The following is a 96,291-nucleotide window of genomic DNA, read 5'->3' on the forward strand; positions in this document are numbered from 1 at the left end:
CAGTATATCGTCCGCATTTTAATTTACCCAGATGCGTCTCTTGAATAAATCATCTAATCTTTCATTAAAATCTGCCCTAATCCTGCTTCTCCTCGTTTTAGCTGCTTTTTTAAGTCTTTTTCTGATGCCTTCAGTGCTTCCTAATCTAAGTAACACTTTCACATATGGATTTGCTTCAGAGGCAAAGCTGAACATTGCTAACACTGACTATGATCACGGAAAGCCGTTACTGATCGTTGCCGCATTTGAAGCATGCGCTTATACCTGTCCAGCCAATATGCAAACGATTAAAGAGATTAAACAGAAAACAGGTGATGCTCTTAATTTGGGTGTGATCGATATAACAGGTGAACAGAGCCAGGAATACGCTAGGAAAATTTCAGAATTTACCGGATTCGACGCTAAATTTATCCCAGACAACAAACTCCTTAAAGAACACATTCAACGCAGTTCCGAGGGGGCACCCGAACATGCTGGCAATCTGTATCTCTACTTTGCATCATCAAACAGATTGCTTACCTACACAGTACCCTCCGCTGAATCGATTGACCAAGACATAAAGAAAATTAAAGAGAGAGAGAATTCATGAACCTAAGTAGTTCTTTTAATCACGAAGCTAATCGCAGGTTAGATGATGACCTGAGAAGAAGCGATAAAATCGTTCTTTCAATTTTATTTGCTCACCTCCCCTTTATATTCTTTATCGTACCAATGGGTTATGGCACGCATATTTACGGTGCCATTCCTGCAGTTTTTGCGTGTTTTGCTTCCTTGTTTGCTTACAAAACTGTCCCTGGATCACTGACATCCAGAGCGGTCATGTCAGTCAGCCTGATGTTAATGTCGATGATTCTTATCATGCAGCAATTTGGTCGAATTGAGATGCACTTTCATATATTCGTCATACTGGCATTCATCATTATCTGGCGCGATTTCAGGGTGCTTCTGCTAGCTGCAGGCCTCATTGCTGTTCACCATGCGCTTTCAGTCCCACTTCAGTTGAGTAATATTCAAATTGGGCATATCGATTACATTGTCTACGGCATCACTTGTGACTGGGAAACCTTTTTTATTCATGCCGCTTTTGTGATTATTGAAACAGGCGTTTTATTGAGTTTCTGCCACCGAATGAAAGCACAATTTGATCTTTCCAATAATGTTATGTCCGCGATGCAGTTTTCTGCTAGAAACAGCGATATAACGGTCGATATGAGTCAGATTAAAACAAAAAGCGAATTGGACACAGATTTTGTCGCAACACTGCAAAATTTTTACAAACTTATCAATGACTCTTTGGCTGGTTTTAAAGTGATTGGTAAAGATTTGAGCGATTATGCAGCTGATTCAAGACTCTCGTTAGAAGATAATTTTACATCTGTAACGAAGCAAAACCAGAGAATTGAATCAGTCGCTGCAGCGACTGAAGAGATGTCTCAAAGTATACAGAGCGTCGCACAGACCACTGCTAAAGCCAGTGACTTATCTGATGATGCATTAAAAAATATGAAGGTCACGCATGACGTTAGTAGTGATGCTGTATCAAATGTTGTCCATCTCATTGATGATCTTCAGCAGATCGAGGTTACATTTTCAGCGTTAAATAAAAATATCCAAGGTATCAATTCCGCGATCGCGATTATTACTGAAATCTCTGAACAAACCAACCTACTTTCACTGAATGCCTCTATTGAGGCTGCAAGGGCCGGTGAACATGGAAGAGGATTCTCAGTTGTCGCAGAAGAAGTGAGAAGTTTAGCCATGAAAAGTAAAGACGCTACAGAGTCGATTAAAGATATGGCAGCTCTTATTAACACCTCAGTTGATACAATGACTTCGAACATTAGTGAGTGTCAGAATAAAGGCAATTTCGCCATAGAGGGTGTAAACAACGCCAATACTTCTATGGAGAAAGCGTCTCTTAATGCAGAGAAAATAAATGATCTGAATAAATTAATCTCTCATATGCTGGAAGAACAAAAAAACGTAGCGACAGAAATCAGTGACACTATGCAACAACTCTATGTCACAAATACAGAAATAATAAAAAGTACTGAGAAGTCACTTCAGAGCTCTCGAGAAACAGAGGGGCTTGCATCGGGAGTGCTAGAAAAAGCGAATCAGTTTATTACTACCTAGAGATTTATCGTTGCATAGAGTCTGATTAGATTCCAGCTGATTAGCAATTTAAAAATAGGTGAACTCTATACTCATGACATACTCTCAATGTTGACGACTCAGCAATAGTCGAAATCATCATATCGTTGGCTGATACGATGAATATTGTCACTATCGCTGAGGCTTTAGCATATAAAGTCAGGTTGAGTTACCCAAGCTAAAAGACTGCATAGCAATACACGTTTTATGTGTTCAATAAGCCCCCTCCCTTTGAGGTAAGGGCTTTGGTTGTTTTTTTGTCCTATATAGAATCAATATTTTAAGCAAGCATTAGTTTCATTAATCCGGTCTTGATTCGCCACATGAACGATTAGCAGGCACAGCAACATCCATCATTTTGGGGTCGGGTAGATTCAGATTATCCATAATGTTTTTGTATTCACTGGCATTGGCAACATCAAGTCGAGGATTGTGTCGTTTTTCTTCTGCAATGGTGCTCACCGTCCAACCTTTGTAGTCATGTGCCGGATACACCCATGTTGAATCTGGCAGACTCAATAACCGTGACAAGCTCTGATATTGCAGTTCAGCATCGCCATTTTGAAAATCTGTACGCCCTGTTCCTCTAATCAGTAATGTATCGCCGGTAAAGAGATAGCGTTGATCTTCGTGCTTGAGGGAAAAGCTATAGCTATCATCAGTATGGCCTGGCGTATAGAGTGCCGTAAAGACTAAGCTGCCCACTTTAATCTCCTGCATATCAGAAAATGACCCGCTTGCACAATCGGATTTGGCCTGCTCTCCCATTAGGGTTCGGCAAGCTGTCTTTTCACGAAGTTTACCCAGTGCCGTGATATGGTCTGCATGGGTGTGCGTGTCCATTGCCACTTTGAGTGTCAGCCCTAATTCTTCAAGCAGTTGCAGGTAAAGCGTAATTTGATCTAAAACAGGATCTATAAGAACAGCTTCACGTGTTTTTTCGTCTGCAAACAGATAGGTGTAGGTACTACTTTCCTTATCTAATAATTGTCTGAAGATCATTATTTACCTCCGATAAAAGTGAAAAAAAACATACTTATAGCCATCAATATTAGTGCAAGAGAAAAGCCTTTCTGCAGCCGTGAATCAGCAATTTTTGTTGTTAATTTTTGGCCAATAAACATGCCCAATATGCCACCCGGAATTAACCAGCCTATCGTTGCATGCAACGATTCATGAGCAGTCGCCTGATTAACCATGAGGTAACTGATAAACCCCGCCGTGCTAATAAAGCTAATAACAAGCAGTGAGGTGCTGACGGCCCGTTGCATTGATATTTGGCTTAACAGCAGCAGTAGCGGCACGATGATGAAACCGCCCCCTACCCCAAGCAAACCGGATAAAAAACCGATCACGAGCCCACCTGTTAATAAACCACCCATACAACGTGGCTTAAGTTGGAACTGACCGGTGGGGCTCAGTCGGCACAAAAGCGCTTCTGTTTCCATGTTGCCCGGGTTGCTGGCGCGCGTTATTGAAGCCCTCTCAGGGTGAAGGTTAGCTTGTCGCCACATTTTGATTGCTATGATTACAGCCAGGGCAACAAATGCCACCACCAAAATACTTGATGGGAGCTGTGCACCCAGCCACTGACCCAGTGGCACACTGAGTAAACCACTGACGATTAATAATAATGCCGGAACCCACAATACAGTCTGCCTTGAGTTGAATCTGAGAAGGCCGAAAACGGCACTTGCTGCGACCGTGGCAAGTGACAAACCAACGGCCTGATGCATGGATAAGCCACCCAACATCACCAGCAAAGGCACAGCAAAGACTGAGCCGCCGGATCCTGTCAGTCCCAGAACGACACCTATAATGAGCCCTATAAATAAAAACATTTTAGTCTCAACGATTCCATGGGGCTTTAGACATAATAATGCCCATCGCACAGTTATCAGTGATGGCAGCATATATCAGACCTGCGCCAACGAAACCACTTAATAAGAACCAATTAGTATTGAATAGATACCCCAATAAGACGCCTGTTAAGACAATGCTGCCGGCTGCTAAGCGCACCTGACGCTCGAGACTCATTACGGAACGTGTTTTTATCGGGTCACCTTGAGAGGCACGAATCGCATTCATTCCACCTTCAACCACTATCAGTTCCTGACCCACTTTGCCTGAGAGTTTTTCGGCTGCGATGTACGCCCGTTTACCGGACTGACAAATTAGATATATTTGTTTTGTATCAGACTGATTCTGTTCGATTTTCTCTGTAACCATATCCGGCGTCAATTGATCGACTGGGATTGCTATGATTGAGTCCAAAGCATCCTGACGCACTTCCGCTGGTGTCCGAACATCAACCAGGCACAGTTTTTCATTTTCAAGGTTACTGATGAGTTCTTCAGCTGAGATTGTTTTTGTATTCATTCTGTCTTTCCTATAAGGGCTTGATGTGCGATATCTTGTTTTTCAACCGGGCAATAGATGTCTTTAAGTACCGAAATGATTTTTACAATTTCATCTCCGGCCAGGCGGTAATACACGGTCTGTTTCTCTTTTCGGGTTGTTACAAGGCCGGATTGTCTTAATTTTGCGAGGTGCTGTGACAATGCCGATTGACTGAGATCCACTTTATCGTTGAGCTCATTCACTGATGACTCGGCATCAACAAGAGCGCATAAAATCATTAGCCTGAAAGGCGAACTAAGCTGTTTCATCAGCATTGCCGCCTGTTCAGCATGTTCCTGCATTGTTTGTTCTAAATTAGAAGCCATGTTTGTTTTCTCTTGATAACCAAAATACGCATAATGCTATTATATTCAATTAATCTAAATTAGCAATAACTAATATAATGAGGTTTGTTTGAGACTATTTATATTTGACACCTATGGAGCAGAATATTTTTAGCCTTAATGGTGCCTTAAGGTAAACCACATAAATTATGGAAATGACTATGGCGTTAAAGCCCTTTTTCATCCATATTTATGAGGTTTAAATTGTCGAAATCGATTCAAGAAACGTTGGGCCCATACAGTGTCATTTTCAAACTGGTCACACTTGGTTTAATAATTCTCAGTGCTTTTCGTCTTGGTTTTACAGTGTGGCAATGGGATCGTGTGAGTGATGTCACAACAGTCTCAGACATGTTTGTTTACGGCGTACGGTCTGATTTGATTATCACTGGGATGTTGTTTAGCCCGTTGATATTACTAACCCCTTTATTTGCCAATAGATACACGTGGTCAGTGTGGAAAAAAATAATTCTGGTATGGGGTGTTATATGCATCTCATTACTGGTTTTTATGGAAGTGGCCACTCCTACTTTCATTCTGGAATATGATTTAAGACCAAATCGGCTTTTTATCGAATATCTGAAATACCCGTCTGAAGTGGGCGCAATGCTTTGGAATGGTTTCCGAGTGCCGTTATTACTTGGTATCAGTTTAACGATCATCTTAACGGTACTGTCTGCAAAAATACTGCAAACATGGCTCAAGGATTACACGCCAAGTTGGTCAACAGTCAGAACCGTGCTTGTCTGGCCTTTAATCGTTCTAATTTTCTTTGTAATGATTCGATCGTCTTTTTCGCATAGACCTGCTAACCCGGCCTTGTTTGCCAGAACATCGGATGCACTGGTAAATAGCCTTTATATCAACTCCGCTTGGTCGGTCTATTTTGCTATTTACAATCTCAAGCACGAAGAAAAATCCAGTGCGATGTATGGTGAGTTATCGGATCAGGAAATTGTTGAGACATTATCCAAAGTGTCTCCATGGTTAGGATTAGACGATATGTCGCGTCCAACACAACATTATCAGCAAGCATCGGTAAAAAGGGATAAACCGCTTAATCTCGTCATTGTGTTGGAAGAGAGTCTGGGCGCTGAGTTTGTTGAATCGCTCGGTGGCAAAGCGTTAACCCCCCACCTTTCTGCTCTTAAGGAGACAGGATGGTGGTTCGAAAATCTCTACGCTACGGGAACCCGCTCTGTACGAGGTATTGAAGCGGTGATCAGTGGTTTTCCGCCAACACCGGCCAGGAGTGTTGTCAAATTATCGTTGGCACAAAACCATTTCTTTACCATTGCAGACTATCTCAGAAACATGGGGTATCAAACCGAATTCGTCTATGGCGGTGAATCACACTTCGATAATATGGCCAGCTTTCTGGTAGGCAATGGTTTCGATAATGTCATCGATGAAAGAGACTTTGAGAACCCTGTGTTCATGGGTAGCTGGGGCGCTTCAGATGGTGATTTATTTGCAAAAGCGCATGAACGCATCACTGAGTTGAATCAAACCGATAAACCCTTTTTTAGTTTTATCTTTTCATCCAGTAATCACTCGCCGTATGAATATCCGGATGGCTTTATTAAGCAAATCGATAACAAAAAAGAGACCCGTGACAATGCTGTTTTATACAGTGATTATGCTCTGGGAGAGTTTATCCGAAAGGCCAAACAAAGTCCGTATTGGGAGAACACGCTTTTTCTGGTTGTCGCCGATCATTCATCTCACGCAGGTGGTGATAATTTAGTACCGATAAATGACTTTCATATTCCGGGATTAATTCTGGGAGCCGACATAAAACCAGAAAAAATTCAGACGATTGCCAGTCAGATCGATCTGGCCCCGACCGTTTTATCTTTAATGGGCATATCAGGTGAGCATCCCATGATCGGACGTGACCTCACTCTGCCTGATGAACGTCAATCAGAGGGACGCGCATTGATGCAGTTCAGTGATTACTTTGCCCTGATGCAAGGTGAAAAAGTCACTGTTCTTAGACCTGGAAAGACACCTGTTTCGGGAATATATAATAAAAAAAACAAGAGTTTAGATATTACCCCTCACGTTAATGATGACGATGCTAAAATCGCTCTTGCAAATGCGTTATTACCCTCCTGGCTTTATAGGGAACAGAAATATCATTAAGTGGTATTCGTTACCTTGTCTCATCCACTTCCTGTCAAACTATGTAACTTGCCAACCGCTAATGACGCGGCGGCTGTTCGTGTCTCGACACCCAGCTTCACAAACACATGCTCCATATGTTTGTTGACAGTACGTGGGCTCGTTCCCAAAATTTCGCCGATACTTTTATTGGTTTTCCCCAGAATAACCCAGTGTAAGACTTCAGCTTCTCGTTTAGTAAGATTAAATACGGCACGCAGTGCATCAATTTGTGCCTGCTCGGACTCCTCACGCAAAAGTATCAGCCATTGTTCTTCATTGCGAATATCGGCTGCCGTGAATATCAACCGTCCTGTCGCATGATTAATTATTAAAGGTCTCAGACGTTTTTTGCCACTCTCGGCAAGTTGATTGACCCAGGTATTTAATACTTTCCGACTATCTTCGCCATTTGCTGTTTTTGTATCCGGAAAGTATTTTTCCATTAACTCTCTTGCCAAGGGTGTTTGCCAGATAATCTTGTCAGATTGAGGGAGTAAGGCAATGGCAGCCTGACCAAATGCATCTAACGCCCCTTGTGTATGACTCATTAATCTGGAGTTTTTTAAATGTGTTTCGAGACGGGCGATGACCTCAACAGGACTTAATGGTTTGGTGACGTAGTCTATTCCCCCTGCAGCAAACCCCGCTACCACATGCTCTGATTCCGTCAGACCAGTCATGAAAATGACAGGAATATGGCGGGTGTTAAGTTCTTGTTTAAGATTACGACAAACTTCAAAACCATCCATTTCTGGCATAACTGCATCGAGAAGAACGGCATCCGGATAGGTTTCATTACAAATTTTTAGTGCACTGGCACCATTATTAGCTACAAGCACCGTATAACCTGTCTCAACCAGAGAGTCATGTAATAAAGCCAGCATGTCCGGCGTGTCATCGACTACTAGAACTAATGCATTATGATTTGAATCAGCCATTTTTTAGTTTCTCTTGGATAAATTGTCGCATGGCCTCTAACTGGAATGACTCGGCCATTCGATTCATGTCATTGATAAAGCCTGCACTGGCGACTCCTTTCGATTTAACTTCTTCAAGAAGCTCTTTGACACCGATTATGTAGCCCATGTCTATCATCTCAATAAAGTCTTTGAGAACTTCATTAGGGGGTAAGGTGAACTTCTCTTCACGTTTTTCATTGGTGATTGGTTCAGGAGTCTCCTGAATCCACTCAAGATGAAGCTCTTCGCCAATCCAATCAATCAATTCAAGTAAATTAACTGGTTTTAGAATGAAATCATTCGGTGTAATACCTAAGCTGTTATCCAGGTTACGATCAAAGGCATTAGCTGAAATGATGCAGATTTTCACATCCGAGCCATGAACATTACGGATTAAATGAGACGTCTCCCATCCATCCATTTCGGGCATGGCTAAATCCATGAAAATGATTTCAGGTTGAAATTCAGGATAGATTTGTAAGCATTCCGGCCCCGAACAAGCTTGTTTTACATCAAACCCTAAAGGCGCCAAGACATTAATCAATAACTCACGATCAATGGGCTCATTGTCAACAACCAGTATTTTACGACGAGGGCCCTTGTAGCCACTCGGCATATTCATAGAGAGTCTTGGCAGTTCCTCTTCGACTCGTACTGAGGGTAAGTAAAGCCGAACAAAGAACCGGGTCCCCTCTCCTGTCTTGCTTTCGACCTTTAAAACGCCGCCCATCAGCTCTGTTAACAACTTACAAATAGTTAAACCAAGACCGGTACCTCCCACTCCTTGAGCTGTGGTGCCCCGTACAAATGGATCAAAAATTTTATCCAGTTCCTCTGGTTTGATTCCCTGTCCGGTATCTTTCACTTCTATAGATAAAAATTCACGTGCATATTTAAAGCTGAGTTTTACTTCACCTTGTTGCGTGTATTTGACCGCATTACCAATAATATTAATAAGAATCTGGCTCAGGCGCTTATGATCAGCCCGAACGACCGGTGGTAAACTGTCAGCAATTTCATATTCATAACTCAAGCCTTTGTTCTTGGCCTGAATTTCGAACATATTGATAATTTGTTGAATGTATTCAGGAAAGCGAAGTGAACGCATATCAAATTGCAACTTACCGCTTTCAATACGAGCAATATCCAGCGTGCCTTCGATAAGTGAGAGTAAATGCTCTCCACTTCTCAAAATGACTTTCGTAGCATGCTTATTGGTACCTTTAATGTCTGCATTGTTATCCAATAGTTGGGCATAACCCAGAATACTATTGAGCGGTGTTCTCAGCTCATGACTAATACCGGTGATATAGCGACTTTTAGCATCATTTGCCTGTTCAGCAACCACACGAGCTTGCTGAAGTTCAGCATCTGTTTGCTCATGTAGTTCAATTTCACGTTGAAGCAGACTGTTTTGATTATTGGATTCCTGCTGAGCGACATTTCTGCTTTGTGAGGTGAGTACCAGCCACCAGACGATGATGGCGCTGACTAATATCAGGGCAAAATAGGCCTTGGTAAATCCAATCTCTATCTGAGGCATGATTTGCGCCGAGTATTCGGTCACAGTCAGAGAAATATGGACATAGAGAAGTCCAAATATAGAGGCTAATAACAGCACCATTAGGGTCATCAGCAAAAGATAGTGACCGATACCACTATGAATACTCCCAGATAGTGAATCGGGTAATAGTTTTGCCATTGCCGCCTGCCATTGAGCGCTCAGACTTGCGTGAGGTTTGCACGCATCGTTACAGCGCGCATCCAGACAACAACACAAAGAACAAATGGGCCCCTGATAGGCTGGACAATGGGCAATATCGTCAATTTCGTAGTCTTTGCCACAGATACTGCATGTTTCAGTTTTCTTACCGGGATGGAATTTAAAGGGTTCTCTGGCTAAATAAAATTTACCTTTCGTTAGCCAGGCAATCAGTGGCGATGTGACGAGGGCTATAGCCATAGCAATAAAGGATGAAAAGGCCTGTGCTTCAAGCCCAAAAGCGCCTAGGAATGCTGCAACAGATATGACAGATGCAATTGTCATTGCGCCCACCCCTACGGGGTTTATGTCGTATAAATAGGCGCGACGAAATTCAACTCCTTTGGGACTGAGGCCAAGCGGTTTGTTTATGACTAAGTCAGCTACTACGGCAGTAATCCAGGAAATGGCGATATTTGAGTAAAGCCCCAGGATTTGTTCTAACGCCTGAAAGACATCAAGCAACATCAAAACCGTCGCAATCAGTACATTGAATAACAACCATATGACACGGCCAGGATGACTGTGGGTAAGACGAGCAAAAAAGTTCGACCACGCTAATGAGCCAGCGTAAGCATTGGTAATATTAATTTTAATTTGTGAGATGACGACGAAAAAAACAGTAATAGCCAACAAGACTTCAGGATTACCCAGCACATAACCAAACGCCACCAGATACATATGTGTTGGGTTGACTGACTCTTCGATAGACAAACCAGCTGTCAGCGCTAAATAAGCCAATAAGGCACCGATAAACATTTTAAGCATGCCTATCAAAATCCAGCCAGGCCCGGCAGCGAGGACGCCTAGATGCCATTTAAGGCTGTTTTGTTTTGTCTTCTCCGGCATAAAGCGAAGAAAATCGACCTGCTCACCCACTTGTGGGATAAGCGCCATACCTATCGCAACTGCCGTACCAAACATATAGATATTAAAGTCGCGGTCATAGCCTGATTCACCCGCAAACGCCATCAAACCAGTTAGTACATCAGGCTCTTTCATGAAGATAAAGATCAGCGGAATAACGGTCATTAATACCCAGATGGGCTGTGAAATCATCTGAATACGACTGATCAAAGTAACACCATGTGTTACTAACGGTATGACGACAACGGCACAAATCAAGTAACTGAGATGCAGAGGTATTTCGAAATAAAGACTCAGAGCGTACGCCATGATGACGGCTTCGAGCGCAAATAAGATAAACGTAAACGTGGCATAAACAAACGACGAGATAGTCGAGCCGATATAACCAAAACCAGCACCACGTGTTAATAAGTCCATATCGAGGCCGTATTTAGCCGCGTAATAACTAATGGGAAGACTTGTTAGAAAAATAATCAGGCTAACCGTCAAAATAGCCCAAAGGGCATTGTTGAAGCCATAATTCATCGCTATTGTGCCACCAATAGCTTCAAGGACGAGAAAAGAGATCGCTCCTAGTGCCGTATTGGAGACACGAAATATGGACCATTTCCTGAATGAGTGTGGAGTGAAGCGAAGGGCGTAATCTTCAAGCGTTTCATTCGCTACCCAGGTATTGTAATCGCGACGGATTTTTACAATACGTTGGGGAGCCTCATGCTCAGATGGAGTAAACGCGGCATCATTCGTAGTCAATGTTACTTTCCTGACGGTGAGTGGATGCTTGCCCGGGTAACAAACAACAATTCATAAGAACAAAAAGCATCTTAACTGATGCCCTGCTCTAAATTATCTACGTTATTTAACGTATATAAAGAAATGTCCTGATCAACGTCAGGACATTCCATGTCATTAGAGCATCGTTGCTTATGAACTGAGCAGGAAGAAAGCCCCTCCGAGCGTTAATGAAGAAACTAACGCGCCATTCAGGTAGGAACCAACCCGGTCTTTGAACCTTCCCAGATATAATCCCACAGAAAGTAATGCGATGGTAGTAATTAATAGCCCCGTGATTGCCAACATTCCATTCTCTGACATCAATAACTCCTGACCGTGAGCAATGCCATGCATGAAGGCAAACACAGTTGTTAAGCCGAGCTTCAACATAGGGTTCAACGTAGTCAGCAATGATAAGACCATCGCCATCGCTAACAAACTTAGGGAAATTCCTGCCTCCATAAAACCAAGCTCAGCTATAACAGTTCCAAAGGATAGACCAAGTAGCAAAAAACTGATAAATGTAGCAGGCACCTGCCAACGTAACTGGCCGACTGAGCGTGATGCCCAGAAACCAATAGCCAGCATCACTAATAAGTGGTCAATACCGGTCAGTGGATGCAAAAAACCACTCATCAAACTACTTATCTGATGGCCTTCATGTGCCATGGCAGTCATTGGCATAGCGAATAATGTAATTAACGAAACTAGCCTTTTTTTCATCACGAACTCCTTTAATCAAACGTTCAGTTCAACATCAATCCCTGCTTTTCGATAAAGGCAATAATGTCATCAAGCCCTTTTTCTTCTTTCAGGTTTGTAAAATAGAATGGTCGCTCAGCGCGCATTTTCTTTGCATCACGAGCCATGACTTCTAATGAAGCGCCTACCAAAGGCGCCAAATCCGTTTTGTTAATAATCAATAAATCGGACTTTGTGATACCCGGACCACCTTTCCTTGGAATTTTTTCGCCGGCTGAAACATCAATGACGTATAGGGTTAAGTCCGATAGCTCTGGACTGAACGTGGCTGCCAGATTATCACCGCCACTTTCAATGAAAACGATGTCTAGCGGGTCAAATCGTTTACTTAATTGCGCTACCGCTTCAAGGTTCATAGACGCATCTTCCCGGATCGCCGTGTGAGGGCATCCTCCGGTTTCAACACCGATAATGCGTTCTCCAGATAGTGCTTCATTACGCATTAGAAACTGTGCATCTTCTTTGGTGTAAATATCATTAGTTACTACCGCAATGTTGTATACATCACGGAGACGACGACACAGTGCCAGAGTCAGTGCTGTTTTTCCTGACCCAACCGGGCCGCCTATACCAACGCGAAGTGGTTCTTTCATTTATCTTTCTCTTACTTATGAACGGAATAGTCGGGTGTACTGTGTTTCATGTTGACAGCTGGCAATGGTCAGTGCCGGACAAAAATTGTTGATTTCATCATCAGGCAGTGTCATAGCTGCCTTAACAACAGCTGGAATAGATTCAGAGACCTGGGTAAGAATACGCTGCCCCGCCACCTGTCCTAATGGAACGGTCTTCATTGCAGCACTCACCTGGTTCTCCAGCCATGACCATAAATAAGCATGTAATGTCTCTTCCAATCCTATTTCCCAACTGACTGCTGAAACGCTGTAGATGGTTGGAAATGCCGGTTCATGCAGTGACTCTGCCAATGCCAGTCTAGCTTCAGAAAAGCTGTCTAAATCGCGCTGCAGGCTGAGTAGGGAATAGCCCATTTGACGGGACTCCAGCAGCGTCTCTGCACTATCTCTGCCAGCGGTATAGCGAGCATCCCAAAAAAAGATCGCTTTTTCATCCAGTATTTCCCAAGCGTTGAAGAGCCGCTTTATCACAGGCAAATCAAACTGGCCAAGATACAAATGCATTACTTCAGACATCCAGGCTTTTGCTGTGTCGACATCTTTGACATCATTACTTTCAATCGCCCACTCCAACCCTTGTGAGTAACTGTAAGCCCCGATTGGCAGGGTTGGGCTTGCCAACTGAAGTAAACGCGATAAGGCTGCGGAGTTATTCATGCGTGAGCGTGATGATGTGAATGAACCTGTTCGTCATCAGCATGATGGTGATGATGTCCCCCTCCATAGGCGCCTGCTTCCGGTTCAAAGGGTGAATCAATTTCATCGATCCTTATATCGCCCAGTCCCAGCAACATCTGTTTCAGCACATCATCGGTTTCAAGCTTGAGCCAGCCATCACCAATCTCCAACGGAACATGCCGGTTACCCAGATGATAACAAGCACGGGTTAATGCTTTTGGCGAGTCAGCGGTGACTTTTAGTACGGCTTGTTCAGCGGCAATGACTTTTATTATTCGACCATCCGTGGCTTCTAATTGATCGCCACCACGAAGAATTGTTCCTCTGGGCATAAAGATCGCTGCTTCAACACCCGAGGCGAGCGTCACCCGGATACGGCTCTTTTGGCGAATGTCGTAAGATAACGCCACGCTGTCATCATTTTTAATGGCATGGCTGTGCGGCAGTTTGGTATGAAATTCCAGCATGATTGTCTCTAAAATAAAAAATAACGTTGTGCCATTGGCAATACTTCAGCAGGTTCACACATTAATAATTCACCATCGGCCAGAACCTGATAAGTCTCTGGATCAACCTCGATTTGAGGTGTGGCATCATTCAATACCATGTCCTTTTTAGTCACACTCCGGCAGTTTTTCACAGGAATCAGTGTCTTATTCAGATCAAGTAGACGAATCTCGGGATTACGCATCGCTGCTCCAGAAACAAAAGTCACTGAATTCTTTAATGCTTTACCAAAGCTGCCAAACATAGGACGATAATGAACCGGTTGTGGGGTTGGTATGGATGCATTCGGATCACCCATTGCTGCAGAGGCTATGGTGCCACCTTTCAAAATCAGACTTGGTTTCACTCCGAAGAAGGCAGGACGCCATAAGACCAGATCAGCCAGCCTGCCGGGTTGTATAGAACCGACTACATGTGAAATACCATGCGTTATTGCCGGGTTCACCGTGTACTTAGCAATATAACGTTTCACACGGAAGTTATCGCAATCACCCTCACCCCGGGTTTTATCCTCTTCTAAAGCACCGCGCTGAACTTTCATTTTATGTGCTGTTTGCCAGGTACGTAATATTACCTCCCCTACACGTCCCATCGCTTGAGAGTCAGACGACATCATGGCAAAAGCGCCTGTGTCATGAAGAATATCTTCGGCTGCTATCGTTTCGCGTCGGATCCGAGACTCGGCAAATGCCACGTCTTCAGCAATCGACGGGTCAAGATGGTGACATACCATTAACATATCCAGATGCTCATCCAGCGTATTTACCGTAAACGGTCTGGTCGGATTAGTTGAAGATGGCAGTACATTATTTGAACTGATTGCCTTGATAATATCCGGTGCATGACCACCGCCGGCACCTTCTGTATGAAATGTGTGAATCGTGCGTCCCTTGAATGCCTCCAGGGTCGCCTCGACAAAGCCTGATTCGTTTAGAGTGTCAGTGTGTATGGCTACCTGAACATCCATTTCTTCGGCGACTGATAAGCAGTTGTCGATTGCAGCAGGTGTTGTACCCCAGTCTTCATGCAGCTTTAGTCCAATCGCACCGGCGGTAATTTGCTCGCGGGCAGGATCAGGCAAAGAGACATTCCCCTTCCCAAAAAAACCGATGTTCATAGGAAAAGCTTCTGCCGCTTCAAGCATACGGTGAATATGCCAGGGGCCGGGTGTACACGTTGTGGCATAAGTGCCTGTTGCTGGTCCGGTACCACCGCCAAGCATGGTGGTTATACCGGATGTTAAAGCTTCGTCAATTTGCTGGGGGCAGATCCAGTGAATATGGCTGTCGATACCCCCGGCGGTCAGAATCATGCCCTCACCAGCAATGATCTCGGTACCTGCACCAATCGGAATCGTTACGCCAGGTTGAATATCCGGGTTACCGGCCTTACCAATTATGGAAATGTAGCCATCTTTAATACCGACGTCAGCTTTAATAATGCCTGACATTGCATCAACAATTAATGCGTTGGTAATGACTGTATCGGCAACATCCACTGAGGTTAACTGAGACTGTCCCATACCATCACGAATAACCTTTCCGCCGCCAAACTTAACCTCTTCTCCGTAGGTAGTCAGATCTTCTTCTACCTCAATCCAAAGTTCGGTATCGGCAAGCCGAACTTTGTCCCCCTTGGTAGGGCCGAACATTTCAGCGTAGGCCTGATGACCTATTTTTACCGTCATTTCAAAGCTCCCATTACTTTACCGGCAAAGCCATACACGACTCTTTTACCCGATAAACTGACTAATTCAACGGTACGCATCTGACCAGGTTCAAAGCGCACTGCCGTTCCAGCGGTGATATTCAGCCGAAAACCATAGGTCTTATCTCGGTCAAATGATAAGGCTTCATTAACCTCGTAGAAGTGATAATGTGATCCGACCTGAACAGGACGATCACCCGAATTTGAGACATCGACTGTGCAGGTCTCACGACCCACATTCAGATCAATATCACCGTCTGTAAAACGCATTTCACCCGGAATCATCGACTCTCCTCACACAATTGGATCGTGAACGGTAATCAGCTTCGTTCCATCCGGAAACGTTGCTTCAACCTGAATTTCAGTGACCATTTCAGCGATGCCATCCATGACATCTTCACGTGATAATAAGGTGGCGCCATAACCCATCAAATCTGTGACGGTGCGCCCCTCTCGGGCTCCTTCCATAATAGCCGCACTGATAAAAGCGATTGCTTCAGGGTAGTTCAGTTTCAGGCCCCTATCCTTCCGACGTTCAGCTAACAATCCGGCTGTGAACAGCAATAACTTATCTTTTTCTCTTGGTGTTAATTCCATCTCAAAATAACCCTAATCAGGTCGCCCAAATACGCGGTCTGACGGCTTTTTTATCGCCATACCATGGACGAAGACAGGCCCATAAGGCCTCAAAATAGGTCCTGGCTTCCTGAGCACAGTTGCCTATGTAGCGAGCAGTAAAAATTTCAGGCAAGGCCGAGACGCCATAGAAAGCATCAGACGCTAATGTCACTTGCCGACAGGCTTCAACAATCTCTTCCGGTGCTTTGCCTGATGCAATTACAACGGTGCCGAATACAGTGTGATTTCGCATCCCTGCTTTTGCCGACAATATCGGACTGTCGGGTTTTAATACCGTTGAGTCATGCCAGATAAGACGTCGATCCCGCTCAATAGCAAAAACCTGTTTCAGACTGCCTTTTTGCCAGACTTCGCCACTTGCTTTTCTCCCCAGGCAGGTAATTTCCCAGCTTGCGAATACGGCACTGGTCTCAAGGTATACAGTGGTATAAAGTTCTGCTGCTGCACCATCAAAAACAATATTTTCCTGAGGTAACCACTCCAGCAACGTGTTTTGTTGTTGATGTATTTGAATGTGTTGGCTTGCATTTCTACCAGCCGACTTATACCACTTGGTGGCACCCGGTGTGGTCAAAAGTGTCTGGGCGTTTTTATCCATGTCAAAATGTAAATGCAGTTTGTCACCACCGGCAACGCCACCGGGTGGGTGGATGATGAGTCCGTGCGCTGTCAGGATGCCTTCCGGATAGAGCACTTTCTGAAAGACCAGTGGCCCTTTGTGCTCACGTTTGGTTAATCGTGTTTTACCAGCACGGACACCAAACCCCAGATTTAAGTGGGCATCCCACCCGCTCATCTGTGATTTAAGGCTGTTTTTATCCAATACAGTGGTCAAATTAGTGCTCACATTGATTTGATGAAAAATAGACAAATTAATAAACCCTCCCGCAGAAGTCAGGAGGGTTTATTGAATGTTAAACAGTCAGATATTGTTTTATCTTGGCTGCATCCACATTCTCACGAAGGTCTTCGTGAATCAGATTGCCCTTCTCGATAACCATAATGCGATCAGCGATATCCATGGTGAAGCTCAGAACCTGCTCAGAAACGATGATGGTAATTTCACGCATCTGTCGAATTTCATTCAGCACCTTTGCTATATCCTTAATGATCGAGGGTTGAATCCCCTCGGTAGGTTCATCAAGCAACAACACCTTTGGATTAGTAACCAAGGCTCTGGCTATCGCTAACTGTTGCTGTTGTCCCCCAGACAAGTTACCGCCCTTCCTTCTCTGCATATCGTAAAGAACCGGAAATAAGTCATAGATCTCTTGAGGAATCGATTTTTGCTTAGCCACTTGCAAGCCGGTCTCAATATTCTCTCTGACCGTGAGGTTAGGGAATATCATCCTTCCCTGAGGGACATAGGCAAGTCCGTTTTCGACCCGCTGAAAACTCTCAGCGGAACTCAAATCTTTGCCATCAATTTCAAGCTTATTGGTTTGACCAGGCAATATCCCCATCAGAGACTTAAACAAAGTCGTTTTACCCATTCCGTTACGGCCCATAATGGCTAAAGTCTCATTTTTCTCAGCTTTAAAACTGATTTCATGAATTACTTCACTTTGGCCGTAGCTTACTTTCAAATTTTCTACTTCAAACATGATTAAGAATCTCCAGTGAATTAGTGGCCTAAGTAAACTTCCACGACTTTCTCGTCGTTTTGCACCTTGTCCATGTCACCTTCAGCAAGGATTTTACCTTGATGAAGCACCGTTACTTTCCTGGCGATCTTTTTGACGAATTCCATATCATGCTCAATCACGATCACTGCCCGGTTGTTACAAATTCGGTTCAATAACTCTGCGGTTTCGTCACGTTCTTTAGCGCTCATGCCTGCTACAGGTTCATCCAGCATCAATAGTTCAGGGTCCTGCATGAGTAGCATGCCGATCTCTAACCATTGTTTCTGACCATGACTTAATACAGCCGCTTCAGTCTCCAGCTCATCCACGAGTTGAATTTCTTCAGCGATTTGCATGACTGTCTCTTTCACCTTGTCGGTGGTTTGGAAAAACAAACTACCAAACACGCCACGCCCTTTCGGATAGGAGACTTCGAGGTTTTCGTAAACTGAGAGATTTTCATAAATGGAGGGTGTCTGAAATTTACGTCCAACGCCGGTCCTGACGATTTCATGTTCAGCCAATTTAGTCAGTTCGCTGTTCTTAAATTTGATCGAACCCGAACTTGATTTGGTTTTACCGCAAATTAAATCCAACACCGTTGTCTTACCAGCACCGTTCGGTCCAATTACAACACGCAGCTCATTCTTATCGATATACATCGTTAGTGCATCAACCGCTTTGAAGCCATCGAATGACACGGTTAGATCCTCAATCGCTAGCAAGTAATCTGTTTCAGTACTCATTTTTCAACTCCTTGCGCTTCAGGTGCCTGAGCAGGTGTATCGTCAGTTTCTGTTTTTGTTGTTCCGATCGACATAATGCGTTTAATAAAAGGTAAATTCTTAACGTACTTGTCATAAATACCGGCTAAACCATTTGGAAAGAACATGACGACAGCAATAAACAGGCCGCCCATCAGGAATAACCAGAGCTCTGGAAAGGTTTCAGAAAAAGCTGTTTTACCCCAGTTCACTAATAAGGTCCCATACACCACACCTATCAATGACATCCTTCCCCCAACGGCAGCAAAGATGACCATTTCGATTGAAGGAACGATGCCGACAAAGGAAGGTGACATAAAGCCAACCTGCAAGGTGAACATTGCGCCACCAATAGCAGATATGACGGCAGCTACACAGAAAACGAAGATTTTAAAGTTTGATACGTCGTAACCAGAGAAACGTACCCGATCTTCTTTATCTTTCATCGCTAACAGCAGACGACCAAACTTACTGGTTAAGATAAAGCGACTGATACAGATAACTGATAGCAGTAGAATTGCGTTGACGAAGTAAAGAATATACTTGGACGAATCCACACGGATATCCCATCCATTTAACGTTCTCAAGTCAGTAATACCATTTATACCGCCCGTGTAACCCTGTTGACCCACAATGAGTACAGTTAGAATCACCGCGACAACCTGGGTAATAATGGCAAAGTAAACACCACCAACCCGACGCTTAAACATCGATACACCGATAATGTAAGCAAAAAATGCTGGGACGACGAAAATTGCTATTAGAGCAAACCATAAGTGCTCAAAAGGCACCCAGAACCAGGGAAGCTCAGTCAATTGGTTCCAGTCCATAAAGTCAGGAATACCCGGTGTTGACTGAATTTTTGTCGTTTCAGGGTCAGACGCTTCCAGTTTCAGGAACATGGCCATGGCATAGCCGCCTAAACCAAAAAAGACCCCCTGCCCTAAACTTAAAATACCACCGTAACCCCAGAGTAATACGAGACTTACCGCTGCAAAGGCATAGGTCAGATACTTTCCAACCAGATTGAGGCGGAATAAATCCAGACTCAGTGGCAAGATAACTAAAATCAATATGGCCAGTAGAGCAATACTAATTGCACCCTGTCGGCCACCCAAAAATCTATCCAAGACAAAATTCATTTTCATCCCCTTCAATTATTTACGCACTTTGATAGAGAACAAACCTTCCGGACGGAACATCAAAATAACGACCACCGTCAGCAAGGTTAGTACTTTTGCCATAGAGCCACTGATAAAGAACTCCAGGATGGATTGTGCTTGTGCAATGGTGAACGCAGAGGCGATCGTGCCGAATAAGCTTGCTGCACCACCGAAAACCACGACCATAAACGTATCAACAATATAAAGTGACCCGATGGTCGGCCCCGTAGAAGCAATGGTTGTGAATGCTGCACCTGCTATGCCTGCAATACCGCAGCCTAAAGCGAATGTAAGGCGATCAATTTTTTTCGTGTTGATGCCGACGGCGCCACTCATCATTCGATTTTGTGTCGTCGCCCGAACATTCAAACCCCATGATGATCGATACATGAGAATGAAAACACCCAAGGTAATCAGTGTGGTTAAGCCCAAAACGAACATGCCATTAATTGGAATAAAAATGGTTTCTGTGGGAGTAAATGAGCCCATTAGCCAATCTGGCAAGGCTGGACTGACCTCTCGTGCTCCAAAAAGAGAACGAAAGGTTTGCTGCATAATGAGACTTAAGCCCCAAGTCGCCAGCAGAGTGTCTAAAGGCCGCTTATAAAGATGTCGTATGAGTAAGAACTCGACAAAATAGCCGACCAACCCGGCGACAATAAAGGATGCGACGATCGCAAATATAAAGTAATAAGGCATGAATTCCGGAAAGTAAGTCTCTGTCATCACAGAGAGCATATAGGTGGTGTAGGCACCAATAGCCATGAACTCACCATGGGCCATGTTAATGACACCCATTTGTCCAAAAATAATAGCCAGACCCAGCGCCATCAGCAGTAAAACACTGAAGAGGCTGATTCCAGCAAAGCCTTGCATGGCTAGAATTGAAGTCAATTCTTGTATTGAATACTCACCCATAACGCTTACTCCAAGGGATTAGTCAATAAATCAGGATTTATCTATCGGAAGGGAAAAGGCAGGCTGATTATCAGCCTGCCAATACCATTTAACGGTCTATTGATAACCAGCTGGGAATGGATCTGGTTCGATCAGTTCAGGTGATTCGTAAACCACTTTTGCCTGACCATCTAGTTGCCATTCAGCAACACGTGTATAGCTCCACAAATGATGGTTAGGATGCAGTTTTACGTAACCCTCAGGTGCTGTTGTAAGTTCAATCTCACCTTTTTCGGAAACCGCGACTACTTTATCCACATCAAAACTACCCGCTTCTTCAACAGCTGCTTTCCACAACCATGGGCCCAAGTAAGCCGCCTGAGTGACGTCACCAATAACACTGTCCTCGCCATGCATTTCTTTAAATGCTTTAACGAAAGCTTCATTATTAGGATTGTCCAGACTTTGGAAGTACTTCATAACAGAGTAGAAACCTTCCAGGTTTTCACCACCAATACCCAGTACTTCATCTTCAGTAACCGAGATGGTGACCAATGTTTGCTTGTCAGCAGTAATCCCTGCTGCATTCAGTTGTTTGAACCAGGCAACATTAGAACCACCTACAACTGCTGCGAAAATCACATCAGGTTTTTTTAGACGAATTTTATTGATAACCGAACCAAACTGCGTGTTACCAAGCGGTTTGTACTCTTCACCAACAACTTTTCCGCCCAGTACATTTTCAATGTGTTTACGTGCAATTTTCATTGAAGTACGTGGCCAGATGTAGTCTGATCCAATGAGATAGTATGTTTTTGCATCTTTCTCTTCAGCGACCCAATCCAGACCTGCCAGAATTTGTTGTGTGGCTTCTTGTCCGGTGTAAATCACGTTGTGTGACTGTTCCAGACCTTCATAAAAAGTGGGGTAATAAAGCAGACCGTTTTGTTGTTCAAAAACAGGCAGTGCTGCTTTACGGGATGCCGATGTCCAGCAGCCAAATACTGCTGCCACTTTGTCTTTGACAAGGAGTTTTCTTGATTTTTCAGCAAAAGTTGGCCAGTCACTCGCGCCATCTTCCTGAATGATCTCAATTTGACGACCGAGAATGCCGCCACTCTCATTGATTTGCTTGATAGCCAGTTTTTCGGCTTCCTGTGCACCGGTTTCACTGATTGCCATAGTACCGGTCAGTGAATGTAGGATACCGACTTTGACCGTATCATCGGTCACAGCCAATCCGGTTGTGTTGACATGATCGTCTGCCATGGTTGACGTGCTGATAAATCCAGCAGCAACCATTGCGCCAAGTAAGGCGCCGGTCTTGCCTAGAAACTTTCTTCGATTGAATATTTTCATCTTCTATCTCCAGTTGAAAAAAACGTTTTGATGCTAATGACCTAGCATCCAGGGGCGTGCGTTTTTCTTGGTTTGCATCCTAAAGCCAGGCTTCTCTGCTTTTTCAGGTGATGAAGTTTTGGCAGTAGTGGAACACGTATGCGTTCCACTACAACCGCAACTAGATCGACGAGCTTGCCGAGGAGCATGGGCCGATTTCTCATTGCGTTCCATCGCATTTCGTGTACCTCTATCCATCAGTGCAAGGCGTGGTGCAGATATAATCCGCTCTGCCAAATCACCACATGTCGGGCAATGAGTGGGTTCTGACGATTGACTCATTTTCTGCATCGCAGAAAAATCGCCACAGTCATTACATCGATAGTCGTATAAAGGCATCCTGATAACTCCTATGAAGAGGTCTTGCTCATGTCTGTACCAGGGGTAACAAACTCAACCGGTCCATCCGCATTTGGCAACATGTCAAAATCGAATATTTCGGTCGGTAACCACAGGGTTGCACAGGCATTTGGTATATCGACAATGCCACTGATATGTCCTTCAACAGGCGCTGTGCCAAGGATTGAGAGAGCCTGTTCTCCGGTATAACCAAACTTCTTCATATACTCGATGGCATTGAGGCATGCTTGTTTGTAGGCCACGTTGACGTCGAGATAATGTTGTTTGCCTTGTTCATCAACAGAAATACCTTCAAAGATCAGATAATTGCTATATTTGGGCTCAACAACACTAGGTTGAAACAGTGGGTTATTGATGCCGTATTTCTTGACACCGCCTTTAATCAAATTAACCTTGATATCAAGGTAACCGGCCATTTCGATAGCACCACAGAAAGTGATTTCACCATCACCCTGAGAGAAATGGAGGTCACCCATCGATAAGCCGCCATCTTTGACGTATACCGGGAAGTAAACACGCGAACCTTTGGTAAGATTCTTAATGTCACAGTTACCACCATGTTCACGAGGTGGCACTGTTCGCGCCCCCTCTTTCGCGGCCGCTGCAGCTGCATCACCTTTCATTTTCCCCATGACAGCCGCCTGTTCAGTTGGTGGGCAGGCCAATGGAGGAACAGCATTAGGGTCCGTTGCTATCAGGTCACCTTCACGCTTATTCCATTTTTCCAACATGTCTTTTGAAGGCAGGCAACCAATAAGACCTGGGTGCATAATGCCGGCAAACTTCACGTTAGGGACATGACGCGATGTGGTGTATATGCCATGGAAATCCCAGATAGATTTTCTTGCTTCGGGAAAATGATCGGTCAGGAAGCCACCACCATTTTCTCTTGCGAACAAGGCGTTAAACCCCCATTGCGACTCTTCAAAAGTGCCAACATCAAGAATGTCTACCACCATTAAGTCACCGGGTTCAGCTCCTTCGACACCGATTGGGCCACTCAGGTAGTGAACTTGCTCTAATTCGACATTTTTAATATCGTCGGCACTGTCGTTATTACCAATTTGGCCGCCCGTCCAATCCATACATTCCACACGGAATTCTTCTCCGGGTTTAACCATGGATATCATTGGGATATCGGGATGCCAGCGATTATGGATTTGACCATCCTGTTCCCAGGGCTTTTTATCTAAATCAAGTTTTACTATGGTTTTCATTTATCTCTCCTACATTGAAGAAACGGTTTGATACGCTATAAGTGGATTAAAATTGAAGCTGAACTGAGACATCAAAAATGTCTGCGTCATCACTGCCGTCTACTTCAAGATCTTTATAAACAGCCGTGACTGAGGCGTTATAACCATCCATGATGTAGTTCACACCGAAATCGGTACGTTTGGTTTCAACATCATTGTCTGCATCAAAGTTTTGATAACGAACAAAAGGCATGAATTGACCCCAACCCACTTTTTCTTTGAAGATAAAGCCAGCACTAGCGTAATAAGCATCGCCTTGCTCGCTGAGGAACACATCATCGGTGTCATAATCGAAATAAGCGGCTTCAAATGAAGCTGCGCCAGCACCCAGCTGCTTTTCTAGCAAAAGATCAACGGTCCATTGGGAATAATCACCAACATCAGTCGCTGAAGCTGCACCGTCACCTTTTTCACGTGCAGCAACACCAATAGTGAAGATATCTTTAGCACCCAGGTAATTACCTGTACCGTAGTAGCCGGTTTCTTTATCCCAGAAGCTGTATTGAAGACGACCGGCATACATCAAGTCATCGTCGTCGGCGTTAGAGCGGTCCTCAAGACCAGAGCCATCCGTTCCAACAGAGAATCTAAAAATGTCTTTACCTTCGAAAACACCAAACGAATAGTTCAGTCGTTGATCAAGTGCCAAACCAACCACAGCTACACCGTCATCACGTCCGATGACGCCGCCATTCCAGCCATAGCGTGCAGTGATGTCGGCCCAGTAGCCATCACCTGAGGTAAAGAAAGGACCTGCTAAATTAGCACGGCTGCTAGGTGATAAAAATCGACCCGCCCAGATTGAAAAATCAGGTGTTAATTGGAAGATACCGACTGCATCAATAACCTGAAAGTTATCGTTACCGCCCGACTTTTCAGTGTTCAACATGCCTTTGATATATTTATTCAGAGCACCTGCCAGGTATAGTCGTCCATGGTTCAGTGTGAAGTCGTTTGAATCATCAGAGCCATTGTTAAATCCGTCTTCCGTGTAGTTGTAGCTGCCGATCAAACCGAAGCCGACGCTTACATATTGATCTTCACCAAATGTAATCGTACCTGCTGCTTGAGAGATTGCTGGAGCCACCATCGCAGAGCTAGCTAAAGCTACTGCACAGGTGAGCGAATTGAGTCTTGTTTTCATGGTTTACCCCTGTTAGCCGATTGATAAGAATGTGTGCCCGGAAATAATGTTCAGGAGCAATACTAGGCGGGGGTAGTGAAAGTCTAAATACGTCAAATTGCGTAGAAAGAAATTTCTTTGATTGCGTTAAGCTAAGTTCACTCTTATATATGTAACCGGGAGATTTAACTTAGATGAAATTAATATATATCAATGACTTATACAGGTTTGCATTAGGTTTTACTTTAGTGTCTGCATTGACTGCATGTGGTGGTGAATTCAGTTATAAACGAGGCGCTTCTGTGCAAGATCTTCAGAATCAAAAAACGGATTGCGATGGTAATAACAGATCTGAAGAAGAGGTCAATAAATGTCTCAAAGACAATGGCTGGATTGTTGTCGACATGGACTCGGATTATAGTCTTAAACCTCGGAAACTAAAGACACTCTCAACCACCTATTCCAAGAGCCAGGGGGATCCATTTGCAGTGGAAGAAACTCTTGCAATGGAAGAAGCTTCTGAGGCGACTGTGACCGAAGATCCACTTGATGTGATCAAGGTTAACTCATGGTGGAAAGCCGGTGCTGGCCCAGAACAGCTATATCAGAATGGTGATGCCTGTTTAGAAAGTTTGGGTGAAGACTATAAAGCGAATGCTAATTTCAGTGAAGTCAGTCTGGGCATCGCTTATTGTATGGAAGATAAAGGTTGGCGTGCACTGTTGGCTAAATAAACAAATCAACTAAGCGCGGCTGACAATAGAGCATTATGGGTTTGATATAAATGCGAGGCTAATAGTGCGTATTTTATGGAGCGAGTCGTTGTTTGACCCACTCTCCTTGTGCCGTTATTGAATAGGCGATTCTGTCATGCAGGCGTGATGGTCGCCCCTGCCAGAACTCCCAATACTCAGGGAGCAGACGATAACCTCCCCAATGTGGCGGCCGCGGCGGATTCAGACCAAATTGAGCGCCGTATTTTGCGGCTTGTTTGACGATAGTTTGTCTTCCGGAAATAACCTCGCTCTGTGATGAGGCCCAGGCGCCAATACGGTGGGTTAAAGGACGCGCCTCAAAGTAAGCATCAGATTCTTCTTTAGCGATCATTTCGACCGAACCTTCAATTCGGATGACCCGTTCGCATTCAGGCCAGTAAAATTGCAAAGAGGCATAGTGGTTCTTTGCTAGATGATGTCCTTTACGACTTTGATAATTGGAAAACCAGACTAAGCCACGTTCATCATGAGCTTTTATCAGAACGGGTCTGCAAGATGGTCGACCCCGCTCATCTGCAGTGGCTAGAGTCATTGCATTAGGCTCATAGAAACCCAGCTCGATCGCTTCATATAGCCATTTGGTGAACTGCAGATAAGGTTGGTTGGGCGTTTCATTTTCATTCAAATGCCCTTTCTCGTAACTTTTCCTTAAATGTTTTAGAGCCTTATCTTGTTTCATTATGATTCCGTCGATTCACTGTTTGACTGAGCACATTCACAGGATACTCACTTGACTCGTGAATAATCTGTGAGTGTCTACAAAAGGGAAAACAGTATGAACCAAATCAACCCTGAAAAGTTAATGCAATCTAAATGGACTGCTACTAAACTGGTTCGTAAAGAAAAGCACTTTATGGTGACGGAAGTTGATAGAGATGCGAAAGGCGTGGTCACACACTGTTACTTAGAAGCCGTGCTGACTAAAAAGGTTTATCACATACGTTGGGAAGCGCTGAAAGAGGATGAAAACTGGTTGCTGGGATGGCATTAAAATCCAGTGGAACGTTTTTGGTTATTTGATTTACAGCAATCATAACTGCCTGCGGTGATTTATTGTAAAAAGCCATTTTCAGTCAGACAAATCCCAGACGTCTGTTTTATTAAGATGAAATCCGAATTGTTCTTCGTGTTCTATTTTAATATCAAGTAGTATGAGGATGTCCTCATAAGGGAACCCTTTTCTGGTGCCACCTCGAGTTTCTGTAAAAAGCGATTCAATATATGGCACACAAAGCTCACACCCCCAAAAAAGATCTATTTTTTTCGCTATATGAGGGTATCTTTCAGCAATCGTTTGGAATTTCTCATTATCACCCAATTCGGGGTTGTGCAGTTTCTCCATGATGGCAGCTGCCTGTTTTTAGGTTAGTGACTTAGCCACGATTTACACATGATTATATTTTAGTGTGCACCTTAGCGATAACCCCCCTTTTTACGGAGTGTTACTGAGCATAAGGTAGATATATTGACAGTTTGGTTGCTGTACTGGTTTCATGTTCAGAAAGTGCTGTGAGGTACACACAAGCTTCTGTTTTAATGGTTATAGAGGATTCATGATGACTTTATTTTTTGCAGTCAGAGACTGTGCTCTGGGGCGTATTCTTATTGCTCAGAGTCAACTGGGTGTCTGCGCCATTCTGTTCGGTGATAATCCTCAAACACTGATGTTGGATCTGCAAAATCAATTTCCTCAAGCAGAATTGCGTCTTGCACGTGAAGAGCACGAAGAAGTTATCGCACAAGTGATTAGTTCGATTGAGGATCCTTCTCTGAAGCTGACTATTCCGCTTGATATTCAGGGAACCGATTTTCAGAAACAGGTCTGGACTGCGATACAGAATATCCCACCCGGCCAAACTGTTAGTTACAACGATTTAGCAAAACAGATACATTCGCCCCTTGCTGTCAGAGCGGTAGCGAATGCCTGTGCGGCCAATAAACTAGCAGCACTCATCCCATGTCATCGCGTCGTCAGAAATGATGGTTCGCTGGCCGGCTATCGTTGGGGAATTGAACGCAAAAAGTTGCTGTTGCAAAAAGAACAACGTCCCTGAAGGCCTAGTCTCAGGCTGCTATGCGCGATTCTTCTTGATAGATAAATAACAGCAATATGATACCAACGAATACCGATGCGGCGGCAAGCCATAACGCCGACGTATAGGTGTGGGTAATGGTTGAAATATATGCTGCGATAGCGGGCGCGGTAATCTGGGCGATGCCATAACTGATGGTCAGTTTTGCCATCGCTTTTGCAGGATTGGCAGGAAACTTATGGCCGATAAAAACCAGCATTAAACTCACGATGCCGGCAAAGGTTGCACCAAATAACAAGGCTCCAATCAGGTTTATCAAAAGCGAATCACTCAGTGCCGGAATCATGATTGAGATAAGCAATATCATGAAACTCAGAATAAGAGCTGTTACTTCACCCGTTTTGAGTGAAATCCAGTCCCACATAAGACAGGATGGTACCGCTGCGATGCCCAGTAATACCCAAATCCAATCCTCTTTTCCATTTAGAGCCGGCATGCCTTCAAGGATCGCCACAATAAAGGTTGCACTGATAACATAGCCTACACCTGCACAAAAATACGCGCCAACCATTAGTTGCATCCAGCGCCTTGAGGCTGATTTATGATGCATGGGCATTTGTTTATGTGTTTTATCCGGTGCCGGCATCCATAACCAGGCAGGCACAAAAAAGCACAATCCAAACAGTCCCATTATTATCCATTGTGAGGCCCAGTCGAAGTGATGATTCATCAGTGCAATGAGAATGCCCGGAATCGCTATACCCAATCCCAGTCCCGAAAAGTGTAATCCGAGCTGCGCTTTAAACTGATGTTGTTTTAACCAACTCATCACAAAGCCTGCAGCCAATATAATGCCTGCCGTACTGGAAATACCTGCTATCAGACGCAGTATGCCCCACAATGCAATGTTTGTTGTTAAGCCCATTCCGACTGTGCTTATCACAGCAATAATCAGATTCAATCGGTAAAAGTTGAATTTAAATTGTAAATTATTAATCTGCGATATCAGCAGCACAGCTAATAAATACCCTACGTAGTTAAATGTCGCTAACCAGCCACCTGAAAATGTGGTGAGTTCGGTTTGATCCAACATAAGCGGCAAAAAAGGCGTGTAGGCAAATCGCGCTATACCGACGGTTAAAATTAACGCTGATATTCCAGCTATTAATACTTTATATTTTTTTGTCATTCGGCATTTACAAGGGGAAAGGTACTTTTTTATTACTTCTTATAACGCTAAGCGATTACATATATCACGTAGGATCTTTGATTTGATCGCGTGGTTTTAATAAAAAGGCGTTTCAGTTGAAGAGAAGGTTTCCAGCCACACGGCTTTGGTGAGTGGGCGGTAAAAGAAAAAGCCCTGAATATAATCACAGCCTTTTTTATTTAAGTAATCGACTTGCGTTTGCGTCTCAACCCCCTCAGCAACGACTTTAAGCTTCAGTGCAACGGTCATATTGATAATTGTATCGATGATTGGGTAAAACCCCTTTGCATCGATCACATCATCAAGAAATGATTTATCAATCTTAATCTCATCAATAGGAAGCTTGTTAATATACTTAAAGTTCGAATGCCCTGTGCCAAAATCGTCCACTGAAAGGCTAAACCCCTGCTCTTTCAGCATGAATAAAGTGCTTGTAAGCATCTCAAAATTTTCTGCAACAACCGATTCTGTAATCTCGAATGTAATTGCTTTAGTACTGATCGCGTGTTTGTAACAGATATTTTCGATATTTTCGATTAAATGTCTATCAGCCAATTGCCTCAAACTCAAGTTGATGGATACATTCATTTGCCTCCCGGCTTGATTCAACTCGGCTAACGCTATGCAGGCTTCTTCCACAACAAAATAGCCGACTTCAATGATCGCACCAGTGTCTTCAGCTACAGAAATATAATCAGCTAACTGGAGTCGACGAAATGACTCATCTTCCCAGCGGAGCAAGGCTTCGCACGAACTCACGTGGCCGTTTTGTGACACTTTTGGTTGATAAACCACGCTTAACTTCGATCGGTCAATGCCATCCAACAATGATTGTGAGAGTTCGGCCAATTGACTTCGCATACCATAGTTGAGCTCATCAACAAACTGTAACTTGCCTATATGTCCTTGCTCTTTAATTAATTTGAGCGCATCTTCCAGCATTGGTACCAATGCACCGTTCTTTAGATTATCTGAGTTGAAAACACTGCCTATAGCAGTCATCGATAATCTATGGTTCATTTCTGTAGATAAGGTTGCGATGACGTTTTCCAGGGCTTTTTTAACTACTTTTTGATGTAAGTCATAATCATCAGCTGAAAGTGGATTTAATGACTTTATTATAAAAACATCACTGGCAACGCGATAAACACGGACTCCCAGATTACTTAAGGCTTTGTTGATGTGGGTGGCAAAGTTTTTCAATAATGCATTACAGCGTTCGTAACCAAAAACAGCATTTAATTGATGAAAACGATCGATATCAACTAAACAGGCAAAAATGCTTTTCGTTGTCCCAATTTCAACTAATCTCTCAGTATCCAGATCCAAGGCTTCACGCGAGTGAAGTCCAGTGAGCGAGTCATATAATGCCGTTTTCAGCAATCGGGCCTGTGTGCGTTTAATTTCTGAAATGTCACGGATCAAAGCGAGATAATGACTCCCTTCTTTATCCGTATAATCAATCAGGTTAATTTCAATGTGGATATTTTTACCTTTTCGGGTAGTGGTTTTTATCTCTTCCAGCACGCCTGACATGTCAGTATCGTCAAATACATAGTGTGCAGACGAGTGCGCTTTGTCAGCACCTGCCCTATCAGGTAAAAGGCTGTTAATATTTTTACCTATCAACTCGTCATCTGCGTAACCAAACAGCTTGTTACAATAGTCATTGACCATCTCTATCTGACCATTTGGGTCACAGATTACAACAGCTTCTGATAGCATGGCCAAGACATTCTTGAATCGGCGATCTAAGGAACTGTACTCATCAAAACATTCGTTTTTCGCCTGGTCACTAATCGATTGAGCCTGGTTAAGAACATTCCTGACTTTAGTTTGCAAGAGCTTATGGTCAACTGGTTTAGATATAAAATCTATAGCTCCGAAATCCAGTGATTTTTTGTGCATTTTATGCGTATCGCTGGATGTGATAACGATAATACTCGTCGCTTTAAAGGCATCGTTGTTATTGATTTCATTCATAACATCAAAGCCATCAAAGTCCGGTAAACCAATATCCAGCAAGATGAGGTCAGGAAGGATGTCTCTGGCTGTTGCAACAGCACTTTGTCCGGATGAGGCGATAAAAACGGCACACATACCAGAAAGTATGTTTTTCAGCTCATAAATAAAAATCGGGTCATCTTCAACAATTAAGATTTTCACCGTCTAGCTCCTTCTTTTGCATTGCTCAGTCCATTGAACTCATCTCAAGAAAGAGTTATTTGATTAAAGAGCAAAATAAAAAGCTTTCGTACTTTATGCCTGAGTTGAGGCAAAAAACTCACTTCTACCCCATTATGTCCCTGAGAAAGCAAAATTGAAACTTTTGTTGAAAGTATGCATCGTCAAAATACCAGATTGATATCGCCTGTTTCACAGCAGTCAAAACATATCGTTGTATTTTAAAAAACGATGAATACAGTGCATTCAGCATTTGCAGGGAAATCAAATTATCTGCAATCTTTTTTCAATACTTCTAAGTTTTTCATAGGCTTGCGATTCATCGTTAATGTTTTCTACCAAGCCGCGATGAATCGCCACTGAAACTGCTTCCTGGTTATTAAACCGGGCGCCATCTTTAAAAATAAGATCGACTAATTCTCTCGCCGGCATATCCAGATAACCAGCAAGCTTTTGCGTTTCTTTGGAAAAGAATTTCAACACGTCTGGATGCGTGTATTTAACGGCCAGTATGGCAAGGTTATCGATCAGAACCAATTCGTACCGCATTTCTTCAGATAAGCCATTGTCCTGTACAAAGCGCAAGCTGGTTAGGCCCGTCAGTTCATAAAAGGCATTTTGCACTTTTACTGACGGGGCCTGTTTGTCTGCAACAAGGACTCTCAGCCATTTCAGACGGTGTCTGGCGAGTGTAATAATGCTTTGTTCTAGCAAGATTCGACTCCTTCCGTTATAAATTGCTTCTCGGTTAGAGTTCACTCTCTTTGTGAGATTTAATCAACCGGTTTAAGTTTAATATCATAGTGAACGGTTACCGTATTGGGTATAAAGTCTGTGTCTGCAAACTCACCGATACCCAAATCATAATTAAGACGTTGGAGTTCAGAACTCCCTTTCAGGTTCCAGCCATAGTCAGTCGATACTAAATTGAACTCACCTGATTTCTGATGACTGATACCTCGTATGGTTAGTTCGCCTTGCGCGCAATAACGATTTCCTACTTTTATTATCGATTCTGTTTGCCATGTTGCGACAGGGTAATCATTAACGTTCAGGGTTTCTTTATCCCTCATGCCGATATCGAGATTTTTATTACCTTGTTCTCACCGACGTTATATCCACATTGACAGTGATGGGGCAAATTCAATTGTTGCAGTCGGATTTCGGCATCAAACCGTTTACAGCACTCGGAGGTATTCTAGGTGTGGCAGATAAGCTCCTGATCCGGTTTCGAATTCACGCAACAGTGAAATAATACCTCTTTACATTCCTTTTTATTACATAGAGACTTTGAATTATCAGCCCTGTCACATGATGCCAGGGCAACTAATCGTTCTTTACATTTTCTGGCGCTCAATATTATGGTTTCAGGTTTTATGCCGAAATTTTTACCTATTCTATTCACGCTTTTATTCTCTACCGCCATTGCCTCAGCTGAGAGTAATGAGTCGATGTTTGCTGACGCTATGAGCAAGTTACCGGCAGGCTCGGAAGCCAGTGTTTTGGTTTTAGATGCTAAAACGGGGCAAGCGTTGATAAGTCATAACGAAACAACCTTCCGCCCTCCTGCCAGCGTACAGAAGCTGGTTACAGCCTTGGCAGCAACACTTCAGCTGGGTGCTAATTTTAAATTCAATACTGATATAGAAGTAAAAGATAAGGACATTATCTTTCGATTTTCCGGCGATCCCAGCCTGCGACGTGATGATATTCGTAAACTGATTGGAAAACTGAAAAAAGATCGCGATGTCATCCAGGGCAATATTTACCTCAATGCAAGCGCTTTCAATGACTTCGAGTTAGCTGATGGTTGGCCCTGGGATAATCTGGGCGTCTGCTACAGTGCGCCTTCAAGTGCCATTTCTCTGGATGATAACTGCGCCGTTGCCAAAATGGTATTCAAAGATAGAGAAAGGACCCGACTAGGTTTTGAAATCTCACGCGACGCGCCTATTAACATCATCGAAAACCTGGAGATATTGGATGGTTTGGAAAAGCGTTACTGCAACTTTAAGTTGATGGCCGATAAAACCAATCAGTACAAACTGGGTGGCTGCGTAGGAAGGCATGAAATTCCACGGTTTTTAAGTTTTGCTGTTCAAAATACCGAGCTATACACAGCTGAAATGATACGGCGTGAGCTCAAACATGCCGGCATTGATTTACGTGGCGAGATTATACGTAACGATCGTGCTTCGGGCGTGGTTATCGCCCATCATCAGTCCGATGCATTGTCAGTCTTGCTCGATGAAATGATCAAAGATTCAGACAATCTCATCGCCGATAATCTGCTTAAAGCTGTGGGAAGAAGTTACTACAATGAGCCGGGGAGTTTTGACAATGGTGTTTCTGCAGTAAAAGCGGTTTTAAAAGACAAGGCAGGCATTGATTTCTCTGATGCACAATTAGCCGATGGTTCGGGGCTCTCGCGAAATAACCGGCTCACCGCAGAGCATATTATGCAAATTGTGCAATTTATCTATACACACCCTGAATTAAACTTGATTGATACTTTTTCAGAGTCAGATAAAAGCGGTACTTTACGTTATCGTTATAGTTTACGTACTGAAGAGTTGAAACGCAGAGTGAGAGGTAAAACGGGGTCTTTATATGGCACTTATAATATTGCTGGTATTTTAGAAACAAAATCTGGCAAAGACGTATTATTTGTGCAATTTGTCACCAACTATCACCATCCCGATTTTCATCGTCATGAAAAACGTGAAATACGCCGGTTCGAACGGAAATTGTATCAATCGTTGCACAATCTGAACTAACAAAGCCGTACTTTATAGATTCGCATTCTGGGGGCTGTAGCTGTAAAATTCAGCGCTTCTGACAATTCAAGTTTTAGTGGAATTCAATCATGGCGCAATACGTATACAGTATGGATCGCGTGGGCAAGATCGTACCGCCCAAACGCGAAATTCTTAAGGATATTTCCCTCTCCTTCTTTCCGGGTGCCAAAATAGGTGTGTTGGGACTTAACGGCTCGGGTAAGTCTTCCCTACTTCGTATTATGGCCGGTATTGATGAGGATTATATCGGCGAAGCCCGGCCGATGCCTGATCTCAATGTCGGTTATCTGCCGCAGGAACCGGAGTTGGATGACAGTAAAACAGTACTTGAAGTGGTTGAAGAAGCTGTTTCTGATGTCAAACAGGCTCTCACCGACCTCGATGCTATTTATGCTGCTTACGCGGAACCGGACGCAGATTTCGACGAATTAGCCAAGCAACAAGCTACCCTTGAAAACCTGATCCAGGCCAAAGACGGTCATAATCTTGAAAATGCACTGGAACGTGCTGCCGATGCACTTCGTCTACCACCATGGGAAACACCTGTTTCAGTACTGTCAGGAGGTGAAAGACGTCGTGTCGCTCTGTGTCGTCTGTTATTGGATCATCCTGATATGTTGCTTCTCGACGAGCCGACCAACCACCTTGATGCAGAATCAATTGCCTGGATTGAGCGCTTCTTACAAGAATATCCCGGCACCGTCGTCGCCATCACCCATGATCGCTACTTCCTTGATAATGCGGCCGGCTGGATTCTGGAACTTGATCGTGGCCGAGGTATTCCTTATGAAGGCAACTACTCCTCATGGTTGGAACAAAAAGACAACCGCCTCGCACAGGAAGCGAAAGAAGAAGCTTCACACCGCAAAGCCATTCAATCTGAACTTGAATGGGTTCGTCAAGGAGTTAAAGGCCGCCAGGCGAAATCCAAAGCACGCTTAAAATCTTTTGAAGAAATGAACTCGCGTGAGTTCCAAAAACGCAATGAAACCCAGGAAATTTATATTCCGCCCGGTCCACGTTTAGGTGATAAGGTAATTGAACTGAACAACGTCACCAAATCTTATGGTGAAAAACTATTGTTCGAAAATTTAAGCCTCTCCATTCCGGCCGGTGCCATTGTCGGAATCGTTGGTGCAAATGGTGCCGGTAAATCTACCCTGTTCCGTATGATTGCAGGTGAGGAACAACCTGATTCTGGTGAGATTGAAATGGGCAGCACTGTGGAACTGGCCTACGTGAATCAGTCCCGCGATCTGGATGGTAGCCGCACGGTATTTGAAGAAATTTCGGATGGTGCTGATATTATTACGGTCGGTAACTACCAAACGCCTTCACGTGCATATTGTGGCCGTTTCAACTTCAAAGGTTCGGATCAGCAAAAATTCGTTAAAGACTTATCCGGTGGTGAGCGCAATCGCTTGCATATGGCGAAACTGCTGAAATCAGGTGGCAATGTTTTATTACTTGACGAACCGACCAACGATCTCGATATTGAAACTTTACGTGCGCTGGAAGAAGCCTTACTTGCGTTTCCCGGTTCTGCTGTTGTTATTTCACATGATCGCTGGTTTCTGGATCGCATCTGCACGCATATTATCGCTTATGAAGGCGATTCATCGGTGGTCTTTTTTGAGGGTAACTATGCGGAATACGCTGAAGATTATCAAAAACGTTTTGGTAAAGATCATCAACCAGAGCGTATTAAATATAGACGCATCAGTTAATCAGAATTTTTTTGCATTTCTATGCAGTAATTCTTTTAAAGCTGTGGTCTAGCTTATGTCGCTGTTGAATACTGCAGTGATTCATTATGCTATATCTTGGTTAAAGTTGGATGGCACTCTATGGTGCCATCCTTTTTTTTGGGTGTCGTTATGAAAGCATCTCAAGCAGCTCGATTAAAACTTCGCTGTCCAATAACGCTGGGCAGAGATCATACGATTACGATTCCTGATGGCTGGTTTGAGCTGGTGTTCGATATGTGCGCCAGAATTGAAGATATCGCACAACAAATCAATCGTAAGAAGCGTCAGCGAATGTTTTTACCCAGAATTGTTTTTATAGAAGAACACATGGGGCGTATCTCCTGTGATCTTATCAATGGCAACCAGGATATTGCCGATATCATTCGCAAAACACAAATGACTTCGGTCAGACGCTGTATGTATTGTGGTGACGAGGCCAATCAATTCCGTCATGGCAGACAATTAGTTACCTGTTGCCCTAAACATCGTCAAGGCGTGATGAGTTAATCCTGGTTTTATTGGTGCCGGGTACACGAAGCAAAGACCGTTTCTTCGACTTCTTGTTCCGATTTATCTTCCGGAAATGAGAACGCCAGGTTGATGGCTAAATCAATGGTTCGGATGAAATCCAGATTCGCAAATTCAGATGGTGTCTCAGATTGGAGCTGTTGTTGTGTTTTGCCCTCAAGCCGTTGGGCATAATAGTCACCCGTCAGACCGGCAATGAGTTCACATTGTTTGTTTTGTTGCTGTGCAAACGCATTTGAGCTGAGCGTGGTCAGTAAAGCGATTAAAAGACTGGACTTCAACATTGTTCGGTACCCCGGATATTATATGCATAGCAAGAGACCGCAAATTTTGGCTGAATATCCTCACGTGGAATTTCAGTGCATCATTGTAGTCAATAACTGCGTTAAAAAATAAGCTTATGGAGAGAAATGAAAGCGTTACTTATTGTGGCTCATGGTAGTCGCAGACAAGCATCTAATCAGGAAGTGATGGATCTGGCCGAGTTGGTGGCACAGAGACAGGATAACTCCTTTGACCTGGTCGAATCAGCTTTTCTCGAGCTGGCTGAAACACTCATACCCGATGGGATTGAGCAGTGTGCGAGAGCAGGTGCTACTCAGATTACAGTCATGCCCTACTTTCTTAATTCAGGTAAACACGTCACACAGGATATTCCCGAGGTAATCACGGCGATCAAACCTCAATATCCAGACATCACTATTGATGTCACCGAGCACATAGGAGCCTCTCCCGTAATGATCGAACTTGTCTTACAAATCGCATCGGCAAAGTAACGTCGTTTATTGTTTAATAAAACGCAAACTCTGCTCTTTCGAGTCTTTACAGTGGATGGGCGATAAAAGGCAGATTGATGAAAATTTCAGGAGGTAAGGCAAGTGTCTTAACGCCGCCTCAGTTGTTGCTTGATGTCAGTGATTACTGGAATAAGAACAATCAGGTCTACATAGGGGCTGAATATTCCTACTGGTCCAACAAATCGGGTATCAATGGCATGATTGAGCGCGCACCACAGGTTATGATACTTATCCCGTTTTAAAGTGAAACTGGTTTAGTGAAAAAATTACTTATCTTTTTTGAGCAGCATCTCGCAGCGTTAGTGATTTTTGTACTGGGCTGCTTAGCTACAAGTATGCTTGTATTGGTTGAGTATAAAAATATTGAAACCCAGCGTGCTGATACTGCTGACAACATCTTAAAAAAATACGCTTCTTCTCTGCAAAGCTCGCTCGACCGGCGTCTATTCACGTTGGATGCCCTGAATGCCTTCTTATATAGTTATGCCGAATTAGACTTAACAGTTCCAGATGAAGAGTTACGGTTTCGTCATCACTTCAACCATTTTGCTAATGAACTCCATGCTTCAGTTGAAGGCGTTATAAGTTTGCAACTCGCACCTCAGGGTGTGATTCGCTATCTAACGGGTGATGCCAGTAATAATAAAGCCATGGACTATGATTTGTTCGAAGATGATAGTCGCCGGACTCAAATCGTTAATGCTATCTATGATTATCATCAAGTCATTACTGGCCCAATTAAACTCATTCAAGGTGGTGAGGCAATCATTGCCAGGAAAGCCCTATTTAACATGGACTCGCCCAATGCATCGGCGACACGTCTCCGTGAAAAACTGATTATATCTAGCGATAAGCCTGTTCCTGACGATTTTTGGGGATTGGCAACGGTGCTTTTTACAACGGAGTCGTTAATGGCTAAGGCGGGGCTCAGCTCAAGCACATTAAATGGCTATGACTTTGCGCTTAAAGGTCGCCATGGTCTCGGCGATGACGGTGAAGTGTTTTGGGGTGAACCGGTTGTATTTGATGACAAGGCACAGGTTCATAGGATTGAATTTGATGCCGGGGAATGGTTATTAGCCGTCAGAAATAGTAGTGCTTTTCCATTAACGTCACTTGCATCGTTAGCATTACTCGGATTGCTACTGACTTTGGCGGCGGTCTATGCTGAAATTTTGTTATCTCGTAATCGAAAAGCCAGGCAAATCGATTTAGCCAAAGATGCATTCTTAGCCAGCATGAGTCATGAAATCCGCTCACCACTCAATGGGGTAGTCGGTATGACAAGCATACTCAGGCAGACAAGGTTGAATGATGAACAGAAAGTAATCGTCAACGCGATCGATACCAGTGCAGGACATTTGACCGCTGTTATTGGTGATATTCTCGACTTTTCAAAAATCAACGCAGGAAAAATTGAGCTCGATTACAGTTCAGTTCAATTGAGTCAGTTATTTCAACAATGTATTGATATTACCCTGCCTCAAGCCAAACAAAAATCGCAGCACATGCGACTGAATATAAGCCAATCGTTGCAATCAGTTTATTTCAGAACGGATACAACAAGACTTAAACAAATAGTCATTAATCTTTTATCAAACGCGGTGAAATTTACTGAAAGTCAGGGAACCATTGAGTTAAGTGTTAGAAAGGAGATATCCCAAAGTCAGCCACTGTTAAATATCATGATCAGCGATAACGGCATTGGCATGACTGATATTCAACAAAGTCGTTTGTTCCACAGTTTTTCACAAGCAGATACGAGCACCACGCGTAAATTTGGTGGAAGCGGTTTAGGCCTGGCTATCTCAAAAAATCTGGCACTTCTAATGGGCGGGGATATCACTGTTATCAGTGAAATAGACAAAGGCTCACAGTTTACACTCACACTTCCATTCGAAGTTGTTGATATTGACGATGACAATCAACGACCACTGATATCGCCTGAAACCAATAAACAAAATCTGAAAATACTCGTTACGGACGATTTAACCATGAATCAATCAATGATGGTGATGATGCTAGAAAAGCTCGGCTATAGAGCAGATGTGGCAGATGATGGTCAAATGGCGCTGGAAATGCAGTCCCAAAATGAATATGACCTAATATTTATGGATTGGGAGATGCCAGAAATGGATGGCGTTGAAGCCACGCGATTGATTCGTTTAACAGCGAAATCCGAACGTCACCCCTGGATTATTGCGTTAACGGCCAATGCCAGCTCAACCCACAAAGAGAAATGTCTTGAAGCCGGTATGAATGATTACATCACCAAGCCGATAAGCATCGATCAGATAAGAGAAAAAATCACCAAATTAACCTCTACTGAGTGAAATTAGTCACGCATTGTAGAGCCCGAAAACCTTGGGCCCGACGGCCGGTCCTCAAGTTTCATGATTAAGGCTTCTATCGACTGCTGGTCGGCACTGAAAACATAAGGCGCCACCTCAGCCAGCCGTCCCTGTATGTAGGGAGAAATATCAGAATTCATTTTAAATAAACGTACCCGGGTTTCACAAATTTGTTTGATACCTGCTGCAAACCGAGGAACCTGATGTGCCGGTGTCTTATCTTCACCCAGAACCCAATGTCGCGTTTTCCACTCATTAAAACAATCTTCCTCTAATAATCCCAAATCTTTGGCCGATATAGTCAGAGAGAGGCTGAGCGGCAAGAGCATCACTACTACGTTGATTTTCATACTGTAACCTCATTTAATTGCAGTGTATGACCCTTTTTAGTAAGCTGAGTTCAATGGTTAAACCGTACACCTCGGATGAGATTTTTATCTCAATGAAACATTGGGATTGAGGATTATCTGAAACTGTTACAGCGATTGATACTCAATCAGGGGAATGGATATGTTTACCATGGATTGCGAACAATCAGATAGTCCCCCCAAACTACTGGTCGTTGACGACGACCCTTCCATTATTCTGGAGTTATCAGAAACGCTTTCAGAGATGGGCGAGATACATTCAGCCTCATCCGGGGAACAAGCGCTACAACTAATAGAGACTTTGCGCCCAAACCTTGTCTTGCTAGATATAGAGATGCCCGGCATGAATGGGTTTGAAGTGTGTCAGCAACTTCGTGCCAATCCTGTGAACGATGACATTGCTGTGATCTTTGTCACGGCCCACTCCCAACAGGAAAATGAAATTGCTTCGCTGACAATGGGGGCGATCGACTTCATCAGCAAACCAGTTAATTACGAGGTTTGCAAACTCAGAATTAAAAACCAGTTACTTCTTCAAAAACAAAAAAGCAGCTTGAAGAACGCAAAACAGGAGCTGACTCATCTTATTAATCAGATACCCAGCTTTATTTCATACTGGAGCAAAGACTGGCACAACCACTATTGTAATGATGTGCAAGGCAGTTGGTTTGGCTTCAATGCCAGGGAATTGCTAAACCAGCATCTTTCCCTGCTGTTACCCAAGCATGTGACGGAAGATATGAAGCATTGCTTGCCCGATAATTTCGGGACGCATCGTTTGTCCACCTCATTTGAGCTAAGCCCTGGTCAAACGCGTCACTTTATTATTACCTGGTCTGAAGTACACTATCATAATTACGCTGATGGTTATCTGATGACCATGGTCGACATTAGTCATGAAAAACAAGTTGAACAAACCCTATTCCAGCAAAAAGAATACCTCAATATTATTCTCAGAGCGGTTGATGAAGGTGTTATTGCAACCGATATAAAGGGATTGGTTACTTTTATTAACCCCAAAGCAGAATTCATTACTGGTTGGAAACTGTCAGAAGTGCTGGGTCACTCTATTGAAGAAGTGATGCAACTGCGTGATCCCGAAACCAAAGTGAATACAGAAAACCCTATCAGAGTTTGTTTGAGACAACGGCGAGTCACTCGTATGCCACTTAATACACAGTTGGTGTCGAAAGATGGCAGACTGGCTCAGGTAGAACAAACGGCCGCACCCATCCGTGATGTTGAGAGCAATATGACAGGCGCTGTTGCAGTCATACATGACATCAGCCAGTCAATCAGCCTGTCGCTACTGCGAAGTCAAGCAGCCAGTTATGATCAGCTTACCAATGTTCCCAACCGAATCTTTATCCGTGAAAAACTGCAACTAGCCTGTGATGCCGTTAATGCGTCTGATATCTCGGTGGCGATGGCTGTCATCGACGTCGATCAGTTCAAATCTTTCAATGATTCATATGGCAATGGTATCGGTGACGCGATTCTCAAATTACTGGCCAGACGATTATTTGAAAATTATGAGCCAGCACATAGTGTAGGTCGCTTGGGTGCCGATGAGTTTATGGTGATTTTTCGTGATATAGCAAACGCAGAAGAGCTGGAGACCAGCCTACACTCTCTTCTCGATTTATTACGGGCGCCTTTCACTATTGATGATGATAGTTATTCACTATCTGTCAGTATCGGTGTCAGTGTCATTAATGCCAATTGTCATGAACCAGACATAGCTATGCAACGAGCTGATGCGGCTTTGTATCGTGCTAAGTTTGAGGGGGGTGACGTTTACCGTGTATTTTCGAAAGAGCTGGAAATCAGCCTATTGCAACGCCGTTCAATGGAAGATTTATTGCGTCATTGTCTGAATGACACAGACAAACTGAATGTATTTTATCAACCTAAAATCGAGCTCAGTACAGGCCTTGTAATGGGTGTGGAAGCATTGGCTCGTTTACGCGATGACTCAGATAAGATTGTCTCACCAATAGAATTTATACCCATTGCTGAAGAGACCGGCCTCATTGTTCCGCTGGGTAATCTTGTGCTGCAAAAAGCCTGTGAAGACTGTTACGAATGGTCAGAAAAAGGCTTTGATGTGCCTGTGTCGGTCAATATATCTGCAGTGCAGTGCTTAAATAATGATTTTATAGACAGTATCGAAACGACGCTAAAGCGAACCGGTATAAAACCTGGAATGCTTGAGTTAGAAGTGACAGAAACGGCTTTTATTCGCGACTTTGAAGGTACCCTCGAAAAATTCCGGCATCTGAAGAATATGGGGATCACGCTCTCAATAGATGACTTTGGTAAAGGCTACTCAAATCTGACCTACTTGCGTAGATTAGATGTTGATAAGCTCAAGCTGGATATGTCGTATGTACTGGGAATGCTTGAAAACACCCGTGATTATGAAATTGTAAGAACCATTATTAATCTAGGTAAGTCCATGCATCTCGATTTAATTGCAGAGGGTATCGAAACAGTGGCTCATAGGGATGAACTTATGAAGCTGGGCTGTCAATTTGGGCAAGGCTATCTCTATGCAAAACCCTTACCCCTTGAGGGCTTTATAGCGTATCTGGGGAATGGTATTACCCAAGGCCAAAAAGCGTGACGAGGAGGATCAATTTCAAAAAGAACCCTGCCAATATTTTTTTACTGCTGAGTTCATTATTGTTACTGGTTTGCGCTTTACTTATTTTTGTTTATTTTGAACGTCAACATAAACAAGAAGCGCGAACTGAATTACAAGCCTCTCTGTCGCAACAAGCATCAGATAAGCAGAATTTACTCAATAAAACCTTTAAGAGTAATGCGGCTGATGTCCGCTTTTTAACTAATACACCGCCTATAACAGGCATCATACGAGCTTCGGAAAATGCAGGTATCGACCAGATCGAAAATACCAGCATGATGTTATGGCAAGAAAGGTTGGCCAAAATCTTTTATGCTTTTATGAGTAGCCAGCGGGACATAGCTCAAATTCGTTATATTGGAGCAGACAATAACGGCAAGGAGTTGGTCAGAGTAGAAAGACAGCATGGTTCAGGCGCCATGCGGATTATCCCTGACAATCGTTTACAACCCAAGGGTGAGCGCAGGTATTTTCAGAAGACATCAGAACTCAACGCGGATGAAATTTATATTTCCGATATAACGCTGAATCGCGAATTCGGCCGTCTCGATTATCCGCTTTGGCCGACTTATCGCGTTGCTACCCCGGTGTTTGACAACAACGGTGAATTCTTCGGCATCGTCATCATCAATTACAATGCCGAATTATTACTGCAAGCATTTCAAACCAATCTGCCTCAAGATATGTCACTCTTCATAACCAATACAGCAGGCCATTACCTGGCTCATCCCCGAGCGGCTAAATCCTTTGAATATGAACTCGATGACTCGGCTTCATCCAGACAAAATGATTTCACACTCGTTTCAGAGACTGGAAAATTAACAACCTATACTTTAAACACCCGTAGCGAAACAATACTGGCCAGTCAAAGTCGCGTTAATCTTACCGGTGATAGAAAAAACCGTTATATCGATTTTATTGTTTCAGTACCGCAATCTAAGCTTCATAAGAGTATATCGAATCGACGTCAGGCAAGTACGGTCACGCTGTTTGTTATCATCTTAATTGGCGGTAGCATTATTTTGGTCTATAGAAAAATCCTGCTCAAACAGGTGGACCTGAATTACGCTCAATCCCAGTATTCTGCTGTCATTGAAAGTTCACGTGATGCCATCTTGACATTGACTCAACACGGTAAGGTTAACGACTGGAATGAGGCAACTTACGATATTCTTAAGTTACCCCCTTTTAGCATTGCAGAAAGAGCCCTTGAAGACATTATTCAAACTGACGACCAATCACTTTCAGAGAGTGTCTCTGCTTGCCTCGCCGGCCAGTCCACTCCGACCCTGGAAATTAGCACCTATAGTAGTAACAACGAGTTGCTAGCTTTGTCTGTGTCTTTATCGCCAATATATGAAAACAAACGGCACATTGTCGGGGTCTCAACCATTATTCGCGATATCACCGAGCAGACGCACAATAAACAGTTACTGGAACAATTAAACGCATCCCTGGAAGAAAAAGTTAAGGTGAGAACCGAAGAACTCGAAAAAGCCAAAAACGAAGCCATAGAGGCTAGCCAAATGAAGTCCAGTTTTGTGGCAAATGTTAGCCATGAAATACGTACGCCTTTAAATGGCATTTTAGGTATGCATAATCTATTAAAACGTGAAAATCTGAGTCAACGGCAGCAAAGCTACCTGGAGATGGCAACGCATAGTGCCAAATCATTGTTAATGCTGATAAACGATATTCTGGACCTCTCGAAAATTGAGGCCGGAAAACTGGAAGTTGAACAACTCCCTGTCAATTTAATCGATACTATCAGTCAGGCAGCAAACTCGATGGCTGCCCGTGCAATGGATAAGAATGTTGAGCTTGTCTTGGATCTTGCAGATATCAAACATCCCATAGCGATGGGTGACAGCTTGCGAATCAAACAAATTCTGAATAACCTCATTTCCAACGCCATTAAGTTTACTGAAAAAGGTGAAATTCTTATCACTGCTGCTACCAAAGATGACGTCGTTAATGATCGTCTCATCCTCAATATCAGTATTAAAGATTCCGGCGTGGGTATTGAAGAAAACAAACTGAATCGGCTTTTCAAAGCCTTCTCACAGGAAGATATATCGACCACCCGTAAGTATGGTGGCACTGGGTTGGGCCTATCTATCGTCCATAATCTATGTGCTTTAATGGGCGGTGAATGCCATGTCGAGAGCCAGAAAGGTATAGGCAGTACTTTTTCATTTAGTTTAACGTTGAAATCTATGCAGGGAGAAGTCGTAACGCTGGATAATTGGATAAACCTGACTCAATACACCATTCAAATTGTAGAAAGCAGCCCCACCGTTAAAAAGGCTTTGGATAAACTCATCAGTAGCTGGGGAGCAACGACTATTCTTGATGGAGACAGACAGGAAGAAGCCATTGATATCGTCATCAGTCAATTAGGTCAGAATGGTTTGGATGATGACAGTGTCAGACAACATCTGCAGACCTTGTCAGGTCAGGATTTCCGGGAACAATTTATATTCACACTCACATTTAAACAAAGACACAGTCTGGAAAACTCGTCGCCCTCCTTTGCCTATCGAGTTATCTATCGCCCTATTATGCCAATCCAACTGGCTACCGTATTGTCAGAGCTAACCGGCGAACCAATGAGACAAACTTCACCAACTCTCTCGCTTGATAAACAGAGTTCATCCGATCTGTTATCAGCGTTTAAGGGCACGGCGATACTGGTTGTTGATGATAATGAAATCAACCAACGCGTTGCCGAAGGGATTTTGGACTATTACGGAATGACAATCCAGTTGGCTTCTAATGGCGCTAAAGCGATTCAACTGTTAAATGAAACAGCTGATATCGCACTGATTTTGATGGACTGTCAGATGCCGGTGATGGATGGGTTTCAAACCACGGAAGCTATTCGTCACGGGGATGCCGGCACGCATTATAAGAAAATTCCGATTATTGCGATGACAGCGGGTGCTATGACAGGTGACCGTGAGGAATGTATCAGTGCTGGCATGAATGATTACATAGCGAAGCCGCTTTCTGCGGATGATTTAGAAGCCAAAATAAGTCAATGGTTACAGGCACGCAACAATCCATGGACTTCTGATACACAGCGACAGGTAATAGAAACACAAGCAAAACAGACTTCTAACTCAGCAGATAAACCCTTTTGGGAACACGAAGCTTCGTTGGCGCGCTTATTATCCAATGAAGACCTCTTTATCAAAATGCTGGAAATGTTTGAACAGCAAACACCGGATTTACTCAATGAACTGGACGAACAACTGAAACAAAGAGACTTTGACAAAGTTAAAAAAACCGCACATAAACTCAAGGGAAGCGCTTCTGCTATTGGCGCTATAATGGTGTTAGATGCAGCTCACGATCTGGAAAAAGCCGCGACAGAGGAACAGGAAACACTCTCTGATAATGCTGCTGACTCAATCCAACAAGAAGTCGATAGAATGTTGGCAGCCATAAACGCATACAAAAAAGAGAAGTTCGGTAATCAAGGTCCATCGGGCAGATGATTACCTCAGTTCAATCAAATAACGGATTGCATATGTTATGAGAGTCTTAATCGTTGATGATGATCCCACCATCCGCATGACCCTTGAAGGCCTGCTCAATAAACACGATTGTGACATTATTCATGCATCATCAGGTCAAGGTGCGCTAACGATAATTCAATCTGAGGATCCGCCTGATATTATTTTCATGGACTGGGAAATGCCGGGGCTTAGTGGGGTCGAGGTCGCGACATTAGTGAGAGAAACCGTTGAAGAATATCAACCTTATGTGATCATTATTTCTTCATACAATTCGACGGAACAGATTATAGAAGCGCTCTCTTATGGGGCCGATGACTATATTACTAAACCGATTGATGGCCGCCTGCTTAATGCCAAATATGCTGTTGCCAACCGGATCATTGGCATTCAGGAGAAGTTACGACAAACCAATGAGGTACTGGAAAAACTCGCCTATTATGATGAGTTAACCGGTGTGCTCAACCGTCGTTCTGGCGCGGCTAGTTTTCAGGTCGAACTTGAACGCTGTATTCGAAAAGATCAGAACATCGCTGTGGCTATGGTGGATATCGACCATTTTAAAAAAATTAACGATGTCTATGGCCATCAGGCGGGGGATAAAGTCTTAAAGTCTTTCGCCAACACACTTAAACAGACACTTAGACCTTATGACATCATCTGTCGCTACGGTGGTGAAGAATTTATGTTGATTACTGAAATCAATCACGAAGCGCAAGCTGTTGATTTATTTGAACGTGTTCGGCAGAAGATCAAAAAAACCAAGATAAATTTCGATGATCACATACTCTCTCTTACCGCCAGTTTCGGAGTATATATCACTGTCCCCCGAACAGATTTATCATTACACACAATGGTACAACACGCGGATAAGGCGCTATACGAAGCGAAAGGTAATGGACGTGATCGTGTCGAGGTAGATTCAGCTATAGAGGCTAATGACAATGGGGATTTTGACGTAGTTGCTGATTAATTTAAGGCGCCATGTCTGAGTAGCAAAGTTTGCACAGCTTCTGCCAATAATTGATAGCCAGCCGCGTTCGGATGAATGGCATCTGACTTCAACGCATTATTTGATTCAATGTCGGAAATAATGTCATTTTCCAGCAGCACACCGTTGGCAATAGCGACTTGTTGATACAGTTGCGCCGGTTTGAGGAAAACACCAGGCTTGGGTACAGACAGCATCACTACCTCTGCTCCGCTCTCCCGAATTTTTTTAATCATAATGCTAAGATTGTGTTTTAAGCTATCGACATCGTGTTTACGAATCAAATCATTACCACCGTGACAAAGTAATACCAGATCGGGCTGGTACTTTGCCAATAAGGCATCAAGGCGGGCCACACCTTCCTGACTCACTTCACCGGGAATACCGGCATTAATAACCTGTTTACCGGATAACTGAGTCAATACTGCAGGATAACTTTCGGTTTGATGGTTCGCGCCTGTACCATAAGTGAGGCTGTCACCAAATGCCAGAATAACTGCATCATCGGATAACGCTTCCAGCCGTATAGACTCATTATCACTGCAGGCTGAAACAACAATCAACAACAGCACTAAAAGGCCGTGTTTCAGTAACGCTGTGTTTCGGGGCATTTTATTGTACTGTCGAAGGAAATAGACGCTGGAAATTAGCGGTTGTGGCAGCGGCAATGTTCTCGACAGTATCACCACGCAATTCCGCTAAAAACGCTGCCACATGTTTCACATTGACCGGTTTATTAGTTTTGCCACGATGTGGAACAGGTGCCAGATACGGGGCATCCGTTTCAATTAGGATGCGATCCAAGGGTAATTTTCTGGCGACTTCCTGCAGTTCTTTCGCATTTTTGAAGGTGACAATGCCGGATAAAGAGATGTAGAAACCGATATCTAAGGCGCGCTGAGCAGTTTCCCAGTTTTCCGTGAAACAGTGAATAATGCCACCGGCCTCTTCTGCCTTTTCATTTTCCAGAATGGTCATTGTATCTTCACGGGCTTCGCGAGTATGAATGATGAGCGGTTTACCAGTTTGTTTTGCCGCTTCGATATGGACTCTGAAACGATCACGTTGCCATTCCAGATCTCCCTCACTACGAAAATAATCAAGCCCCGTCTCACCAATGGCAATGACTTTCGGATGGGTAGCCTCTGCGACGAGTTCTTCGACGGTAAACTGTTCATCCGCTTCAACATTGGGGTGAATTCCAGCACTGGCCGTTATATGAGGATAAGTGTCAGCAATGGTTTTAACCTCCGCGCAGCTTTGCTTATCAATGGCGATGCAGAGAATGTGTTCGATGCCACTATCGGAAGCTTCAGCGACCATAGCATCGATGCCGCCCGGTTCATCGGCCAGCATGTTTAAATGACAATGGGAGTCGATATACATAAATGTGTTTGTTTGATTGAAAATTGTGTAACGCCAGTGCGTTACATGGTGTATGTGGCTTTATCAGACTTTAGCTTATCGACCAGATAATTTTCGATTTTACCGCGGACGACCGAAGCGCCACCATCAATATCACTAAAATGGACACCAATCCCAGCTGCCTGATTGCCTTGAGCGCCTCTTGGCGTTATCCAAACGATGTTCCCAGCTACGGGTAGCTTTTCCCCCTCATCCATTAGCGTGAGAAGAATAAACACTTCTTCGCCAATCTGATACATTTTGTTAGTGGGAATAAACAAGCCACCATTTTGCAGGAAAGGCATGTATGAATGGTAGAGCATATTTTGGTCGGTAATTTTCAAAGACAAAATGCCCTTGCGTGGATTCATAGCCATAGAAACTTACCTGTTTGGTTCCTGAAGATGGTTAATTTGATCTACGTGTTGCTTTACCGTGACCATAAAATCCTCTATTAACAATATCTTGTTCACGTTATTTTGAGATGATATTAACTTTATTGTTGCAACGATGCAATCTGAAATAGCCCAGTATTGTTGGATAAGTGCTTCTGAAACACCTTGCTCGGCTAATAACAGCGATTCAATTTTTGCCTGCATTAAAGATTGAAGTTGATACATCACCGATTTTAAATCAAATTGTTGCCAACTTGCAGCCATTTGCACAGGGTTGGCCTCACCCTTCATTAATACAGCAATATCTTTCATGATGGTCTGACTTTGAACCAGTCCCTCATGTTGAATATGTAATGCCTGTAACGGTGCGCCGTGCGCTATCTTTAATAAGGCCTGCCACGCTTTTTCATCATGCTCAGATTTCTGTTGGCTCAACCACACCAGTGATTGAGCCTGATCCGGTACCGGAATGGCGATAGTCTGACAGCGACTTTTAATAGTAATGGGTAATTGCTGACTATTTTCAGAAATCAGGATCAATACCGAATTGGGCTGCGGTTCTTCCAGCAATTTCAACAGACTGTTATAGGCACTGAGGTTCATTTGATCCGCATGGGTGATGATCACCGTTTTACTGGGGGATACCTTCGGCATCAAGGTTTGGCTAGCCTTTAATTGTCGAATCTGATCGACCTTGATTTGCTTACCTTCATCCTCAGGTGTCACCACAGTATGATCCGAGTGGGTTCCGGCAGCCAGTAACTGACAACTATGGCAATGACCACAGGCCTCGAACTCGTCGTTTTGGCTCAGACACAACAGACTGGCAACAAAATTGTCAGCAAAAACGTGTTTTCCCAATCCTTTAATACCACTCAACAGAATCGCGTGTGGAATACGTTGGGCTTGATGCATCTGAATGACCTGCTGCCAGGCTTGTTGATGCCATGGGTAAATCAGTTCAGGCATGTATTACAAAAGCTCCGTCAATGCGGCTGTGACCTGTTCTGCGATAGCATCGATACTCTTGCTGGCATCAATGACTTTAATGCGCTTCGGTTCGTTTTCAGCGCGATTGAGATAGCACTGCCGAATCTTCTCAAAAAAAGCCGTTTTTTCCTGTTCGAAGCGATCTTTTTCCTGATTACGCTTCATCACGCGTGTTTGACCAACATCAACTGGCAGATCAAATAACAGAGTAAGATCGGTACGAATGCCCTGTAAAGTCCAGTCTGAAATCGATGTAATCCGATCGAGATTCATTCCGCGACCAGCACCCTGATAAGCGAAAGTGGCATCAACAAAGCGATCAGACAATACCCAGTCACCACGCGCTAACGCCGGTTTGATAACCTGCTCAAGATGTTCCGCTCTTGCAGCAAACATTAGCAACAATTCGGCATCGTGGCTCATACCTTCATCCCTGGGGCTTAACAGTAATTCACGAATCTGTTCTCCGAGCGCGGTTCCACCCGGTTCACGTGTGACTACAATGGTTTTACCCTGCTGCTCAAGGAATGACTGGATAAAGCGCATCTGGGTGGATTTTCCTGCGCCTTCGATGCCTTCTATGCTGATGAATTTTCCGTTCATTATCGTTTCAATTGATAACGCCTGACGGCATTATTATGATCTCTCAGGTTGGTTGAAAAAACATGACGTCCATCTTCACCGGTTGCTACAAAATAGATTGTATTTCCCTCTGCCGGATGCAATGCAGCTTCGATGGACTCGATACTGGGCAGGCAGATAGGCGTCGGTGGTAATCCCGCTCGTGTATAGGTGTTAAATGGTGTATCGGCACGTAAATCTTTCCTACGCAGGTTACCATCGAACTCGTCACCAAGACCATAGATAACCGTGGGATCGGTTTGTAATCGCATGCCTTTCTCTAAACGGCGAACAAAGACACCAGCAATCTGTGGTCTTTCATCCGCTACCGCTGTTTCTTTTTCAATGATAGAAGCCATAATCAGCGCCTCATAGGGGGTTTCGAATGGCAGGTCGTCATCTCGATTGTCCCAGGCTTCATCCAAAGCCATCTGCATTTGATTATATGCACGACTCAAAAAAGCAATGTCTGTGATATCCGTTGGAAAATGATAGGTTTCAGGTAAAAACCACCCTTCCCCGTTTTTGTCTGCTTCGCCTAAAGCAGCCATGACCGATGCTATCGATCTATTTTCAAGTGTTGACTTTATTTTAGGGTGAGCTACGACGGCATCAATTAGGGTTTGAGCTGTTATACCTTCAACAATGGTGAAAGCATTCATCACCACTTTGCCTGATACCAATATCGATAAGAACTCCGGCATGGTGACACCTGGCTCAATGTGATATTCACCAGCTTTAATTTTGTGTGCCTGATTTGTCAATCGACCATAGGCTTGCAGGTACCACGGTGGTAAGGTACTCAACCCTTGGTTATAAATATCGTTGCTGATGTTTTTGAGGTTACTGCCCGGTGTTACTGTGTAGGTTGTTGCCTGTTTTGTATTCATTGGGCTTTGCATGAATTTCTGGTATTGCAATAGGCCATAGCTACAAGCGATGGCAACAATAAAGGCAGGCAGGATAGCTTTCAACAATAAAGTTTTTTTCATATTAACGTGCAGCACTTTCAAGGACAGTCTGTAATTGGCGGGTAATGGGACCATGGGGCCATATCGAATCTGTTCCAGTTAACGCTGTCACTGGCCAGATAGTAATAATGCTATTAGTGAGAAAGACTTCATCTGCTTCAAGTAAGTCTTTTTTGGACAGCGGTTTTATCTGTGTTGCGATGTCGTTTTTTTCAGCAAGCTTCAACACTTCAGCACGCATGATGCCGGCGATACCCGCCTGGTTGATTGGCGGCGTTAACAGTTGTCCGTTTTTGACAATAAACAGGTTACTCATTGTGCCTTCAATGAGATTGTCATTGATATCAAACATTAAACCTTCACTGATGGCCGGGTCATCCCATTCACTCCGTGCCAGCACTTGTTCAAGGCGATTAAGATGTTTAATACCTGCCAGAGACGGATTTAAACCTAAGCGAGCATCACACATACGGACAGTAACGCCCTGCACATTGGTTTGTGGGTAGTCAGGCATGATGTGAGAAGAGATGATACGGATAGGTTCGTTTTCTGTCGGCGCTTTATAGCCTCTACCACCAGAACCACGGGTGAGTATCACTTTTATGACACTGTCTTCTGCCGTTTGTGCGCACAACGTGGCCAGTTCAGCTTTAAGGCTGTCGGGTCTAGTGAAATGGAAGTTGAGACGATCACACCCAAGCTTTAACCGGCTCAGGTGTGATTCTAAAAACTCAAGCTCACCCCGACGAAAGGCAAGGGTTTCAAACAGTCCATCGCCATATTGCAGACCACGGTCTGAAACAGGGATTCTGTTTTCCGGTTGTCCGTTAATCAGAATCACCGGCGGTCTCCGGTGCTTAGCTTAATTTTTTGAAAATGACTGTGCCATTGGTGCCACCAAAGCCAAACGAGTTCGACATGGCAACATTAATTGGCATCTGTCGTGCCGTATGGGGAACATAGTCCAGATCACATGCTTCATCCGGATTGTCCAGATTAATGGTTGGCGGTGCGACTTGATCCCGAATGGCAAGAATACTGAAAACAGCTTCTACACCACCGGCAGCACCTAATAAGTGACCAATCATGGATTTGGTAGAACTGACAGCCACATCTTTGGCGGCATTACCCATAGCATCTTTAATCGCCATTGTTTCTGCTACATCACCGGCAGGTGTCGATGTCCCGTGTGCATTGATGTAATCAATTTCGTCCGCGTTGAGTTCAGCATCTTTCATCGCATTTTTCATACAACGTGCAGCGCCTTCACCGCCTTTTGAAGGCATGGTCATATGGTACGCATCACTGCTCATACCGGAGCCGATAAGTTCAGCATAAATTGTCGCGCCACGCTTAACAGCATGTTCGTACTCTTCCAATACTATGACACCGGCGCCATCACCGAGAACAAAACCATCACGGTCTTTATCCCAAGGCCGACTGGCTGAAACAGGGTCGTCATTACGGGTAGATAATGCACGTGCAGCAGCAAAACCACCCAGGCCGGTTTTAGACGTTGCCATTTCAGCGCCACCGGCAACCATAACATCCGCTTCACCGTACTGAATCATGCGACCAGCGGCTGAAATACAGTGCGTACCTGTTGAGCAGGCTGTAACGATTGCTGTATTAGGCCCTTTCATGCCATACATGATCGACAGGTTGCCAGAAATCATATTGATAATATTGCTGGGGACGAAGAACGGGGAAATTTTGCGTGGGCCACCGCTCAGGTAATTGTCATAACCTGCTTCAATGCCTGGCAAGCCACCAATACCTGAACCAATAGCAACACCAATACGTTCTGCATTTTCTTCGGTTACTTGCAAGCCAGAATCTTCGATGGCTTCTTTTGCAGCTGCGACGCCGTAATGGATAAAGGTATCCATCTTTTTGGCATCTTTTTTAGAGATAACAGATGTGACATCGAAGTTTTTTACGCTGGCGCCAAACTTGACACTGAAATCGGTTGTATCGAACACAGTTAATGGCGCAACACCACTGTTGCCCGCAACAATATTTTCCCAGCTTTCTTTAACCGATAAACCAACTGGCGTTACGGCACCGAGGCCGGTGATGACAACGCGTCTTCTAGACATCAGGATTTCCCCTTAAACCTGCAAGGTATATACACAACATAGCCGCCTAGCATGCGTGACACACTAGACGGCTATCATCAAGCTCGTAGCTATATTAAGACTGGTTAGAGTTAATATAAGAAACTGCTTCTTTTACTGTAGTGATTTTCTCAGCTTCTTCATCTGGGATTTCACATTCGAACGCTTCTTCAAGTGCCATAACCAACTCTACTGTGTCCAGTGAGTCTGCACCCAAATCATCGATAAATGAAGCATCGGCAGTCACTTCATCCGCATTGACGCCCAATTGTTCAACAACAATCTCTCTTACGCGAGCTTCGATATCACTCATAACTAATGTTTCCTTTGGTGGTTAATACATCAAACAATGTGAAGGCATTTTATAGTGCCTGCACGACAGAGACAAGCTAAAACCCTTTCGGATACGCAGCCTCTGTAATAAATTTCATATCTAATAAGCTGTTAGCGCTTATTAGTTCATATACATGCCGCCGTTCACATGCAGGGTTTCACCCGTCACGTAACCAGCATTGAGGCTTGCCAGAAAACTGACTGCCGCGGCAATTTCTTCAGGTGAACCCAGTCGTTTCAAGGGTACTTGCTCCAACAACGCTGTTTTGTGAGCTTCAGGTAAGCCACTGGTCATATCAGTATCAATAAAACCGGGGGCAACTGTATTGACAGTAATGCCACGAGCTCCGACTTCTCGCGCCAATGATTTACTGAAACCAATCACACCTGCTTTTGCCGCAGCGTAGTTAGTTTGCCCCGCATTACCCATCGCACCAACAACAGATGTAATCGTGATAATACGACCCCATCGTGCTTTCGTCATTGCGCGCAGGCATCGTTTGCTGAGTTTAAAGATCGGAGTAAGGTTGGTATTGATAATGTCGTCCCACTCTTCATCTTTCATTCGCATCAACAGGTTGTCACGAGTGATGCCTGCATTATTAACGAGAATATCCGGTGCCCCGAATTCTGCTTCAATAGCAGAGACTGATTCTTCGATGGCATCATTCTCAGTGACATTCAATACGATGCCTTTACCTGCAATGCCCGCTTCTTTAAGAAATTCTGAGATGGTATTGGCGCCATTTTCTGATGTGGCCGTACCGATAACAGTTGCGCCCTGCTCTCCAAGGCTTAATGCAATAGCACGACCGATTCCGCGTGTAGCACCTGTAACCAGTGCAACTTTTCCTTCCAGACTCATGATCCTTCTCCTAGAGCTTGTTGAGTTTTCTGCATGGTTGCTAAATCAAACAACGGCATGGCAGAAAGACTTTTATCAATTCGTTTACTGAGTCCCGCCAATACTTTGCCTGGGCCGCATTCAACAATGGCATTTACATCATTGCTTGCGAACCATTGAACAGTTTCTACCCAACGCACTGGGCTGAATAGTTGTTCGGCTAATAATTGTTTGATCTGGCCGGCATCGGTTGCCGCTGTGACGCTGGCATTATGAATAACCGGTGTATGCGGTACACGTATAGCAATCGTATTCAATGCTTCTGTCAGCTTTTCTGCCGCAGGTTTCATTAAGGCGCAATGCGACGGCACACTAACAGGCAGTAATAAAGCGCGCTTGGCACCCTTTTCGTTGGCCATTTCAATGGCCGCATTTACCGCATTTGCAGCACCAGCGATGACTACTTGCCCGGGTGAATTAAAGTTAACCGCTTCAACAACACCGTTAGAGGCTGCTTCAGCACAAAGACCTGTTACAACATCATCATCAAGACCTAGAATAGCCGCCATAGCGCCTTCACCTGCAGGAACAGCCTGTTGCATAAACTGCCCCCGTTTTTCTACTAACTTAACGGCATCAATGAAATCTAACGCATCTGCAGCTACCAGAGCCGAGTACTCACCCAGACTGTGACCGGCAAAAAAGTCAGGCTTAATATTTGAAACAGTTTGCCAAACACGCCAGACAGCAATACCAGCCGTCAACATAGCCGGTTGGGTTTTATCTGTCTGGTTTAAGCGATCAGTGGGTCCTTCTGACACCAGATTCCATAAGTCATAACCTAATGCATCGGATGCTTGTGCGAATGTATCTGTCACAATCGCGTATTCGGCGGCCAAGTCGGCAAGCATGCCAACTGATTGAGAACCCTGGCCGGGGAAAACGAAAGCTGATTTCATCGAATAACCTCTGAACAATCAGTATTGGATAAGAGCAGAGCCCCAGGTGAATCCACCACCAAAGGCTTCAAGTAAAAGCGTTTCGCCGCGTTTGATACGGCCATCGCGAACAGCCACATCCAATGCCAATGGAATAGATGCTGCGGAGGTATTGCCGTGTTCGCCAACCGTGACCACGACGTGATCCATGGACATATTCAACTTCCGCGCCGTGGCTGCGATAATGCGGATGTTCGCCTGGTGCGGAATCAACCAGTCAATGTCTGATTTTTGCATCTGATTAGCTTCTAGCGTTTCATCAACGATGCTGCTTAGCGTTTTAACAGCAACTTTAAATACATCATTACCTTGCATATCGACATAGGCGGCATCCTCTGTCACAGGCGAACCAGGACCTGTAGGGACATGCAATAAAGTATTAAAACTGCCATCTGAATGAATATGTGTGGACAAGATGCCCGGCTTTTCTGAAGCCTGTAACACCACAGCACCGGCGCCATCACCAAACAAAACACAGGTATTACGATCAGTCCAATCAATAATGCGTGAGAAGGTCTCAGCGCCAATGATCAATACGTTTTTTATCCCACCTGCTTTGATAAATTTATCAGCAACCGTTAACGCATACACAAATCCTGTACAGACAGCCTGTATGTCGAATGCAGGGCAACCACTTATTCCGAGTTTCTCCTGCAACAAGGAGGCGGTGCTGGGGAAAATACGGGTAGGTGTTGTCGTAGCTACAATGATGAGATCAATATCACTGTTTTGAATGCCTGCCGCTTCAATCGCTTTAATGCCTGCTTGGTAGGCAAGATCAGTGGTACTTTCGTCATCCGCTACGATATGGCGTTCTTTGATACCAGTACGATCGGTAATCCACTGATCGGTAGTCTCTACCATGGATTCTAAGTCATGGTTTGTCAGGACTTTTTCAGGTAAATAACTACCGGTACCAGCAATTCGGGAATAGATCACAATACTTGACCTTCCAGAAGTACCTCTAAATGTTTACTGATATTTTTAGGTACGTCTTGTTCTGCTTCGATAATGGCAATATTGATCGCATTAGCAAAAGCGAAGGCATCAGCACCACCATGACTTTTAATAACGATACCTTGTAATCCAATCAGATTAGCGCCGTTATAGGCACGAGGATCTAACTCATTACGAAAGTTTTTAAGTACGGGTGACGCAATTAAGCCAGCGAGCTTAGTTAACCAATTACGGGAAAATGATTGACGCAGGAAGTGACGAATCATATGCACCACCCCTTCACTGGTTTTAAGCGCAACATTTCCGACAAAACCATCACAGACTAAAACATCCACTTCCCCATGATAGAGACCGTCGCCTTCAACATAACCGGTGTAATTCAAGTCAGTTTGTTCCAGTAAACGAGACGCCTCTTTGACACGCTCATTACCTTTAATCTCTTCAGAACCGATATTGAGCAAACCAACAGTTGGATTCGGTTTACCATCAACCAGCTCAGCCAGAACAGACCCCATAACGGCGAACTGCACTAAGTGGGCCGCACTCGAATCAACGTTCGCCCCTAGATCCAGCATATAAGTATGACCGGTCATCGTTGGCAAAGTTGAAACAATTGCCGGACGTTCAATGCCCGGTAACGTTTTCAGCACAAACCGTGCTGTCGCCATCAAGGCTCCCGTATTACCTGCACTCACACACGCGGATGCTTTCCCCTCTTTCACGAGGTTAATTGCAACGCGCATTGATGAGTCTTTTTTTCCACGCAATGCCTGCGAAGGTGACTCATCCATCTCCACTTTTTGGGAAGTGTGATGAATATGCAAACGGGGATCATCCATCACTTTGTTTTGCGCTAAGTGATGCTTGATTGTGTCCTGATCGCCAACGAGAATGAAATCCACATTTGGATGTTTTTTTAATGCTGATATGGCAGCGGGGATCACAACCTGAGGTCCGTGATCCCCGCCCATAGCATCAATTGATATCGTAAGGCTCAATTGTGGTTAGGCCTTATTCACTCGTATCAGAAACGACTTTACGTCCACGGTAGTAACCGTCTGCAGATACGTGATGACGACGGTGCAATTCACCTGACGTTGAATCAACCGACAAAGTTGAACCATTCAGTGCATCGTGTGAGCGACGCATACCGCGACGTGAAGCACTCTTTTTGTTTTTTTGAACAGCCATTAGTTAAAACTCCTAACCCTAATAAAAATCTAAAATCATTTCTTTGATTTCAATGCAGACAATACTGCGAACGGAGACTCCGGTTTTACTTCCGGTGTTTCCTCAACCTCTTCATCCCCTGAGAACCATGCCTCTGCAGGCAAACAGTCGTAGTCATGCTTTGGCACCAAGGGTAATGCCAGAATTAATTCATCTTCAACAACCGTAGCCGGATCAACCAGCTGATTGTCTTCAACCACCCACGGTTCATACTGTTCCGCCAGAGATTCAGCCAGCTTTGCGTGCTTGACCAATCCCAACCATGTATCAATCTCAACTGGGTGCTCAAGCTGCTGCATACAACGCTCACAGGTCAACAACAATGTTGTTTCAAAGTGACCTTGCATATTGGGTGTACCCGTCGGGTCCACATCGAACTGCATCGAGACCGTTACCAAGCCGGTTTTGTCGTTCAGTGAATCGGCCAACCGCGGCATATTTGCCAGTGCAAGCTCTCCTTCCAGTTTTCGTCCGTTATTAGCGAAACGGAAAGGATCAATTTCTTTAGGTAATTGCTGAAGCATAATCGCCGGAATTATATAAGAATTCTAAATAAACAGCAAAAGCTATCTAGCTTAACAATAACGTTACTGGCATATTATCAGGCGTTATTATGTAACTCGATGACGGCATTACTGTCCTCTGCGGATTGTTTTGAAGCATCATTTCTCAATGCATCAATGTAATACAGGTAGTTTTCGTCCACGTCACCTGTAATATAATTGCCATCAAAGCATGATGTATCGAAAATTTCGATATCACTTTTCTTGTTAATCGCAGCAACCAGATCAGGCAAGTCCTGATAGACCAACCAGTCGACGCCTAACTCTTTCCCTATCTGCTCGATATTTCGATCATGCGCTACAAACTCATGTGCTGAGGGCATATCAATGCCATAGACATTAGGAAAGCGGACAGGCGGTGCTGCTGATGCAAGATAGACTTTTTTTGCTCCGGCGTCACGAGCCATCTGGACGATTTGCTGCGAAGTTGTTCCGCGAACGATTGAATCATCAACCAGCAATACATTTTTGCCATCGAATTCCAAATCAATGGCATTCAATTTTTGACGGACCGATTTTTTACGCATGGTCTGCCCAGGCATAATGAATGTACGGCCAATATATCGATTTTTAATAAAGCCTTCACGATAGACCACACCCAAATCATAGGACAATTGCAGCGCGGCGCTACGACTGGTATCCGGAATCGGAATGACCACATCAATATCGTGCTCGGGAAATTCACGTTTGATTTTATTTGCCAGCTTGGTTCCCATACGCATACGGCTTTTGTGAACCGAGATACCATCCATCATGGAATCAGGTCTTGCAAAGTAAACATACTCAAAAATACAAGGTGATTTTATCGGTTTTTCTGCACATTGCTGAGAATGCAAGTTCCCTTCGGTGTCAATAAAGATACATTCACCGGGCTCGATATCACGAACAAGTTCAAAATCAAGGATGTCGACTGCCACACTTTCTGAAGCGACGACATACTCGGTACCTTTGGTCGTTTCACGTTTACCAATAACTGCTGGACGAATACCGTAGGGATCGCGGAAAGCCAGAACTCCCACACCGGAAATCATTGCAACAGCGGCATACGCTCCATTGCAGCGGCGATGAACCTGACTAACAGCATTAAAAATATCTTCTGGGTCTAGTTTAAGTTTGCTACCACTGTGGAGCTCATGTGCCAGGACATTAAGCAGGACTTCGGAGTCTGAGTCGGTATTTAAATGCCGCTGATCGGTGCGGAACAGCTCTTCTTTCAATACCTTGGTGTTCGTCAGGTTGCCGTTGTGTGCCAGAGAAATACCAAATGGCGAGTTCACATAAAAAGGCTGAGATTCTGCAGAAGTTGTGCAACCAGCGGTAGGGTAGCGAACGTGACCTATCCCCATTTTCCCTTTCAGGCGAATCATGTGACGTGTGTGAAACACATCTTTGACAAGTCCTTTATCCTTTCGAAGGAAAAGTTTACCTTCACTGTCACAGGTCATTATTCCCGCGGCATCCTGTCCACGATGTTGCAACACAGTCAATCCGTCATATAAGGCCTGATTAACCTCGGAATGACCCACAATACCAATAATTCCGCACATATTCTGCCCTGTAGGATTTAGTTGTAATTGATGTGTTGGGCGATATCTGTTGGCAACAGATCACGTACCCAAACAGCGAGTTTTTCGAAATGTTCTATCAGCAGCGCATTCTGCCACCAACTGTCGGCGGGCATCAGTGTCGCCCCTGCTCCCAATATCAATATTGTCACAATTGCAACGCCACGAAGTAGTCCGAAAATAACCCCGAGAGAGCGGTCAGTTCCGGTCAAGCCGGTTTTTTCAACTACTTGGCAAATCAGATGGTTAACCATTGCACCCAAGACTAATGTGACAGCAAATAGAATGAAAAATGCCAGAAAAAGTCTGATCGAAGGTGTTGAGATATAATTAGCGAGCAGGGTTGATAAATGAGAGTGGAACATAATGGCGACCCAGAATGCGAGGATCCAGCTAGCCAGTGAAAGCACCTCTTTCATAAAGCCACGGACAATACTGATTGCTGCCGAGATAAATATAATCCCGACAATCAGATAGTCAACCCAAACCATATAATCTCCGCAAAAGCATGCGATAAAGCGCGGATTTTATCAGATTGGCTGGCAACAACCCAGAATTTTTACAGTTATATTTCAAACGCAACAATGACACACTCTTTAAGGCACATAATGTTGAATTTGCGTCGAAAGTCCGAGCTTCTTATTCAGCGTTTGCGCAGTCTTCTCGAGCTGATTGCGATCCGTCACGGGTTGTAATCTGACCCGATAGATAACTGTCCCAGCATTGGAAGTGGTTTCAATCATCGGATCATGACCAAGAGCCTTAACCCGCCCTGCTAAGGCATCTGCATTCTGTTTCTCTGAAAAACTACCCAGTTGCAATACCCAGCGCTCTTGTGAGGTATCGGCCGCCGGTTGTGGTGTAGTCTCAGGTTGTGTTGCTGGCTTTGATTCAGACTCAATCTGAGGTGACTGAACGGGGGGGGATTCAGGCTTTGGTTCAGGTTGAGTTGGTAGCTCAAGATTGGATTCTGATTTGTTCAACTCAAGTTCTGTTTCAGTGTTGGGCTTGCCCAATGACTGTGGGTCAACTAACGTCTCATCAGCTGGCTCCACAATTTCAATATCGTCAGGTATAGGTTCAATAACGGAATCAAAGCTAATCGGCTCTTCTACCATTTTTTCCGGCTGACTCTGTTCGACAGTATCAAGTAGGAACCAGGCGATAACACCAATAAGGCACACCAAAAGAATGGCGCCTATTAAGCGTTGTTGCTGTATCAGTGTCATCCCCTACTCCTGGAATTAATCAATGTCGATTTTGAGAGTTTACCTCATGATACTTTGCTTTTTCACTCGCAATGACTTTGCCAGCTTCATCACTGGACTCAGCACCCTCAGGCATATGCTGTAGAGCCACTTCTAAAACTTCATTGATCCAGCGCACTGGCTTAATTTCGAGACCTTGCTTCACATTATCAGGAATTTCTTTCAAATCCTTGATGTTATCGTGAGGAATTAAAACAGTATCAATACCACCACGGTGTGCTGCAAGAAGCTTTTCTTTCAAACCACCAATTGCCAACACCTCACCACGAAGGGTTATTTCGCCTGTCATGGCTACGTTCGCTCGGACTGGAATCCCGGTTATTGCAGACAGCAGTGCGGTACACATGCCGACACCTGCGCTTGGACCGTCTTTGGGTGTGGCGCCTTCCGGAACGTGAACGTGCAAGTCATGATTCTGCAAAAAGTCTTCACTGATACCCCATTCTGTCGAACGGGCACGTACGACAGTGGTAGCTGCCTGAATAGATTCTTGCATTACATCACCCAGCTTACCGGTATAGGCTGATTTACCCTTACCAGGCATGACTGCAGACTCGATAGTTAATAGTTCACCACCAACTTCTGTCCAGGCCAGACCGGTTACCTGACCGATTCTATCATTCTCTTCGGCAACGCCATATTGATAGTGAAAAACACCTAAATATTCTTCAATAGATTCGGCTGTAACAACCACTTTGTCTTTGCTTTTTTCTTGTAAAATTTTCTTAACCAATTTGCGACAGACTTTTGAAATCTCACGCTGCAGGCTACGAACACCCGCTTCACGGGTGTAGCGTCGAATGATCTCCATTACCGCATCTTCAGTAATATCGACTTCTTTTGCTTTAAGTCCGTTTTCTTTTATCGCTTTTGGCAACAGATACTTCATGGCGATATTGAGCTTTTCATCTTCGGTGTAACCAGCAAGACGAATAATTTCCATACGGTCACGAAGTGCATCCGGAATATTCAGTGTATTAGCCGTACAGACAAACATGACATCGGACAAATCGTATTCGACTTCAAGATAGTGATCGGCAAAAGTCGAGTTTTGTTCTGGATCGAGTACTTCCAGTAATGCTGAAGCAGGATCGCCCCGGAAATCCTGAGCCATTTTATCAATCTCATCGAACAGGAATAGTGGATTTTTGACTTCTGTTTTGGTGATGTTTTGCATCACTTTACCTGGCATCGACCCTATGTAGGTCCGTCGATGACCACGTATTTCAGCTTCGTCACGAACGCCACCAAGTGCCATACGAGTAAACTTACGATTAGTCGAACGCGCAATAGACTGGGCAATTGAGGTTTTACCTACACCCGGTGGTCCGACCAGGCACAAAATTGGACCTTTGAGTTTCTTAACCCGTTTTTGTACGGCAAGATACTCCACAATACGCTCTTTGACTTTTTCCAGACCGTAATGGTCTTCATCCAGTACTTTCTGAGCACGATCAAGGTCAAGCATGACGCGAGAGCGCTTTTTCCAGGGTACGTCAATCAAGGATTCGATATAGTTGCGAACAACGCTGGCTTCAGCCGACATCGGCGACATCATTTTAAGCTTCTTCAACTCAGAATCTGCTTTTTCACGCGCCTCTTCGGACATATTGGCTTCTTCAATCTTGGCCGCTAATTCATCCGCTTCGTTGGCAGCATCATCCATTTCACCGAGTTCTTTTTGAACCGCTTTGAGCTGTTCGTTCAAATAATATTCACGCTGACTTTTTTCCATCTGCTTTTTGACGCGGTTACGAATCCGCTTTTCAATTTGCTGGATGTCGATTTCGCCTTCAAGAAATGCCATCAAACGCTCTACACGCTCTTTAACATCATTCATTTCAAGCAACATTTGTTTTTCTTCCAGCTTCAGTGTCATGTGCGCCGCAACGGTATCAGCCATTCGAGACACTTCTTCAATGCTGGATAAAGAAGCAATGACTTCAGGTGGGATTTTTTTATTCAGTTTGACGTATTGTTCAAACTGCCCGAGTAAAGTCCGCATTAAGACATCGGATTCACGATCATCAGCCACTTCGTCAATATAAGAAGCCACTTCTGCTTCAATGAAGTCTTCATTTTCTTTGAAGTACGCTACTTTGGCGCGCTGGGTACCTTCCACCAACACCTTAACAGTGCCGTCAGGTAGTTTCAGCAGTTGCAAGATGTTAGCCATGGTCCCGGTCTCATAGAGCCCCTCAGTGGCAGGGGCATCTTCTGCCGAATCTTTTTGAGCTAATAAAAGTATCTGTTTATTGTCATCAGTCGCTGTTTCCAGCGCTTTAATCGACTTCTCGCGTCCCACAAACAGTGGAATCACCATATAAGGGTAGACAACAACATCACGCAAAGGCAGTACGGGAACGACCGTTAGAGCGTTATCATTGGTTGTTTCTATTTCATTTTCCATTAAGGCAAACCTCTTTCACGTGCCCTGAGACACCCGGATTAAGACATGTTCTGAATATGGGGACAGACAGCAGGAAATCAAGCACCTAATTCAATAATTAAGTGCTTGATCCGTCCGTTGGACGATGCTGGTTGTTAAAGTGGCTTAATTATCACCCGACGCTAGGTCAGTATTTTGATCTTCGTAAATCAGGATAGGTGCATTTTCGCCGCCTATCACGCTTTCATCAATAACAACTTTAGAGACGTTATCCAAAGATGGCAGATCAAACATGGTGTCAAGTAAAACATTCTCGATGATAGAACGAAGACCACGGGCACCGGTTTTACGCTCCATTGCCTTACGAGCAATCGCACTAAGTGCATCATCTCTGAACTCTAAATCAGCGCCTTCCATATCGAACAGGCGGTGATATTGTTTCGTTAGGGCATTCTTAGGTTCTGTCAGAATTTGAATCAGGGCCGCTTCATCTAATTCGTCTAATGTAGCAACAACCGGTAAACGACCGACAAACTCAGGGATTAATCCATATTGAATTAAATCTTCCGGCTCTACAGTCCGCAAAGATTCACTTAATGGGCGTTGTGCATCCAAGCTCTTCACTTCTGCTGAGAAACCAATACCACCTTTGTGGGTACGATTACGGATAACTTTATCCAATCCGGCAAAAGCACCACCACAGATGAACAGAATCTTGCTGGTGTCGACCTGCAGAAACTCCTGTTGTGGGTGTTTTCGGCCACCTTGTGGTGGCACCGATGCAATTGTCCCTTCGATCAATTTTAACAGGGCTTGCTGCACACCTTCACCACTGACATCGCGGGTTATCGAAGGATTATCAGACTTGCGTGAGATCTTGTCGATTTCATCTATGTAAACAATACCGGTTTCGGCTTTATCTACATCATAATCGCATTTTTGTAACAGCTTCTGAATGATGTTTTCGACATCTTCACCGACATAACCGGCTTCGGTTAAAGTGGTGGCATCGGCCATGGTAAATGGCACATTAAGTTGTCTCGCCAAGGTTTCTGCCAGTAACGTTTTACCGCTGCCGGTAGGCCCAATCAGCAAGATATTACTTTTAGACAGTTCAACACCATCATCTTTATGACCACTACGCAAACGTTTGTAATGGTTATAAACCGCTACAGAGAGGTAGCGTTTAGCTTTATCCTGACCAATAACATAGTTATCTAACGCCTCGTTAATCTCACGGGGCGTGGGCAGTTTGCTGTCTGCTTCGTCGGCTGACAATTCCTGCATTTCTTCACGAATAATATCGTTACAGAGATCGACGCATTCATCACAGACAAATACTGATGGACCAGCAATCAGTTTTTTGACTTCATGCTGACTTTTACCGCAAAAAGAGCAGTAAAGTAATTTGTCATCATTATTATTATCGTCGCTCATAGCCTCACTACCTTACACATCTACTAATTAACATATCGGCAACTTATGCCGTTTCTTCAGGACGACTTGTCAGTACTGAATCAATTAAACCATATTCTACCGCTTGATCACCATTCATGAAGTTATCACGGTCAGTGTCACGTCTTATAGCTTCAATATCTTGACCAGTATGATGCGCCAAAATTCCATTCAGACGATCGCGTATACTGAGGATTTCTTTGGCATGAATGTCAAAATCTGATGCTTGACCCTGAAAGCCGCCTAATGGTTGGTGAACCATAATGCGCGAGTTCGGTAGACAATGACGTTTACCGTCTGCACCACCGGCCAACAAAACAGCACCCATGCTCGCAGCTTGGCCAATACACAATGTACTGACATTGGGTTTGATAAACTGCATGGTGTCATAAATCGCCATACCAGCTGTGACAGCACCGCCGGGAGAGTTGATATACAGATGAATGTCTTTATCTGGGTTCTCCGACTCGAGGAACAACATCTGTGCCACAATCAGGTTAGCCATATGATCTTCTACTGGTCCGACCATAAAGATCACGCGCTCTTTTAATAAGCGTGAATAAATATCATAAGACCGCTCACCGCGTGATGTTTGTTCAACGACGATTGGTACCAGCGCATTTTGAATACCGGTGGACTCTTCAGCAGAGAATTTGTTTGTCATATCCGTCCTATTTTCAAGGTCCTAATAAAAAATTAGCCCGTACCCATTATCCATGAGCACGGGCTACATTCCGTCACAGAGAAACGCTATTAAGCAGATGCTGCGTTAACGACCTCTGAGAATGAAGATGTACTCTCATCTACTTTAACATGGTCAAAGATCCATTCAACAACCATATCTTCAACAACGGTCATTTGGATTTCAGAGAGCTTTTCTTGATTATTCATGTAGTAGTTCACAACTTCTTGTGAATCTTCGTAGCTAGCTGCAATGTTATCAATGGCTTGCTTGACTCTGTCTTCGTCAGGCTTGATATCATTATCTGAAATAATCTTACCAATCAACAGGCTCAGCTTCACACGGTTCTCTGCATTACCTTTGAAATTCTCAACATCGAATGGAATACCATCTACATTCACGCCTTGTCCGCGCAAATTGTTTTTAGCTTGTTCCATCAGATATTCGGCTTCACGCTGAACAGGTGCTTCCGGAAGAGCCAATTCATTTTTCTCTGAAATGGTATCCATTGCGCGGCGCTTATTAAGTGTTTTCAGTGCTGTAGCCAGTTCACGTTCCATATTGGCGCGAACTTCTTTTTTAAGTGCTGCGATACCTTCTTCGACACCGCACAATGCTGCAAACTCTTTATCTAATTTAGGAAGTTTTTTCTTGGCAACCTGTTTGACAGTGACATCGAATGTAGCTGTTTTTCCTTGTAAGTGTTCAGCGCGATAATCATCGGGGAAGGTAATGGTGATCTCAGTTTCCTGATCCGCTTTTTTACCAATCAATTGCTCTTCGAACTCGGGCAACATACTGCCGTTACCAATTTCGATTAGAACGTCTTGACCTTTACCGCCCTGGAACTCTTCACCATCAACTTTACCAATAAAATCGATAGTAACGCCGTCACCTTCTTTAGCACCGCGTTTTAACGGATCCCATGTCAAACGCTGTTCACGTAACGTCTCAAGCATCTTGTCGACATCTTCATCCTGAACCTCGGCAACTGTCTTTTCCAAAGTGATACCATCTAATTTGACTGCATCAACTTCTGGGAAGACTTCATAATTCAGCGTATAAACGAATTTTTCGCCGTCTTCATCCATGCTGTCGATATGTGGCGGACCGGCAGGATTAACACCTTCTTGTGTGAAAGCTTCACGCATGCTGTCTTGAACGACAGTATCGATAACTTCTCGGCGAGCTGCTGGGCCATGGCTTTGGGCCACCATTTTCATAGGTACTTTACCAGGACGAAAACCAGCCATTTTTACGCTCGGCCTGATCGACTTAAGGCGTTCCTGTACTGCTTGCTCGATATTGGCATCTTCAACTGTCACCGTCATTCGACGACCCAGTTCGCTCACATTTTCTACAGTAACTTGCATTCTTTACCTCAAACATGGGGTTTGGCGAATGGTCTTAACCATCAGCCTATGATAATTGGTACGAGAGGAGAGACTCGAACTCTCACAGGTTACCCTACTGGAACCTAAATCCAGCGCGTCTACCAATTCCGCCACTCTCGCATAATCGGTTATCAGACAACTCAGTTGCCCGAAGAAGTCGGCTATTATAGCTACAACACAGCGATAAAACTACCCTTGCATGGCCAAAAAAGTTAAACCCATATTGGCTTGCTGACAGAACTGCTGGAATGCCAGGAAATCCTGTTGGCTAATATCCCGTCCACTGGCATTGCGATCAGCCATAAATACACCGATGACTTTATTACGGACAATCGCCGGCATAACTATATAGGGAGGCGTACCCAATAAACTGAGAGTGTCACGTGACAGAGTACCGCCCAAATTTTTTGGGTCGCCTGATATTAACCGGGCTTTTTTTGTGCTGATAATCTGATGAAAGACATTCTCTTGCTTGCGAATATCAATTTTTAAAGCTGTGGTAAGCGTGTCCTCGGCGTCACCCAAAACATACTTACATGACAAATGCGTTCGTTCGGGGTTAAGTATTGCGAACATCGCTCTGTCTGTTCCCACACCACGATAAACACCTTCAAGAACCATCTCCAGAACGATACCCAAACTAGCCTTATCTTGAACAGTGGTGGCGATCTCCTCCATAACTGACATCAGATAATCATTATCAGCTTCAGGAAAAATTGGCGCTGGTTCTGTTGATTCCTGCTCTGGTTCAGCCGCTCTATCGCCCGCAACTAATTCAGACTCATCATGCTCAATGTCATCATCGTCAATAAGCGGCAGATAAGGCTGCGGAATTTCACGGCTTGCTTCGTAGCTACCATAAAGTTTTGTGACTTCTTTCGCTTTACGCGCATTAGCAAATGCCATGTCTTTGAGGTCAGCTGTTTTTATGTTTAAGGTCTCAGCCATCTCCCTGATGACTGTTTCCGTTTCATCACTATCCCAGCCTTGCGCAGCGGCACCCGCTAAAGCATTACCATAATTAATGAACGTTGTTCGCGTATCTGTACTTCGCCCATTCACATAATCGTCTAATAATTCTCCCAATGACCAGGATTTACTGAGTCCTCTTGTCAACGATATCAATGGAAAGCCAAGTATTTCTGATTCAGCATCCGTTTCGGTGACCCCTGAATCAAGCGCAGCTTGTAATGCATCTGCAGATTCATCAGCAAACGCCCAGAATGCCATTTGTCCTAACCGTGACAATAAGGTCGCGACAAAAATATCTTCGGGGTTTTTAGCCTTCACTTTTACCGCTAATTCCTGAGCCTGAGTCGCAGCGTGAAATGCCATACCCATCTCTTCGACTAATTTTTGTCGGTTTTGCCCTTTACCGAGATTATCAACCAGGACCATTGATAATGTCAGTGCTCTTACCTGATCAAAACCAATCACCATGACGGCACGTGAAACGGTATTGATTTGTTGTTTAGTTGGGTTGAAATGAAAGCTATTGGATACCTTCAATAAACGTGTGGTCAAAGAGGCATCTTTAAGTACGATTCGAGCGACATCTGAAGCGGAGGTTCTTTCACTGTTAACGGCATCGGTAACACTGGATACTGTGCCGGAAAAAACCGGCATGTCGTCATCACTTAACTGTTTAACCCACTCATTAACGTTTTTACTATGCTTTGCTGCCAATCTCAGTCCTTCTTCTTCATTTCATTTGCTATGCCATGAGGCACATGCCCAGTAGCCACATGCGCCAGTGCAGACATGCAATGTTGTTCTTGATCATCAAAAAAGATATCCGCACCAAAGGATTTCAAAAATGGCCCTTTTTCCATGCCGCCCAGAAATATAGCTTCATCGATACGTATACCCCAGGCACGCAGTGTGCGTATGACGCGTTCATGAGCTGGTGCTGAGCGTGCTGTAACCAGAGCTGTTCTAATGGGCGAAGCATCTTCGTCGTATTCTGTCTGGATTTGATTTAAAGCCAGCAAGAAATCTTTAAAGGGTCCCCCTGGCAGGGGATCTTTGGCTGTTTGCTGCTCATTCTCGGTGAAGGCCTTTAAACCGCGCTCTTTAAAAATACGTTCTGATTCATCCGAAAATAAAACGGCATCACCATCAAAAGCAATGCGAAGCTCTTCCGACTCATTATTGTTACCGACATTGGAAGGCAATATTGTTGCGGCGGCTATGCCTGCGTCGAGTGCCATCCCGACATCTTCGGGGCTGGTTGAGAGAAACAAACTGGCACTGAAAGGCGCAACGTAACGATAAGGACTACTGCCCGAGGTAAACACGGCTCGGGTGATACTTAGTTTATGGTGTTGTATGGAGTTAAAAACACGTAGCCCCGTATCGGCGCTATTGCGGGATAGCAGAATAATTTCCACTCTCGGCGTGTTGGGATTATTATCATTCAACGCCAAAAGTTTGCGAACCAGATTGAATGCACCACCCGGTTCAAGTGGTACGTCCTCATTCTCGATCTGATAGTTACAATAGGCTTCTGTGCCCTGCTCTTCATAAATTTTATGACTTTCATCCAGATCAAATAATGCTCTGGAAGAAATCGCCACAACCAAGCGTTTGGTATCCTTTGTCATATCGCTTCTTTCATTAGATTGGAACCATTTTTCCGCGCAATCCGTAAAATACGTTGCCAGGCTTTTTTACTCAATTCAGGCATCTTGGCTGCCTCCATAATCGCTTGCAAGTCATCATCCAGAGAAGAAACAACCGATACCCCGTTAGGCTTGCCCTTGGGAAAGTCTCCTTGTCCGGTAAAGACAACTAAACAATGAATCGGCACTTTTGGCGCCAGCGTCTGCAGTGCATGTTTTGAGTTATGAATATGACGTAAAGGATTAGGAAACTTGTAACTACGTCCATTAACAATCTGTGTCCACTGGTCAATGCGCTCTGCACCAAACAAATGCCCTGTAATCGGATATGTTTCCAGAATAAGTAATCCTTGGTCCATTAAAATCAGTCTTTCTATTTCAAGTATGCCACCGATTCCATCTGGAATAACGACAGAGTCCACCTGGTCCAACTTCAATTGTTCCAGCGCTTTATCAAGTAGTCGTATTTTGCGTGTTTTTTTCTTACGACGGCTAATGACAAAAACTACAAACAGCACCATTACCAGCATGGTAACGCCAACTAAGTGCCACGATGAATCCACGTTAAAAATAGTATTTACCCCATCCATCCAATCATTCAAAGACAAAATTATATGAAATCCTTATTAGTTATGTGAATTACTTAATAGATTGCGGGTTGGGTGGTAGATGAGTAATGGGATCTTCGTGGATGATGACTTCTGCTTCATCGAACAGGTCTTTCACTGCATTTTCCAACTCATCTGCAATCGCATGTGCTTCTTTTAATGAGAGTGTTTCATCTAACTCCAGATGCAACTGAACAAATACAGTTGTTCCTGACCGGCGGGTTCGTAAATCATGCAGGCCTCTGGCATTCGGGTGATTCAGTACTGTGGCTCTGATTTTCTGACGTTCCTCGTCTGGTAGTTCATGATCCATCAATAAATCTATCGCCTCTCTAACAATCGACCAAGCACTGTAAAGTATGAATAAAGCAATAGCTATAGCAAAAATCGGATCAAAGACAGACAGTCCATACACAGCCAGAACCAATGCAACGATAACGCTTCCATTAACTAACAGATCAGTTTTGTAATGCAAAGCATCTGCTTTTATTGCAGTCGAACCGGTGTGTCGAATCACATAACGCTGAAAACTGAGTAACACGAGCGTCGCAACAATTGAAAAAATCATCACTCCTATACCCAGACCGACTCCTGCAGTGAGCTCTTGAGGTCTTATCAGACGACTGATGGCTTGAAGTAATAATATCCCCGCTGAACCGGCGATAAACATCGACTGCCCTAACCCTGCTAACGGTTCAGCCTTGCCATGACCAAACCGATGTTCTCTATCCGCGGGTTGCAGGGCATGATTGACAGCAACGAGATTCACCATTGATGCGAGTACGTCCAGACTTGAATCAACCAGTGTAGCCAGAATACTGACTGAATCACTGATAAACCATGCAATCAGTTTAGCCACAATGAGAGTGACAGCTGTCATCACAGATGCGTATGTAGCCATACGCATCAAGCGGCCTTTATCAATCTGTTGAGCGTTATTCATGGAGTCAGTATAGTTGGTTGCATTAATTGCGGCGAGTCTAGCAATAAAGCCCGTATTATGCCCACGTTTAAATCAGGATTGTTATATGGCCCATATCTCGGTTAGCACCACACCGTTTAAAGATCAAAAACCAGGCACCTCTGGTTTACGTAAGAAAGTTCGCACATTTCAGCAGGCCAATTATCTCGAAAACTTTGTTCAGTCTACTTTTGATGCCATTGGTGATTGTGCTGGCAAAACATTAGTCGTCGGTGGTGACGGCCGCTTTTATAATAAAACAGCGGTCCAAATTATTTTAAAAATGGCCGCTGCAAACGGATTTGAGCACGTTTGGGTAGGTCAGAATGGGATACTTTCCACGCCCGCAGCGTCTTGCGTGATTCGTAAATATCACGCTTTCGGCGGCATTATCCTCTCAGCTAGCCATAACCCAGCCGGCGAGGATGGTGATTTTGGTATCAAATTCAACACTGCCAATGGTGGCCCGGCACCGGAATCAATTACTCAAGCAATTTTTGATAATAGCCTGATAATTGATACGTATCATATTAGTAACGATACAGATATTGCTCTAGATAAAATTGGTATTCAAAAACTGTCCGGAATGACTGTCGAAATTATCGATTCCGTTACTGATTACGCTGATCTAATGGAAACATTATTTGATTTTCAGCAAATTCGTGAACTGCTGGCCAAAGCTGACTTTTCGATGCGTTTTGATGCCATGCATGCGGTAACTGGACCTTACGCCAAAGAAATCCTGGAAAACAGACTAGGCGCAGCTGACGACACCGTAATCAACGGCGTACCACTTCCTGATTTTGGAAAAGGGCATCCAGATCCCAACCTTACCTATGCGGAAGAACTGGTTGCTGAAATGTTTTCAGATAATGCACCTGACTTCGGTGCTGCATCGGATGGTGACGGTGATCGCAATATGATTCTGGGCGATAACTTCTTTGTCACTCCTTCAGATAGCTTAGCGGTGCTGGCAGCAAATGCCGGTTTGGTACCAGCTTACCGTACCGGTCTGACAGGTATTGCCCGTTCAATGCCGACCAGTCAGGCTGCCGATCGTGTTGCTGACAAACTCGGCATCGAAGCACATGAAACACCAACCGGTTGGAAGTTCTTTGGTAATTTGCTTGATGCCGATCGCGCCACCTTATGCGGTGAAGAAAGCTTTGGCACAGGCTCCAACCATATCCGTGAAAAAGACGGTTTATGGGCTGTCTTATTCTGGTTGAATATCCTTGCAGTGAAAAAACAATCTGTTGCCAGTATTGTTTATCAACATTGGCAGGAGTTTGGACGTAACTATTACACACGTCATGACTATGAAGCGATTCCCCTTGAGCAAGCCACAGAGCTTATGCAACAGCTGGAAAATCAGTTACCTAACCTGGCTGGTAAAGAATTTGATGGACGTAAAGTCAGTTATGCAGATAACTTTAGCTATCACGACCCGGTCGATCATAGCATTGCCTCGAAACAAGGCATTCGCATTGGTTTTATCGGTGGTGATCGTATAATCTTCCGTCTTTCCGGTACAGGCACAGAAGGTGCGACGTTACGTCTCTACATTGAGTCTTATCAGGATGATCCGAATAAATTACTGGAAGATACGCAACATGCATTAGCTGATTTAATCGAATTGGCTGATTCTCTGGCAAAGATTGTCGTCATTACGGGTCGAAAAGCACCAACCGTTATCACCTAAAACTAAGGTTTTTCAATGCAACAATTGATTCTTGGTTCAAGCTCGCCGTTCCGGGCTGAACTTCTAAGTAAGCTTAATATGTCATTCATTCAGGCATCGCCTGAAATTGATGAAACACCACAAGCAGGTGAAAAACCTGCGATGCTGGTGAAACGTCTGGCAGAGCAAAAGGCTATAGAGATAGCCAAAACCCACCCGGACGCACTTATTATCGGTTCCGATCAAGTCGCTGTTATTGATGAGGCCATTTTAGGCAAGCCAGGCAACCACCAGAATGCGGTAAAACAATTAAAGCAAGCATCAGGCAGGGAAGTAAAATTTTTAACCGGATTAGCCCTGTATAATGCTCAGACCCAGAATATGCAGTCACTGGTCGAGCCTTTCAGTGTGCATTTCCGTCAACTAACAGACGAGCAAATAGCGTTTTATCTCAAAAAAGAACAACCCTATCAGTGTGCTGGCAGTTTCAAGTCCGAAGGTTTTGGTATAAGCCTGTTCTCGAAACTGATGGGAGATGATCCCAATAGCTTGATAGGGTTGCCTTTAATTCGTTTAATTGAATTACTTCGTCATGAAAAAATCGATGTCTTACAACCAAGTCATCCGTAAGCCCTACTCTGCTGCCTGTTCTTGATTTTGCTGTTTTTCAGCGTTCCCCATAGCTTGTGCCTGCGCAGCTAGGTTATTCATGGTCTGAGTCATCATTTTGCGTGCAGCTCTTGAACGCATTTTTTTGGCCATGCCTTCTACCAGACTGGGTTCAACATTATTCTCGGTTAAATGCAGTTTGAGTGCGTCGAGATGTGTTTCGCAAGACTGCATAAGTTGGCTAGCCATATCCTGACCAGATGTAGCACCTTTTTGTGGTTGTAGTCGGCCATGCATCATGCAGCCATTATATTCAGTAATGATGTTATACATCTCATCAGATTGTTCTGCAGTTAGATCGGCCGGCGTGACATACTCTTCTGCTGTGACCATCGATGAGAATGCCAGCAAGGCAGCTGAAAAAAGAAACTTGTTCATTGCGACTCCGTTGTTGCTTATGGTTAAGTGATACATTATCCGTCTTAATGGACAGGCATTAGAAGGATTAATTCCCGATAATACCTGAACCCGACTTTTTTAGCAGTGACGATGAGCAACAGAAGATCTTTCATGTAGATATAAGCAATAATTACCCATAAAATACAAATAGATAAACAATTTTTCAAGAAACAGAATGAATATAGCTAACCAAGACAAACGTGTTCATGACATTCAAGAATGGCTGATGGCTGTGCTGCCCTATTCAGATTTCGATTTATCGACGGCTTCAGCAGATGCCAGTTTCAGACGCTATTTCCGGGTTAACCAGAAACAGTCCAGTTGGATCGTGATGGATGCGCCACCCGAGCATGAAGATATTGAGCCATTTGTAAAAGTCGCTGAATTTTTGGCTCAATTCGGTATCCATGTTCCCAAAATTTATGCAAAAAGCTTACAACACGGATTTTTGCTTTTAAGCGATCTGGGCGATACCTCGTTTTTATCTGTTCTCAATCCTGAATCGGCAGATTTACTCTACGCAAATGCAATAGATGAAATTATCAAGATGCAGTTAGCTCCGACGACTGCGATCGATCTACCTCTCTACAACGCTGACTTACTGAACACCGAAATGAACTTATTTCCTGAGTGGTTCTTAAAGCGTCACTTAAATTTAGAGCCACCTGCTTGTCTCGACAACATATTCAAACTACTGATTGATAATGCACAAACACAAAATCAATTTTTTGTTCATCGTGATTATCACAGTCGAAATTTGATGCTTGTTGATGAGCAGAATGTGGGTGTGATTGATTTTCAGGATGCCGTCATCGGGCCCGCAAGTTATGATTTGGTTTCATTACTTCGTGATGTTTATATCGAATGGCCAGAGGATAAGGTGGATAGCTGGCTCGAGAATTATTTTGCGAAGGCACAACAAAACAACCTACTCGATTGCGAAAAAGAAACTTTTACACGCTGGTTTGATCTGATGGGATTGCAACGCCATCTCAAAATACTGGGTATCTTCTGCAGACTCGCTTATCGTGATAATAAGCCACGATATTTAAAGGATCTGCCTCTGACATTACGTTATGTGCTGCAAGTGACGGAACGTTATCCCGAATTGAATGCACTACATGCGTATCTCACCAAAACATCAGACATTATGGCAATTAAATGAAAGCAATGATTCTTGCGGCAGGACGTGGGGAACGCTTACGGCCATTAACGGATACTACCCCCAAACCGCTTATTTACGCTGGTAAAAAAAGGCTTATTGAGTATCTAATTGAAGGTCTTGTAAAAGCCGGACTGACTGAGATTGTCATTAATTACGCTCATCTGGGCGAACAATTTCCAGAAATAATTGGTGATGGCAGCCAATATGGCGCTCATATTCAATATTCACCCGAACTGGACGGCGGTCTTGAAACAGCGGGCGGCATTATCAATGCACTGCCCTTACTCGGTGATGAACCCTTTGTTGTAGTAAATGGCGATATCTGGACTGACTTTGATTTTTCTATTCTGCCAAATTCCAGATTAGCTGGAGATAATCTAGCCCATTTATTCTTGGTAGCTAACCCGATGCATAATTCAGAGGGAGACTTTGCTTTGGATTTAGCTGGCCACATTCAGCTTGAAGGTAATCCTAAATTCACCTTTAGTGGTATTGGTATCTATCGAAAAGAGCTGTTTGAAAGTCTGGATAATTCAAAAAGACCGTTAAAGCCTTTGTTTAATAAAGCGATTAAAGAGAACAAGCTGAGTGGTGAAGTGTATCAGGGGCAGTGGTCGGATATCGGAACTGTTGAACGTTTACAGGAGCTTGAACGGCAGATCGAAAATTAATGCTTCAAGCGCAGAGAAATTCCAATAATGCTTTTTGCGCATGCAGGCGATTCTCAGCCTCATCCCAAACAACACTCTGTTGACCGTCAATCACTTCGGCGGTCACTTCTTCACCCCGGTGAGCCGGTAAGCAGTGCATGAATAAGGCATCTTTTGCAGCCACATCCATAACACTTTTATCGACCTGGAACATGGCAAATGCCGCTTCACGTTTACGTTGCTCTTCTTCCTGGCCCATACTGGCCCATACATCAGTCACCACAAGATCAGCACCTTCTGTAGCTGCGTGTGGGTCATTAAATAGCTTAACGGTAGCATCAGCGGCGTCAATAATCGCCCGGTTGGGCTCATAACCTTCCGGCGTAGCGATGTGTAAGTCAAAGCCGAACTGTTGCGCAGCATTGATATACGAATGGCACATATTGTTACCATCACCAATCCAAACCACACGTTTGCCAGCAATTGAACCTCGATGTTCCTGATAGGTCTGCATATCAGCCAATAACTGACAGGGATGAAAATCATCGGTTAGCGCGTTAATAACAGGTACTGAAGAATACTGAGCAAAGGTTTCCACTTTGCTGTGTTCAAAAGTACGAATCATCACAGCATCAACCATACTGGAAATAACACGAGCAGAGTCCTCAACCGGCTCACCGCGGCCCAATTGCGTATCATCAGGTGATAGGAATATAGAACCACCGCCGAATTGAATCATAGCCGACTCAAACGAGACACGGGTACGGGTTGAAGATTTTTCGAAAATCATCGCCAAAACCCGATTCTTCAATGGCTGATAAACCTCGCCACGCTTGTGCAACGCTTTTAACTCGCTCGCACGTTGGATCAGCTGTTTCAATTCATCAGCACTGAGGTCTTTCAGGGTCAGAAAATGTCTCATTTTACGCAACGCTCTCAACAGCGTGAGATGACAAAAATGTCAAAACCAGCTTACTTACTTTATCAACGATAATGTCAGCTTCTTTAGCAGTGATAATCATCGGTGGCACTAAACGAATAACTGACTCGGCAGTCACATTTATCAATAAACCGTCAGCCAGCGCTTGTTTGACTAGATCAGCGCAAGGTATCGATAATTCAATCCCCATCATAAAGCCCAGCGCACGGATGTCTTTAACGCCAGCGTGATCACCTAATTTAGCTTGAAAACGATTGAGCATGTGTTCACTCAAGGTCTGAACGTGCTGGCACAACTCCTCTTTTTCAATCGTTTCCAGAACAGCTAATGCAGCACTACAGGCAAGCGGATTACCACCGAAGGTGGAACCATGATTTCCGGCTTCCAGTACGCCAACGCCAGAGCCTGCAACTAAACAGGCACCGATAGGTACACCATTCCCCAAACCCTTTGCTAATGTCATCACATCAGGGAGAACGGCTTCGTTATGCTGAAACGCAAACCACTCACCTGTTCGGCCAACACCCGTTTGCACTTCATCCAGCATCATAAGCAATTTACGATGAGTACAAATAGAACGCACACCCGCCAAAAATTCTGAATCTGGGATTTTTATCCCGCCCTCACCCTGAACAGGTTCAAGCAAAACAGCCACGGCTTCCGGCCAGTGACCAATTGCCATGCGCAGTGCATCTAGGTCATTGTAGGGAACACGAACAAAACCAGGTAACAGCGGATCAAAACCTACCTGTACCTTGGCATTACCCGTTGCAGTCAATGTTGCCATAGTTCGTCCATGGAAGCTGCCATCCATGACGATGATAACGGGCTTATCAATACCCATGCCGTGGCCATATTTACGGGCAATTTTTATTGCTGCCTCATTGGCTTCAGCCCCAGAGTTGCAAAAGAAAGCTTGTTCCATACCTGACAAAGCAGTCAGCTTGTCAGCCAGTTGTGTCTGCAAAGGGATATGGTAAAAATTAGATGTATGAATCAAGGTTTCAGCCTGCTTCTGAACGGCTTTTGTAACAGCAGGATGACAATGCCCCAAATTACAGACAGCAATACCACTCAGCGCATCAAGGTACTGATTTCCATTTGTGTCTGTTAACCAGGCACCCTGACCTTTTGCAAAAGCAACATCAAGACGACCATAGGTGGGCATGACTGACTCTGTCATGGCTAAACTCCTTGCCGTGATAGCAAACTACTAAGCCTTTTTTCAGGCCTGACAAACGAAAAATGGCAGTTTCTTATGAAACTGCCATTTCTCAAAAGAGCGGTATTTTATAACGTTATTAAGGGATAAGCAAAAAATCCCTGTCCGCTTTGTTTATGCTGCGTAGTTTGTTGCAACAAAGTCCCAGTTAACCAAGCCCCAGAAGGCTTCAAGATATTTAGGGCGCGCGTTGCGGTAGTCGATGTAATAGGCATGTTCCCAAACATCAACTGTCAACAATGGTGTTTGACCATCTGTTAATGGGCAACCTGCATTACTGGTATTGGCGATAGCAATACTGCCATCGGCATTTTTTACCAACCAGGTCCAGCCCGAGCCAAAGTTAGTTGCAGCAGATTTGCTGAACTCTTCTTTGAATGTATCGAATGAACCGAAAGTGCTGTCTATAGCTGCAGCCAAATCACCTACTGGTGCACCTTTAGCATCAGGAGTCATGCAGTTCCAGTAAAAAGTGTGATTCCACACCTGAGCCGCATTGTTAAAAATACCACCGCTTGCAGAAGTGATAATGTCTTCCAGAGATTTGCCTTCAAACTCTGTGCCTGGAACCAGATTGTTCAGGTTATTGACATAGGTTTGGTGATGTTTGCCATAGTGATACTCAAGCGTTTCTGCTGAAATAGTAGGTTCCAGCGCATTTTGTGCATACGGTAGTGGTGGCAATTCAAAAGCCATATTCAATCTCCTAAAAGTGAAAAAAATAACCGAGTAAGTTATATCAATAGTCTAAAAGAGCACTCACTCTATAGCAAGTACCCCAAAGGTGACAGTTTTAATCACAAACCGCCAAAAACCGTTAACATTGATATATCGAGTCCCATCAATATAGCGTCTTCTCTACCCTGTTCTGCCGGATAGTAACCACGTCTTATTGTCATCTCATTGAAACCAAACTGTTGATATAGGTTTTGTGCTCTTTGGTTGGAGCGTCGTACCTCAAGAATCAATAATGCTGCTGAACGACTCTTGGCATGGTCAATGATATGTTCCAGTATTCTACGCCCAAAACCCTGCCCTTGCAGATCCGGCCTGACGCAGATGTTCAGCAAATGTGCCTCATCCATGACCAACTGCACAATAGCAAAACCAATGATGACATCGTAGGGATCACAATAAACCCATGCATAATGTCCGGCATCAATACTGTCCGAAAAGTTCTTGATACTCCAGGGAAAACGATTAGCAGACTTTTCAACGGCATGAACCTCGGCCAAGTCTTCCTCTAACATTACCCTGGGCAATATCATTTCAACATTCTCTAGTTATATAAGGTTTTAAGTAACTTTAGTGCTTGCCAGACAGTGGCTTTCTTACGGCTGTCTTGTAACATGTCGCTCAAACTGTAGGTCGCAATCCAATGACTATTTGCTGTATCTGTAATTAGGGTGGGTTGCGAAACATCGAATGCTGTTGGCGCATTGATGCCATCAATATGTCCCAGCATAAGAACAGCTTTGTCCTCTTTCGCGGCATCAGCAATTTTATCTATCTGTTGATGATCAAGCATCGTCACTGACTGCGTGCTGAGATTGATAGCTTTCAGCATCGACTGTAACAAGCGTTGCTCCTCGTTATCCAGCCGAGTTGATACCATCACAATCCAGACAGGATGACTGAGGTCAACGTTTTGAGTTCCAGTGGCCTGCTGCTCATCCGTCTGAGGCGTCGGCTCTTTTACACTCCGTGTTCGTAGCTGCCAGACAGGGATACCAAGTTCAGATAGCGTGCGATGTTGATATTCAGATAAAGGCATCAGACTTGAGGATGCGCCCGATCAACATGTGCAAGAATTTTATTCAGAGCATGAATATAGGCTTTAGCTGATGCAATCACAATATCCGTATCAGCCCCCTGCCCGCTGACTATGCGCCCCCCCTTTTCGAGACGAACATTCACTTCACCCTGGGAATCAGTACCGGTTGTGATATTGCTGACAGAATATAATTGCAATTCTGTATGACTTTGCACGATTGACTCAATTGCACGATAGGCGGCATCAACCGGTCCACTCCCGGTCATCTGAACTTCAATCTCTTCATCGTCAACAGACAGCATGACTTTCGCCACCGGGGTTTCACCTGTTTCACTGCATACTTTCATTGATAACAAGCTGATCCGTTCGTCTGTGGTCGCAACAACATCACTGACCAAAGCCTGAATATCTTCGTCAAAAATTTCATGTTTCTTGTCAGCTAATTCTTTAAAGCGTGTAAAAGCAGCATTGAGTTCAACCTCTGACTCCAGTTCAATCCCCAGTTCCTGTAGACGACTACGGAATGCATTACGGCCGGAATGTTTACCCAATACCATACGGTTGGTGTTCCAACCCACGTCTTCCGCACGCATGATCTCATAGGTTTCACGGTTTTTAAGTACACCATCCTGATGTATGCCGGACTCATGCGCGAATGCATTCGCGCCTACAATTGCTTTATTCGGTTGTACAACAAACCCCGTTACACCAGAAACCAGGCGCGATGCAGCCAGGATGTGTTGTGTATCGATATTGGTATCGCAAGGCAACATATCCTGACGCGTTCTGACTGCCATAACGATTTCTTCCAGCGCGGCATTACCCGCACGTTCTCCGAGCCCATTAATCGTGCACTCCACTTGTCGAGCACCATTCATCACAGCAGATAGAGAGTTAGCAACGGCAAGTCCTAAATCATTATGACAATGGACAGAAAAAACGGCTTTATCAGCATTAGGGATACGCTCACGCAATGTAGCGATTAGCGAACCAAACTGATGCGGCAGGTTATAACCGACCGTATCAGGGATATTGAGCGTTGTAGCACCGGCATCGATCACCGCCTCCAGAATACGACATAAAAAATCGGTATCACTTCGTCCGGCGTCTTCAGGTGAAAACTCAACGTCATCGGTATACATCCGTGCCCGCTTCACCGCTTTAACCGCATTCTCAACCACCTGATCCGGCTCCATACGAAGCTTCATTTTCATATGAATGGGAGAAGTTGCGATGAAAGTATGAATGCGCGAAGCATTTGCAGACTTAAGTGCTTCACCAGCACGATCAATATCAGCATCCAGTGCGCGTGACAAACTACAGATACGGCTATCTTTTACTGCTTTAGCGACGGCCTGGACAGCTTCAAAGTCGCCTTGACTGGCGATAGCAAAACCCGCTTCGATAACGTCAACGCGCATACGTTCAAGGGCTTTGGCAATGCGAACTTTTTCATCCTTGGTCATCGAGGCGCCAGGGCTTTGTTCGCCGTCACGTAAGGTTGTGTCAAAAATGATTAATTGGTCAGTCATGTTTTCCTGCTCCGTTGTGCAGACTATTGATCTTATTCAAGTACTCTCAGACCGAGTACTAAGGTTAAGTCTGGACGCCCTGAGGCAATCGAAGCAGGTTTAACAGACTATAGTCAGCAACAACCGTATTGGGTTGAGACGCTGTGGGTAAAAATAACAACGACATTTCCGTATTCATAATGCTAAATAGTAGGTTCAAAAAGCAAAATTGCCAAGGGATTATTTGTTCTGAGCCCTTTCGCTGCGGCGTTGACGAAGCTTTATCAAAGTAAATACTGGTCCCGAAACGGCATAAACAAGGAAAGCTAGAAATAACACTAAGGGTGGATCATTTGCAACGAGGGCAAATATTAAAACCAAGGCCAATAACTTAATAAATGGGACACGATTACTAAAGTCCAGATCTTTAAAGCTGTAGTAACGCATCGAGCTGACCATCAAGATGGCACAGAAAAAAGTCAGTGGCACGGCGATGTTAGTTATTATGGCCGGATCTAAGCCAAGGTCAGTACCTAGCCAGACCCAGCCCGCTATAGAGGCTGCTGCTGCCGGACTTGGCAAACCTTGAAAGTAACGTTTATCGGCGGTGCCAATCTGCGTGTTAAAGCGTGCTAAGCGCAAAGCACCGCAAGCAGCATATATAAAAGCAATCATCCATCCGAATTTTCCGAGATCGAATAATGCCCATTGGAACATCACCAGCGCAGGAGCCAGACCAAACGCTACCATATCTGACAGACTGTCATATTCAGCACCGAAGGCACTCTGGGTATTGGTCATACGGGCAATACGACCATCTAGTCCATCCATGATCATGGCAACAAATATAGCGATAGCGGCAGACTCAAAGTCGCCACGAATAGCCGCAATAATGGCGTAGAACCCTGCGAACAAACCGGCGGTTGTGAACAGATTGGGTAGTAGATAAATACCACGCTTTTGCTGCTTTTCACTGCTGACCATACATTACTCCCTGACTATAGAGGTCTCATTATGACATTACACCTCTCCAAACAAAACGGGGACGGCTGTTTTCACAACCGTCCCCGCGTCTGACTCTGTCAATTATTGATTAGTTTTTGCTTTTATCAACAATTTTCTGAATCCAAGGCATCATTTCACGCAGTTTGGCACCGGTTTGTTCAATCGGATGCTCCGCATTCAGACGACGCATTGCTGTCATTTCAGGGTAACCAGACTGGCCTTCCTGAATAAATTGCTTGGCGTATTTACCTTCCTGAATATTTTTCAGTGCTTCACGCATTGCCCAACGACTTTCTTCATTGATAACACGAGGGCCCGTCACATACTCACCATACTCTGCATTATTGGAGATGGAATAGTTCATGTTAGCAATACCACCTTCGTACATCAGATCAACGATCAGTTTGAGTTCATGCAGACATTCAAAGTATGCCATTTCAGGCTCATAACCGGCTTCTGTCAACGTTTCAAAACCGGCTTTAACCAGTTCCACAGCACCACCACACAATACCGCTTGCTCACCAAACAGATCGGTTTCAGTTTCGTCACGGAATGTTGTTTCAATGATACCTGTGCGGCCACCACCGATAGCTGATGCATACGACAAAGCGATGTCTTTTGCTTTACCTGAAGCATTCTGCTCAATCGCGATTAAGTCAGGAATACCACCACCTCTAACAAATTCACTGCGTACAGTATGGCCAGGTGCTTTTGGCGCAATCATCACTACATCCAAATCTTCACGTGGTGAGATTTGGTTGTAAACAATAGCAAAACCGTGGGCAAAAGCGAGAACTGAACCTTGTTTCAGGTTTGGCTCAATTTCTGATTTGTAGAGTTGAGACTGGAACTCATCTGGTGTCAGTACCATAACCAAATCGGCACCTTTTACAGCCTCACTGACGTTATCGGAGACTTTTAGACCAGCACTTTCAGCTTTAGCAATAGAAGAAGAACCTGCGCGCAATGCGACGGTGACATCAACACCAGAGTCTTTCAGGTTGCAGGCATGGGCATGGCCTTGAGAGCCATAACCGATGATTGTGACGTTCATGTCTCTGATAATGGAGAGGTCACAATCTTTATCGTAATAAATGTTCAAACTCATGGTTGAGATCCTTAGTTTTTTTCTAAAAGCGATTTTATAATCGAATTACAGGTGTAGGCTTTTTTCGCCGCGGGCAATACCTGAAACGCCACTACGGACTGTTTCAATGATCTTATGCTCAGCCAGTGCATCAATAAATGCATCCAGCTTGGTCACATCGCCCGTTAATTCAATGGTATAGGTGGAAGATGTCACATCAATGATGTGTCCTCGGAAAATATCCGACAACCGCTTAACATCTTCACGTTGCGCCATTGTTGATGCTTTGACTTTAATCAGCATCATTTCACGTTCAATGTGAGGACCTTCAGTGAGATCCAGTAGTTTAACCACATCAACCAGCTTATTCAGCTGTTTGGTAATTTGTTCAATAATGCGATCCGTGCCAGTGGTGACAATCGTCATACGTGACAAAGAGGCATCTTCAGTTGGTGCCACTGTTAGTGATTCAATATTGTAACCACGGGCAGAAAACAAACCAGCCACACGCGACAACGCCCCTGCTTCATTTTCGATCAGGATGGAGATAATGTGACGCATGTTATGACAGCTCCCTTTCTGGATCTTGTGGTGGCACACAATGCGGTGACATATGCATTTCGTTATGTGCCTTACCTTGTGCAATCATCGGATACACGTTTTCAGTTTGATCTGTAACGATATCGAAGAATACCAAACGATTTTTCATCGCAAAGCCACGCTCCAGTTCGGCACGTAAATCTTCCGGACGCTCGATACGGATACCGACATGACCATAACTTTCAGTCAGTTTTACAAAGTCAGGTAACGATTCCATATAAGAATGCGAATAGCGGTTTTCATAGAAAAATTCCTGCCATTGACGCACCATACCCAGGTATCGGTTATTCAATGCTACGATTTTGACCGGTAAGCCGTATTGCAAGCATGTTGACAGCTCCTGGATACACATCTGAATACTGCCTTCGCCGGTAACACAAATAACCACGTCATCAGGGTAAGCTAACTGAACGCCCATTGCGGCAGGCAGCCCGAAGCCCATCGTGCCGAGACCACCCGAGTTTATCCAGCGGTTGGGTTCATCGAAACCATAGTACTGAGCAGCCCACATCTGATGCTGACCGACATCTGATGTTACGTAGGCATTACCTTCCGTAATTTCATGCAGCATCTCAATTACCATCTGTGGCTTAATCTTATCGCTGTTCCGATCATAAGACATGCATTTGTTGCTACGCCAGCCATTAATCGTTTTCCACCAATCATCAATCGCCTTCTGATTGGGTTTTTTCTTGTCGTTGTCCAACAGAAGATTCATCTCCTGTAACACATCCGGCACGTTACCAACGATAGGCACATCCACTGTGATGGTTTTTGAAATGGACGATGGATCGATATCAATGTGAACAATTTGAGCGTGTGGGCAAAATTCTGCGATCTTACCGGTTACGCGGTCATCAAACCGTGCGCCTATCGCAATCAGAACATCACAGTCATGCATTGCCATATTCGCTTCGTAGGTACCGTGCATGCCCAACATACCGAGGAACAGCTCATCACTCGCAGGATAGGCACCCAGGCCCATCAGCGTGCTGGTAATCGGGTAGCCTAGCTTACGTACGAATTTACGCAATTCATCTGAACCGTTACCCAAAACCACACCACCACCGCTATAAATCATCGGCTTTTTAGCGCTAAGAAGCAGATCAACTGCACGCTTGATTTGGCCTGTATGCCCCTTCAAGGTTGGTTGATAGGAACGCATTTGAACGCTTTCCGGGTAATGATACGGAATCTTAATATTTGGATCCGTGATGTCTTTAGGTACATCAACAACAACCGGACCGGGACGGCCTGTTGTGGCGACATAAAACGCCTTTTTGACAGTTTCAGCCAGATCGTTAATATCTTTTACGAGGAAGTTATGTTTTACGCAAGGACGTGTGATACCGACAGAATCAACTTCCTGAAAAGCATCGCTACCAATATTTGCAGTAGCAACCTGCCCAGTAATAACCACCATTGGAATGGAGTCCATATACGCTGTCGCAATACCCGTCACCGCGTTGGTTGCACCGGGACCTGAAGTAACCAAGACCACACCAGGCTTTCCTGTAGCACGTGCATAGCCATCGGCAGCATGTGTTGCTGCTTGTTCATGGCGGACGAGGATGTGATTCACACCCTCCTGATTGTATATCGCATCATAGATGTGAAGCACGGCTCCACCAGGATACCCAAACAGGTATTCGACACCTTCATCTTTGAGACATTGTACTAATATCTCACCACCGCTTAATTCCACGAGTTTCCCTCTTAATCACTTCACGCGAAGCTTAAAAACATCAAACGTGTAAAGTTACTTGTAATGCATGATAAGGTCAAGAACCAGCGCTGTTGCCACTCGAGCGAGGATCACAACTATTTCGGCTTAACTCATTAGCTGTGGCATAATTCGCGGTTATGACTAACACAAATTTGACCCAACTTCGTATCACCCGTCCTGATGACTGGCATCTCCACTTGCGCGACGATCTGGCCTTAAACCGAACCGTTCCCGATACGGCTCGCCTCTTTTCAAGAGCCATTATCATGCCTAACTTAAGGCCGCCTGTTACTACAACAGCTATGGCTGGCGAGTACCGTAAGCGTATTTTGTCTGCCCGCCCTACTGACAGTCAGTTTGAGCCACTCATGACCTTGTACCTCACTGACAACACCTCAGCATCAGAAATCCAACGCGCCAAAGAAAGTGGGTTCATTCATGCTGTCAAACTTTACCCTGCCGGTGCAACCACGAATTCTGATGCCGGTGTCACTGATTTAAAGAATTGCACACCAGCTTTGGAAGAAATGCAGAAATGCGGTATGCCACTGCTAGTACATGGTGAAGTAACCAGTTCGGATATCGATATATTCGATCGCGAAAAAGTCTTCATTGATCAAGTCATGCGACCTTTACTCAATAAATTTCCATCGTTAAAAGTGGTTTTTGAACATATCACCACCGCCGATGCCGCGCAGTTTGTCAGCGAAGCTGATGGTCATATTGCGGCAACTATTACACCACATCACTTGCTATTAAACCGAAATGATTTACTTGTGGGTGGCATCCACCCGCATCATTATTGTCTTCCAGTATTAAAGCGCAATACGCACCAGCAAGCACTGATTGAAGCGGCGACCAGTGGGAGCAACAAATTCTTTTTGGGCACAGACAGCGCACCACACCCACGTGAGGGTAAAGAAAACAGCTGTGGCTGTGCCGGAATATACAGCGCGCATGCAGCCATAGAACTCTACGCTGAAGCGTTTGAAGCGGCCGATGCGCTGGACAAGTTAGAAGCTTTTGCCAGTTTTAATGGCCCTGATTTTTACCAGTTACCCCGAAACACCGACACAATCACACTAAATAAACAAAGTTGGTCTGTGCCTGAAACGCTTGAGTTTTCTGATTCAACATTGGTACCTCTGCGTGCGGGTCTATCGATCGACTGGCAAGTCACAGATTAGCTCCTGTGAACAGATTTAACTACTTTGTGTTTTACGTTTTCGCTGATACATCAGCTGATCGCCTGCAACGAGAAGATCTTCCAGACCTTGGTGCTTTTCCGGGTCGAAAGTCACTGAGCCATAAGAGTAAGCAATTCTGTAATCAAGCGTAAGCGCCTGATTAACCTCTTCAATAAGGTCTGCAAATCGAAGCAGAATTTTTTCTACTTCAGCATCGAGCGCATTGGGCAATAACAGAACAAATTCATCACCGCCGATTCTTCCTAGAATATCGGTTTGTCTGCTGACCTGCTTCAAGTTTTCTGCAAATTGTTTCAAAACATTATCGCCTTCTTCATGACCGAAGTTGTCATTAACCTGTTTGAATTTATTCAAATCCAGGAACACTAAGCTCACAGGAACCGATTCACGACGACAAAGATTTAATGCTTGGTTCGCTGCAGAGAGAAAGCCTCGACGATTATAGATTTCGGTGAGTTCATCCATAGTGGCTATTTGAGTAGCATGAATTTCATGCTCTACAAGCTCAGCTAACTCTTTCAGAATCAGTTTTTCTCGTTGGCTGAAGTGGCGTGGTTTATGATCTATTAAACACAATGTACCGAGCTTGGTGCCTTCGACATAAGTTATCGGATAGCCTGCATAAAACCTTATATAGGGCTCATTAATGACAAAGGGGTTATCGTCAAAACGCGGGTCTTGATGGGTGTCTTGTATAACAAAAGCATCGTCACCCAAGATAGCGTGGCCGCAAAAAGAGACATCGCGCGAGGTTTCTGAAATACTCAATCCCTGACATGATTTAAACCATTGTCGATTTTCGTCCACTAGACTGACTAACGCTATTGGCACTTCGAAAATACGCATAGCAAGCCGCGTCAGCCGATCAAACCGCTCTTCTTTATTCGTGTCTAATAGGTCTAACGACCTGAGGGTGAAAACTCTTGATTTGTCATTAGCTGGTTTATTTGGTTTTTGCATAGGTTTTCAAGCATTGATCGAATGTACAGGTTGACACTTTTCTCACCCATTAAATTCAAATGTCGTGAAATTCACCAAACCAGCTTTTGCATACGATCGTTTTCAAACGATCACCGAGCTAGCATGACCTAGAGTTTTACACCGATACGTTGCGCAACTTCCTGGTAGGCCTCAATGACACCACCTAATCCTTGTCTGAAACGGTCTTTATCCAGTTTTTTCCGGGTTTCAGCATCCCAGAGTCGACAACCGTCCGGACTAAACTCATCCCCCAGATAGACATCACCATTAAACAAGCCAAACTCCAGTTTATAATCAACCAGAATCATACCGGCATCGCTGAAAAGCTTCTTCAAAAGAACATTAACTTTAAAGGTTAACTCTTTCATTTTTATTATATCTTCTGATTTTGCCCAGCCAAATGTTTCGATGTGATACTCATTGATCATCGGATCATGAAGCGCGTCATTTTTAAGGAAAAATTCAAATATTGGTGGGTTAAGTTCCATGCCATCTTCCACACCAAGACGACGAACCAGACTTCCCGAGGCAACATTTCTGACCACACATTCAACCGGCATCATCTGCATGTTTTTTACCAGTGATTCGGTGTCGTTTAACAGTTTTTCAAAGTGGGTTGGAATACCGTTATCGGATAGGTACTGCATGATGTGGGCATTAAATTTGTTGTTCACTTCGCCTTTACGACTCAACTGTTCAACTTTCTCACCATCAAATGCTGAGGTGTCATCACGAAAGCTCAAAACAACATAATCTTTATCATCAGTAGCAAAGACGCTTTTAGCTTTGCCGGAGTAGAGTTCTTTTTTCTTTTGCATTTGAAGTCTCTTAACGGTTATTTACTTCACGCCAGTCAAAGCCGGCATCCTGGTGCGCGACACCAATCCAGTCCTGTTCACATCCCAATGCATCAGCGAGTAAAGGCACTGCTATCGATGGGCAATTATTTTTTTCAGAAATATGCATAGCCATAATATGCTGAAGTCGTGACGTGTCAATTTTCTCAAGTAATGTCGCAGATTGCACGTTATTAAGATGACCAAGTCTGCCAGCTACGCGCCTTTTGAGATGGGGTGGATATTCCCCTTGTTCCAGCATTGTCATGTCATGGTTTGCTTCAAGTAACAAGGCATCACATCCAGAAAGTGTGTTTTCAATCAATGGCGTAATCGAGCCGACATCGGTTAATAAACCAAGTCTTACAGCACCATTAGAAAAAACAAACTGGCTGGGTTCACGTGCATCGTGAGGAACAGGATAGGGCTCTACTTCAATATCATCGATAAAAAATTTTTCGTGGCAATTAAACTCACGAATATATTTTTTAACATCAACGGGCAAACAGCCCGCCGTACCCGGTGTTGTGTAGACAGGTAGATTAAACTTACGCGCCATGACTCTGACCCCGGCCATATGATCCGCATGTTCATGCGTGATTAATATGGCAGAGAGAGACTCGGGACTGATATTGAATCGTTGTAGACGGTTTACCGCTTCACGCGCAGAAAAACCACAGTCGATCATCAACGTGGTTTTTCCTGACGTGACTAGCGTTGCATTACCTCGACTGCCGCTACCGAGGGAAGCAAATCGCATTATGGTGCGAGTTGTTCCTGAATCAGGTTAAGCAAACGTTTGGCTGTATCGCTGGACGTACGTTTTTCTTCAGCATCCAACACCATAACGCGAGTGTCTGCGGCTTCAGAGAGAATCTTGATGTAGTAGTACTCATCAGGGTTTTCCTCAGCATCATCACGCCAGAAAGCCCATCCATCGAAGAAACCATCTTCTTCCTGTTCAGCTTGCTTAAATGGATCAATGTAGCGCACAAAATAATAACCACGACTGCGATCACGATCTTCAACAGCGAAACCTTTGCTGTCCAGAACCCGACCAACACGACGCCATGCTGTCTGATAGTCTTGTTCAATAACCAGACTTTGCTGACCATCTGCATCGTCCATCAGGAACACTTGCGCTGTTTCTTCAGGAATAGGGGCTGGTTTTTGTGCTTCGATCTTAGCTACGTCTTCCTGATAAAGCGTACCTAAATACTCGGCTAATTGGCGAAGCATAGCTTCGTTCTTCTGAGCATTAGCTTGCGTTTCATCAGTTGCGTTTAAATATACTTCTGACATTTTCGATGTGTCGCCGCGTTCTAAGCGAATGCGGTAGGCATAACCATCGGCATCTTCAACGGTATCCATCAGACCGATACGACCGTCAATACGGTCAATTTCGATACCTTTCATGGCCCAGAATTCCTGAATACGTTGCCAGGTGACTTCACGTTCACCAGGAACGACCAAGTGGCGGTTACGGCCTTCACCTGATAAAGAAGGTTTTTTATCTGGCGTGACGTTGTATCTGGCTGCCAATGGATTATTAGCGGCTTCTTCAAATTCGGAATAGGTTGCTGTGCTTTCGTCGCTACCTGCGATGTCATCGTTGATACGTTTTGTACTCAGATCAGGCGGCACATCCAGCGCTGGCATTGTTTCAGCCTTGCGGTATTTCTGGGTATTGTCTGGAACCACTTCATCCAATGTAGAAAAGGCACCACAGCCACTCAAGACAGCCGACATCATGACGACTAGCGATGTTTGTTTAAATAATTTCGCGTTCATTTAGTAAAGTTCACTCATTTATTTTAGTTTAGAACACCCGCCGTAATGAGGGCTTCACGTACCGACTGATGGTATTTTTCCGACAATACCGTCATTGGTAGGCGAATACCTTCTGGGATCATTCCCATTTCCGATAACGCCCATTTAACAGGAATAGGGTTAGCTTCTACAAATAAAAATTGATGTAAGGCTACCATTTTTTGGTTTATTTCTCGGGCTTTTTCTTCATCATTGTTCAAAGCAGCCACACACATCTCATGCATCAGAGCTGGTGTAACATTCGCTGTCACCGAGATAACACCCACACCGCCGGCCAATATAAAGTCGACTGTGTTTGAGTCTTCACCGGTATAGAGTTCAAAATCATCCACTGATAATTGTTTGATTTGCTGAACCCGTGATACATCACCAGTAGCCTCTTTAATGGCTATGATATTTTTAATTTCAGACAATCTACCCACCGTTTCCGGCAATAAATCACAGGCTGTGCGTCCCGGAACATTGTATAGGATCTGAGGGATATCTACTGCTTCGGCAATCGCTTTAAAGTGAAGGTACATGCCTTCCTGAGTAGGCCTATTATAATAAGGTGCTACCAGTAACACAGCATCAACATTGAGATTTTTTGCTGACTGTGTGAGCTCGATTGCTTCTGATGTGGAGTTTGCACCTGTCCCGGCAATAACAGGAATACGACCATCGACGTATTCAACCACTTTGCGAATGACATCCGTGTGCTCATTAACGCTCAAGGTTGCAGATTCACCGGTCGTACCAACAGCGACAATGGCATCTGTGCCTTGGCTGATATGAAACTCGACCAGCTTTCGCAGGCTGTCATCATCCAGAGAGCCATCTGCTCGCATGGGTGTGACAAGAGCTACCATACTGCCGCTAAACATAGATTAAGGACTCCGAAAAAATAACAGGCATGGTACTTTGCCTGCCTGTTGATGACAAGATCAGACTGTATTGTGTAAGGTACGTTTTTTATCAAATCGTTTTAAAACAGGAAGATTAGATGACACAAGTACAACTTGGCCAACCCGTACCTGACTTTGAGCTCCCCAGCACTGGCGACAAAACCTTTCGTCTGTCAGAGCATAAAGGTAAAAATATTCTTATCTACTTTTACCCGAAAGACAATACACCGGGTTGTACACTTGAAGGCCAGAACTTTCGAGATAACATCGACTTCTTCAACAATAATAACACCGTTATCGTCGGCATTTCCCGTGACAGTCTGCGCAAACATGAGAATTTCAAAACAAAACAGAATTTCCCCTTCGACTTGTTATCAGACGAAGATGAAACGGTTTGTAATTTATTCGATGTTATCAAACTCAAAAAGCTTTATGGCCGTGAGTATATGGGTATTGATCGCAGCACATTTTTGATTGACACCAATGGCATATTGAAAAATGAATGGCGTAAGGTCAAAGTGAAACAACATCTTGAAGAAGTCCAAGAAGCTATATTGGAACTTTAAATACGCGTTTAAAATCAACATTCTAAAATCTTTCTCTAAGCCCTATTCTGGTTCAGATTGAATAGAGAAATCTAACAGGACGCACCACTGACGTGCGTCCTTTTTTATGTCTATTGAACAATCCCTTTTATAAACATCAGCTTATGAATTGGCCCAACGTTTGCTCACAGATTACTTGTAAATCTATGGGGGTAGAACGTGAACGTATTGAAAAGTCATTCAATGAATTTGAGCCAAAGTGAAAAACGATGGCTGCCGTGGTTTGGTGAGACAGGCAAATTGGCTATGGGTCGTTCCTGTTTTCTTAACCGGCATAATTACAGCGCCGTTGAAAAAACCTTTGAGGGAATTGCTGCAACACGGGTAAAAATCCTCCAACAATGGGCTTCCAGCCATTGGGATCAGATGGAATTGCTGGCTGAACAGATAATCGATAACTTCCCTGACATTGACACCACAGTCTTACAAGACAGAATGCTTGCTGCACCTGATTTTTCTGAGTTATTTGTTATTGATACTCAGGGCACTGTCATCCACTCCACGTACCCGCAACATATCAGTATGAAAGATCTATCCAGCAAGGCAGTGGACAAAGGTCTGAATGACGCATTTCTGCATGGACCCTATGTCGATAACATGACCCTAAAAGTCGGTCCATCTAGCTCCAAATTTCATGACGAAGTTACGTTAATGTTTTATCAGCCCCTTAAACGTGAAGGGGAAACTATCGGCGCGGTGTGTGGACGAGTGCCCAATGATGTTTTGGGCGATCTGATTCAGCGGGAAGCCGGCCACATCTACACTGAGTCTGGTGATAATTACATTTTCATGGTTGAGTCCCGTTTTGAACCGGCCTATCAACAGGGTATTGCCCTCTCCCGTTCTCGTTTCGAGGACAATACCTTCTCACACGGTGAAAACCTGAAAAGCGGCATTCACACTAAATGGGGCACAGTGGGTGTAAAACGACACACCGAATTTGAAATTCGCTTTACTGATCCGGCTACAGGACAACTGCATCCCGGTGTCAGAGAAACTATCCGTAACGGAAATAATTTGTTTGTCACGTATCCGGGATACTCTGACTACCGGCATATTCCGGTCATTGGCAAAGGCGTTACCTTCCAACTCAAGGGATCACCCGATCGCTGGGGCATGATGTGTGAAGGTGACTTGGAAGAAGTTTATCGCCGCCGATCCATCAATGTCAGCCTGATGAAAGGTTTTGTTATGGCTATGTTTGCCTTGTTAGGCGTTAATGCCAGCTTACATGCGTTCACGGGCTTACAGGATCTCATCATCAATGCGATTACGGCCGCAATGATTGTTTTCATTGCCGCAGTATATAAAAAGTTCACCACCAACCCACTGGCAAACAGACTGGATGAAATGACCGAAGTTATCCGAACCATCGCTGAGGGTGAAGGAAACCTTGCTCAGCGAATGGACAGTAACCGTATGGCAAATGACGAAACAGGCGATATGGGCAGATGGATAAATAGTTTCATTGATAATCTCGACGGTATTGTGGGTCAGGTGATTACGACAAGCAGTAATGTCAGTCACACCAATGAAGCCATGCTGGAAACCAATCGTGAAGCGTTTCATGTCTCAAATGAAGTCGCCGCTGCCATCGATAAAATGTTGCAGTTATTAGAAGCTCAAATCCAGGATATCGGGAATGCCTCAACGACGGCAGAGTCAATGAAACAAGCCATGGACGAAGTGGTTCAGGAAGCACGAATCCAGTTTGAATCGGTGCGTAGTGGCACCCAGGAAATTCGGGATGTTGTGGAAACGTCTGCCAAAGCAGTTCAGAGCCTGCACACACGCACTGCTGAAATCGGTAATATCATCGGTGTTATTTCTGAAATCACCAATCAAACCAATCTATTGGCCTTGAATGCAGCGATTGAGGCTGCACGTGCCGGCGAGCATGGTCGCGGCTTCTCCGTTGTAGCTGAAGAAGTCAGAGGACTCGCCTCACGCACCGCGAACTCTGCCGAAGAAATTCAGAAAATGATCGAAGCCATCCAATCTGAAACACTAGAAGCCGTCAAGTTCATGGAAAGCGGCGTTAATAATGTCGATCGCAGTTTACGTAAAACCGAAGAGGCCTCATCTGAAAACACCCAATTACATGCGCTGGTCGAACAAATGTTTGCCACCATTAAACAGCTGGATCAAAACAGTCAGTTACACGGTTCCACTGCGCGTGATGTTGGTCATTCTGCCGGTTTGATGACACATGCCATCGACGCATTGCAACAGCGTTCTGTCATGGTCAGAAATACTGCCCGTAAACTCAGTCAACTCGTCGGGGTGTTCCAGGTCAGTCATCGCTAATCTGTATATTGCTAATTAAAACATAAGGATATCTCAAGGATATTGTTTGTCACTCTTTATGTAGGCGACAGTTTTATAAGCCAACAAAGGAGCAAATAATATGGAAAGCACAATTAATAGAGAAAAATTTCACGGTAAGTTTGCTGCGATTTTTAACGATGAGGCATCTGCCAACGAAGCACGTAAGCTATTAATGCAAAAAGGGAGCTTCTCAGCAGGACAGATCAATATTGTCAGACCCCATGACCGTGCGGCTGGCCACAAAATCGAACCAGAAACCAGTGCTATAGGCAAAGTCTTACTAACGTCTCACGTTGTTTTTGGTGGCATGGGTTTAATATTAGGTCTGTTGATTGCCAGCCTGACCTCAACATTTGGCCCGACATTTGCCCAATCGAGTCCGCTCTTGACGCACTTAGCTTTGGGTCTCATCGGTCTATTTCTCGGTTTAATTGTCGCAGGTGCTGTTTCTTTGAGACCGGACCATGATCCGCTAATCACGAAGACCTTAGAGGCCTGTGAGCATGATCAGTGGGCTGTGATCGTTCAAACAAAAGAATTCGAAGATAATGAACGTGCGCGCCAACTGCTTAAGCCTGTTGCAGTTTCTGTCACAGAAACGCTCTAGTTCAACGAGATTTAATTAATTATCTGTCTATGGGACTTGTCTACTAAAAACGGTCTCAGTATGATTACCGGCCCCGTTCTTCAACGGGGTCTTTTTTTGTGCAAAAAAAATTAATAAAAAAATAATTTTGAGGCACCAAAAACGCACAAAACTTGTGATCGCCCATCGGGGTTAGCTTAGCTCCGGATCACCCATAAGTTATCCACAAAAAGTGCACAATTTATGTGCAACTTTTCCACTTGCCAAGACTTAAAAAACACACTATCTTGTGGTTCTATCACTTCACAACCACAACCTCTAGTGGTTTTGTGATTTTTGAACACACTAACAAAAGCAGGGATTTCACTATGGCGAGCGAACCAGCACAAACTACACATACCCCCTCTTCCGCGGAAAGCGGCTACAGCGTTATCCGTCGTAACGGTAAGGTAACGGATTTTGACAGCAGCAAAATTGCCGTGGCAATTACGAAGGCTTTTTTGGCCATCGAAGGTGACGCTGCGCAAGATAGCCGCCGAATCCACGATACGGTTAAAAAACTGACTGCCCAGGTCACGGATAACTTGCTGCGTCGACTGGATGAAGGTGGCACGGTTCACATCGAAGATATTCAGGATCAGGTCGAACTGGCGCTGATGCGTGAAGGTGAATACAAAGTCGCTCGCTCCTATGTGGTTTATCGTGAAAAGCAATCCGAAAAACGTGCTGAAGAAGAAAAGAAACATCCACAACCAGCTAACGAGACAACACTGAATGTCACACTGGCTGACGGAAGTCGCCAGCCGCTGGACATTGATCGTCTGCACGGTTTGATTACTGAAGCCTGTGAAGGCCTGGCAGAAGTTGACCGTGAAGCAATTTTGCGTGACACACAACGTAACCTTTTCGACGGCGTAAAAGAGGCCGACGTTGAAAAAGCCTTGGTTATGGGTGCACGAACATTTATCGAAAAAGATCCCGCCTACAGTGTTTTGGCTGCTCGCCTGCTGATGGACGGTATCCGTCGTGAAGCACTGTCTTTCGTTTATAAGATGCCAAAACAAGCGGCACAAAATGAAATGGTTGATATCTACCCTGACTACTTCAAGAGCTACATCCACACTGCCATTGAAAAAGAACTGGTCGATTCAGAATTGGCACTGTTTGATTTGGAGCGTCTGGGTAAAGCACTGAAACCCGAACTGGATTTCGATTTCACCTACCTCGGCCTGCAAACATTGTATGACCGTTACTTCATTCACTATGACGGCACCCGCTTCGAGTTACCGCAAGCATTCTATATGCGTGTCGCAATGGGTCTGGCTATCAACGAACTCAACCGCGAAGAT

The 96,291-nt window shown here is 44.3% G+C and carries 95 protein-coding genes, 1 tRNA gene and 1 pseudogene; 24 read left to right on the plus strand and 73 right to left on the minus strand.

Features of this window, described 5'->3' with window-relative positions; all coding sequences use genetic code 11:
* Positions 1-40 precede the first annotated feature (40 nt).
* Both ACTF5U_RS01180 and ACTF5U_RS01185 read left to right on the plus strand, forming a co-directional pair.
* The gene (locus ACTF5U_RS01180) at positions 41-589 is read left to right on the plus strand and encodes a hypothetical protein (protein ID WP_438969799.1); all 549 of its coding nucleotides are present in this window, start codon (positions 41-43) and stop codon (positions 587-589) included.
* Entirely contained in the window at positions 586-2,136 is a 1,551-nt protein-coding gene (locus ACTF5U_RS01185; protein WP_438969800.1) for a methyl-accepting chemotaxis protein, read from the plus strand. The genes ACTF5U_RS01180 and ACTF5U_RS01185 overlap by 4 nt, the downstream gene beginning before the upstream one ends.
* Before the next feature lie 318 nt (positions 2,137-2,454).
* Here the strand turns inward: ACTF5U_RS01185 and ACTF5U_RS01190 are convergent, their stop codons facing one another.
* The 4 genes from ACTF5U_RS01190 to ACTF5U_RS01205 are packed head-to-tail and all read right to left on the minus strand — an operon-like array spanning position 2,455 to position 4,880.
* Positions 2,455-3,156, minus strand: a complete 702-nt coding sequence (locus ACTF5U_RS01190; protein WP_438969801.1) for an MBL fold metallo-hydrolase — start codon at positions 3,154-3,156, stop codon at positions 2,455-2,457.
* The gene (locus ACTF5U_RS01195; RefSeq protein ID WP_438969802.1) at positions 3,156-3,995 is read right to left on the minus strand and encodes a sulfite exporter TauE/SafE family protein; all 840 of its coding nucleotides are present in this window, start codon (positions 3,993-3,995) and stop codon (positions 3,156-3,158) included. Before ACTF5U_RS01195 ends, ACTF5U_RS01190 begins: the two co-directional genes overlap by 1 nt.
* A 7-nt stretch (positions 3,996-4,002) precedes the next feature.
* Positions 4,003-4,533, minus strand: coding sequence for a rhodanese-like domain-containing protein (locus tag ACTF5U_RS01200; RefSeq protein WP_438969803.1), 531 nt, complete (start codon positions 4,531-4,533; stop codon positions 4,003-4,005).
* Complete coding sequence (locus ACTF5U_RS01205) at positions 4,530-4,880, minus strand: ArsR/SmtB family transcription factor (RefSeq protein ID WP_438969804.1); 351 nt, start codon at positions 4,878-4,880, stop codon at positions 4,530-4,532. The genes ACTF5U_RS01200 and ACTF5U_RS01205 overlap by 4 nt, the downstream gene beginning before the upstream one ends.
* A 222-nt stretch (positions 4,881-5,102) precedes the next feature.
* Between ACTF5U_RS01205 and ACTF5U_RS01210 the strand changes: the two genes are divergently transcribed.
* The gene (locus ACTF5U_RS01210) at positions 5,103-7,043 is read left to right on the plus strand and encodes an LTA synthase family protein (protein WP_438969805.1); all 1,941 of its coding nucleotides are present in this window, start codon (positions 5,103-5,105) and stop codon (positions 7,041-7,043) included.
* Positions 7,044-7,063: 20 nt separating this feature from the next.
* Here the strand turns inward: ACTF5U_RS01210 and ACTF5U_RS01215 are convergent, their stop codons facing one another.
* From ACTF5U_RS01215 to ACTF5U_RS01300, 18 genes are all read right to left on the minus strand, one after another.
* Positions 7,064-8,002: a response regulator gene (locus tag ACTF5U_RS01215; RefSeq protein WP_438969806.1), complete on the minus strand. Its 939-nt coding sequence runs from the start codon at positions 8,000-8,002 to the stop codon at positions 7,064-7,066.
* Positions 7,995-11,405 carry a hybrid sensor histidine kinase/response regulator gene (locus ACTF5U_RS01220; protein WP_438969807.1) on the minus strand — a complete coding sequence of 1,137 codons (3,411 nt, stop codon included), beginning with the start codon at positions 11,403-11,405 and terminating at the stop codon, positions 7,995-7,997. Before ACTF5U_RS01220 ends, ACTF5U_RS01215 begins: the two co-directional genes overlap by 8 nt.
* Positions 11,406-11,576: 171 nt before the next feature.
* Positions 11,577-12,149, minus strand: a complete 573-nt coding sequence (locus tag ACTF5U_RS01225) for a HupE/UreJ family protein (RefSeq protein ID WP_438969808.1) — start codon at positions 12,147-12,149, stop codon at positions 11,577-11,579.
* A 23-nt stretch (positions 12,150-12,172) separates the two neighbouring features.
* Positions 12,173-12,781: an urease accessory protein UreG gene (ureG, locus tag ACTF5U_RS01230; protein ID WP_438969809.1), complete on the minus strand. Its 609-nt coding sequence runs from the start codon at positions 12,779-12,781 to the stop codon at positions 12,173-12,175.
* 15 nt (positions 12,782-12,796) lie between these two features.
* The gene (locus tag ACTF5U_RS01235; RefSeq protein WP_438969810.1) at positions 12,797-13,480 is read right to left on the minus strand and encodes an urease accessory protein UreF; all 684 of its coding nucleotides are present in this window, start codon (positions 13,478-13,480) and stop codon (positions 12,797-12,799) included.
* Entirely contained in the window at positions 13,477-13,968 is a 492-nt protein-coding gene (gene ureE / locus ACTF5U_RS01240; protein ID WP_438969811.1) for an urease accessory protein UreE, read from the minus strand. Before ureE ends, ACTF5U_RS01235 begins: the two co-directional genes overlap by 4 nt.
* A gap of 8 nt (positions 13,969-13,976) precedes the next feature.
* Positions 13,977-15,695, minus strand: a complete 1,719-nt coding sequence (gene ureC / locus ACTF5U_RS01245) for an urease subunit alpha (RefSeq protein WP_438969812.1) — start codon at positions 15,693-15,695, stop codon at positions 13,977-13,979.
* Positions 15,692-16,000, minus strand: coding sequence for an urease subunit beta (locus tag ACTF5U_RS01250; protein WP_438969813.1), 309 nt, complete (start codon positions 15,998-16,000; stop codon positions 15,692-15,694). The genes ureC and ACTF5U_RS01250 overlap by 4 nt, the downstream gene beginning before the upstream one ends.
* A gap of 9 nt (positions 16,001-16,009) precedes the next feature.
* Positions 16,010-16,312 (minus strand): urease subunit gamma, encoded by a 303-nt coding sequence (gene ureA / locus ACTF5U_RS01255; protein ID WP_438969814.1) that lies wholly within the window; start codon positions 16,310-16,312, stop codon positions 16,010-16,012.
* Positions 16,313-16,328: 16 nt separating this feature from the next.
* Entirely contained in the window at positions 16,329-17,225 is an 897-nt protein-coding gene (locus ACTF5U_RS01260; RefSeq protein WP_438969815.1) for an urease accessory protein UreD, read from the minus strand.
* 43 nt (positions 17,226-17,268) lie between these two features.
* Positions 17,269-17,958 (minus strand): urea ABC transporter ATP-binding subunit UrtE, encoded by a 690-nt coding sequence (gene urtE / locus ACTF5U_RS01265; RefSeq protein ID WP_438969816.1) that lies wholly within the window; start codon positions 17,956-17,958, stop codon positions 17,269-17,271.
* A 20-nt stretch (positions 17,959-17,978) separates the two neighbouring features.
* The gene (gene urtD / locus ACTF5U_RS01270; RefSeq protein WP_438969817.1) at positions 17,979-18,725 is read right to left on the minus strand and encodes an urea ABC transporter ATP-binding protein UrtD; all 747 of its coding nucleotides are present in this window, start codon (positions 18,723-18,725) and stop codon (positions 17,979-17,981) included.
* Positions 18,722-19,885 (minus strand): urea ABC transporter permease subunit UrtC, encoded by a 1,164-nt coding sequence (urtC, locus tag ACTF5U_RS01275; RefSeq protein ID WP_438969818.1) that lies wholly within the window; start codon positions 19,883-19,885, stop codon positions 18,722-18,724. Before urtC ends, urtD begins: the two co-directional genes overlap by 4 nt.
* A 15-nt stretch (positions 19,886-19,900) precedes the next feature.
* Entirely contained in the window at positions 19,901-20,824 is a 924-nt protein-coding gene (gene urtB, locus ACTF5U_RS01280) for an urea ABC transporter permease subunit UrtB (protein WP_438969819.1), read from the minus strand.
* A gap of 96 nt (positions 20,825-20,920) precedes the next feature.
* Positions 20,921-22,162 (minus strand): urea ABC transporter substrate-binding protein, encoded by a 1,242-nt coding sequence (urtA, locus tag ACTF5U_RS01285; RefSeq protein ID WP_438969820.1) that lies wholly within the window; start codon positions 22,160-22,162, stop codon positions 20,921-20,923.
* Positions 22,163-22,195: 33 nt separating this feature from the next.
* Positions 22,196-22,540, minus strand: a complete 345-nt coding sequence (locus tag ACTF5U_RS01290; protein ID WP_438969821.1) for an FmdB family zinc ribbon protein — start codon at positions 22,538-22,540, stop codon at positions 22,196-22,198.
* A gap of 11 nt (positions 22,541-22,551) precedes the next feature.
* The gene (gene fmdA / locus ACTF5U_RS01295; RefSeq protein WP_438969822.1) at positions 22,552-23,778 is read right to left on the minus strand and encodes a formamidase; all 1,227 of its coding nucleotides are present in this window, start codon (positions 23,776-23,778) and stop codon (positions 22,552-22,554) included.
* Positions 23,779-23,824: 46 nt separating this feature from the next.
* A complete protein-coding gene (locus tag ACTF5U_RS01300; RefSeq protein WP_438969823.1) occupies positions 23,825-24,961 on the minus strand; it encodes a porin in 1,137 nt (378 codons plus the stop codon).
* 173 nt (positions 24,962-25,134) lie between these two features.
* Here ACTF5U_RS01300 and ACTF5U_RS01305 point away from each other — a divergent pair, with 173 nt between their 5' ends.
* Positions 25,135-25,674 carry a hypothetical protein gene (locus ACTF5U_RS01305; RefSeq protein WP_438969824.1) on the plus strand — a complete coding sequence of 180 codons (540 nt, stop codon included), beginning with the start codon at positions 25,135-25,137 and terminating at the stop codon, positions 25,672-25,674.
* A gap of 73 nt (positions 25,675-25,747) precedes the next feature.
* Here ACTF5U_RS01305 and pdxH read toward each other — a convergent pair whose 3' ends face one another.
* Complete coding sequence (gene pdxH / locus ACTF5U_RS01310; RefSeq protein ID WP_438969825.1) at positions 25,748-26,395, minus strand: pyridoxamine 5'-phosphate oxidase; 648 nt, start codon at positions 26,393-26,395, stop codon at positions 25,748-25,750.
* Positions 26,396-26,491: 96 nt separating this feature from the next.
* Here pdxH and ACTF5U_RS01315 point away from each other — a divergent pair, with 96 nt between their 5' ends.
* Positions 26,492-26,707: a TIGR02450 family Trp-rich protein gene (locus ACTF5U_RS01315; RefSeq protein WP_438969826.1), complete on the plus strand. Its 216-nt coding sequence runs from the start codon at positions 26,492-26,494 to the stop codon at positions 26,705-26,707.
* A 78-nt stretch (positions 26,708-26,785) separates the two neighbouring features.
* Here ACTF5U_RS01315 and ACTF5U_RS01320 read toward each other — a convergent pair whose 3' ends face one another.
* Positions 26,786-27,058 (minus strand): hypothetical protein, encoded by a 273-nt coding sequence (locus ACTF5U_RS01320; RefSeq protein ID WP_438969827.1) that lies wholly within the window; start codon positions 27,056-27,058, stop codon positions 26,786-26,788.
* Positions 27,059-27,269: 211 nt separating this feature from the next.
* On the opposite strand from ACTF5U_RS01320, the gene ACTF5U_RS01325 reads away from it, so the two are divergent.
* Entirely contained in the window at positions 27,270-27,770 is a 501-nt protein-coding gene (locus tag ACTF5U_RS01325) for a methylated-DNA--[protein]-cysteine S-methyltransferase (protein ID WP_438969828.1), read from the plus strand.
* A gap of 10 nt (positions 27,771-27,780) precedes the next feature.
* Here ACTF5U_RS01325 and ACTF5U_RS01330 read toward each other — a convergent pair whose 3' ends face one another.
* From ACTF5U_RS01330 to ACTF5U_RS01345, 4 genes and pseudogenes are all read right to left on the minus strand, one after another.
* Positions 27,781-28,938 (minus strand): YbfB/YjiJ family MFS transporter, encoded by a 1,158-nt coding sequence (locus ACTF5U_RS01330; protein ID WP_438969829.1) that lies wholly within the window; start codon positions 28,936-28,938, stop codon positions 27,781-27,783.
* 96 nt (positions 28,939-29,034) lie between these two features.
* A complete protein-coding gene (locus tag ACTF5U_RS01335) occupies positions 29,035-31,125 on the minus strand; it encodes an EAL domain-containing protein (RefSeq protein ID WP_438969830.1) in 2,091 nt (696 codons plus the stop codon).
* 282 nt (positions 31,126-31,407) lie between these two features.
* Positions 31,408-31,857, minus strand: a complete 450-nt coding sequence (locus ACTF5U_RS01340) for a hypothetical protein (RefSeq protein WP_438969831.1) — start codon at positions 31,855-31,857, stop codon at positions 31,408-31,410.
* Between the two features lie 59 nt (positions 31,858-31,916).
* A pseudogene (locus ACTF5U_RS01345) lies at positions 31,917-32,228 on the minus strand (YceI family protein); the annotation flags it as partial.
* 291 nt (positions 32,229-32,519) lie between these two features.
* On the opposite strand from ACTF5U_RS01345, the gene dacB reads away from it, so the two are divergent.
* The 3 genes from dacB to ACTF5U_RS01360 all read left to right on the plus strand — a co-directional run bounded on the left by dacB (position 32,520) and on the right by ACTF5U_RS01360 (position 36,196).
* Positions 32,520-33,920, plus strand: coding sequence for a D-alanyl-D-alanine carboxypeptidase/D-alanyl-D-alanine endopeptidase (dacB, locus tag ACTF5U_RS01350; RefSeq protein ID WP_438969832.1), 1,401 nt, complete (start codon positions 32,520-32,522; stop codon positions 33,918-33,920).
* A gap of 89 nt (positions 33,921-34,009) precedes the next feature.
* Entirely contained in the window at positions 34,010-35,668 is a 1,659-nt protein-coding gene (gene ettA, locus ACTF5U_RS01355) for an energy-dependent translational throttle protein EttA (RefSeq protein WP_438969833.1), read from the plus strand.
* A gap of 150 nt (positions 35,669-35,818) precedes the next feature.
* Positions 35,819-36,196, plus strand: a complete 378-nt coding sequence (locus ACTF5U_RS01360; RefSeq protein ID WP_438969834.1) for a hypothetical protein — start codon at positions 35,819-35,821, stop codon at positions 36,194-36,196.
* Between the two features lie 8 nt (positions 36,197-36,204).
* On the opposite strand, the gene ACTF5U_RS01365 is transcribed toward ACTF5U_RS01360, so the two are convergent.
* Complete coding sequence (locus ACTF5U_RS01365) at positions 36,205-36,501, minus strand: hypothetical protein (protein WP_438969835.1); 297 nt, start codon at positions 36,499-36,501, stop codon at positions 36,205-36,207.
* Positions 36,502-36,627: 126 nt separating this feature from the next.
* Between ACTF5U_RS01365 and ACTF5U_RS01370 the strand changes: the two genes are divergently transcribed.
* The 3 genes from ACTF5U_RS01370 (at position 36,628) to ACTF5U_RS01380 (ending at position 39,347) form a co-directional block, all read left to right on the plus strand.
* On the plus strand, positions 36,628-36,993 hold the full coding sequence (locus tag ACTF5U_RS01370; protein ID WP_438969836.1) for a sirohydrochlorin chelatase: 366 nt from the start codon (positions 36,628-36,630) through the stop codon (positions 36,991-36,993).
* Between the two features lie 77 nt (positions 36,994-37,070).
* Positions 37,071-37,256 carry a hypothetical protein gene (locus tag ACTF5U_RS01375; RefSeq protein WP_438969837.1) on the plus strand — a complete coding sequence of 62 codons (186 nt, stop codon included), beginning with the start codon at positions 37,071-37,073 and terminating at the stop codon, positions 37,254-37,256.
* 15 nt (positions 37,257-37,271) lie between these two features.
* Entirely contained in the window at positions 37,272-39,347 is a 2,076-nt protein-coding gene (locus ACTF5U_RS01380) for an ATP-binding protein (RefSeq protein ID WP_438969838.1), read from the plus strand.
* A 2-nt stretch (positions 39,348-39,349) separates the two neighbouring features.
* On the opposite strand, the gene ACTF5U_RS01385 is transcribed toward ACTF5U_RS01380, so the two are convergent.
* The gene (locus ACTF5U_RS01385) at positions 39,350-39,715 is read right to left on the minus strand and encodes a hypothetical protein (protein ID WP_438969839.1); all 366 of its coding nucleotides are present in this window, start codon (positions 39,713-39,715) and stop codon (positions 39,350-39,352) included.
* Positions 39,716-39,875: 160 nt separating this feature from the next.
* Between ACTF5U_RS01385 and ACTF5U_RS01390 the strand changes: the two genes are divergently transcribed.
* Genes ACTF5U_RS01390 through ACTF5U_RS01400 form a run of 3 tightly spaced genes read left to right on the plus strand, consistent with a single transcriptional unit; the run spans position 39,876 to position 46,871 of the window.
* Positions 39,876-42,359: an EAL domain-containing protein gene (locus ACTF5U_RS01390; protein ID WP_438969840.1), complete on the plus strand. Its 2,484-nt coding sequence runs from the start codon at positions 39,876-39,878 to the stop codon at positions 42,357-42,359.
* Complete coding sequence (locus tag ACTF5U_RS01395) at positions 42,356-45,880, plus strand: ATP-binding protein (RefSeq protein ID WP_438969841.1); 3,525 nt, start codon at positions 42,356-42,358, stop codon at positions 45,878-45,880. The genes ACTF5U_RS01390 and ACTF5U_RS01395 overlap by 4 nt, the downstream gene beginning before the upstream one ends.
* A 37-nt stretch (positions 45,881-45,917) precedes the next feature.
* Positions 45,918-46,871: a GGDEF domain-containing response regulator gene (locus ACTF5U_RS01400; protein ID WP_438969842.1), complete on the plus strand. Its 954-nt coding sequence runs from the start codon at positions 45,918-45,920 to the stop codon at positions 46,869-46,871.
* On the opposite strand, the gene ACTF5U_RS01405 is transcribed toward ACTF5U_RS01400, so the two are convergent.
* From ACTF5U_RS01405 to ACTF5U_RS01535, 27 genes are all read right to left on the minus strand, one after another.
* Complete coding sequence (locus ACTF5U_RS01405) at positions 46,868-47,500, minus strand: arylesterase (protein ID WP_438969843.1); 633 nt, start codon at positions 47,498-47,500, stop codon at positions 46,868-46,870. The two genes, ACTF5U_RS01400 and ACTF5U_RS01405, sit on opposite strands and share 4 nt — an antisense overlap.
* A gap of 1 nt (position 47,501) precedes the next feature.
* Complete coding sequence (locus ACTF5U_RS01410; protein ID WP_438969844.1) at positions 47,502-48,275, minus strand: TatD family hydrolase; 774 nt, start codon at positions 48,273-48,275, stop codon at positions 47,502-47,504.
* Between the two features lie 41 nt (positions 48,276-48,316).
* The gene (locus ACTF5U_RS01415; protein WP_438969845.1) at positions 48,317-48,670 is read right to left on the minus strand and encodes a PilZ domain-containing protein; all 354 of its coding nucleotides are present in this window, start codon (positions 48,668-48,670) and stop codon (positions 48,317-48,319) included.
* Between the two features lie 6 nt (positions 48,671-48,676).
* Complete coding sequence (holB, locus tag ACTF5U_RS01420) at positions 48,677-49,657, minus strand: DNA polymerase III subunit delta' (protein ID WP_438969846.1); 981 nt, start codon at positions 49,655-49,657, stop codon at positions 48,677-48,679.
* Positions 49,658-49,660: 3 nt separating this feature from the next.
* Positions 49,661-50,281: a dTMP kinase gene (gene tmk, locus ACTF5U_RS01425; RefSeq protein WP_438969847.1), complete on the minus strand. Its 621-nt coding sequence runs from the start codon at positions 50,279-50,281 to the stop codon at positions 49,661-49,663.
* On the minus strand, positions 50,281-51,291 hold the full coding sequence (gene mltG, locus ACTF5U_RS01430; protein WP_438969848.1) for an endolytic transglycosylase MltG: 1,011 nt from the start codon (positions 51,289-51,291) through the stop codon (positions 50,281-50,283). The genes tmk and mltG overlap by 1 nt, the downstream gene beginning before the upstream one ends.
* Before the next feature lies 1 nt (position 51,292).
* Positions 51,293-52,111 carry an aminodeoxychorismate lyase gene (pabC, locus tag ACTF5U_RS01435; protein ID WP_438969849.1) on the minus strand — a complete coding sequence of 273 codons (819 nt, stop codon included), beginning with the start codon at positions 52,109-52,111 and terminating at the stop codon, positions 51,293-51,295.
* Between the two features lie 16 nt (positions 52,112-52,127).
* A complete protein-coding gene (fabF, locus tag ACTF5U_RS01440; RefSeq protein WP_438969850.1) occupies positions 52,128-53,369 on the minus strand; it encodes a beta-ketoacyl-ACP synthase II in 1,242 nt (413 codons plus the stop codon).
* A 94-nt stretch (positions 53,370-53,463) separates the two neighbouring features.
* Positions 53,464-53,700 (minus strand): acyl carrier protein, encoded by a 237-nt coding sequence (gene acpP / locus ACTF5U_RS01445; protein ID WP_438969851.1) that lies wholly within the window; start codon positions 53,698-53,700, stop codon positions 53,464-53,466.
* Between the two features lie 141 nt (positions 53,701-53,841).
* Positions 53,842-54,585 carry a 3-oxoacyl-ACP reductase FabG gene (fabG, locus tag ACTF5U_RS01450; RefSeq protein ID WP_438969852.1) on the minus strand — a complete coding sequence of 248 codons (744 nt, stop codon included), beginning with the start codon at positions 54,583-54,585 and terminating at the stop codon, positions 53,842-53,844.
* A complete protein-coding gene (fabD, locus tag ACTF5U_RS01455; RefSeq protein WP_438969853.1) occupies positions 54,582-55,523 on the minus strand; it encodes an ACP S-malonyltransferase in 942 nt (313 codons plus the stop codon). Before fabD ends, fabG begins: the two co-directional genes overlap by 4 nt.
* An 18-nt stretch (positions 55,524-55,541) precedes the next feature.
* The gene (locus ACTF5U_RS01460; RefSeq protein ID WP_438969854.1) at positions 55,542-56,501 is read right to left on the minus strand and encodes a beta-ketoacyl-ACP synthase III; all 960 of its coding nucleotides are present in this window, start codon (positions 56,499-56,501) and stop codon (positions 55,542-55,544) included.
* Positions 56,498-57,517, minus strand: a complete 1,020-nt coding sequence (gene plsX / locus ACTF5U_RS01465) for a phosphate acyltransferase PlsX (protein ID WP_438969855.1) — start codon at positions 57,515-57,517, stop codon at positions 56,498-56,500. The genes ACTF5U_RS01460 and plsX overlap by 4 nt, the downstream gene beginning before the upstream one ends.
* A 13-nt stretch (positions 57,518-57,530) precedes the next feature.
* The gene (rpmF, locus tag ACTF5U_RS01470) at positions 57,531-57,710 is read right to left on the minus strand and encodes a 50S ribosomal protein L32 (protein ID WP_438969856.1); all 180 of its coding nucleotides are present in this window, start codon (positions 57,708-57,710) and stop codon (positions 57,531-57,533) included.
* Positions 57,711-57,745: 35 nt separating this feature from the next.
* Positions 57,746-58,273 (minus strand): YceD family protein, encoded by a 528-nt coding sequence (locus ACTF5U_RS01475; protein ID WP_438969857.1) that lies wholly within the window; start codon positions 58,271-58,273, stop codon positions 57,746-57,748.
* A 77-nt stretch (positions 58,274-58,350) separates the two neighbouring features.
* On the minus strand, positions 58,351-59,859 hold the full coding sequence (purF, locus tag ACTF5U_RS01480) for an amidophosphoribosyltransferase (RefSeq protein WP_438969858.1): 1,509 nt from the start codon (positions 59,857-59,859) through the stop codon (positions 58,351-58,353).
* A 17-nt stretch (positions 59,860-59,876) separates the two neighbouring features.
* Entirely contained in the window at positions 59,877-60,368 is a 492-nt protein-coding gene (locus ACTF5U_RS01485) for a CvpA family protein (protein ID WP_438969859.1), read from the minus strand.
* A 105-nt stretch (positions 60,369-60,473) separates the two neighbouring features.
* Positions 60,474-61,106: an SPOR domain-containing protein gene (locus ACTF5U_RS01490; protein ID WP_438969860.1), complete on the minus strand. Its 633-nt coding sequence runs from the start codon at positions 61,104-61,106 to the stop codon at positions 60,474-60,476.
* A 19-nt stretch (positions 61,107-61,125) separates the two neighbouring features.
* Entirely contained in the window at positions 61,126-63,555 is a 2,430-nt protein-coding gene (lon, locus tag ACTF5U_RS01495; protein WP_438969861.1) for an endopeptidase La, read from the minus strand.
* Positions 63,556-63,699: 144 nt separating this feature from the next.
* A complete protein-coding gene (gene clpX / locus ACTF5U_RS01500) occupies positions 63,700-64,971 on the minus strand; it encodes an ATP-dependent protease ATP-binding subunit ClpX (protein ID WP_438969862.1) in 1,272 nt (423 codons plus the stop codon).
* Positions 64,972-65,014: 43 nt separating this feature from the next.
* Positions 65,015-65,653: an ATP-dependent Clp endopeptidase proteolytic subunit ClpP gene (clpP, locus tag ACTF5U_RS01505; RefSeq protein ID WP_438969863.1), complete on the minus strand. Its 639-nt coding sequence runs from the start codon at positions 65,651-65,653 to the stop codon at positions 65,015-65,017.
* An 89-nt stretch (positions 65,654-65,742) separates the two neighbouring features.
* Positions 65,743-67,044: a trigger factor gene (gene tig / locus ACTF5U_RS01510; protein WP_438969864.1), complete on the minus strand. Its 1,302-nt coding sequence runs from the start codon at positions 67,042-67,044 to the stop codon at positions 65,743-65,745.
* Positions 67,045-67,100: 56 nt separating this feature from the next.
* Positions 67,101-67,185: transfer RNA gene (locus ACTF5U_RS01515), tRNA-Leu, on the minus strand.
* 69 nt (positions 67,186-67,254) lie between these two features.
* On the minus strand, positions 67,255-68,751 hold the full coding sequence (locus tag ACTF5U_RS01520; protein ID WP_438969865.1) for an HDOD domain-containing protein: 1,497 nt from the start codon (positions 68,749-68,751) through the stop codon (positions 67,255-67,257).
* A gap of 2 nt (positions 68,752-68,753) precedes the next feature.
* Positions 68,754-69,668 carry a 5'-nucleotidase gene (locus ACTF5U_RS01525; RefSeq protein ID WP_438969866.1) on the minus strand — a complete coding sequence of 305 codons (915 nt, stop codon included), beginning with the start codon at positions 69,666-69,668 and terminating at the stop codon, positions 68,754-68,756.
* Complete coding sequence (locus tag ACTF5U_RS01530; protein ID WP_438969867.1) at positions 69,665-70,294, minus strand: nuclease-related domain-containing protein; 630 nt, start codon at positions 70,292-70,294, stop codon at positions 69,665-69,667. Before ACTF5U_RS01530 ends, ACTF5U_RS01525 begins: the two co-directional genes overlap by 4 nt.
* 31 nt (positions 70,295-70,325) lie before the next feature.
* Positions 70,326-71,237, minus strand: a complete 912-nt coding sequence (locus ACTF5U_RS01535) for a cation diffusion facilitator family transporter (protein WP_438969868.1) — start codon at positions 71,235-71,237, stop codon at positions 70,326-70,328.
* An 85-nt stretch (positions 71,238-71,322) separates the two neighbouring features.
* Here ACTF5U_RS01535 and ACTF5U_RS01540 point away from each other — a divergent pair, with 85 nt between their 5' ends.
* Both ACTF5U_RS01540 and ACTF5U_RS01545 read left to right on the plus strand, forming a co-directional pair.
* Complete coding sequence (locus ACTF5U_RS01540; RefSeq protein WP_438969869.1) at positions 71,323-72,957, plus strand: alpha-D-glucose phosphate-specific phosphoglucomutase; 1,635 nt, start codon at positions 71,323-71,325, stop codon at positions 72,955-72,957.
* A gap of 15 nt (positions 72,958-72,972) precedes the next feature.
* Entirely contained in the window at positions 72,973-73,566 is a 594-nt protein-coding gene (locus tag ACTF5U_RS01545; RefSeq protein ID WP_438969870.1) for a Maf family protein, read from the plus strand.
* 3 nt (positions 73,567-73,569) lie between these two features.
* Here ACTF5U_RS01545 and ACTF5U_RS01550 read toward each other — a convergent pair whose 3' ends face one another.
* The gene (locus tag ACTF5U_RS01550) at positions 73,570-73,983 is read right to left on the minus strand and encodes a hypothetical protein (RefSeq protein WP_438969871.1); all 414 of its coding nucleotides are present in this window, start codon (positions 73,981-73,983) and stop codon (positions 73,570-73,572) included.
* A gap of 196 nt (positions 73,984-74,179) precedes the next feature.
* Here ACTF5U_RS01550 and ACTF5U_RS01555 point away from each other — a divergent pair, with 196 nt between their 5' ends.
* Together ACTF5U_RS01555 and murU are read left to right on the plus strand one after the other, a co-directional pair.
* A complete protein-coding gene (locus tag ACTF5U_RS01555) occupies positions 74,180-75,169 on the plus strand; it encodes an aminoglycoside phosphotransferase family protein (RefSeq protein ID WP_438969872.1) in 990 nt (329 codons plus the stop codon).
* Complete coding sequence (gene murU, locus ACTF5U_RS01560; protein ID WP_438969873.1) at positions 75,166-75,840, plus strand: N-acetylmuramate alpha-1-phosphate uridylyltransferase MurU; 675 nt, start codon at positions 75,166-75,168, stop codon at positions 75,838-75,840. Before ACTF5U_RS01555 ends, murU begins: the two co-directional genes overlap by 4 nt.
* A 4-nt stretch (positions 75,841-75,844) precedes the next feature.
* Here murU and argF read toward each other — a convergent pair whose 3' ends face one another.
* From argF to ACTF5U_RS01610, 10 genes are all read right to left on the minus strand, one after another.
* The gene (gene argF / locus ACTF5U_RS01565; protein WP_438969874.1) at positions 75,845-76,741 is read right to left on the minus strand and encodes an ornithine carbamoyltransferase; all 897 of its coding nucleotides are present in this window, start codon (positions 76,739-76,741) and stop codon (positions 75,845-75,847) included.
* A gap of 1 nt (position 76,742) precedes the next feature.
* Positions 76,743-77,942 carry an aspartate aminotransferase family protein gene (locus ACTF5U_RS01570; RefSeq protein WP_438969875.1) on the minus strand — a complete coding sequence of 400 codons (1,200 nt, stop codon included), beginning with the start codon at positions 77,940-77,942 and terminating at the stop codon, positions 76,743-76,745.
* 153 nt (positions 77,943-78,095) lie between these two features.
* A complete protein-coding gene (gene sodB, locus ACTF5U_RS01575; protein WP_438969876.1) occupies positions 78,096-78,677 on the minus strand; it encodes a superoxide dismutase [Fe] in 582 nt (193 codons plus the stop codon).
* Positions 78,678-78,778: 101 nt separating this feature from the next.
* A complete protein-coding gene (gene rimI, locus ACTF5U_RS01580) occupies positions 78,779-79,231 on the minus strand; it encodes a ribosomal protein S18-alanine N-acetyltransferase (RefSeq protein ID WP_438969877.1) in 453 nt (150 codons plus the stop codon).
* 29 nt (positions 79,232-79,260) lie between these two features.
* On the minus strand, positions 79,261-79,755 hold the full coding sequence (locus ACTF5U_RS01585) for a DNA polymerase III subunit psi (RefSeq protein ID WP_438969878.1): 495 nt from the start codon (positions 79,753-79,755) through the stop codon (positions 79,261-79,263).
* Complete coding sequence (locus tag ACTF5U_RS01590; RefSeq protein ID WP_438969879.1) at positions 79,755-81,287, minus strand: 2-isopropylmalate synthase; 1,533 nt, start codon at positions 81,285-81,287, stop codon at positions 79,755-79,757. Before ACTF5U_RS01590 ends, ACTF5U_RS01585 begins: the two co-directional genes overlap by 1 nt.
* A gap of 219 nt (positions 81,288-81,506) precedes the next feature.
* On the minus strand, positions 81,507-82,250 hold the full coding sequence (gene pssA, locus ACTF5U_RS01595) for a CDP-diacylglycerol--serine O-phosphatidyltransferase (RefSeq protein WP_438969880.1): 744 nt from the start codon (positions 82,248-82,250) through the stop codon (positions 81,507-81,509).
* 109 nt (positions 82,251-82,359) lie between these two features.
* Positions 82,360-83,373 (minus strand): ketol-acid reductoisomerase, encoded by a 1,014-nt coding sequence (ilvC, locus tag ACTF5U_RS01600; protein WP_438969895.1) that lies wholly within the window; start codon positions 83,371-83,373, stop codon positions 82,360-82,362.
* A gap of 51 nt (positions 83,374-83,424) precedes the next feature.
* Positions 83,425-83,919: an acetolactate synthase small subunit gene (gene ilvN / locus ACTF5U_RS01605; RefSeq protein ID WP_438969881.1), complete on the minus strand. Its 495-nt coding sequence runs from the start codon at positions 83,917-83,919 to the stop codon at positions 83,425-83,427.
* Position 83,920: 1 nt separating this feature from the next.
* A complete protein-coding gene (locus ACTF5U_RS01610; protein WP_438969882.1) occupies positions 83,921-85,663 on the minus strand; it encodes an acetolactate synthase 3 large subunit in 1,743 nt (580 codons plus the stop codon).
* Between the two features lie 158 nt (positions 85,664-85,821).
* Here ACTF5U_RS01610 and pyrC point away from each other — a divergent pair, with 158 nt between their 5' ends.
* Positions 85,822-86,871 carry a dihydroorotase gene (pyrC, locus tag ACTF5U_RS01615; protein ID WP_438969883.1) on the plus strand — a complete coding sequence of 350 codons (1,050 nt, stop codon included), beginning with the start codon at positions 85,822-85,824 and terminating at the stop codon, positions 86,869-86,871.
* 15 nt (positions 86,872-86,886) lie between these two features.
* Here pyrC and ACTF5U_RS01620 read toward each other — a convergent pair whose 3' ends face one another.
* The 5 genes from ACTF5U_RS01620 to dapA all read right to left on the minus strand — a co-directional run bounded on the left by ACTF5U_RS01620 (position 86,887) and on the right by dapA (position 91,402).
* The gene (locus ACTF5U_RS01620) at positions 86,887-87,852 is read right to left on the minus strand and encodes a diguanylate cyclase domain-containing protein (protein ID WP_438969884.1); all 966 of its coding nucleotides are present in this window, start codon (positions 87,850-87,852) and stop codon (positions 86,887-86,889) included.
* Positions 87,853-87,980: 128 nt separating this feature from the next.
* Positions 87,981-88,691 (minus strand): phosphoribosylaminoimidazolesuccinocarboxamide synthase, encoded by a 711-nt coding sequence (purC, locus tag ACTF5U_RS01625; RefSeq protein WP_438969885.1) that lies wholly within the window; start codon positions 88,689-88,691, stop codon positions 87,981-87,983.
* 10 nt (positions 88,692-88,701) lie between these two features.
* Positions 88,702-89,469, minus strand: coding sequence for an MBL fold metallo-hydrolase (locus ACTF5U_RS01630; RefSeq protein ID WP_438969886.1), 768 nt, complete (start codon positions 89,467-89,469; stop codon positions 88,702-88,704).
* A complete protein-coding gene (bamC, locus tag ACTF5U_RS01635; RefSeq protein ID WP_438969887.1) occupies positions 89,469-90,500 on the minus strand; it encodes an outer membrane protein assembly factor BamC in 1,032 nt (343 codons plus the stop codon). The genes ACTF5U_RS01630 and bamC overlap by 1 nt, the downstream gene beginning before the upstream one ends.
* 23 nt (positions 90,501-90,523) lie before the next feature.
* A complete protein-coding gene (dapA, locus tag ACTF5U_RS01640; RefSeq protein ID WP_438969888.1) occupies positions 90,524-91,402 on the minus strand; it encodes a 4-hydroxy-tetrahydrodipicolinate synthase in 879 nt (292 codons plus the stop codon).
* Positions 91,403-91,521: 119 nt separating this feature from the next.
* Between dapA and bcp the strand changes: the two genes are divergently transcribed.
* From bcp to ACTF5U_RS01660, 4 genes are all read left to right on the plus strand, one after another.
* On the plus strand, positions 91,522-91,989 hold the full coding sequence (gene bcp / locus ACTF5U_RS01645; protein ID WP_438969889.1) for a thioredoxin-dependent thiol peroxidase: 468 nt from the start codon (positions 91,522-91,524) through the stop codon (positions 91,987-91,989).
* Positions 91,990-92,211: 222 nt separating this feature from the next.
* Positions 92,212-94,335, plus strand: a complete 2,124-nt coding sequence (locus ACTF5U_RS01650; RefSeq protein ID WP_438969890.1) for a methyl-accepting chemotaxis protein — start codon at positions 92,212-92,214, stop codon at positions 94,333-94,335.
* A gap of 100 nt (positions 94,336-94,435) precedes the next feature.
* A complete protein-coding gene (locus ACTF5U_RS01655; RefSeq protein ID WP_438969891.1) occupies positions 94,436-94,963 on the plus strand; it encodes a hypothetical protein in 528 nt (175 codons plus the stop codon).
* Positions 94,964-95,310: 347 nt separating this feature from the next.
* Positions 95,311-96,291: ATP cone domain-containing protein (locus ACTF5U_RS01660; protein WP_438969892.1), on the plus strand; the 981-nt coding region annotated here is incomplete at its 3' end.

Source organism: Methylophaga sp., from assembly GCF_965655755.1.
GTDB lineage: Bacteria > Pseudomonadota > Gammaproteobacteria > Nitrosococcales > Methylophagaceae > Methylophaga.

Bases quoted from the DNA above. Each gene is read 5' to 3' on its own strand.
- pdxH (WP_438969825.1), bottom strand. From the start codon at position 26,395: ATGAAACAAGATAAGGCTCTAAAACATTTAAGGAAAAGTTACGAGAAA.
- ACTF5U_RS01545 (WP_438969870.1), top strand. From the start codon at position 72,973: ATGCAACAATTGATTCTTGGTTCAAGCTCGCCGTTCCGGGCTGAACTT.
- ACTF5U_RS01250 (WP_438969813.1), bottom strand. From the start codon at position 16,000: ATGATTCCGGGTGAAATGCGTTTTACAGACGGTGATATTGATCTGAAT.
- ACTF5U_RS01630 (WP_438969886.1), bottom strand. From the start codon at position 89,469: ATGCGATTTGCTTCCCTCGGTAGCGGCAGTCGAGGTAATGCAACGCTA.
- fabF (WP_438969850.1), bottom strand. From the start codon at position 53,369: ATGTCTAGAAGACGCGTTGTCATCACCGGCCTCGGTGCCGTAACGCCA.
- ACTF5U_RS01590 (WP_438969879.1), bottom strand. From the start codon at position 81,287: ATGACTGACCAATTAATCATTTTTGACACAACCTTACGTGACGGCGAA.
- ACTF5U_RS01525 (WP_438969866.1), bottom strand. From the start codon at position 69,668: ATGACAAAGGATACCAAACGCTTGGTTGTGGCGATTTCTTCCAGAGCA.
- dapA (WP_438969888.1), bottom strand. From the start codon at position 91,402: ATGTTTAGCGGCAGTATGGTAGCTCTTGTCACACCCATGCGAGCAGAT.
- acpP (WP_438969851.1), bottom strand. From the start codon at position 53,700: ATGAGTGATATCGAAGCTCGCGTAAGAGAGATTGTTGTTGAACAATTG.
- ureE (WP_438969811.1), bottom strand. From the start codon at position 13,968: ATGCTGGAATTTCATACCAAACTGCCGCACAGCCATGCCATTAAAAAT.
- rimI (WP_438969877.1), bottom strand. From the start codon at position 79,231: ATGTTAGAGGAAGACTTGGCCGAGGTTCATGCCGTTGAAAAGTCTGCT.
- dacB (WP_438969832.1), top strand. From the start codon at position 32,520: ATGCCGAAATTTTTACCTATTCTATTCACGCTTTTATTCTCTACCGCC.
- ureG (WP_438969809.1), bottom strand. From the start codon at position 12,781: ATGAAAGAACCACTTCGCGTTGGTATAGGCGGCCCGGTTGGGTCAGGA.
- ureA (WP_438969814.1), bottom strand. From the start codon at position 16,312: ATGGAATTAACACCAAGAGAAAAAGATAAGTTATTGCTGTTCACAGCC.
- ACTF5U_RS01550 (WP_438969871.1), bottom strand. From the start codon at position 73,983: ATGAACAAGTTTCTTTTTTCAGCTGCCTTGCTGGCATTCTCATCGATG.
- bcp (WP_438969889.1), top strand. From the start codon at position 91,522: ATGACACAAGTACAACTTGGCCAACCCGTACCTGACTTTGAGCTCCCC.
- urtC (WP_438969818.1), bottom strand. From the start codon at position 19,885: ATGAATTTTGTCTTGGATAGATTTTTGGGTGGCCGACAGGGTGCAATT.
- ACTF5U_RS01485 (WP_438969859.1), bottom strand. From the start codon at position 60,368: ATGGTTTGGGTTGACTATCTGATTGTCGGGATTATATTTATCTCGGCA.
- sodB (WP_438969876.1), bottom strand. From the start codon at position 78,677: ATGGCTTTTGAATTGCCACCACTACCGTATGCACAAAATGCGCTGGAA.
- tmk (WP_438969847.1), bottom strand. From the start codon at position 50,281: ATGAACGGAAAATTCATCAGCATAGAAGGCATCGAAGGCGCAGGAAAA.
- ACTF5U_RS01305 (WP_438969824.1), top strand. From the start codon at position 25,135: ATGAAATTAATATATATCAATGACTTATACAGGTTTGCATTAGGTTTT.
- ureC (WP_438969812.1), bottom strand. From the start codon at position 15,695: ATGACGGTAAAAATAGGTCATCAGGCCTACGCTGAAATGTTCGGCCCT.
- ACTF5U_RS01375 (WP_438969837.1), top strand. From the start codon at position 37,071: ATGAAAATTTCAGGAGGTAAGGCAAGTGTCTTAACGCCGCCTCAGTTG.
- ACTF5U_RS01205 (WP_438969804.1), bottom strand. From the start codon at position 4,880: ATGGCTTCTAATTTAGAACAAACAATGCAGGAACATGCTGAACAGGCG.
- ACTF5U_RS01325 (WP_438969828.1), top strand. From the start codon at position 27,270: ATGATGACTTTATTTTTTGCAGTCAGAGACTGTGCTCTGGGGCGTATT.
- ACTF5U_RS01235 (WP_438969810.1), bottom strand. From the start codon at position 13,480: ATGAATAACTCCGCAGCCTTATCGCGTTTACTTCAGTTGGCAAGCCCA.
- tig (WP_438969864.1), bottom strand. From the start codon at position 67,044: ATGCAAGTTACTGTAGAAAATGTGAGCGAACTGGGTCGTCGAATGACG.
- urtD (WP_438969817.1), bottom strand. From the start codon at position 18,725: ATGAGTACTGAAACAGATTACTTGCTAGCGATTGAGGATCTAACCGTG.
- urtE (WP_438969816.1), bottom strand. From the start codon at position 17,958: ATGTTTGAAGTAGAAAATTTGAAAGTAAGCTACGGCCAAAGTGAAGTA.
- ACTF5U_RS01190 (WP_438969801.1), bottom strand. From the start codon at position 3,156: ATGATCTTCAGACAATTATTAGATAAGGAAAGTAGTACCTACACCTAT.
- clpP (WP_438969863.1), bottom strand. From the start codon at position 65,653: ATGACAAACAAATTCTCTGCTGAAGAGTCCACCGGTATTCAAAATGCG.
- ACTF5U_RS01585 (WP_438969878.1), bottom strand. From the start codon at position 79,755: ATGCCTTTATCTGAATATCAACATCGCACGCTATCTGAACTTGGTATC.
- ACTF5U_RS01315 (WP_438969826.1), top strand. From the start codon at position 26,492: ATGAACCAAATCAACCCTGAAAAGTTAATGCAATCTAAATGGACTGCT.
- ACTF5U_RS01475 (WP_438969857.1), bottom strand. From the start codon at position 58,273: ATGCTTCAGCAATTACCTAAAGAAATTGATCCTTTCCGTTTCGCTAAT.
- ACTF5U_RS01370 (WP_438969836.1), top strand. From the start codon at position 36,628: ATGAAAGCGTTACTTATTGTGGCTCATGGTAGTCGCAGACAAGCATCT.
- ACTF5U_RS01650 (WP_438969890.1), top strand. From the start codon at position 92,212: ATGAATTTGAGCCAAAGTGAAAAACGATGGCTGCCGTGGTTTGGTGAG.
- ilvN (WP_438969881.1), bottom strand. From the start codon at position 83,919: ATGCGTCACATTATCTCCATCCTGATCGAAAATGAAGCAGGGGCGTTG.
- ACTF5U_RS01385 (WP_438969839.1), bottom strand. From the start codon at position 39,715: ATGAAAATCAACGTAGTAGTGATGCTCTTGCCGCTCAGCCTCTCTCTG.
- ACTF5U_RS01185 (WP_438969800.1), top strand. From the start codon at position 586: ATGAACCTAAGTAGTTCTTTTAATCACGAAGCTAATCGCAGGTTAGAT.
- ACTF5U_RS01290 (WP_438969821.1), bottom strand. From the start codon at position 22,540: ATGCCTTTATACGACTATCGATGTAATGACTGTGGCGATTTTTCTGCG.
- ACTF5U_RS01570 (WP_438969875.1), bottom strand. From the start codon at position 77,942: ATGACAGAGTCAGTCATGCCCACCTATGGTCGTCTTGATGTTGCTTTT.
- ACTF5U_RS01415 (WP_438969845.1), bottom strand. From the start codon at position 48,670: ATGGCTATGAATCCACGCAAGGGCATTTTGTCTTTGAAAATTACCGAC.
- ACTF5U_RS01390 (WP_438969840.1), top strand. From the start codon at position 39,876: ATGTTTACCATGGATTGCGAACAATCAGATAGTCCCCCCAAACTACTG.
- fmdA (WP_438969822.1), bottom strand. From the start codon at position 23,778: ATGAAAACCATAGTAAAACTTGATTTAGATAAAAAGCCCTGGGAACAG.
- ettA (WP_438969833.1), top strand. From the start codon at position 34,010: ATGGCGCAATACGTATACAGTATGGATCGCGTGGGCAAGATCGTACCG.
- purC (WP_438969885.1), bottom strand. From the start codon at position 88,691: ATGCAAAAGAAAAAAGAACTCTACTCCGGCAAAGCTAAAAGCGTCTTT.
- holB (WP_438969846.1), bottom strand. From the start codon at position 49,657: ATGCCTGAACTGATTTACCCATGGCATCAACAAGCCTGGCAGCAGGTC.
- ACTF5U_RS01540 (WP_438969869.1), top strand. From the start codon at position 71,323: ATGGCCCATATCTCGGTTAGCACCACACCGTTTAAAGATCAAAAACCA.
- bamC (WP_438969887.1), bottom strand. From the start codon at position 90,500: ATGAACGCGAAATTATTTAAACAAACATCGCTAGTCGTCATGATGTCG.
- mltG (WP_438969848.1), bottom strand. From the start codon at position 51,291: ATGAAAAAAACTTTATTGTTGAAAGCTATCCTGCCTGCCTTTATTGTT.
- urtA (WP_438969820.1), bottom strand. From the start codon at position 22,162: ATGAAAATATTCAATCGAAGAAAGTTTCTAGGCAAGACCGGCGCCTTA.
- ACTF5U_RS01555 (WP_438969872.1), top strand. From the start codon at position 74,180: ATGAATATAGCTAACCAAGACAAACGTGTTCATGACATTCAAGAATGG.
- argF (WP_438969874.1), bottom strand. From the start codon at position 76,741: ATGAGACATTTTCTGACCCTGAAAGACCTCAGTGCTGATGAATTGAAA.
- ACTF5U_RS01490 (WP_438969860.1), bottom strand. From the start codon at position 61,106: ATGACACTGATACAGCAACAACGCTTAATAGGCGCCATTCTTTTGGTG.
- ACTF5U_RS01400 (WP_438969842.1), top strand. From the start codon at position 45,918: ATGAGAGTCTTAATCGTTGATGATGATCCCACCATCCGCATGACCCTT.
- fabD (WP_438969853.1), bottom strand. From the start codon at position 55,523: ATGAAATCAGCTTTCGTTTTCCCCGGCCAGGGTTCTCAATCAGTTGGC.
- ACTF5U_RS01200 (WP_438969803.1), bottom strand. From the start codon at position 4,533: ATGAATACAAAAACAATCTCAGCTGAAGAACTCATCAGTAACCTTGAA.
- ACTF5U_RS01215 (WP_438969806.1), bottom strand. From the start codon at position 8,002: ATGGCTGATTCAAATCATAATGCATTAGTTCTAGTAGTCGATGACACG.
- clpX (WP_438969862.1), bottom strand. From the start codon at position 64,971: ATGAGCGACGATAATAATAATGATGACAAATTACTTTACTGCTCTTTT.
- ACTF5U_RS01360 (WP_438969834.1), top strand. From the start codon at position 35,819: ATGAAAGCATCTCAAGCAGCTCGATTAAAACTTCGCTGTCCAATAACG.
- ACTF5U_RS01320 (WP_438969827.1), bottom strand. From the start codon at position 27,058: ATGGAGAAACTGCACAACCCCGAATTGGGTGATAATGAGAAATTCCAA.
- ACTF5U_RS01410 (WP_438969844.1), bottom strand. From the start codon at position 48,275: ATGTATATCGACTCCCATTGTCATTTAAACATGCTGGCCGATGAACCG.
- ACTF5U_RS01225 (WP_438969808.1), bottom strand. From the start codon at position 12,149: ATGAAAAAAAGGCTAGTTTCGTTAATTACATTATTCGCTATGCCAATG.
- murU (WP_438969873.1), top strand. From the start codon at position 75,166: ATGAAAGCAATGATTCTTGCGGCAGGACGTGGGGAACGCTTACGGCCA.
- ACTF5U_RS01300 (WP_438969823.1), bottom strand. From the start codon at position 24,961: ATGAAAACAAGACTCAATTCGCTCACCTGTGCAGTAGCTTTAGCTAGC.
- urtB (WP_438969819.1), bottom strand. From the start codon at position 20,824: ATGGGTGAGTATTCAATACAAGAATTGACTTCAATTCTAGCCATGCAA.
- lon (WP_438969861.1), bottom strand. From the start codon at position 63,555: ATGGAAAATGAAATAGAAACAACCAATGATAACGCTCTAACGGTCGTT.
- ACTF5U_RS01405 (WP_438969843.1), bottom strand. From the start codon at position 47,500: ATGCCCCGAAACACAGCGTTACTGAAACACGGCCTTTTAGTGCTGTTG.
- ACTF5U_RS01655 (WP_438969891.1), top strand. From the start codon at position 94,436: ATGGAAAGCACAATTAATAGAGAAAAATTTCACGGTAAGTTTGCTGCG.
- ACTF5U_RS01195 (WP_438969802.1), bottom strand. From the start codon at position 3,995: ATGTTTTTATTTATAGGGCTCATTATAGGTGTCGTTCTGGGACTGACA.
- ACTF5U_RS01620 (WP_438969884.1), bottom strand. From the start codon at position 87,852: ATGCAAAAACCAAATAAACCAGCTAATGACAAATCAAGAGTTTTCACC.
- rpmF (WP_438969856.1), bottom strand. From the start codon at position 57,710: ATGGCTGTTCAAAAAAACAAAAAGAGTGCTTCACGTCGCGGTATGCGT.
- ACTF5U_RS01330 (WP_438969829.1), bottom strand. From the start codon at position 28,938: ATGACAAAAAAATATAAAGTATTAATAGCTGGAATATCAGCGTTAATT.
- ACTF5U_RS01535 (WP_438969868.1), bottom strand. From the start codon at position 71,237: ATGAATAACGCTCAACAGATTGATAAAGGCCGCTTGATGCGTATGGCT.
- ACTF5U_RS01365 (WP_438969835.1), bottom strand. From the start codon at position 36,501: ATGTTGAAGTCCAGTCTTTTAATCGCTTTACTGACCACGCTCAGCTCA.
- pssA (WP_438969880.1), bottom strand. From the start codon at position 82,250: ATGGTCAGCAGTGAAAAGCAGCAAAAGCGTGGTATTTATCTACTACCC.
- fabG (WP_438969852.1), bottom strand. From the start codon at position 54,585: ATGAGTCTGGAAGGAAAAGTTGCACTGGTTACAGGTGCTACACGCGGA.
- purF (WP_438969858.1), bottom strand. From the start codon at position 59,859: ATGTGCGGAATTATTGGTATTGTGGGTCATTCCGAGGTTAATCAGGCC.
- pyrC (WP_438969883.1), top strand. From the start codon at position 85,822: ATGACTAACACAAATTTGACCCAACTTCGTATCACCCGTCCTGATGAC.